Source organism: Mycobacterium sp. 1482292.6 (assembly GCF_001672995.1).
In the GTDB taxonomy this organism is placed as follows: Bacteria; Actinomycetota; Actinomycetes; order Mycobacteriales; family Mycobacteriaceae; genus Mycobacterium; species Mycobacterium europaeum_A.
Genome location: NZ_LZKV01000215.1, coordinates 57,271 through 154,631, shown reverse-complemented (window position 1 = coordinate 154,631; position 97,361 = coordinate 57,271). Strand labels below are relative to the sequence as shown.

Sequence of the window (97,361 nt, the reverse complement as noted above, 5' to 3'; positions counted from 1 at the left end):
CGCACCCGCCCGCGGCACCGACCGCACGATGACCGCCATCTGTGACCAGGGCACACCGTCGACCAGGTGTGCGCGCCTGCCGCGCGCCTTGGCCGCCGCCGGGGTGCCGGTGGCCGCGCCCGCCATCCCCGGCCCGTTGGCCGAGGAACCGGCCGCGCGGGCCCTGCTCACCGTGCTGCTGGCCACCGCCGACGGGCTGGACGGGCAGCAGGCGCTGGCGCTGCTGACCGGCCCCATCGGTCGGGTCGATCCGGTGTCGCTGCGCCAGCTGCGCCGAACGATGCAGCGCGCCAACCCCGATCGCCCCGCGGGCGACTTCGCCGAGCTGGTGGTCGAGGCGCTGTCCGCCGGCGCCGTGCCGCCGGGGCCGCAGTTCGGCCCGCTGCGCAAGGTCCGCGGGGTGCTCGACGCGGCCGCGCGCTCGCACCGCGCCGGTGAAGACCCGCGCCACACCTTGTGGGCCGCCTGGCACCGGTCCGGGCTGCAGCGCCGCTGGCTGTCGGTCAGCGAGCGCGGCGGGCCTGCCGCGGCCCAGGCCACCCGGGACCTCGAGTCGGTGACCGCGCTGTTCGACGTCACCGACGACTACGTGTCGCGCACCTCGGGCGCATCGCTGCGCGGTCTGGTCGAGCACATCGCCGCGCTGGCGTTGCCGGGCGCCGTTCCCGAGCCGTTCGCCGCGGCCGAACAGGTCCAGGTGCTCAGCGCGCACGCCGCGCTGGGGCACGAATGGGATTTCGTGGTGATCGCCGGTCTGCAGGAAGGGTTGTGGCCCAATACCGTTCCGCGTGGCGGTGTGCTGAATACCCAGCGGTTGCTGGACGTGCTGGACGGGGTCGGCGCGGACGCGTCGGTGCGGGCACCGCTGCTGGCCGAGGAGCGCAGGCTGCTGGTCGCGGCGATGGGCCGGGCCCGCCGGCGGTTGCTGGTGACGGCCGTCGACAGCGACACCGGCGGGGCCGGCCACGAGGCCGCGCTGCCGTCGGCCTTCTTCGCTGAAATCGCGCGGTGGGCCGACGGAGGACCGGATAGCGCTGAGCTACAACCGGTCTCGGCTCCGCGGGTGTTGTCCGCGGCGGCGCTGGTCGGCCGGCTGCGCGGCGTGGTGTGCGCCCCCGACGGGGCGGTCGACGAGGCCGTCCGGGACTGCGCGGCAACACAATTGGCCCGGCTGGCCCGAGCCGGCGTGCCCGGCGCCGACCCGGCCGGGTGGCACGGCCTGACCCCGGTCAGCACCAGCGAACCGTTGCGGGGCAGCGGCGATGTGGTGACGTTGACGCCCTCGACCATGCAGACCCTCAACGACTGCCCGCTGCGCTGGCTCGCCGAGCGGCACGGCGGATCCAACCCGCGCGATGTGCGCTCGGCGATCGGATCGGTGGTGCACGCCCTGATCGCCCAACCGCACAAGAGCGAATCGGAATTGCTGGCCGAGCTGGACCGCGCCTGGGGGCACCTACCCTTTGCGGCGCAATGGCATTCGGCCAACGAGCTGGCTCGCCACCGGGCCATGCTGGAGGCCTTCATCGAGTGGCGGTCGCAGACCCGGGGCGCACTGACCGAGGTCGGCGTCGAGGTCGAGATCGACGGAACCGTGGCCACCGAGGGCGGCGGCGAGGTCCGGCTGCGCGGGCGGGTCGACCGGCTGGAACGGGATGCCGCCGGTCGGCTGGTCATCGTCGACATCAAAACCGGCAAGACGCCGGTCAGCAAGGACGACGCGCAACAGCACGCCCAGCTGGCCATGTATCAGCTGGCGGTGGCCGACGGATTGGTCGGCAATGGCACCGAGAACGTCGAACCCGGCGGTGCCCGGCTGGTCTACCTCGGCAAGACCGGGGCATCGGGAGTGGCCGAACGCGAACAGGATCCGCTGACCGCGGCCGGCGGTGACGAATGGCGCGATGTCATCGCCCGGGCGGCTGACGCAACGTCCGGCCCGCAATTCATCGCGCGGCGCAACGACGGCTGCAGCCATTGCCCCGTCCGGGCGAACTGCCCGGCCCACGCCGACGGATCACAGCGATGACGCCACCGCGCTATTCCCCGGCCGAATTGGCCAAGGCGCTCGGGCTTTTCCCGCCGACCGACGAGCAGGCCGCCGTCATCGCCGCGCCGCCGGGGCCGCTGGTGGTCATCGCCGGGGCGGGCGCCGGCAAGACCGAAACCATGGCCGCGCGGGTGGTGTGGCTGGTCGCCAACGGCTACGCCGATCCCGGTCAGATGCTGGGATTGACCTTCACCCGCAAGGCCGCCGGTCAGCTGCTGCGCCGGGTCCGGTCCCGACTGGCCCGGCTGGCCGGCGTCGGGCTGGGTTCGCCTGGCGCCGCCGACGCACCCGTCGACACCGAGGGCGCGCCGACGGTCAGCACCTACCACGCCTTCGCGGGCTCGCTGCTGCGCGACTACGGGCTGCTGCTGCCCGTCGAGCCCGACACCCGGCTGCTCAGCGAAACCGAGTTGTGGCAACTGGCTTTCGACGTGGTGAACGCCTATCCCGGGCAGCTGCGCACCGACAAGACCCCGGCGGCGGTCACCTCGATGGTGCTGCGGCTGTGGGGGCAGCTGGCCGAGCACCTGGTGGACACCGGCCAGCTGCGCGACACCCACCTGGAGCTGGAGCGGCTGATCCACTCCCTGCCCGCCGGCCCCTACCAACGCGACCGCGGCCCCAGCCAATGGCTGCTGCGGCTGCTGGCCACCCAGACCGAGCGCGCCGAACTGGTGCCCCTGCTCGACGCCCTCGACGAACGCATGCGCGCCGCGAAGGTGATGGATTTCGGGATGCAGATGGCGTCGGCGGCCAGGCTGGCGGCGACCTTCCCGCAAGTGGGCGAGGACCTGCGCAGCCGCTACCGGGTGGTACTGCTCGACGAATACCAGGACACCGGCCACGCCCAACGCATCGCGCTCTCAACGCTGTTCGGGGGTGGGGTCGACGACGGCCTGGCGCTCACGGCCGTCGGTGACCCCATCCAGTCGATCTACGGCTGGCGCGGCGCGTCGGCGACCAACCTGCCCCGGTTCACCACCGACTTCCCCCGATCCGACGGCACCCCCGCGCCCATGTGCGAGTTGCGGACCAGCTGGCGCAATCCGCCGCGCGCCTTGCGGGTGGCCAACGCGGTGTCGGCGGAGGCGCGGCGGCGCTCGGTGGCCGTGCACGCGCTGCGCCCGCGCCCGGATGCCCCACCCGGCACGGTCCGCTGTGCGTTGCTGCCCGACGTGACGGCCGAGCGGGACTGGATCGCCGAGCACCTCGACGCGCACTACCGGCGGGCCCGCGACGAGGGCGTCAGCCCGCCGACGGCCGCGGTGCTGGTGCGCCGCAACGCCGATGCCGCGCCCATCGCGGACGCGCTGCGCGCCCGCGGGATCCCGGTCGAGGTCGTCGGACTGGCGGGTCTGCTGGCCATCCCGGAGGTCGCCGAGGTCGTCGCCATGCTGCGGCTGGTCGCCGATCCGACGGCCGGCGCGGCGGCGATGCGAGTGCTCACGGGTTCGCGCTGGCGCCTGGGTGCGCGTGACCTCGCGGCGTTGTGGCAGCGCGCGCGTGTACTGGGCGGGGGTGTGCCGACCGGCGATCCCTGTTCGCCCGAGTCGATCGCGAGCGCGGCCGGCCCCGACGCGGACACCGTGTGCCTGGCCGACGCGGTCGCCGATCCCGGTGCGGCCGAGGCATATTCGGCCGCGGGGTATCAACGCATCACGGCGCTGGCCGCCGAACTGAGCGCCCTGCGCGCCCACCTCGGCCATCCGCTCGGGGACCTCGTCGCCGAGGTGCGCCGGGTGCTGGGCATCGACTGCGAGGTCCGGGCCGCGGCCGGGGTCGGGCCCGGCTGGGCCGGCAGCGAGCATCTGGACGCGTTCGCCGACGTCGTCGCCGCGTACGCCGAACGCACCGACGCCGTAACCGGGCCCGCGGACGGATCGGCGGCCACGTCGGTGACCGGCCTGCTGGCCTACTTGGACGTGGCCGAGTCGGTCGAAAACGGCTTGGCGCCGGCACCATTGGCGGTCGCCCGCGACCGCGTCCAAATCCTCACCGTGCACTCGGCGAAGGGGCTGGAATGGCAAGTCGTGGCGGTGGCCCACCTGTCCGGTGGCACCTTCCCGTCCACGGCGTCGAAGAGCACCTGGCTCACCGATGCCGGCGAGTTACCCCCGCTGTTGCGCGGCGACCGCGCCGCCGCGGGCGCCCTGGGCATCCCGGTGATGGACACCTCGGACGTCACCAACCGAAAGCAGCTGTCGGACAAGATCTCCGAGCACCGCCGCCAGCTCGAGCAGCGGCGCATCGACGAGGAGCGGCGGCTGCTCTACGTCGCCATCACCCGCGCAGAGGACACCCTGCTGGTGTCCGGGCACCACTGGGCGGCCACCGGCATCAAGCCGCGCGGCCCGTCGGACTTTTTGTGCGAGATCAAGGCCGTCATCGACGACTCGGCCGCGGCCGGCGACCCGTGCGGAACGGTGGAGCACTGGGCGCCGCCACCCGCCGACGGTGAGCAAAACCCACTGCGCGACAACGTCATCGAGGCTGTGTGGCCACCCGACCCGCTAGCCGAGCGACGCAACGACGTCGAGCGCGGGGCGGCGCTGGTGGCTCAGGCGCTGCGCGCCGGTGCGACCGAAACCGGGCTCGACGTGGACGGCTGGGCCGCCGATGTCGATGCCCTGCTGGCCGAGCGTGCCCGGTTGGTGCAGCCGCCGCCGCTCGCCCTGCCCGGACAATTGTCGGTCAGTTCCCTGGTCGGCCTGGCGCGCGACCCGGCGGGCACGGCGCAGCGCCTGAGGCATCGGCTGCCGTCGCGTCCAGAACCGCATGCGTTGCTGGGCAATGCCTTTCACGCATGGGTGCAGAAGTTCTACGGCGCCGAATGCCTGTTCGATCTGGGTGACCTGCCCGGCGCGGCGGATTCCGGCGTCGGCGACAGCGCGGAACTGGCCGCCTTACAGCGGGCGTTCACCGAATCGCCTTGGGCCGCAAGGACTCCCGTCGCCGTGGAGGTGCCGTTCGAAATGCCGATCGGTGACACGCTGGTGCGGGGGCGCATCGACGCGGTCTTCGCCGACCCCGATGGCGGGGCCACCGTGGTCGACTGGAAAACCGGTGAACCGCCGCACGGGCCGGAGGCGATGCGGCAGGCCGCCGTCCAGCTCGCGGTGTATCGCTCGGCCTGGGCGGCGCTGGCCGGCGTCCCCGAATCGTCCGTGCGCACCGCCTTCTATTACGTGCGCGCCGGCGCCACGGTGGTTCCCGACGAGCTGCCGAGCGACGCCGAGGTCGCCGACCTACTGTCGGATCCCGGCGGCGCCCGCCGCGTCGGCGTGTGACCTGCGCCGCCCGAGTATTGGGGACGCTGTGGCCGTGGTTACATAAGACCCGTGCGTGTCTCGTGCGCAGAAGTGCAGCCGGTGACGGGCCGCCGTGGGCAACGGTAGGTCCCGAAAGCTGAGCGGTCTGGACGAAACCCTGACCACTCAGCGCGGTCACCAGCTGATCGGCGTGGTGCGCATCCCCGAGGACCATGCGAGCCCGATCCGCGTCATCACCCGTCGCCTGGCCATCGCGCTGGTGGTGCTGCTGGCCGCGGCGGTCATCGTCTACCTGGACCGCACCGGTTACCGCGACGTGCGCAACCAACCGCTGACGTTTCTGGACTGCGTGTACTTCTCCGCGGTCTCCCTGTCGACGACCGGTTACGGCGACATCACGCCGTACACCGAAACCGCGCGCCTGGTGCACACCCTGATCTTCACCGCGTTGCGGATCGCGTTCCTGGCCGTGCTGGTCGGCACCACGCTCGAAGTGCTCTCCGAGCGGTCTCGCCAAGGGTGGAAGATTCAGCGTTGGAGGAGCAGAGTGCGCAACCACACCATCGTGATCGGCTACGGCACCAAGGGAAAGACGGCGGTCGCCGCCATCCTCGGTGACGAGACCGCCCAGGCCGAGGTCGTCGTCGTCGACACCGATCGGGGCACGCTCGAGCACGCCGAGAGCGCGGGCCTGGTCACCCTGCACGGCGACGCCACCAAAGCCGATGTGCTGCGGCTGGCCGGCGCCCAGCATGCGGCATCCATCGTGGTCGCCACCAGCCGCGACGACACCGCGGTGCTGGTGACGCTGACGGCGCGCGAGCTGGCACCCAACGCCAAGATCGTCGCCTCGATCCGGGAGACCGAGAATCAGCACCTGCTGCAGCAGTCCGGCGCCGACTCGGTGGTGGTCTCCTCGGCCACCGCCGGCCGGCTCCTGGGGCTGGCCACCACCACGCCCAGCGTCGTGGACATGATCGAGGACCTGCTGACCCCCGACGCCGGGCTGGCCATCGCCGAGCGAGAAGTGGAGCAGACCGAAGTCGGCGGATCGCCGCGGCACCTGCGCGACATCGTGCTCGGAGTGGTGCGCGACGGCCACCTGCTGCGCATCGGCGCGCCCGAGGTGGATGCGATCGAGGCCAACGACCGACTGCTCTACATCCGAAACGCCGACCACTGATGGCGATCGCGGACTTTCAGCTGCGCAGCGTCCCGTTGCTGTCGCGCGTCGGCGCCGACCGCGCCGATCAGCTGCGCACCGATGTCGAGGCCGCCACCGCCGGCTGGGCGGAGGCGGCGCTGCTGCGGGTGGATTCGCGCAACCAGGTGCTGGCCGCCAACGGCCGGGTGGTGCTCGGCGCGGCCGCCGAAATCGGCGACAAGCCGCCGTCGGAGGCGGTGTTCCTGGGGCGCCTGGAGGACGGCCGGCACGTGTGGGGCATCCGCGGCGCGCTGCAGGCCCCCGACGACCCCGGCGCGCACGCCGAGGTGGTGAACCTGCGCAGCCTGGGCCCGATCTTCGACGACACCAGCAGCCAGCTGGTGTCCGCGGCCGTCGCGCTGCTGAACTGGCATGAGAAGGCCCGTTTCAGCCCCGAGGACGGGTCGCCGACGCGGCCGGCCCGGGCGGGTTGGGCACGAATCAACCCGGTGACCGGTCGCGAGGAGTTCCCGCGCATCGACCCGGCGGTGATCTGCCTGGTCCACGACGGCGGTGACCGCGCGGTGCTGGCCCGCCAGGCGGTGTGGCCGGAGCGGATGTTCTCGCTGCTGGCCGGATTCGTCGAGGCCGGTGAGTCTTTCGAGGTGTGCGTCGCCCGCGAGATCCGCGAGGAGATCGGGCTGACCGTCCGCGACGTGCGCTACCTGGGCAGTCAGCCGTGGCCGTTCCCGCGCTCGCTGATGGTCGGTTTCCACGCCGTCGCCGACCCGGCCGAAGAGTTCTCCTTCAACGACGGCGAGATCGCCGAGGCGGCCTGGTTCACCCGCGACGAGGTGCGCGCCGCGCTCGCGGCGGGGGACTGGTCCAGCTCGTCTGAGTCGAAACTGCTGCTGCCCGGGTCGATCTCGATCGCCCGCGTGATCATCGAATCCTGGGCCGCGATCGACTGAGCGGGCCTAGCTCCCGGTCTGGGCCAGCTTCGCCTTCACCTCGGCGGCGCTCGGGTTGGTCAGCGTCGACCCGTCGGCGAACTTGACCGTCGGGACCGTCCTGTTGCCGCCGTTGACCGAGCTGACGAAATCAGCGGCCGCCGCGTCGTGCTCGATGTCGACCGCCTCGTAGGGAATTCCGTTGGACTTGAGCACCGTCATGAGCCGGTGGCAGTAACCACACCAGGAGGTCGTGTAGACGGTGAGCGGGGCAGAGGTCATAGATGGTTAACGTAGCCCGGCGACGATGCATTCCGCGACGCGGGATGCGGAGGAGTGGGCGATCGGGTGTAGCCCGGCGACGATGCATTCCGCGCCGGGGGACCGCGGAATCCGGCGACTCGCCGGGGCGACACGCTAGGCCGCCGATCAAGGTGTGGCGATGCGCCGGGTTTGTCGGCGACCGCTGCCAAGATGGACGCCATGCCGACGGTCGCCGATCCCTTGACAGCCGGGCTGGACGACGAGCAGCGCGAAGCCGTGCTGGCTCCCCGCGGCCCGGTCTGCGTGCTCGCCGGCGCCGGCACGGGAAAGACGCGCACCATCACGCACCGCATCGCCCAGTTGATCGCCAGTGGTCATGTCGCGGCGGGCCAGGTGCTGGCCGTCACGTTCACCCAGCGGGCGGCGGGGGAGATGCGCTCGAGGCTGCGGATGATCGACGCCGCGGCGGGCGAGGACACCACCGTCGGCGCGGTCTCGGCCCTGACGTTCCACGCGGCCGCCCACCGACAGCTGCGGTATTTCTGGCCGCGGGTGGTCGGCGACACCGGCTGGCAGCTGCTGGACAGCAAATTCGCCGTCGTCGCCCGGGCGGCCGCCCGCGCCCGGATCAACGCCAGCACCGACGACGTGCGCGACCTGGCCGGCGAGATCGAGTGGGCCAAGGCGTCGCTGATCGGGCCGGAGGAATACCCGGCCGCGGTGGCCGCCGCCGCGCGCGACATCCCGCTGGACGCCGCGCGGGTCGCCACCGTCTACGCCGCCTACGAAGCGCTCAAATCCCGCGGCGACAACGTCACCCTGCTCGATTTCGACGACCTGCTGCTGCACACCGCCGCCGCGATCGAAAATGATCCCGCCGTGGCCGAGGAGTTCCGGGATCGCTACCGCTGCTTCGTGGTCGACGAGTACCAGGACGTCACGCCATTGCAGCAGCGGGTGCTGTCGGCGTGGCTGGGCGATCGCGACGACCTGACCGTGGTGGGCGACGCCAACCAGACCATCTATTCGTTCACCGGGGCCTCGCCGCGGTTCCTGCTCGACTTCTCCCGCCGGTTCCCCGACGCCACCGTGGTGCGCCTGGAGCGCGACTACCGCTCCACCCCGCAGGTGGTGTCGTTGGCCAACCAGGTGATCGCCGCGGCGCGCGGCCGCGTCGCGGGCAGCAAGCTGCACCTGGTGGGCCAGCGCGCGCCGGGCCCGGCGCCGTCGTTCTCCGAGCATCCCGACGAACCGGCCGAGGCCGCCGCGGTCGCCAAATCGATCAAGCGGCTCATCGAATCCGGCACCCCGCCGTCGGAGATCGCGGTGCTGTACCGGGTCAACGCGCAATCGGAGATCTACGAGGAGGCGCTGACCGAGGCCGGCATCGCCTATCAGGTTCGCGGTGGCGAGGGGTTCTTCAACCGCCAGGAGATCAAGCAGGCCATGCTGGCGCTGCACCGGGCGGCCGAGCGCGGCTCTGAGCATGGCCCAGCGGGCCCGTTGCCCGACATGGTGCGCGCGGTGCTGGAACCGCTGGGGCTGACGGCGGAGGAACCGGTGGGCACCCGGGCCCGCGAGCGCTGGGAAGCGCTGACCGCCTTGGCAGAGCTGGTGGACGACGAAGTCGCCCAGCGTCCGCAGCTCGACTTGCCCGGGCTGATGGCCGAACTCCGGATGCGCGCCGACGCCCGGCACGCACCGGTGGTGCAAGGCGTCGCGCTGGCGTCGCTGCACGCGGCCAAGGGGCTCGAGTGGGACGCGGTGTTCCTGGTCGGGTTGGCCGACGGCACGCTGCCCATCTCGCACGCGTTGGCGCACGGCGCAGAAAGCGAAGCGGTCGAGGAGGAACGCCGGCTGCTCTACGTCGGAATCACCAGGGCCAGAACGCATTTGGCGCTCAGCTGGGCGCTGGCCCGCAGCCCGGGCGGGCGCCAGGGGCGTAAGCCGTCGCGGTTCCTCAACGGCATCGCACCCCAGGCGCGGGCCGACGCGGCGCCCAACAAGTCTCGGCGCACCCGCGGCACCGCGACCCGCTGCCGGATCTGCAACAACAACCTGACCACCCCGGCGGCCGTCATGCTGCGGCGCTGCGAGACCTGCGCCGCCGACATCGACGAGGACCTGTTGCTGCGGCTCAAGGCTTGGCGGCTCGACATCGCCAAGGAGCAGAAGGTGCCCGCCTACGTCGTCTTCACCGACAACACGCTGATCGCCATCGCCGAGCTGCTGCCCGACGACGAAGAGGCGCTGATCGCGATCCCGGGCATCGGCGCACGCAAACTGGAACAGTACGGGCCCGATGTGCTGGAGCTGGTCCGCGGCCGCTGACCGGTAAACCCGCAGGTCAGAAAATCGGTTGTGGTCATCGGTGCTGACCGTTTACCCTCGAAGCGCACAACTCGGCACCACGGAAGTCGGCATTACGGGAAGGGGGTGGCCACGATGATCAACGACGCTTTCGGTGTAGGCGTGGCCCGCGCGGCGTTCGACGCTGCCACCACCCATGCCGCACACGCCGCCTCGGCGGCCGCGCGTAAGCATCGCGCCGCCGCCGCGACCGACGCGTCCGTACAAGTCGGGGGCCCACCGAAGGCAAGCTAAGCACCAGCCCGGTTTTCTCCCCAGATGGCCACGGACCCGAAGTCACCAGGATCCGTGGCCATAGTTGTTCCGCAGACAACTTCCTGACCTGGTCCGGATCACTCCCCACGGACGCCCAACCCAGATCAGGAAGTAGGTGGTAGGACATGTCGGCACCGACAGTCCCCAGACAATCCCTGCCGTGTCACGTCGGAGATCCCGACCTGTGGTTCGCCGACACCCCGGCCGATCTCGAGCGGGCCAAGACGCTGTGCACCGGCTGCCCGGTCCGCCGCCAGTGCCTGGCGGCCGCACTGGAACGGGCCGAGCCCTGGGGCGTGTGGGGCGGCGAGATCATCGACCGCGGCTCGGTCCTGAGCTTCAAACGGCCCCGCGGACGCCCGCGTAAAGACGACGGAGCCGCCGCCTAGGGCGCAGCGGCTAGATGACCGCGCTGTCGGGTTCGGCGAAACCGGGCACCAGTTCTTCGGACAGCGCCTTGATCGGCACGTGGGCGTCGAGCTGACACAGGATCGCAGCCACCGACATGATCACCCGCATCGGGATGACGAGCTTGGGCGGCAGATCCATCTGCCGGGCCGTGCGGATCTGCGACACCGACCGATCGATCTCGATGGCGGACATCTTCTGCAGCCACTTGCGGGTGTAGTGGAAGACCTCGACCTCGACGGGTTCGACGTACTGGCGCAGCATGTCGTCGATGTCGCGCACCGACACCTGCTGGCCCTTCTGGATGAAGCCGGCTTTCTCCATCGTCGGCAACAACTCGTCGTAGTTCTTGTCGCGGGCCAACCGGATGCTCATACCGAGCTCGATCGGCAGGCCGTCGGGCAGCGCGGCCACGGCGCCGAAGTCGATCACGCCCATGCGGCCGTCGGGCAGCAGCATGAAGTTGCCGGGGTGGGCGTCGCCGTGCAGCATCCCCAGCCGGCGCGGCGCGTCGAAGGTGAGCTCGAGCAGGCGGGTGCCCATCAAGTCGCGCTGCTCGACGGTGCCGTGCCGGATGATCTCGGCCATCGGGGTGCCCTGCATCCACTCCTGGATCACCACTTTCGGCGCGCTGGCCACGATGCGTGGCACCGCGAAGTGTGGGTGGTCCTGGTAAGCCTTCGCGAAGGCGCGCTGATTCTCGGCCTCCAGCCGATAGTCCAGTTCCATCTCGGTGCGCTCGATCAGCTCGTCCACCACGCCCTGCACGTCGGCGCCCGGCGCGAGCTGCTTGAACACCCCGACCAGGCGCTGCATGGTCTTGAGGTCGGCCCGCAGTGCCTCGTCGGCGCCGGGGTACTGGATCTTGACCGCCACCTCGCGGCCGTCGGACCACACGCCCTTGTGGACCTGGCCGATGCTGGCCGACGCCACCGGGGTGTCGTCGAACGAGCTGAACCGTTCGCGCCATTTGGTGCCCAGCTGGGCATCGAGCACCCGGTGCACCTTGGCGGCGGGCAGCGGCGGGGCGTCCTTCTGCAGCTTGGTCAGCGCTTCGCGGTACGGCTCGCCGAATTCCTCGGGGACCGCGGCCTCGAGCACCGACAGCGCCTGGCCCACCTTCATTGCGCCGCCCTTGAGTTCACCCAGCACGGTGAACAGCTGGTGGGCGGCCTTTTCCAGGATCTCGGCCTGGACCTCGTCCCTGGACTTTCCGGTCAGCCGCTTACCGAATCCGATCGCTGCCCGGCCGGCGAACCCGACGGGAATGCTGGCCAGCTTCGCGTTGCGCGCAGCGCGGCCCCTTTTGATGTCTGCCACGTATCCATCATCCATGATGGCCACCGCGATGTGGAGATAAGCCGACAACGGCCGTTGTCACATTGTGTAAACGCAGGTCAGGGTGCCAATCGGCCGTCGTTCGCGGCCCGCAAGGCCAAGCGCCACAACGGAAGTAGCTGCGATTCAGCATGAGCACAGCGGGTGTTTGACCCAGTGCCGCGTGACGATCGCGCCGGAGTGCACATCGAATTCCAGGGTCGCGTTCAGCGTCTGGGGTGGGTCGGGATCGGCCGCCGCCTCCCGTCCGTGCACCGCCGCGATCACCCGGTTCACCTGAGCCAGCGCCAGCGCCGCCGTCGCCAGCACGGTGGCCCGATCGGCGACCCCGACGGTTTCGCGCAGCTGCGCGCAGATCGCCGGCCAGGCGGCGTCGCGGTCCCGGCGGTGCAGGTCCGCGCAGCCCAGGCAGCTGGTCACCCCGGGGATCACCAGCGGACCCACCAGCCCGATGCCGTCGCGCACCCGCACCAACAGGTGGGCGACGCCCTGGCTGTGCAGATCGCGCACCATGCGCGGGTCGGCGACGAGGAAGTCCGACAGCACCACCAGATCGACGTCGTGGGCCGACACCGCGGCGTGCGGTTGGCTGCTGTGCGCGATCCGCGCGCCCGAACAGCGCAAGGTCTCCACCAGTAGCTCCGAGAGCGGCCCGCGGCCGTGGATCCGCACCGAGGCCGCCCGCTCGCGCGGCCGCCCGCATTCGGTGGCCACGCCGGCACCGACCAACTGCGCGACCAGGTTTCGCAGACCGTCGGCGTCGGTCAGCCCGCGGTCGAGCGCGCGGCGCTGCAACTCCGAGAGCGGGGTCGGCGACCACATCGACCGCAACAGGGTGGCCAGCTCGGCGGCGGCCAGGCCGCCCGGCGGGCGGACCAGCACCGCGCGCCGCGGATCCCAGCCCACCTGGACCGCGCCGTCGGGCCGCAGCAGCACCGGCAGCGCTGGGTCCAGCGCGTAGGTGGAAAGCGTGGCCGGGCGCCGCTGCATCACGGCGTCACTGTGTCACGCGCGCGGCGATGGTCCCGCTCAGTTATCCACAGAGCCACCGTCGGGCGGGCCGTCGGGGCCTTGGCCCTCGCGCTCGAGTTTGGCGATGGCCTCGTCGATGCCGCTGGTGTCGCCGCCGATGACCCGGTCGATGAAGCCCGCCGGCTCGTCGAGGTCCCCGGCGTCGGGCAGCAGATCCGGGTGTTGCCAGATGCCGTCGCGGGTGTCGACCCCGGCGGCCTCGGTCAGGCGCTCCCAGAACGCCGCGGCCTCACGCATCTTGCGGGGCCGCAGCTCCAGCCCGACCAGCGTGGCAAAGGTCTGCTCGGCCGGGCCGCTGCTGGCCCGGCGGCGCCGCATCGTCTCGCCCAGCGCGGCCGCGCCAGGGATCCGGTCGCCCAGCGCCCCGGCCACCACCACCTGCACCCAGCCCTCGATGAGGGCGAGCAGTGTCTCCAGCCGTTCGAGCGCCTGCGTCTGGGCCGGCGTGGCCTTGGGCTCGAAAACGCCCTGCCCGAGCAGGTTTTCGATGGCCGCCGGATCCGACAGCGACGCCGGATTGAAGTCGCGCGCCAGTTCCTCGATTCCGGACATGTCGATCTGCATGCCCATGGCGTAGGCCTCGACGGCGCCGAGCAGTTGGCTCGACAGCCACGGCACGTGACTGAACAGCCGGTGGTGGGCGGCCTCCCGCGCGGCCAGGAAGGTCAGGACCTCGCTGCGCGGCCGCTCCAGTCCGGTGGCGAACGATTCGACGGCGTCGGGCATTACCGCGGCAATTCCCTTGGGCCCCAAGGGTAGACCGATGTCGGTGGAGGTCAGCACCTCGCGGGACAGTCGGCCCAGCGCCTGTCCGAGCTGCGAGCCGAACGCCATGCCACCCATCTGCGACATCATCTGCAGCAGCGGGCCGGCCATGCTCTTGGCCTCCTCGGGCAGCGACGCCGCCCACACCGTCGAAATCTGTTGTGCCATCGGGTCGCACAGCCGCTTCCAGGTCTCCAAGGTGTTCTCGACCCAGTCGCCGGGCGTCCAGCCCACCGCCTTGGTGGTGCCCGCCGGCAGCGCCGTGGCCCCGTCCAGCCAGGTTTCGGCCAGATGCACCGCGTCGGCGATCGCCGAGTTGGTGGTGTCCGGGATCGGCGCCACAAAGCCGATCGAATTCGTCGCGACGCGGCGCGCCAAGTCGTAGTTCACCGGCCCGGAGCCGGTTCCGGCGGGCCCGACAGTGCCCGCGCTGGAAAACATCTGGCCGAGTTGGGTGAAGATCTGCCCCAAGTCGCCCATGCCGAATTCACCGCTCATGCCGAAGGCGGCGAATGGGTCAGACGGGTTCGAGCCCGATTCGGGATCTTTCTTCCCGCGTTTGTCGGGGTCGTCTCCAGAGTCTCCCGAGGAGAACCCGAAAGGCAGGTCAGCCATACCCTCAACGGTACTCACCGCTAGGTCAGGCGGCGCGACCTCGGGTCAGCTTGTAGCTGAACCAGGCTGACCCGACGTCGTGGCTGAACACCGCGCGGCACCCGCCGTCTAGTCTGATCGGCGTGAACAGGCGCATCCTGACCTTGGTGGTCGCGCTGGTGCCGATCGTGGTGTTCGGCGTGTTGCTGGCCGTGGTGACGGTGCCGTTCGTGTCGCTGGGGCCCGGCCCCACCTTCGACACGCTCGGCGAGGTCGACGGCAAGCAGGTGGTGGCGATCGAGGGCACCCAGACGCATCCGACTACCGGGCACCTCAATATGACGACGGTGTCCCAGCGCGACGACCTGACGCTGGGCGAGGCGCTGACGCTGTGGCTTTCGGACACCGAGCAGCTGGTACCGCGCGACCTGATCTATCCGCCCGGTAAGTCGCGCGAGGAGGTCGACAAGGCCAACAACGCCGACTTCAAGCAATCCGAGGACAGCGCCGCCTATGCCGCCCTGGGTTACCTCAAGTACCCGGCGGCGGTCACCGTCGCCAAGGTCCCCGAGCCGGGCCCCTCGGCGGGCAAGCTGAAGACCGGTGACGCCATCGACGCGGTTAACGGCGTCCCAGTGGCCACCGTCGAGGAGTTCACCGGGTTGCTGAAGAACACCAAGCCCGGCCAGGTCGTGACGATCGATTACCGCCGCAAGAACGAGCCGGCCGGTGTGGCGCAGATCACCCTGGGTGCCAATAAGGACCGCGACTACGGCTTCCTGGGCGTCGCGGTGCTCGACGCGCCGTGGGCGCCGTTCACCGTCGACTTCAACCTGGCCAACGTGGGCGGGCCGTCGGCCGGGCTCATGTTCAGCCTCGCGGTGGTCGACAAACTGACCACCGGGGACCTGGCCAAGTCGAATTTCATCGCCGGGACCGGAACCATTTCGTCGGACGGCAAGGTCGGCCAGATCGGCGGCATCACCCACAAGATGGTCGCCGCGCACGCGGCCGGGGCCACGGTGTTTCTGGTGCCGGCCAAGAACTGTTACGAGGCCAGCTCGGACAATCCGTCCGGCCTGCGGTTGGTCAAGGTCGAGACGCTCGGCCAGGCAGTGGATGCGTTGCACGCGATCGGTTCGGGTGGGCAGGCGCCAAGCTGCTAGCGAAGCCCGGCGATCACGGGTTGTGCCATGCGTAGAGTTGTCACCGTCTAGCAATCGATCAGGGAGCGTAGCCAGTGGGGATGCGGCCCACCGCACGGATGCCGAAGCTGACTCGGCGTAGCCGGATTCTGATCCTGATCGCACTGGGTGTGATCGCTTTGCTGCTCGCGGGTCCGCGGCTGATCGACGCATACGTCGACTGGCTGTGGTTCGGCGAGCTCGGGTATCGCTCGGTGTTCTCCACCGTGCTGGTCACCCGGTTCGTGGTGTTTTTGATCGCCGGCCTGCTGGTGGGCGGCATCGTGTTCGCCGGGCTGGCGGTGGCCTACCGTACCCGCCCGGTGTTCGTGCCGAGCAACGACAACGACCCGGTGGCGCGCTACCGCGCCCTGGTGCTGTCGCGGCTACGACTGGTGAGCGCCGGTATCCCGGTGGCGGTCGGCCTGCTGGCCGGCATCGTCGCCCAGAGCTATTGGGTGCGAATCCAACTGTTCTTGCACGGCGGCGATTTCGGCATCCGGGACCCGCAGTTCGGCAAGGACCTCGGTTTCTACGCGTTCGAGCTGCCGTTCTACCGGCTGCTGCTGTCCTACCTGTTCGTCGCGGTGTTCCTGGCCTTCGTGGCGAACCTGTTGGCCCACTATATCTTCGGCGGCATTCGGCTGTCCGGCCGCACCGGGGCGCTGAGCCGGTCGGCGCGAATCCAGCTGGTCACCCTGGTCGGGGTGCTGGTGCTGCTCAAGGCCATCGCCTACTGGTTGGACCGCTATGAGTTGTTGTCGCACACCCGCGGCGGCAAGCCCTTCACCGGCGCCGGCTACACCGACATCAACGCGGTGCTGCCGGCCAAGCTGATCCTGATGGCCATCGCGCTGATCTGCGCGGGCGCGGTGTTCTCGGCGATCGTGCTCAGGGATTTGCGGATTCCCGCGATCGGTGTGGTCCTGTTGCTGTTGTCGTCGCTGATCGTGGGGGCGGGATGGCCGCTGATCGTCGAGCAGATCAGCGTCAAACCCAATGCCGCGCAAAAGGAAAGCGAATACATCAGCCGCAGCATCGCCGCGACGCGGCAAGCCTACGGTCTGACGTCTGACCAGGTCACTTACCGCAACTACACCGGCGACGCGGGGGCCACCGCCCAGCAGGTCGCCGACGACCGGGCCACCACATCGAACATCCGACTGCTCGACCCGACGATCGTCAGCCCGGCGTTCACCCAGTTCCAGCAGGGCAAGAACTTCTACTACTTCCCCGACCAGCTCTCCATCGACAGGTACCAGGACCGCACCGGGGCCCTGCGTGACTACGTCGTGGCCGCCCGCGAACTCAACCCCGACCGGCTGATCGACAATCAGCGCGACTGGATCAACCGGCACACCGTGTACACCCACGGCAACGGCTTCATCGCGTCGCCGGCCAACACGGTGCGCGGAATCGCCAACGACCCCAACCAGAATGGCGGCTACCCCGAATTCCTGGTCAACGTCGTCGGCGCTAACGGCGGGGTGGTCTCCGACGGCCCGGCGCAGCTCGACCAGCCGCGCGTCTATTTCGGGCCGGTCATCGCCAACACGTCGGCCGACTACGCGATCGTCGGTCGCAACGGCACCGACCGCGAATACGACTACGAGACCAGCAACGAGACCAAGAACTACACGTACACGGGGCTCGGCGGCGTCCCGATCGGCGACTGGCTGTCGCGCAGCGTGTTCGCCGCGAAATTTGCCGAGCGAAACTTCTTGTTCTCCAACGTGATCGGCTCCAACAGCAGGATCCTGTTCAACCGTGACCCGGCGCGGCGGGTGGAGGCGGTGGCGCCGTGGCTGACCACCGACAGCGCGGTGTATCCGGCGATCGTGAACAAGCGACTGGTGTGGATCATCGACGGCTACACCACGCTGGACAATTACCCGTATTCCGAACTCACGTCATTGGAGTCGGCGACCGCGGACTCCAACGAGGTGGCGTTCAACAGGCTGGCACCCGACAAGCGGGTCTCCTACATCCGCAACTCGGTCAAGGCGACCGTGGACGCCTACGACGGCACCGTCACGCTGTACCAGCAGGACGAGCAGGACCCGGTGCTCAAGGCGTGGATGCAGGTCTTCCCGGGCACGGTCAAGCCCAAGAGCGATATCAGCCCGGAGCTGGCCGAGCACCTGCGCTATCCCGAGGACCTGTTCAAGGTGCAGCGGATGTTGCTGGCGAAATATCACGTCAACGATCCGGTGACGTTCTTCTCCACGTCGGATTTCTGGGACGTGCCGCTAGATCCGAACCCGACGGCCAGCAGCTACCAGCCGCCGTACTACATCGTCGCGAAAAACATTGCGAAGAACGACAATACGGCGTCGTATCAGCTGACCAGCGCGATGAACAGATTCAAGCGCGACTATCTGGCCGCCTACATCAGCGCCAGCTCCGACCCGGCGACGTACGGCCGGATCACCGTGCTGACCATCCCGGGTCAGGTCAACGGGCCCAAGCTGGCCAACAACGCGATCACCACCGATCCGGCGGTGTCCCAGGACCTCGGTGTGATCGGGCGTGACAACCAGAACCGGATCCGGTGGGGCAACTTGCTCACCCTGCCGGTGGGCCAGGGCGGGCTGCTCTACGTCGAACCCGTGTACGCGTCCCCGGGGGCCAGCGATGCGGCGTCGTCGTATCCGCGGCTCATCCGGGTGGCGATGATGTACAACGACAAGATCGGGTACGGCCCCACGGTGCGGGACGCCCTGACGGGGCTGTTCGGTCCGGGTGCGGGCGCGGCGGCGACGGGCATCCAGCCCACCGAGTCCGGCACGCCCGCCGCCAGTCCGCCGGCCAACACGCCGCCGCCGGCCGTGACACCGGGTTCGGCGCCGCCGGTGGCCGCACCGCCGGTCGCCGACGGTTCGGTGACCCTGTCCCCGGCGAAATCGGCTGCCCTGCAAGAGATTCAGGCGGCCCTCGGCGCGGCCAAGGACGCGCAGAAGAAGGGCGATTTCGCCGGCTACGGTGCGGCGTTGCAGCGCCTGGACGACGCGATCACCAAGTACAACAACACCAAGTAGGTCGGACGCGGGCCGGCGAAGCGCATCTCGCAAAGGCTGCTGCCCGCGCTAATGCAGCATTTTGGCCCCATGCCGCTTCGGGGATAACCTCGTCGACGACATTCTGAGCAGGCTGTTGTTGCTTTTCGGCACCGGGCATAGATCGCACGTGCTCGCCGTTGCAGTCGGCAACAGCAACCTCAAAGGGGTCGATGGTGGGCCAACGGTGGATCGCATGACCGCCAGTGATAGGCGGGTGGGCGCGGCGGGCGGTTCGCTTCGCAACGACGGCCGCGGGGTCCTCGAGAGCGCATTTGAACTGCTGGAGCTGGTGGCTGCGTTGGAGCCGGTGCGGCTGCTGGATTTGGCGAATGTGAGCGGGATCCCGCGGGAGACGGTCCGTCGACTGTTGCAGCAGTTGATCGCGGTCGGGGCGGTCAGTCGCGAAGGCAGCCGGTATCGGTTGGGCGCGAGCCTGTTGGGGTTGGGTTCGCGGGTGAGTCCGGAGCGTCGATTGCGGGTGGCCGCCCGTCGGCCGATCGCCGAGCTGGCAAGCGCCACTGGGGCTGCGGTTCAGTTGTCTGCGCTGATCGGTGGCGAGGTGGTGTACCTGGACACGGTGGACGCTCGCGTTCCGTTCGGAGTGGTCGCCCAACCGGGGGCCCGGGTACCACCTAGATGCGCAGCCGCACGAGCCCACACCGAATTGGGTTTTACCGCACCAATAGTGGACACCGGCGAGGTTATCAAGGGTATGAGCTGTGTCGCGGTAACCATTCCTTTGGGCAACGGCGCTGTGGCAGCTGTGTCGACGCTTGTCCCGCGACCGCGGCCGCCGCTCGGGCTGCTCGCTGCCACCAGGGCCACCGGTGTCCGTATCGCCGGGCTCCTTCGTACACCGTGAATTGCTATCAGCGAGAAAACCCACTGAGTGGGCACAGATTGGCCGCTTGTCCCGCGGCTTCTTAACGTCATAGCCGTGGCGGCCACACACCGGTCCGGTACTACCTTCGGATCCTTGACAGCGAAAGGCATACCTTGAACGAGGGGTTGACGTATGTGCTGATTTCGGGCCGCCGGCATGGAGTCTGGTCAAGGCGACCGGTTGCCAAGCGGCCTGGTCTGGGCGATGGCGATGCTCCGTCGGGTTGTGGACGGCTCGTTTCCTAACGACGGCCGCGGGGTTCTCCAGAGCGCATTTGAACTGCTGGAGCTGGTGGCTGCGTTGGAGCCGGTGCGGCTGCTGGATTTGGCGAATGTGAGCGGGATCCCGCGGGAGACGGTCCGTCGACTGTTGCAGCAGTTGATCGCGGTCGGGGCGGTCAGTCGCGAAGGCAGCCGGTATCGGTTGGGCGCGAGCCTGTTGGGGTTGGGTTCGCGGGTGAGTCCGGAGCGTCGATTGCGGGTGGCCGCCCGTCGGCCGATCGCCGAGCTGGCAAGCGCCACTGGGGCTGCGGTTCAGTTGTCTGCGCTGATCGGTGGCGAGGTGGTCTACCTGGACGTGGTGGACGCTCGGATTCCGGTGGGATTCACAGCCGAACCCGGGGCTCGGGTGCCGCCAGGTACGGCGACTGCGCGGGCTTACACCGAGTTGGGCCGCGCCCCCATAGTGGATGCCGGCGGGGTGCTGGCGGATCTCAGCTGCGTTGCCATAGCAATTCCTCTCGGCGACAACGCGGCGGCTGCCGTTTCGGCGCTCATCGCGCAACGCCGGCCTCCGCTGGGACTGCTGGCTGCCACCAGGGCTACCGGCAGCCGCATCGTCAGCCTCCTTCGCAACCCGTGAAACGGTGCCAGGCGCGAAAACCCACTCAGTGGGCCCAGGTTTGCCGCTCGTCGCGTGGCTTCCTAACGTCGCGGGCATGACAGGCGCAAACTGCTCATGAGCAATATGACTCCGGCGGAGCAACTGGTGCTCCTACCGCTGCTGCGCCTTCATGGCATGGTCTATCGGAGGACCGACGGTCGGATCGGCCACCGGATGCCAGGCATGCCACCCTGTTTGCTGTTACACACCACGGGCGCGAAGACCGGTCAGCAGCGCAGTAATGCACTGACCTACGCCAAGGACGGCGACTCGTATCTGGTCGTCGCGTCCTTCGGTGGTAGCGATAAGCATCCGGGCTGGTACCACAACCTACGGAACCAGCCGGACTGCGAAATAAACGTGGGGCCAATACGATTCGCGGTGACAGCACGCAGAGTCGCACCCGGTGACGCCGGCTACGCTCGGCTGTGGGAGATCGTCAATACAAACAACGCGAACCGATACACCGGCTACCAGAGCCGAACATCGCGGCCCATCCCGGTTATCGCGTTAACCCCCGCCTGAAGGGCTTACCGCAGCTCTTTGGCCGGCAGCTGCCATCCGGTGCGTGACAGGTAGATGCGGCGATGAACCCGGCACCGCCTTCGGCGTGTGGATGGTCGGCGAACTGATCGCACAGCACACTAGCCCTCAAATCAGAAGCGCCTAACCGTGAATCACTGATCAGCTAGCAAAACCCACCCAGTGGGCGCGGGCTCGCAGTTGGCCTCGTCGCTTCCTAGCGTCACTCGTGTGACACGCGCTCATGGCGCCAAGAATGGCGCAGAAGTACTGCTGGATCATTTGGAATCCCGGGGCGTGGACTGCATTTTCGCCTCTCCCATCGCCGTGATGGCGCCGATCTGGGAAGTGCTTGCCCGGCGCGGCAACGAGATGAGGCTGCGGTACTTCCGCTGTCGCCATGAGCTGTTGGCGGTGAGCCTGGCATCGGGCTACTACAAGGCCACCGGCCGAAGCCAGATCGTCTTCTTGCCGACATCGTTGGGAGTTCAAAACGCGTCGATGGCGCTGAGCACGGCGCTGCAGGAGCGCACACCGATGACGGCACTGTCGCCTGACACGCTCAGCTATGGTGATGACCCCGACGGCGATCCCGGTGCCGAATGGCCCGCACTGCTGACCGACCATGCCGGCCCGGCGCGCAACGCCGAAGTCGTCGTCAAGTGGGCGAAGCGAGCGCGCACGCCGTTCGATCTGGTTCACGAACTCCGGCGCGCCCGCTTCATCGCCGAGTCCGTCCCGCTCGGCCCGACGCTGTTGGAGATACCGTTTCAGCTGTTGCTGGGCGAGGGTCACCCCGAGGTCCCCCCGTGGGTTCCCGCTGCACCGAATGTCGCGACACCAGAACATATCGACCGGGTGGCCGGAATTCTCGTGCGCGCGACAAACCCGATCATCGTCACCGAACACGGCGGGCGCACCGACGCCGACCGCAACGCCCTGATAGGCATCGCCGAGGCGCTGTCGGCGCCCGTCTTCGAATTCTGGAATCCCGCCTATCACAATTTTCCGCGGTCGCACCCCCTGTACGGGGCGGGGCCGGTGGAAGCGGTGCTGGGTGAAGCCGATGCCGTGCTGTTGGCCGGCTGCAATGGACTGTGGCATCCGCCGCAGGCGGCGTTACGCCCAGGGTGCGCGGTCATTCACCTCGAACAAGACCCGCTGCGCCCGCGCGGTGCCTATTGGGGCTACCCGATCACTCACGCGATCCCGGGGAATGTGTCGATCAATCTGGTTGCGCTCGCTGCCAATCTACAAACGCGATCGGCCGTTCGGCACGACGCCGACGAGCGGTGGACGCGCTACACGGACGGCGTGCGCGCCAAGGGAATCGAAGAAGCTCGCCAACTAGCGTTGCAGGCAACCGATTTCGTGTGTGCCGCCGACTTGTTCGGTGCGTTGCACGACGCACTTCCCGACGACGCGATCTGTGTCGATGAGATCACGTCTCAAGTGCCGCAAATGATTCAATTCCTGTACACCCGTAAACTTTTCGAGCAGTATCGCGGTTGGGCAGGAGCACTGGGCACCGGCCTGGGCACCGCACTCGGCGTCAAGCTCGCGCGCCCGCAGCAAGTGGTCGTCTGCATCCTCGGTGACGGAGCGTGGCACTACAATCCCGTGCCGGCTGCGCTGGGATTCGCACAGGAATACGGAGTTTCGCTGCTCATCGTGCTGTGCAATAACCGGCAGTACGCATCCCAGATCCGAAACCTCGTCAGGTACTACCCGGATAGCGCGGCCGTCCGCGAACAGAACTTCGTCGGCAACACCATTGAACCGATGCCCGACTACGTGAAGCAGGCCGAAGCGTATGGCGGCATGGGCGAACGCGTGCAGAAATTCGATGAGCTGGCCGTGGCCGTGCAGCGGGCGCTCGAAGCCGTCGCATCAGGGCGGACGTTCTTGCTGGACGTCGTCGTCAACCCGTAGGAGATAAATGACCACCCCCGCTGTGATATCCGCGGCCGCCGCCGACCTGACGAGAGCGATCAATGCCACGCAAGTGCGGGTCCCCGGTGCTGCGCCGTTGATCTGGAATGCGGCGGCGCAGCATCGTCCGGCATTGATCGTGCGACCCGAGTCATCGTTCGACGTGCAGATAGCCATCCGGGTGGCGCGTGACCGCGGGATGCGGCTCTCGGTGCTCGGGGGTGGCCACGACTGGCTTGGTCGCGCTGTGTGCGACGGCGGTCTGGTGATCGACATGTCCGGGATGCGAAGTGTCACAGTCGATACCACGGTACCGGTCGCAACGGTGGGCGCGGGTGTCACAGCGACTGATTTGACCGACGCGGTCACGCCGTACGGGCTGGTTGCCGCCACCGGCAACTGCGGCGGCGTCGGTATGGCCGGCCTGACACTCGGCGGAGGTTACGGACCGCTCAACGGCCGGTTCGGCCTTGCCTCGGACAACCTGGTCGGTGCAGAGGTTGTCCTGGCGGACGGTCGAACCGTCGCAGCCGACGCGACTCACGAGCCGGAGCTGTTCTGGGCACTGCGCGGTGGCGGCGGCAACTTCGGGGTGGTCACCTCGATGCGCGTGCGGTTACATCCGCTGGACCGGTTGATCGGCGGGATGATCACCTTCCCGTGGTCGCAGGCCGCGACGGTGTGGCGTGGGCTCGGTGAGCTGTTGTCGACTGCTCCGGACGAGCTGACCGTGTTAAGTGGACTGCTTTGCGACCCAGGCGGAAATCCGGCGGTGTTCCTGGCCCCGGCCTTCAGCGGCGATCATCGTTGCGGCGAAGCCGCCGTCGATAAGCTCGTCAAGCTTGGAACTCCGCTGACCACACAGGTCGCGCCGATGACGTACCGCGAATGGCTGAGCCTGTTCGATGCCTGGAGCGTGCGTGGGCAGTGCTGGGCGATTCGCACCCGCACGGTCGCGGGGTACACACCTGGGGTGATCGATACGCTCCGCGAGGCCGGTCGGGCGCTGACCTCACCACCCAGCGGCATCGCCATCCACCACTGTCACGGCGCGTCGACGCGCGTCGCCTCGGACCAAACCGCGTTCGCAAACCGCCGCCCACACTTCGTCGTCGAGATTGTCGCCAGTTGGGAGACCGGGGATGGTGCTACTCACCATGCGTGGGCCGACGCGGTGTCGGCGGCGCTTGCGCCTCACGCCCAACCGGGCGGCTATGCCAACCTGTTGGGACCCGATGACCACGAGCAGGTCGCGAATGCCTACGGCGAGAACGCCGTCCGACTCGCCGCCGCGAAAGCGCGGTACGACCCCGACGGCGTCTTCACCGCCATTCCGCTTCCCAGCGTCGGTTAGAGGAGGGCTCGAGTGTCGATCGGCCCGCAAGAATCATGGCCCGATTAGCGCACCCAGGTACCTCTGGCTTAGCGCTGCGTAGGTTCCGTCGTTCTGTGCGATGTTGAGCCACAGATTGATCCATTGCTGCACGTCCGTGGCGGTTCGAGGAATGAGATAGGCCTTTTGTTCGAACGTGAACGGATGGTCCAGACTCTGACCGCAGAGCTGCGGATCCTGGCCTGTCTGCCAACGGATCTCACTGGCATCGGTGATCATGACATCGGCGGCGTCGTTAGTGATTTGGCCGAAGATGGTGTTGTTGTCCGGATAGTTCACCACGTGCGCATTGTGGAGGTGGCCGTTGTCGAATTCGGCATTGGTACCACCGGGGTTGACGACCACGCGGACACCCGGGCGGTCAATGTCGCTCAGGGTCTGGAACTTTGATGCCTCAGCGCAACGGACGATGGCCGCTTTTCCATCGCGTAGGTAGGGAGCGCTGTAGATCGCATGCTCGGCGCGGTTGAGCGTGATGGTGATTCCTCCCATCGCCACATCGCACTTGTTGCCCAGATCGTTGACAACACTTGCCCACGTGGTCGGCACCGTGTCCAGCCGGACTCCCAGTCGAGTGGCCATGTCGTGGGCCATGTCGATGTCGAGCCCACTCCAGATGCCCTGTGCGTCACGATACGTGAATGGGCGGTAGTCGCCGGTACTGCACACACGGACCGTGCCGCGCTGCAGAATTTGTGGCAATCCGACGGACGCCGGCGTGGCTGTCGATGACGTCGTAGTTGGTGAGTCACACCCCGCGGCGAGCGCGGCCATGGCGACCAATACAGGAATCGCGACCAACCCGATCATGATCGCCCGCCCCGTCATTGGGGAAGTGCCGACGCCCCTAGCCATTCGCCTTACCAGAATCACTCATCATGAATGCTCCTCAATGACCTGACGGCCCCTTCTGGGATCCGTCCTGGTACTCCTTGAGCGCCAATCTATTACCCCAGCCTAGAGCTCGGGCGCTGCCCCTATCGCCACACCGTCAAACGGTGACCGGCCGGTAAAGCCCACTCAGTGGGCGCAGGTTAGCCGCTGGGCGCGTTGCTTTTTAACGTCGCAGGTGTGACAAAGAACAGATCTGGCCACACTGCTCATTGCGGTTGGCCCGAGGCGGTATCAGCTGCGCTTCCGCAGCATGTGCTTCCCGGCGGCTACGCCAACATGTCTATGCCCGATGGCCCGATCAGACCGCAAACGCTCACGGCGAGAACGATGTCCGAAGCGGCTTTCCGCTTCCTGGGGGCCCGATGACCACCCGCCGGCGGGAGAGCTCGAATGTCGTACATCATCGATAGTCACCACATCACCATGTCGGTGAACGGGGCCCAGGAGGACGTTGACTTTCACGTCAAGGTGCTGGGTCTGCGGCTTATCAAACGGACGGTGTTGTTCGACGGCACGATCCCGATCTATCACCTGTATTACAGCAACGCCAACGGCGACCCGAGCGCGGTGCTCACCACGTTCCCGGTTGGCCAGGCCGGGATCTGCGGGCGACGTGGTACCAACCAAGCACGTGAGGTATTGCTCGCCGCTCCCGCGGGTTCGCTGAACTACTGGTCCTCCAGGTTGCAGGAACGGACCGCGGACGTCCGGGACGCGACCGTGTTCGATCGCCGCCGCGTCCTGTTCCGGCATCCGTGCGGGATCGAGTACCAGCTGGTCGAGGTCGTCGACGACCCTCGTCGGGGTTACACCGGCAACGGTGTGCCCGAGGAGTACGCCATCCACGGGATTTACGGTGTAGGCGTACACGTGACGGGGCCGGACACCGCAGTCGAGTTCGCCGCCAACCACCTTGGTGCTCGCGAGGGTTTGACCGAAGGTGACCGTTTTGCGTTGGAGGCCGGTAAGTCCGGGTTCGGCGGTGCGGTCGAGCTTGTCGTCAATCGCACAGATGGGCCGGGCACGTGGACCTATGGTGCCGGAACTATTCACCACTTCGCTTGGAACGCAGACACTCTCGAAAACCAGAGCGACCTGAAACTCGAGATCGAGGGTGCCGGCTACACAGATATGTCCGAAGTTCGAGACCGCAAGTACTTCAAGTCGGTCTACGTCAGATCACCCGGCGGCGCCCTTTTCGAACTGGCCGTGACACACAATGACGGTGGCTGGGACTGCGACGAGTCGCCGCAGGAGCTGGGCACGCGGTTCCAGCTGCCGGAGCAATTCGAGGCGCGGCGCGAGGAGATCCTAGGCCGCCTCGAGCCGATCAGGTTCTGAGGATGCGTCGAAGCGAGGACGGCCGCGCCTCGACGGCGGCGCATTGGGTCTTCATCTATCGAAGTTCTGACAACCCCGGAGTGAGGAATCCACATGAACGCACCCACAATGCATGACGCCACCAAAGTTCTGGCTGACCCATCGGCATACGCCGACGACGAGCGGCTGCACACGGGGCTACGGCAGCTGCGGGCAACCAATCCGGTTGCATGGGTGGACCATCCGCCGTATCGGCCGTTCTGGGCGATCACCAAGCACGCTGACATCATGGCGATCGAGCGCGATAATGACCTCTTCATCAGCGCGCCCCGCACAATGCTCACAGCCGCCGCCGTCGACGATCTGCGCAATGCAGAGCTAGACGCCGGGACCGGCATGCGCACCCTGGTCCAGATGGACGGCGCATACCACCGCAAGGTGCGCGCGATCTCCGCGAACTGGTTCCGCCCCGCGGCCATGCGCAACCTGAAGGCGCAGGTGGACCAGCTGGCCAAGCGCTGTGTCGACAAGATGTGCGAGATCGGACCTGAGTGCGACTTCGTCACCGACGTCGCAGCCGACTTTCCGCTCTACGTCATCCTGTCCCTATTGGGTCTTTCCGAATCCGAGTTTCCTCGGATGCGCACGCTTACCCAGGAAATGTTCGGCCGCGATGACGCCGAATACCAGCGAAGTCAAGGCCCCCAGGCCGTGCTCGCGGTGATGCAGGACTTCCTCAACTACTTCGCCGAGCTGACCGCGTCGCGCCGCCAGAACCCCACCGGCGACCTGGCCTCGGCCATCGCGAACGGGCGCGTCGACGGCGAGCCGCTCTCGGACGTGGACACCGCGTCCTACTACGTGATCATCGCCAGCGCCGGCCATGACACCACCAAAGACGCCATCTCCGGCGGGCTGCGCGCGCTCATCGAAAACCCCGGTGAACTAACGCGATTGAAGCAGGACCTCACGCTGATGCCGACGGCGATCGAGGAGATGATCCGGTGGACCACCCCGGTGAAGGAATTCATGCGCACCGCAACCGCCGACACCACGGTTCGGGGGGTCGACATCGCCGAAGGAGAGTCGGTGTATCTGGCTTACGCGTCCGGCAACCGCGACGAGGAGGTCTTCGACGATCCGTTCCGCTTCGACATCCGCCGCGATCCCAACAAACACCTGGCCTTCGGGTACGGCGTGCACTTCTGCCTCGGTGCCGCATTAGCGCGGATGGAGATCAACAGTCTCTACCGCGAACTGCTCCCCAGGCTGAAATCGATCGAGCTCGCAGGCGAGCCGGAATTGTGCGCGACGACACTCGTCGGTGGTCTCAAACACCTGCCGATCCGCTACTCACTGAAGTGATTCCGGCTCTGCCGATCCGTGACACAGAAGGGCCCACCATGACGAGATTTCCGGAGGATTACCCACTGCAGCCGCCCCTGGCGATGATAGTGCGGCAAGCATGCGTTCACAGCTTCATCGCGATAGTGCTGGTCTTTATGGGCACCATGCTATGGGCCGCGGCTTTCGGTGACCTTCCAGGGTCTGCCAAGACCTTCCCACGTTGCGAGCAATACGACCTCGGGCCAACGGCTTCGGCCGGCCGACTCGATCGATGATCAACAATGACCATATCGCTGAGCGCGAGAATGGGTTTCGGCTCAATGCGTAATCACTATGTGTTGCCTGATTTTTCACAGTCGGCCGAATTGGACCGTCTTGTCCAGAACACCTTTCTGCGCCAACTCGTCCTCCACGGTCTCGTCACGGTCTTGCTGCTGGCAGCCGTTATCGCGATGAGTTGGTAGCCCTCACCCGGTCCGGGCGGCGGGCGCGGCCGTGATTTTTGTCAACCAGAATGAGGAGGTTGGGAGACAATGCCATTGGATCCGCCGGCGTCATCGCCGGCGAAAGCGATGCAGGGGCTCATACTGGGCGCGTGGGTAGCGCAGACCATTACTACAGTTGCCGACTTGGGAGTGGCCGATGCGCTTGGCGACGGGCCACTGCACATCGATGAACTCGCCGACAAAGTCGGAGCCGATTCCGATGCGTTGCGCAGGGTGTTGCGAGCATTGATCAGCAAGGGCATCTTCGCTCAGGGCGACGATGGCCGCTATGAACTGACCGAGCGAGCAGACCTGCTGCGCTCGGACGCCCCGGTATCTATGGCGGCCCTGGCGCGGCTCGTGGGCGCACCGCAGGAGCGCGAACATTGGAGCCTGCTCACCCAGACTGTTAGAGCCGGCACTTCGCCGGTCCAGGCGTTGCGCGGTAAGCGCTTCTTCGACTACCTGCGCGACGAACCCGAATTCAGTGCGATCTTCAACGACGCGATGACGGGCTTGTCGGCGTACGTAGATGGACCGCTCGTGGCGGCGTATGACTTCACGCCATTCGCTACCATCGTCGACGTCGCAGGCGGTCATGGCCGCTTGCTCGCGGCCATCCTGGCCTCGGCCCCGAACACGCGTGGTGTGCTGTTCGACCTTCCCGATGTGGTGGCCGAAGCAGCGCCGCTGCTACGAAAGTTAGGCGTGGCGCAACGGGTTCGCCTGGTTGCGGGCTCCTTCTTCTGCGATGTTCCGCCGGGAGCTGATGCCTATGTGCTCAAGCACATTGTGCACGACTGGTCCGATGACGCGGCGCTGCAAATCCTGCGGAATGTGAGGAGGGCTGCGCCAACTGGCGCGGCCTTACTGCTCGTCGAGACGGTAATCCCCGAAGACACCCGCGAATTCATCGGCAAGATCGCTGACATCGAGATGTTGCTGTTCAACGATGGGCGTGAACGCACCGCCAAGGAGTATCAGCGACTCCTCGATGAAGCCGGCTTCGAGATGACTCAAGTCTTCGATACCGAAACGGATTTCAGCGTGATCGAGGCTCGCGCCAGATGACTCTCGACGGGACCCTACCGCCGGACACGCAAGGGCTGACGTATGTGCTGATTCCAGGCGGCTGGCACGGCGCCTGGTCCTGGCGGCCGGTTGCCAACCGGCTTCGCGCGGCGAGTCATCGGGCGATCACCCTGACGCTGCCGGGTCTGGGCGACGGCGATGACCCGTCGGGTTACCAGCTCGGGGACGCGGTCGACTACATCGTCAACGAGGTGCGCCGGCTCGAGCTGGACAATGTGGTCCTCGTCGCGCACAGCTGGGGCGGCTACCCCGCGACCGGCGCCGCTCACCTTCTGCGCGGCCGGGTCAGCAAGATCGTCTACTACAACGCTTTCGTGCCGGTTCGGGTCAGGTCGCTCGTCGACGAAACCCCGCCAGACACACGCGAGTTGATGCTGCAATTGATCGACGGATCACCGTTCGGCGCCATTGCACCGAGCCTGGAGTACGTCGAACAGCTGTTGCTGCAAGGCGTCGCCCCAGCGTTGCAGCGATTGGTGGCGGATCTGATGACCCCGCAACCCGGCGGCTACTTCCTTGGCGCTCTCGACATCGATGCGGCGAGTCTCGGTGTTTCCACCGCCTACGTCACCGGCGACAGCGATCAGGCGATGCCGCACCCGGGGCCCGAATTTGCCGCCCGGCTCGGTGTAAAACCGGTCGTCGTTCCGGGGACACACGACGGAATGCTGACCCACCCCGACGAAGTGGCCAATGCGATCCTCGCGACCTGACCGGGCAGTAGTGGTTATTGGTGCCGGCCCGGCCGGCATTTCTGCCGCGCTGAGCTTGAAGGACAACAGAATCCGGCCATTGCTCATCGACCGGGCCGATGCAGTGGCCGCGTCGTGGCGCGGCCGGTATGACCGGCTCAGGCTCAACACCGGTCGGCAGTTCTCCCACCTGCCGGGCCGGCCATACCCGAAGGGGACTCCGCTCTATCCGACTCGTGACCAGGTCGTCGCGCACCTTGACCGACACGCGGGCGAGGACGGCATCGACCTCCGGCTCAACACCACGGTCGAGCGGATCGACCGCTGTACGGTGGGATGGCGGTTGACAACGTCTGACGGCGACCTCGACGCTCGACACGTCGTGGTCGCCACGGGTTACCTGCACACTCCCTTGATCCCGGATTGGGCCGGCACTTTCAGCGGTGAGCTATTGCATTCATCGAGTTATCGAGGCCCGGCGCGGTACGCGGGCAAGCGCGTGCTGGTGGTCGGGTCGGGATCCTCGGGAATGGAGATCGCCCACGACCTGACCGTAGGCGCGGCGGCCAAAGTCTGGCTCTCGGTAGGAACTCCACCAAACCTCTTGCCGCGTAAGGGGCCTGTCGGGCTGCCCAACGACGTGCTCTCGATTCCGTTGTTCCATCTGCCCCCGCGGGTAGCCGACCGGATCTCTAACGCAGCGCGCCACCGCGCATTCGGCGACCTCCAAGAATTCGGTCTGCCTGTTCCGGAGGAAGGCCCGTTTGCCAGAGCCCACCGGCTGCACGCCGCACCGACAGTTGTCGACCGCGAGGTCATCGACGCGGTGCGCGACGGATCCATCGAAGTGGTCGGGGCGGTCAGCGCGCTCGAGGGTGCCAAGGCGGCGCTGGCCGACGGTGCACGAATTCAACCCGACGTGATGATCTGCGCGACCGGATACGGGCCCGGCCTGGGCCCGTTGGTCGGGCACTTGAGGGTACTCGCACCCGACGGCGCACCGGTCCAGCTGGCGCCGACGCCTGCGGCCGATGGCCTGTACTTCCATGGTCTGCTGAGCCGCCCAGCGTTGATCGGCTACGTAGCGAACCAATCGCGAACCCTGGCCAGGCGCATCTCGCAAGACTGCCACTCGATCGCTCAGGCGTAGGCCGTTCGGAACCTGTCCCGATAGGCCTTCGGGCTGATGCCCAGGTGGTTGACGAACACGCGTCGCAGGGTTTCGCTGCTGCCGAAGCCGGCCATGCCCGCGGACTCGCTGACGGACCGGCCGGATTCCAATGCCCCACGGGCGAAATCGATGCGAACCAATTCGACATAGCGGGCCGGGGTCATCCCGAGCTCGGATTGGAAGAGCCGGGTCAGCTGACGGGTGCTCAGCGACGCCCGCGCGGCAAGGGACTGCACGCTGTGGTTCGCGGCCGGGTCGGCCGCGACCGCGTCGATGACCGCACGCAGCGGCGACTGCGGCGGGGGATCGGCCTCGACCAACACCGAGAATTGTGATTGGCCCCCTGCGCGTTTGAGGTAGACGACCAGCCACCGGGCAACGTTGCGGACCAGTTCGGTGCCGTAATCCATTTCGACCAGCGCCAGCGCCAGGTCGATGCCCGACGAGATCCCGGCCGAGGTGAAGACGTTGCCGTCGCGGACGAAGATCGCGTCGGGATCGACGGTGACATCGGGGAAGGCACGCGCGAACAGCCGGGCATCGTGCCAGTGCGTGGTGGCGCGCCTTCCGCTGAGCAGGCCCGCCTGCGCGAGGACGAACGACCCGGTGCAGATGGAGGCCAGCCGCCGGGTCCGGGCCGACACCGATCGGATGGCCTCGACCAAGGCGGGGTCGATGGCGTGCGCGGGCAGGTTGTCGCTGCCGGCGACCAGGACGGTGTCGGCGGATTCGATCGCCGCAATGCTGTCGGTCACGCCAAGTCGGGACCCGAGCGAACTGGTCACGTCGCACCCGTCCAGCGACGCGATCTTGACCTGGTAGTCGGCGCCGAACCGGTTGGCCTCGACGAAGACCTCACCCGCGCCCGCGACGTCCAACAGCGTCACCCCGTCGAACACGACGATCACCACCACCCGCGTACGCGCTTTGGCTTCGGTCACGCCAGCCATTGTGTCGCAATTTGTGGGAAATATGGCGGCTGGGCGGCTAGCGGGCCGACCGACGGTGCCGAACGCGTCGCATTCTGTGGTGAAGACGGCTCAAACGATTCGGGTGGCTTGCACGGCGCGGTCGAATACTGAGGACAGTCCACCCGACACAGGAGGTTGATCATGGTCACTCAACACGTCGAGAGTATCGCCGACATCGTCATACCGGACACCCCGCTGGTTCGCGAGATCACCGAGTTCATCCGCGAGGCCGAGGGTGACCTACTCTTCGACCATTCGCGGCGCGTGTTCTTCTTCGGTGCGCTGCAGGGGCGGCGCCGGGGCCTGGAGCCCGACCTGGAACTGCTGTACGCCGGGGCGATGTTCCACGACCTGGGCCTCACCGAGCGGTATCGCACGTCCACCCTGCGCTTCGAGGTGGACAGCGCCAACGCGGCGCGGGCTTTCCTGTTGGAGCACGGCGTCGGCGAGGCCGACGCCGCCAAAGTGTGGCTCGGCATCGCGTTGCACACCACGCCCGGCATACCCGAATTCATGGAACCCGAAATCGCTTTGGTCACAGCCGGTGTCGAGACCGACGTGCTGGGCATCGGACGCGACGACCTTTCCGCGGAAGCCCTCGCCGCGGTCACCGCGGCGCATCCCCGGCCTGACTTCAAGCGGCGAATCTTGGCTGCCTTCAACGAAGGCATGAAACACCGCCCGCACAGCACCTTTGGCACCGTCAACGCCGATGTGCTGCAACACTTCGATCCCACCTTCCGCCGTGACGACTTCGTCGAGATCATCCTGGACAACACCTGGCCCGAGTAGGCGCTCCGTCCGCGCGGCCGGTGATGTCGCGAACTGTGGGATAGCGGTCTGAAATCGCACCGGTGCCCCGACGGTCACCGCAGCAGACTGAGCGGTGACCGCCGGGGGATGCGGCGGTTCTCATCAGGTGCGATCACAGGAGTCAGCTTGAAGACGAATGCGTCCGAAATCGGGGACACCGCAATAGTTCTCGGGGGAAGCATCACCGGCTTACTGGCGGCACGGGTACTGGCCGACTTCTATCGCGACGTTGTCGTGATCGAACGAGACGTTCTCCCGGACGGACCGCGGACCCGCCGCGGGGTCCCGCAAGGCGGCCTGCCGCACATCCCACCGGCACGGCTGACACGAAGTTTGGAACAGCTTTTTCCCGGTTTCCTCGACGAATTGGTGGTCGGCGGTGCCCGAGTCTGGGACGACGGCGACCTGTCGCGCCTCTGCATCAATTTCGGTGGACACGAGTTGCTGCGCTCGGGCAACGTCCCCGACCCGGAGTCGATCGTTATCCACTACGCGCACCGCGCTTTTCTCGAGTGGAACCTACGTCGACGCGTGCATGCCCTTCCCAATGTCGAGTTGCTGCAGGGCTGTGACGCGGTGCGGTTGACGTCCACCCAGCAGCGCGCCCGCGTGACGGGTGTCGTGGTGGCGCGACGTGACTCGGGCGCCGAAAGCGTCCTGACCGCAGACCTTGTCGTTGACGCGACGGGCCGCGGCTCGCGGACACCGATCTTTCTCGAAGAACTCGGGTATCGCCGTCCACGCGAGGACGAATTGAAGGTGCACGTCACCTACGCCGGTCTGCCGGTTTATCTGGAGCCGGGCACCTTGCGGGAGAACGTCACGCTCACCGCCGCCCAGCCCAGCCGCCCGGTCGCATTCGCGATGTTCGCCGGGGAGAACAACGCGTACATGCTCGCGGTGCAAACGCTGTCCGGGCAACCGGCGCCCACCGATCGCGCCGCCCTGTTCGATTGTCTGACCGGTGTAGCGCCCCCACATGTGCTGGCCGCCGCGCGGACCGCGGAACCGCTCGCGGACGTCACGCATTACAAGTTTCCCTCGAATCGATGGCGACGCTACGACAAGCTGACGCGCACGCCCGACGGCCTGATCGTGATGGGCGACGCGCTGTGCAATTTCAATCCTCTTTACGGCCAAGGCATGTCGATCGCCGCCATCGAGGCGTTGATTCTGCGTGATTGTCTTCGGGACGGCGGCGACAAACTGCCACGGCGGTTCTTCGGCCGCGCTGCCAAGGAGATCGCCGTGGCCTGGCACACCGCCGTGAGTTCGGACTTGGCACTGCCGCAAATAGCGGGGAAGCGAACCATGTCGGTCCGGCTCAGGAACGCTCTGGTGGAGCGCATGGTCCGCGCCGCGCAAACCGATCCGGAAATGGTCCAGCGATTCCTGCATCTGATGAACATGGTCGGCCGGCGCGCGGAGCTGTTTCATCCATCCACGATGCTGCGCATGGTCCCGAATGCGCGGAACGTGCCGATAGCGGCTCGGACCTCAGCGTAAGCGCTGCCTCGATCGACAGAAAGCAGGACATGACGCGAAGCGACTGCCACACTTCGGATTTGGCCACCGGTGACCTGGCCGCCGCCCGGCCCAGCCGCCCCGGCTGATTAGCGGACATGTCGACATACGTCCTGATCCCCGGCGCCTGGCATGGGGCGTGGTCTTGGCGTCCGGTCGCCCAGCGGCTGCGCGCGGCGGGCCACCGGGCTATCACCTTGACGCTGCCCGGCATGGGCGACGGCGAGGATCCCTCGGGATACCAACTTCACGATGCGGTCGATTACATCGCCCGGCAGGTGCGGCGGCGAGAATCCGGCGCGGTGGTGTTGGTTGCCCACAGCTGGGGCGGTTTCCCCGCGACCGGCGCCGCGCAAGTGCTCGCCGGTCGAGTCGAGAAACTGGTGTACTACAACGCGCACGTGCCGCTGCCCGGCAGGTCGCTGATCGACGAGAACCCGCCCGACAAGCGCCTGTCCGCACTGCGGTGGATCGAGGAATCGCCGGTCGGAGGCGTTCCGGCAACCGCGGAATATCTCGGACGGGAACTGATGCAGGGCGTCTGTGCTGACCTACAGCGGCTGGTGGCGGACCTGCTCACCGTTCAGCCCGGCGGTTACTTCCTCGGTGCCCTCGACATCCATCCGATCGACCTTGGCATCCCGTTGGTCTACATCGCCGGCGAAGACGACCTGGCGATGCCGCGGCCGGCGGCCGAATCGGCCGCGCGGATCGGGGTCCGGCCTGTCGTCGTTGCGGGCACGCACAATGGGCTGCTCACCCACCCCGACGAGGTGGCCCAGGCGATCCTCACCGCCTGACGGCCAATGTCGGATTCTGTGGGAAGAACGGCCGCAAACCAACTCCTCCCTGACCGCGCGCCGGCGCACACTTCAGGCAAGCAGTGAAGGAGACGCGGTCATGGCCATTCCATCGACAACAGCCGTTGCGGACATCGTGGTCCCCGACACCGCGCTGGTGCGCGAGGCAACCGAGTTCATCCGCGCCGCCGAGGACGACGTCCTCTTCCACCATTCCCGGCGGGCGTACTTCTTCGGCGCGCTTCACGGGCGCCGCCTCGGGCTGCACCCAGACCTGGAACTGCTCTACGTGGCGGCGATGTTCCACGACCTGGGTCTCACCTCGCGCTACGGCGCCTCGACCGAGCGCTTCGAAATCGACGGTGCCGACGCGGCGCGCGAATTCTTGGTGGAACGTGGCGTCGAGGAAGCGCAGGCGCAGAAGGTGTGGTTGGGCATCGCCCTGCACACGACGCCCGGCGTGCCGGCCCGCCTGGACCCGGAAATCAGTTTGCTCATCGCCGGTGTCGCGACCGACGTCGTCGGTGCCGGCCGCGAGGCCCTGCCTTCTGACGCTGTCGAGGCGGTCACCGCGGCCCACCCGCGTCCCGACTTCAAGAACCGCATCCTGGTCGCCTTCAACGAAGGCATGAAGCACCGCCCGGAGACCACCTACGGCACCATGAACGCCGACGTCCTGGCGCATTTCGATCCGAACTTCACGCCCGCCAACATGGTCGACGCGATCCACAACAGTCCTTGGCCCGAATAGTGGAAGGAGCAGAACAATGGACATCTACGAAGGCCTGTACACCACCCGGATGATGCGCCGGCTGCGCCCGGATCCGATTCCGTTGGAGACCCAGGCGCGCATCCTCGATGCGGCCGTGCGCGCCCCGAACGGGGGCAACACCCAGCGTTGGCACTTCGTGGCCGTGGACGATCGGGAACTCATCGGCAAGTTCGCCGAACTGTTCCGCAAGGCCCGCGCCATCGAATACGAGAAGTTCAGCACGGGAACGGGACCGATGGTCGCCACGGCGCCGGGAGCGGATCCCGCCGCGCACGCCGAAACGATGCGCCGAATGAAGGGCTCGGGCAATTACCTGGCCGACCATTTCGAAGAGGTCCCCCTGTTGCTGTTCGTCTACTGCATCGATGACCTGGGCGGCGCCAACATCTACCCGGCCATCTGGAGTGCGTTGCTCGCCGCCCGCGCCGAGGGAGTCGGCGGTGTCATGACGATGGTGCTCCGCAATTTCGAGGACGAGGTGAACGAGCTACTGGGAGTTCCGGCCGAGCAGGGCTGGAAGATGTCGGCGATGCTCACCCTGGGCTACCCGTTGGGCAGGTGGGGCGTCGCGGCCAATCGCCATCCGGTGCACCAGGTTTCGTCCCGCAACGGCTGGGACAAGCCGTTCGGCATCGAAGTGCCCCAGCCACTGTGGCCGCCGCACGACGAGATGACGGCCGGCCTGGCCGCGGCGGGCTGAACACGTCTTGCGGCGCAACGGGTTTGCGAGGAAGGTATCTCACATGAGCGGACCAGATCCAATCGGCGTCACCGTGGTGCAACCGGGAGAGGGCGAGGTCGTCACTCTCCCGGGCTTCGGGGCGGTGTTCAAACTGTCCGGCAAGACCAACGGCGGCGAGGTGTCCATCGTCGAGCATCCGTTCGCCGTCGGCCTGCTCACCGCGGCGCACCGGCACACCCGCGAGGACGAGCATTCGATCGTGCTGGCCGGTGAGATCGGGTTCCGTTCCGACGACAGCGAAGTGGTGCTGGGTCCCGGTGGATACATCACCAAGCCGCGCGGGCAGATGCATGCGATGTGGAACGCCGGCAGCGAGCCGGGCCGCATCATCGAGGTCATCACCCCCGGCGGGTTCGAGAACTACTTCCGCGAGTTGGGCGAGCTGCTCGTCGAGCACGACCAGGACCCGGCGGGCACACCGCTGCACGAGCTGCCCGAGTTCGGCAAGCTCGCCGACAAATATGGGCTGACGTACGGCTCGCCGGAGTGGATGGACGACATCGCCCAGCGATACGGGCTGAACCCGCCGTCGCACTGAGCCGTTCGCGGCTTCGATGCCCGCTGAGCGGGCGATTTGGTCGCCGAGAGACCGGTTCGGTAACCTGGCATTCACCAACGCGGGGTGGAGCAGCTCGGTAGCTCGCTGGGCTCATAACCCAGAGGTCGCAGGTTCGAATCCTGTCCCCGCTACCAGGTAAAACGGCCCCCGGAGATAGCTCCGGGGGCCGTTTTCATGCCTAGCGCGCCAGCACGTCCTCGATGGCGCTGATGACCTCCGGGGCGTCGGGCTCGGTGCGGGGCCGGAAGCGGCGCACCACCTCGCCGTCGGGTGCGAGCAGGAACTTCTCGAAGTTCCACTGGATGTCGCCGGCCTGGCCGTCGGCGTCGGCGGCCTTGGTCAGCTCGGCGTACAGCGGGTGGCGGCCGTCGCCGTTGACGTCGGTCTTCTCCAACAGCGGGAACGTCACGCCGTAGGTCGTCGAGCAGAACTCCTGGATTTCATCGGCCGTGCCCGGCTCCTGGCCCATGAACTGGTTGCAGGGGACGCCGACGACCGTCAGGCCGCGGTCGCGATAGTCCTTGGCCAGCTTTTCCAGGGCCGTGTACTGCGGCGTCAGCCCGCATTTGGAGGCGACGTTGACGACCAGCGTTGCGCCGTCGGACAATTCGGCCAGCGTGGTCGGCCGACCGTCGAGGGTGGTCAGGGCGATGTTTTTCAGGGTCACGCCGACGACGCTAACGCACGTCAGAGCCAGCCGGTGCGGGCGGCGGCGACCGGCTCGGCGGGCTCCGGGGCGAGCGAGCCGTTGCGCACCCCGTCGAGCAACCGTTTCACGGCGGCGACGATCTCCGGAGCGGCCGCCGCGAGCCCGGCCGTGTCGGCCTCGCTGACCTGGTCGGCGTCGACGCCGGCGCGGGCCAGCACGGCGGCCGGGTCGGCCAGCTGCTCGGTCAACCAGGCCAGCGGGTCGGCGGACAGCTCGGGGACGAAGTGCCGGCGGCTGGGTTCCCAACCGTTGAACTGCGGGTGGTGATGGGCGCGGTCCAGGGTCCCGGGTGGGCTCTCGGTGGACCCGAACAGGTCGACCCGCCACACCGGGCGAGTGAACGCGATCGGGACGCCGGCGTAGATCGAGCCCTGCGGCTCGGCCCGGTCGACGAGGCGCAGTTCCAGCCTGACGCCGCGCTCCGGCGTCTCCTGACCTTCGAGCGGGGACGGGTCGATGAAGTACATGTCGCCGACGACCACACCCAGGGATTCGAATCCGAACGCTGCCAGCATCGCGCACCTTTCGTTGTCCTCATCGAGGTTCTCATCGAGCGTAGACCCGGCATCTTGCCAACCGCGGCGCCCGACGAATTTGTGAACAGCGGTTCGCACAAGTTCGGCCGTCGCGGTACATTTCACTGACTTCGTTAGTGCACAGTTACGAAGCCCCTGGCAAAGGCAGGGGAGTGGATTTGTCGCCGCGCCGGCAGGCGGCGGCGCGGACGTGAGGGGTGGCGGCGGTCTTGTCGACGAAAACAGGTCCCAGCTCACCCGTGCAGATCAACTCGCAACGAACCCCGCCCTACAAGTGGATCGCCCTCGCCATGATGCTTGTCTGCGGGCTAATTCTGGCCTTGGTGTACGGCCAGTTTCGCGGTGCATTCACCGAGAAGACGCAGCTGACGATGATTGCGTCGCGGGCCGGTTTGGTGATGGATCCGGGTTCGAAGGTGACGTATAACGGGGTGGAGATCGGCCGGGTGGGGTCGATTGCGGAGACGGTGCGTGATGGGAAGCCGGCGGCGAAGTTCACGTTGGAGGTGTTTCCGCGGTATTTGGCGTTGATTCCGTCGAATGTGAATGCGGATATCAAGGCGACGACGGTGTTTGGTGGCAAGTATGTGTCGTTGACGACGCCGGCGAATCCGTCGCCGCAGAAGATTTCGTCGCGCACGGTGATCGATGCGCGGTCGGTGACCACCGAGATCAACACGTTGTTTCAGACGATCACGTCGATCGCGGAGAAGGTGGATCCGATCAAGCTGAATCTGACGTTGAGTGCGGCGGCGCAGTCGTTGTCGGGGTTGGGGGAGAAGTTCGGTCAGTCGGTGGTCAACGCCAACATGTTGCTTGATGATGTGAATCCGCGGATGCCGCAGGCGCGCAAGGATATTCAGCAGTTGGCGGCGTTGGGTGATACGTATGCGAATGCGGCGCCGGATCTGTTCGACTTTTTGAACGACGCGGTGATCACCGCGCGCACCCTCAATGCTCAGCAGAAGGATTTGGATCAGGCGTTGTTGTCGGCGGCCGGGTTCGGTAACACCGGTGCCGAGCTGTTCAACAAGGGCGGTCCGTACCTGGCGCGCGGCGCCGCCGACCTGGTGCCCTCGGCGCAGCTGCTGGACACCTACAGCCCCGAAATCTATTGCACGCTGCACAACTACCACGACATCGTGCCCATCACCGGTGCCTCCGAGGGCGGCTTCAACGGCTACTCGCTGAACATGGACACCGAGGTCACGTCCGGACTGGGTCTGTTGCTCAATCCGGTTGCGACCGTGCCGGTCCTGGCGTCGTTGGTCGGCGGCATCGCCGGAGTCGTCGGCGGCGCACCCAACCCATACATCTGGCCGGAGAACCTGCCGCGGGTGAACGCGCGCGGCGGCCCCGGTGGTGCGCCGGGCTGCTGGCAGCCGATCACCCACGATCTGTGGCCCGCGCCGGAGTTGGTGATGGACACCGGCAACAGCCTTGCGCCCTACAACCACCTGGATACCGGGTCGCCGTATGCGAACGAATACGTCTGGGGCCGCCAGGTCGGCGACAACACCATCAATCCGTAAACCGCGAAAGTCCTGCTACACAACGTCATTAGCGTGCCGACAGCAGCGGTCAGCCGGCACACGCCACCGCGCGTACCTGAAAGGTGACGTGGTCCGCCCGCCGGTCCCGCCGTTGCTTTGTTTGTGCCACTGCGGCGCGGTACATTTCACTGGTCTTATTACATGCGTGTACAGGCCAGCGCCGGGTGGCGACGGCACCGAGGCGAGGGGCAGGGTTGGCGACGGTGGGTGACCTGGATAACCACCCGTGTCGCCGGCTGTCCACGATGACTTTCGGGCTCACGGTGTAGCGCCGTGGAAGGTTCACCCGTTCAGATCAACGACTCCCGCGAGCCGCCGTACAAGTTCATCACCCTGCTCGTGGTGGTGGTGCTCGGCGTGATCTTCACCCTGGTCTACATCCAGTTCCGGGGCGGTTTCACCCCCAAGACCGAGTTGACGATGATTGCGTCGCGGGCCGGTTTGGTGATGGATCCGGGTTCGAAGGTGACGTATAACGGGGTGGAGATCGGCCGGGTGGGGTCGATTGCGGAGACGGTGCGTGATGGGAAGCCGGCGGCGAAGTTCACGTTGGAGGTGTTTCCGCGGTATTTGGCGTTGATTCCGTCGAATGTGAATGCGGATATCAAGGCGACGACGGTGTTTGGTGGCAAGTATGTGTCGTTGACGACGCCGGCGAATCCGTCGCCGCAGAAGATTTCGTCGCGCACGGTGATCGATGCGCGGTCGGTGACCACCGAGATCAACACGTTGTTTCAGACGATCACGTCGATCGCGGAGAAGGTGGATCCGATCAAGCTGAATCTGACGTTGAGTGCGGCGGCGCAGTCGTTGTCGGGGTTGGGGGAGAAGTTCGGTCAGTCGGTGGTCAACGCCAACATGTTGCTTGATGATGTGAATCCGCGGATGCCGCAGGCGCGCAAGGATATTCAGCAGTTGGCGGCGTTGGGTGATACGTATGCGAATGCGGCGCCGGATCTGTTCGACTTTTTGAACGACGCGGTGATCACCGCGCGCACCCTCAATGCTCAGCAGAAGGATTTGGATCAGGCGTTGTTGTCGGCGGCCGGGTTTGGTAACACCGGTGCCGAGCTGTTCAACAAGGGTGGGCCGTATCTGGCGCGCGGCGCCGCCGACTTGGTGCCGACGGCGCAGCTGCTGGACACCTACAGCCCCGAAATCTACTGCCTGATGCGCAGCGAACACGATGCGTTGCCCGCCACCGGGGCGGCCGAGGGCGGCTTCAACGGCTACTCGCTGAACATGGACACCGAGGTGCTCTCCGGGCTGGGACTGATCGCGAACCCGGTGTCCGCGGTGCCCGTCCTGGCGTCGTTGGTCGGCGGCATCGCCGGAGTCGTCGGCGGCGCACCCAACCCGTACATCTGGCCGGAGAACCTGCCGCGGGTGAACGCGCACGGCGGGCCGGGCGGCGCTCCTGGCTGCTGGCAGAAGGTCACCCGCGATCTGTGGCCGGCGCCCGAGCTGATCATGGACACCGGCAACAGCATCGCGCCCTACAACCACCTGGACACCGGATCGCCCTATGCCATCGAATACGTCTGGGGCCGCCAGGTCGGCGACAACACCATCAACCCGTAAAGCGGACGCCGGCGTCGTGAGAACGCCGTTAGGGCAACGCTTTCGGCCTGTGTCAGGCCTGGGTGGTCGCCGGCGGCCGGGCGCTGGATTTCACGTCCCGGCCCGCGCCGGCCGACATCGAGGCGGCCTCGCCGCGAGCCAACCCGACCGTCGCGACGATCACCACAACCAGCGTGGCCGCCAGCACAAACCATTCCCAGCCGCCGGCTGCCAACGTCTCGCGGAGCACGATGATGCCCAGGATCCCGCCCACCACCGGCTTCGCCACGATGATCGTCGGCAGCGACGCGGTGAGCGCGCCGGCTCGGTACGCCGATTGGTGATAGACCATTCCCGCCGCCCCGCAGAACACCAGCGCGTACAGCTCGAATGACACCCACACCTGACCCGGGTGGTGCTCCAGGATGTCCACCACGCCCTTCATCAGCACGGCGAACACCGCCAGCAACGTGCCGGCGACGGCTGCCAACAGCAGCGCCGCGACCGGGCGATCCGCCCAGATCCGCGCGCCCAGGAGCCCGAGCAACAGCAGCGGGCCGATCACCACCGCGACCACGATCCAGATGTGTAGCGGCGCCCGCTGCTGGCCGCCGGTCGGGTCCCCGACCGCGATCAGCACCGCCAACGCCACCGCCAGCACCAGCGCCCAGGTCCACTCCCGGCGGGTGATCCGGTTACCGGTCATCCGCGAATAGATCGGGAGGGCGAACAGCAGGGCCGTGACCTGCAACGACATCACCAGCAACACCGAGCCCTTGTCGAGCGCGGCGGCCAGCAGCACGTAACTGCCGATGTCCCCCAAACCGCCCAGCCACCAACGCTTGTCGCGCAGCAACATGCCGAACAACGTCAGGTGGCCCACCCGTTTGTCGGTGACCTCCTGCGCGGAACGCTGCCGCACCACGTTGCCGATCGCGGACGCCAGCGCGGCACACAGGGCGATAATGGCCGCCAGATGCGCGTCCGACATGGCATTACCTCCTGGCTGGGTGCGATGGCGCTACCCATCCAATCTAGCCACCACCCGGACGACCGGCGCGTCGAAGGTCACCGGGCCAGCGAACACGGCGTCAGAGCGGGAACTTCGTCCCGGTGAGCCGCTCGGACAGTTCCCACAGCGCGCTCGCGGTGTCCGCGCGCTTTGCCGGCCAGTTCCGCCACGTGGGCTGGGTGCGGCCGTACAGCCCGAACCGCGGCCCGACGAAGGTGTCGCCCGGCAAATCCTGCGAGACCGCGTACAGCGTCTGGCGGGCGCCGAAGTCGGCGTCGGTGGACACGATCCGGTCGACGGCCAGCACCGCCGCGTCGCCCAGTTTCCGGCCGGAGTTGCCCTGCAGATTCGTGTGCGACCAGCCGGGGTGGGCGGCCAGGGCCCGCAGCGCTGTGGGGACGCCGTCCAGCCGCCGCTGCAGCTCCTTGGTGAACAACAGGTTGGCCAGCTTCGATTGGCTGTAGGCCAGCCAGGCCGAATACGGCCGGGACTGAAAGTTCAGGTCCTTGAGGCTGATGTAGCCGAAGTGGTGCATCAGCGAGGACACCGTCACCACGCGGTCGGTCAACTTGGGCAACAGCAGGTTGGTCAAGGCGAAGTGGCCGAGGTGGTTGGTGCCGATCTGACCCTCGAACCCGTCGACGGTCACCGCGTGCTTGGTGGCCATGATGCCGGCGTTGTTGATCAGGACGTCGACCTTGTCGACGCCCTCGGCAAAGCGCCGCACCGAGGACAGGTCCTGCAGGTCGAGCTGACGCACCTCGGCTGTCCCGGTCGCGGGACCGGTTGCCGAACCGGTCATGCGAGCGGCGGCCGCGTGGCCCTTGTCGGTGTTGCGGACTGCCAGGATGACGTGGCCACCCACCCGGAGCAATTCGCGGGCGGTGATCTCGCCCAGCCCGGCGTTGGCCCCGGTGATGACGATGGTCCGTCCGGCGAACGAGGGCAGCTGTGCTGCGGTCCAATCGGCCATGGCAGCCACCCTAACTTCGCACTTGCGACCCCGGCCGGTGGGCCGACGGGCCGTGCGGCGGCGGGCGGGAGCGATGTCGGTCACCCGCCGCGCCCAGGTATCGTGCCTGGGATGACCAGCGAAACCCCACCTGCCGCGGGGATCGCCGGATGCATCTAGGCGTCATCGTCAATCCGAAAGCGCGGAAAAATCGCTCCGCTTCCCGCGATCGCATCGCCGAACTGCGTCGCATCGTCGGCCCCTGGGGCGAGGTGCACGAGACCAACTCGATCGAGGAGCTGTGCGACACCATCGCGCAGCTGGCGCCGCGGGTCACCCACCTGGTGGGCGACGGCGGCGACGGCGCACTGCACTGGTTGATCAACGAGATCGAGCACTGCATCGGCGATCCGCAACGCTGGCCCGCGTTCGTCCCGACCAACGGCGGCAGCGTCAACGCCGTCGCCCGCAAGGCCCGGGTGCGCGGGCGGCCCGAGGCGATCATCCGTGCGCTGACCGCGGCCGCCGAAAACGATCGACCCCCGCCCGAGGTGGAGCTGGACACGTTGGTGCTCGACGGCGCCACCGCCGACGGCGCGGCGTTTCATCGGCTCTGCTTCGGGCTGGCCGCCGGCGGCGTCGGAAACCGTTTCTACGACCGGTATTACGACTCTCCCGATCACGGCCGGCTGGCCGTCGCGCGGGTGATCGCTCGCAGCTTCGGCGACTACATCACCTCCAAGGTCGCCCCCAGCCGAGTGAAGACGCCGAACTATGCGTCCATCCTGTTCACCCCGACGCAAGCGCGCGTGGTGATCGACGGCGACGAGGTCCCGTCGCGCACGCACAGCCTGCTGCACGCCGGCGCGATCGACCTGCGCATCGGCGGCCCACTTCGGTTGTTCCCCAAGGCTTCCGAGCCCGGTGCGCTGCATTTTCAGGCCGGATACCTGCGGCCGTCCAGGATCGTCGCGCAGCTTCCGACGGCCCTGACCAACGGCATGCTCCGCGGCGCCGGGCTACGCGATGTCAACGGCCGTGAGATGGTCATCGAGGCCGAGGACGAACCGCTGTCGCCCATCATCGACGGGGAGCGCTTTTTGGGCATCGTCAAACTGGTGGTCCGGCCAGGCCCGCGTATCCGCATCGCCCGGCCCGCCTAGCCCGGCACGCAGGCCGTTCGGCGGGCGGTCGCCGTGGTGGGCTCTGCAGCGCGAATCGAATTGCGTTTTTCGATTTGCAATTTCGCCATTGGGCGTGACGAAGATAATATTGTTGTGACCGTGCGTCCGATCGGCGGCGCAATCGAATTGCGTGAATTCGTAGATACGTAGTTCAGTATCTCAGGTGGTCGAACCGGCGTAACGCCAGCTCGCATGCCACTGAGATACTGAAGTCCGTATGCGCGGAGATCAGCATTAGTGCATTTAATTCTGCCATTTAAGTTTCACCTGTGAATGTGGTGTGCGACGGCCCTTAATGCCTATCTACGCTTTGCTCAGGACGGCCTCATGGCGCTACATTAGTCTTTATATTCACGACGGAAGTCGTTCTCGGGCTAAGCCAACCTGGAAGGGGGATCACTCCTACGATGGAGACGCTGATCGATTACCTGCAGATGTGGGAAGCGCAGAGGCCGGACCAAACCCTCTTCCGGTTCGTCGATGCCGACGGCCGCGAACTCGAGCACTACACCTACCAGGCCTTCGCCGAACGCACCCGCGAGCTGGCCGCCTACCTGTCCACAGAGGCCGGCCTCAAGTCCGGCGATCGTGCGCTGCTGGTCTACCCACCCGGTCTGGAAATGATCGCCGCGCTGTATGCGTGCGCGCGCATCGGGGTCATCGCCGTTCCGGTCAGCCCGCCCTTGCCGATGTCCTTCGATTCCGGACTGGCCAAGCTCAGCTTCATCGCGCGCGATTGCCAGGCGACTGCGGTGCTGTCGACGAAGCAGTTCGAGTACGACTTCCGCCTGCTGCTCGGCCAGCGCCGCGGGCAGGGCGTCTGGACGGACGAGTCCGACGCCGGCCTGCCGGACCTGCCCTGGTTCGCCACCGACGGTGCCCAGGACTTCGGCGGCGCCCCGGTCGCGGACACGCCCGGCGAGGTGCTCTTCCTGCAGTACACGTCCGGGTCGACCAGCAATCCCAAGGGTGTGATCGTCACCCACGCCAACGTCATCGCCAATGGCTCCGCCTTCACCGGCGACGTGGTGCTGGCCTCGTGGCTGCCGCAGCATCACGACATGGGCCTGATCTCGGCCTACATGTTCATCGTGCTGCTGGGCGGGTCGACCCACGCGATGTCGCCCCTGGACTTCCTCGCCCGGCCCTCGTCGTGGCTTCGGCTCATCAGCGACGTGCGCGCCACCCACACCCCGGGACCCAACTTCGCGCTCGAGTACTGCCTGCGCGAGGACAAGCTGCCCGCCGCGGAGCTGGCCGGCGTGGACCTGAGCAGCCTCGAATGCATCGTGGTGGGCGCAGAACCGCTGCGCGCCAACACCTTCGCTCGCTTCCGGCAGCGGTTCGCCGAGTACGGCCTGCGGCCCGAGGCGCTGACGGGCGCCTACGGCATGGCCGAATCAACCCTGATCGTGTCGATCCGCGGGCGCCAGACCATCGCGGTCAACAAGCGCGGGCTGGAGCGCAACGTCGCGCGCGTCGAAAAGGCGTTGCCGGAGAACAGCAACCAGGTCGCGTTGGTCAGCTGCGGCAAGCCCATCGAGGAGACGCTGGTTCGCATTGTCGATCCCGAATCGCGCCAGGCGCTGCCCGACGGGCGGGTCGGCGAGGTCTGGTTGGCCGGACCCTCCAAGGGCGCCGGCTACTGGAACCGTCCGGAGCTCACCGCCGAGATGTTCGGCGCCCGCATCGCCGGCGATGACGAACACACCTTCCTGCGCACCGGCGATCTCGGTTTCCTCTACGAGGGTGAGCTTTTCGTCTGCGGCCGCAGCAAGGACCTGATCATCGTCCGCGGCGTCAACTGCTACCCCTCCGACATCGAAGCCGTCGTCGAGCGCACGGCCGCGCACGTCCGGAGCGGCTGCGTCGCCGCCTTCGCGGTCGAGCACGACGAGTCCGAAGCGCTGATCGTCGTCGCCGAGGTGCGCGACGAGCACAACCTTCCGGACGCCAAGTCCGTGGCCCGCGCGATCCGCCGGCACTGCCACATCGATCCGCACGCGATCGTCTTCGCGCCGCCGCGCAGCATCCCCAAGACCACGTCGGGCAAGATCCGGCGTGCTTCGACGCGCCAGCTGTGGCTGGACGGCGAGCTGCCCGCCTTCGCCACCTGGGTCAACCAGTCCGCCAACCGGACGCACGGCGAACTGGGTGCCGGCGCCGGTCCGCTGGAACGCTTCCGCAACCTCATCGAGAGTTACGACCTCACCGGAGACGAGGACTGCTCGTTCGCCGATCTCGGCATCGACTCGCTGGCGCTGGCCGAGCTCCGCACGGACCTGCAGGCCCTGCTGGAGGAGAACGGCGCGGGGGAGCTCGCCGAAGAGGTCAACACCCGGCTGCTCCAGCGGTTGACGGTGTCCGAATTCTTCGGTCTGATAAGGCAATTCGGCGAGGGATCCGGCCAGCCGCTCGAGGCCCTGCGCCGGGCGCTGGACAAGATTGCCGCCGAGTACGAGGCCCACGAGGCCGCCCAGATGCGGGCCGACGCGGCGCTGCCGCTGCCGGAGTTGGCGCCGGCGCGGCCGGGCGAGCCCACCGACCTGTTGCTGACGGGCGCGACCGGATTCCTGGGGCCGTTCCTGGTGAGCAGCCTGCTGTCGCGGACCTCCTACACCGTGCACGCATTGGTGCGCGCCACCGACCCCGCGCACGGCTTGGACCGCATCGTCGCGTCGCTGCGGCGCGCCCAGCTGTGGACCCCGGCGCTGGAAGCCGATGTCCGCGCCCGGGTGCGCGTCGTCTGCGGCGACCTCGCCCAGCCCGCGCTGGGCATCGGCGAGGCGGCCTTCCAGCAACTGGCCCATGACGTCGATGTCGTCGTGCACAACGGCGCGCTGGTCAACTACGTGCGCACCTACGACGCGCTGCGGCCCGCGAACGTGGAAGGCACCCGTGAACTGTTGCGGCTGGCGATGACCAACCACCGCAAGGCTTTCCACCTCGTCTCCAGCACGTTCATCTACGGCTGGAGCACCGAGCCGGTGGTCGGGGAGTGGGACGCCAACGAGAAGATGGCCGGCCTGGACTTCGGCTACTCGCAGACCAAGTGGGTCGGCGAGCAGCTGGCGCTGGCCGCGCAGCGCAAGGGACTCGACGTCCGCATCTACCGGCCCTCGCTGATCTCGCCCACCCGGGCGGGCTTCGGCAGCCAGGACGACATCCTGGTGCGCCTGACGGCGTTCATGATCGAGCACGGGATCGCCGTCAACGCGCTCAACCAGATCAGCCTGCTGCCGGCGGACTTGATCGCGGATCACATCGTCACGCTGATGGGCCTGCCGGACGAGTCGGGCAGCGTCTTCAACATGACCGCCGACGACTACTACAACCTCACCGACGTCACCCGCATTCTGTCCGAACGCTACGGGTATCGCTTTGAATACCACGACATCCCGTCGTTCACCGAGCAGCTGAACCGCCGCTGCACGCCGAACGACCAGATGTATCCGCTGGTCGATTTCCTCACCCGGTCGGCGGACAAGATCGCGGCCATGCGCGACAAGCGCTACGACAATACCCAGTACCGTCATCGGCGGGGCCTGACCAAGGTCCGGCTGCGCGAGCCGGCCCTGACCGAGACGGTCGATCATCTGGTCCGGTTCTTGCGCAGCGAGCGTCTGATCACTGAGGTAGAGGACGACGCGCAACGCAGCGCCTAGCCGCACGACTTGGCGCAGGACGGAAAGGGGTGGCGACGATGTTCACCGTCGATGACAAGGCAACGGGCCCGCATGACGCCTCGCTCGACCACGAGCGGATCGTCCTGCAGGCGCGTGACGTCGACTTCGACTGGTCGACGCTGCCGTTCTACTACGTGCCCAACGAACCCTTCACCACGCATTTCTGCAATGTGCTGCATTTGTTGCTGCCCGCGGGTGAGGAATTCATCGTCGACGCCTTCAAGGACACCTTGCCGCTGATCAAAGACGATCAATTGCGTCGCGATGTGCAGGGTTTCATCAGCCAGGAGGCCATGCACTCCCAGGCGCACGCGGGGGTGCTGGGGCACTTCGCGGCCAAGGGCATCGATGTGACGCCGTTCACCGACCAAATGCGTTGGCTGTTCACCCAACTCATCGGTGATCGGCCGCGGTGGAGCAACCGCCGCCGGCAGAGCTGGTTGCTCGAGCGGGTGTCGATGGTCGCCGCCCTCGAGCACTACACCGCGATCCTCGGCGAATGGATTCTCGACACCCCACAACACGACGCTATGGGCACCGACCCGGTGATGCTCGACCTGTTGCGCTGGCACGGCGCCGAGGAAGTCGAGCACAAGGCGGTCGCGTTCGACACCATGAAGCACCTGCGCGGCGGGTACTGGCGGCAGGTGCGCACGCAGCTGCTGATCACGCCGGCGCTGCTGTGGTTGTTCGTCCGCGGTGTGCGGTTCATGTACTCGGTCGATCCCTACCTGCCGCCCGGTACCAAGCCGCGCTGGCGCGACTACTTTCGCGCGGCGCGCCGCGGGTTGGTGCCCGGGCCGTTCCAGTTCCTCCGGGTCATCGGCGCCTACTACACACCGAGTTTTCATCCGTCACAGCTCGGCGGGGTCGGGCGCGCCGTCGACTACCTGGCCCGGTCGCCCGCGGCCCGGGCCTCGCACTGAAACCGGCGCTGACGATGACGACCGAAGTGGCCCTAACCACGGTCGCCGCGTCCGACGGCGTGCGACTGGCCGTGCACGCCTACACCGACATCGACCCGGGCCGTCCGACCGTCCTGGCCATCCACGGCTACCCGGATAACCACCACGTGTGGGACGGGGTCGCCGAGATCTTGGGCCGCCGCTTCAATGTCGTGGCCTACGATGTGCGCGGCGCCGGGGATTCGTCGAAGCCGGCCAGGCGGGCGGGATACCGCTTCGGCCAGCTGGTTTCGGACATCGACGCGGTGATCGACAGCCTCGGGGTCGACCAGGTTCATTTGTTGGCCCACGACTGGGGCTCGATTCAGGCTTGGGCGGCGGTCACCGACGACGCGGTGATGAACAAGGTTGCCTCGTTCACGTCGATCTCGGGCCCGCACCTGAACTACGCGGGCAGGTTCCTGCGGTCCCCGCGGTCGCCGCGCGGCGTCTTCGACGTCCTCAAGCAGGCCTTGGCCTCGAGCTACATCTGGTTCTTTCTGTGCCCCGGCGTGCCCGAGCTGGCGATCTGGTCGCGGGCGACCGTGGCGGTCTTTGCCGTGGTGGAACTCATCGGGCGGCCGCGGGGCGCCGGGCATCGGCGCGCCGCGACCAGCCGCTCCATCCGCGACTATCTCAACGGGCTCAACCTGTACCGCGCCAACATGCCCAAGCCGATGCTCGCGCCCGGAAAGCGGTTGCCGCAGACCACCGTTGCGGTGCAGGTGCTCGTCGCGCGCCAGGATTACTTCGTATCGCCCGCCCTGCAACGGTTTACCGGTTCCATCCCGGAGGGCGGCAGGGTCGTCCCGATCGAGGGCGGCCACTGGGTGGTCAGCGCATACCCCGAGGTCATCGCCCGGCTCACCGGCGAGTGGGTTGACCTGATCGCCCAGTCCGCGGACCGTCGCGGCATCGGCCAGGCGTGAGGTTGATTGTGGCACAGAGCATCTGGGACAGCATTCCGGCCGACCTCTACGGCCGCCGCAAGCGTGATCGCATGTACACGGCGTTGTACGGGGTCGGCGCGCTGTTCGGCGGCCTGGCATCGGCGTCGCGGTGGACGTCCTCGCGCGTGCAGCCCGTGCAGCGCACCACCACCGCGGTGGTGATCAACCGCGAGCTTCTGGCCCCCGACGTCGTCGCCCTGACGGTGGCCGACCCGGCCGGTGGGTTGTTGCCGTCCTGGACGCCCGGCGCGCACATCGACGTTCGGCTGCCATCGGGACGCCGCCGGCAGTACTCACTGTGTGGTTCGCCCGGCCGACGCACCGACTATCGCATCGCGGTGCGCCGCATCGCCGACGGCGGCGGCGGCTCGATCGAGATGCACGACACCTTCAAGGTGGGGGACAGGTTCGAGTTCGAGGGTCCCCGCAACGCGTTTTATCTCGTCACCGACGAGCGCGAGGTGCTGTTCGTGATCGGCGGCATCGGGGTGACACCGATTTTGCCCATGATCCAGACGGCCCAGCAGCGCGGAATCAATTGGCGCGCCGTGTATGCCGGGCGCACCCGCGATTACATGCCGCTGCTGGACGAGGTGCTGGCCGTGGCGCCGGACCGGGTGACGGTGTGGGCCGACGACGAGCGGGGCCGGATCCCCACCGCGTCGGACTTGCTCGCCGGCGCCGGGCCGGCGACGGCCGTCTACGTGTGTGGCCCCACCGCCATGCTGGAGTCGGTGCGCACCGCCCGCAACGAACACGCGAACGCGCCGCTGCACTACGAACGTTTCGGCCCGCCGCCGGTGGTCGACGGGGTGCCCTTCGAGCTGGAACTGGCCCGCTCGCAGCGGGTGCTTCAGGTGCCGGCGAACCGGTCGGCGCTGGACGTGATGCTCGACCGCGATTCGACCACCGCGTACTCCTGCCAGCAGGGATTCTGCGGCACCTGCAAGGTCAAAGTGCTTGACGGGCAAGTCGATCGGCGCGGCCGCACCGCGGAAGGTGACGACGAGATGCTGGTCTGCGTCTCCCGCGCGAAATCCGGGCGCGTGAAAATAGACGCGTGATCGATGCCTGAAGTCAGCGCCGGGTGCCCGTCAGCACGCGTGCGGGCAGCCACGGGGCGCCATACCAATAGTTGATGCCAAGACCGCGGCAGTTGAGGTTGGTCATCGCGTCAGCGAGGACCCTGGCGTAGTCGGTGACGTGCATGATGTCGACCAGGACAAGCCTGCCGCCGGGTTTGAGGACCCTGGCCATCTCAGCCACCGCGCGGCGGCGGTCAGCGGAGTTGGAGATGTTGTGCACCGCGAGCGCCGAGGTGACGACGTCGAAGGAGCCGTCGGGAAAGGGCAATTCGGTCATGTCGGCGGTGTGCAGCCGGATCCGATCCGCCACACCGCAGGCGCGGGCGTTTTCCCGCGTACGCGCGGGATCGTTGCCGGACTGGTCCCTGCTGCGCCATAGGTCGACACCCTCGGCTCGCCCGCGGGGGAGCCGCTTGGCGACGGCGATCAGCACCGCACCGCTGCCACAGCCGACATCGAGTAGGCGCTCATCGCCATTCAATGCCAGCCGGTCCAGTTCCCGGCGCCACACGACGTGTTTTCCGCGCAACGTGGTGTGCAGATACAGCGCCGCCTGAGCGAACAACGCCGCGGCGGGAGCACGCCACCAGCGACCGCGAGAGCGCGCCACGGCCAGCAGCGCTACGCCGCCCAGCGCGAATCCCGCCGGCCAATAGGGCGCCTCGATCCCGTATCTGGTGGTGAACGGTACGTCCATCCCGCCATCTGCCTTCCCGCGTTGACCCGTTCGGTTCTTCGCTTACCGTGTTCCGTGTCGTGCCGAGGTTTCCTGTTGCAGTCGGGTGAGCAGGGCGTCAGCGAACGCGTCACAATCGGTCACGAAACCCACGTGTCCGCCCGGCATTTCGACCACATCGCGGTCGAGCAGGCGGCCCAATCGACAGCTCACCTCGTGATTGGGATAGCCTCGGCATTCCCGCCCCACGGCGGGGACGATGCGCTCGGCCCATGGGCGCAGGGCTTCGGTGTTCACCTGCGCCGAGGTGTACTCGCGAAGCTCACGCTCGAACCAGTAGACCGCGTTCGCCACCGCGTGCGGGGAGTTTGGATTTCTGGACCGCTGCATGACCGCGTGGTCTACCGCCGGAAACGTACGTTCGCGGAACAGTTTCAACGCCGGGTCCGTTCCCGCGCGCCGGTATACGTCATAGACGTAGGCGAAGAACTCGATCCATTGCCGGCCTTGCGGATGCAAGCACATGGCGGCCGGCTCGAACAACACGGCGGTATCGATCACGTCGGCGTGCTCGAGCAGGAGACGCAGCGCCACAACGGCTCCAGAACTGGTACCGAAGACGGTGGCCTCTCCGCCGCCCGCCACGTGCTCGATGAGGCGCCGCGCGTCCGTGGCGTCGGTGGACAATCGCCGTGAGTAATCTTGTGGGCCGGCAAGGCGACTGCGGCTAAAGCCCCGCCGGTCGTATGTCGCTACCCGATAGTGTGCGGACAATCTGTCGGCGAGCGGCTCAAAGACGCCCGCATCGCCGTTGGCGCCGGGAATCAGCAACATCGGCGGGCCGTCGCCGCGGGTCTCGTAATACAGCTGGGCCCCTTCGACTTCCAGCACGCTCATCGCGGCGCCTTGCCACGGTAGCCGCCCGATCTGTCGTCGGCAGAAAACGGCTGAGCTCGCAGTAGCGCCGCATGTCTGAACGTGATCTCGGTTCCTTCGGCGAGAAACCGCGCAATGGCGTTGAGCTGGTGCTCATCGAACTCCGACAACAGGGTCGCGAGATCGCCACGAAACGGCCCGAACACGTCGTGTACCTGTTGAAACCGCGCCTCGACCGGACGCAGGATTTGTTTGCGTCCGTCTTGCGGGTGCGGATCGCGGTGGAGGTAACCGGCCTTCTCCAGGCGCGCCACCACACCGGTGATCGCACCGGTGGTCAACCCGGTGGCCGCGGCGAGTTCGCTGCCCGTCATCGCGGATCGCTCACGCAGCAGATCAAGACACTTCGTGTCCGTGGGGCCAAGCCCTAACTTCTCGGCGACCGCGTGGTGGAAAAGCACTGCGGCCGTGCTGTATCGACGCGCGAGCGAGCCGAGCAGCAAGTCGACGAGACGGGCTCGCTTTGTCTTGACCGCCGTGGGCACTTGAGACCCCTTCCGACGCACCGGCAAAATTCGCTTAGATACTAAGCGATTTATTGAGCCATATGCAAGGCGTCGTGTTGCTGGTTCGTGGGCGTGACCGAGGCGCGTTCGTTGATCAATTCAGCGCCGCTACGTCATGCTTAGGCGATGCCGAAGAAATCGCTGCCCGCGCCGGCGCGGCCGGAGACGGGCTCGGGGGAGCCGGTGCTGGGAACATGGCGGGCCGCCGCGCTGAGCATGGCCGTGATCGCGTCCGCGGCGTGGTACGGGCTGGGCGCCCTGGTGGGCGCGGTGGTGATGATTCCGGTGATCTACGCGCTGGCGCGGCTGCGCGGCCACGCGCCGCACGCGCGCAGCACCGCCGAGCTGATCGGCGCCGCCCTGGGCCCGAAAGCGGGGACGGCCGCGGGCATCGTTCAGTTGCTTGCCTACCTGGTGTTGGCCGCGGAGTTCGCGGCCACGCTCGGATTGCAACTGCTGCAGCTGCTTTGGCCCGATCAAGACCCCGTCAAGATCGTGTCGTGGCTGCCGGTCGGCGCCGCAGTCGTGGCGGTGGTGGTCGGTGCCGCCGCCTGTTGGGCGTCGACGCGTGTCGTGGCGACGCTGGCGATGCCGCTCGTGCTCGCCGGCCTGCTCCTCTACGGCTGCCTCGCGGTGTCGGTGGCCGCCCTCGTTGCGTTGAGCACCGACCCCGTCGTCATCGGGACGGCCGCAACACCGCGCCCGCTGTCCGGCCAGCTCGTCGGCTTCGGCCTGGGAATGGTGGGCGTCGAACTGCTCACCGTCCGCATCCCGCGCGTCGCCAGGCCGGGACGATCCATGTCGCTGGCCGTCGTGCTGGTGGCCGCGGTGGCGGTGGTGTTGTGGGTGGGCGATCACCAGGGCGTGATAGGCCCGTGGCGATGGAGCGCCAAGATGCTGGCCGAGGCGGTGCCCGAGTTCTATGCCGACGAGGGCCGGCGGTGGCTCGCGGTGGCCGGCCTCGCGTTGGCGGTGGCCGCCGCGTTGGTCTCCGCCTGGGCCGCGGTGCGCGCCGCCGCGGGCCTGGCGGTCATGCGCGGGGCGCCGGCCGGCGCGGGCCTGCGGCTGGCGGTCGTCGCCCTCGTCGCGTTGGTTGGCGCCGTCGTCTCGGCGGACGGCGCGCGCTGGATCGGCCTGGCGATCCTGGGCGCAGCACCCCTGCTGTTGATGGCACTGTATGTGTTTGTCACAGAGGCTAATTCGCGACTACCCGGGGACAGCGTGGTGGCCTGGTGGGTTCGGCTGGTGATGCCCGCCCTGGGCGTGGTGGCCGTGGTCAAACCGCTCGCCGACTCCGGGTTCGCCTCGGTGGAGGTGGCGACGGTGATCGCCGCCGCGATCGGGGTGGCTGCCGCGGGCGCCGCTGCGGTGCTGCTGGCGCGGCCGGGCGATCGCGCGGGCGAATCTGAGTAGTCTTACGGATCCTCGCGGGTGGTGTGCTGCCGCAGTCTGATTGGCATGACCATCCCCAACAGCACGTCGAAAACCACCGCCGCCTTCTTCGTCCAGGCCGCCGTCGCGTTCGCGATCAGCTTCCTCGCCGCGCTCGGCGGGATCTACTTCCTGCCGCTTGACCCGTGGCCGCGATTGTTCCTCGGTGTTACCTTCCTGTTCCTGGTGTCGAGCGCGTTCACCCTGGCCAAGGTGATCCGCGACCAACAGGAGGCCGCGACCGTCCGGGTGCGACTCGATGAGGCCCGCATCGAAAAGCTGCTGGCCGACTACGACCCGCTCAACTCCGCGGGCTGAGTAGAACTACTCAGCGCCTACGCGTAGAAGTGCGCACGCCCGCGCCCGCGCCACCGGCGATGCTTTTCTCATCGCACGATTCCTGCTCCACCACAACGCTTCGGCGTTCACACCACAGAAGGGCAGTTCCGCTCCCATGACCACTCTTGTCAGGTTTCCCGACGTCGCCGAGGTGGCCGCGAGTACGCCGGCCGATCGTGATCGCGTCCTGGACGTCATCCGCATCACGTCGCTGGTCGGCGTGGTGCTCGGCCATACCGTGATGGCGGCCAGCATCATCCGCAACAACGTCCTGATCTGGGACAACCTGCTCACCACCTCGGCGCTGTTTCAGGCGATGACGTGGCTGCTGCAGATCATGCCGCTGTTCTTCTTCGCCGGCGCCGCGGCGTGCGTGTCCTCCTGGGCGCCGGGCACCAATTGGGGCGACTGGCTGATGAGGCGCTGCACCAGGCTGTTCCGGCCGGTGTTCTACTATCTGGCGTTCTGGGCAGTGACGCTGACCGTGCTGTATCGGGCGCTGCCGCAACACGTCTACGAGCCGATCGCCGGTGTCAGCACGCAGCTGCTGTGGTTTTTGGGGGCCTACGTTCTGGTGCTGGCCGCCATGCCGGTGCTGTACCGCATCACCACGGCCGGGCGCCTGGCCGCCGGGGTGGCGGCGGTCTTCGGGACGATCGCGCTGATCGACGTGATCCGCCTGCAGTGGCCGGCGCTGATGCCACTGGGTTATCTGAACCTGGCCGTCTGGCTGATTCCCGCGATGTTCGGTGTGGCTTACCGGCGCCGGTTGCTCGGTGGCCGCGCCGCGCTGACCGTCGCCGCCGTCTTCCTCGCCGTCGATGTCGCACTGGTGCACTGGGGGCCGTATCAGATCAGCATGGTCGGCACCGGCGATCACCACCTGTCCAACACCAGCCCGCCGTCACTGCTGCTGGCCGGCCACGCAATCATCCTGAGCGCGTTGGCCATCGCGGCCGCACCGGCGATCGCGCGTTGGGCGCAGCGGCCGCGAGTGTGGTGGTGGACCGCCATCGGCAACTCGGGCGCGATGACCCTGTACCTGTGGCACATGCCGGTGCTGCTGGGTGTGCACCTGATCTTCGATTACCTTGGCTGCCCACGCTTTCCGGGCGCGCAGGATTTCCTCGCCATCAGCCTCGCGCAGGTGCTCATCGTGGTCGTCACGGTGGCGGTGCTGTTCGTTGCGCTGCGGCCGCTGGAGAACAACCCGCTGTCCGGCTGGGACGGCGCGCCCGCGGTGACGTCACGGGACCGGGGCGTGGCCGTCGGTGCCCTGCTGTGCGCGGCCGGCGTGGCGCTGCTCGCGGCGATCAGGTGGGGCCTCAAAGACGACGGGCTGGTGTGCATGGCCGTGGTGGTGACCGCACTGGTGAGCGCGCGAATCATGGCCCAGCACAAGGGCGCGGTACCGGTCGGCGGAGGCCACGCCGCGACGCGGTAGCCCAGAGGCGTCGGCCCGCGGGGCAAGTGCGGTTATCCGCCCGCCCCGCGGGTCACGGCTCTTCGTCCAGGCCGTGCTCAATGGCGTAGCGCGCCAGTTCCACCCGATTGGCGACCTGGAGCTTGCGGAAGGTCGCCTGCACATGGTTTTCCACCGTGCGGTGGCTCAACGACAGCCTCTCGGCGATCTGCTTGGCGGACAGTCCTTTTGCCACGTAGCGCAGCACCTCCGTTTCTCGTTCGGTGAGGCTGGGGCGGGCGGGCCCGTCGTCCTTGCTCTGCGCGATGCGCCGGTATTCGCCCAGCACCAGCCCGGCCAGGCTGGGGGTGAACACTGCGCGGCCGGCAGCGGTGGCCGTCACCGCCTGTGCCAGTTCGGCTTTCGAGGCGCTCTTGACCAGGTATCCCGTCGCACCGGCTTTGACCGCCTCCAGCACGTCATCGCGCTCGTCGGATGCCGACAGCACCAGCACCCGCGTCGACGGTGACACCGCGAGCACCGCGGCGGTCGCCTGCGCACCGTCGCCATCGGTCAGCTGCATGTCCATCACCACCACGTCGGGCTTGACCACGGCGGCCCGCCGCCCCGCGGCGGCCACGCCGTCGGCCGTGGCGACCACCGCGAAGCCCTCCTCGGCCAGGTCGCGGGCGACCGCGTCACGCCAGATCGGGTGGTCGTCGACGACCATCACGCTCGTCGGCGTCTCGTCATCCGCCATGGCGTTCCTTCCGGCGTGGCACGCACAACTCCCACTCGGTGCCCTCCCCTGGGGCGCTGTGCAATTCGGCGCTGCCGCCCAGCGCCGTCAGGCGTCCCACGATCGATTGGGCGATGCCCAGCCGTCCCTGACGAGACGCCTCCTCGAGTCGGCCGGCGGCAATCCCCACCCCGTCGTCGCGGACACTGACCACGACCGAATCGCCGAGGTCCTCCACCAGCACGTACGCGTGCGCCTCCGGACCGGCATGGGCGATGACGTTGTCCAGCGCGTTGCCCACCGCGGCGTCGAGTTCCGTTGCCGCCCAACGCCCCAGCGGCACCGGGGTGCCGGGCAGGCTGAACGACACGCGATCGGATTCCCGGCACCGCAGCAGTGAGCGCAGGTCGAGCGTCACCCCGTCGGCATCCGCCTCGATGTCCGTGCCCGCCAGCCAGCGCCGCAACGCGCGCTCCTGCTCGCTGGCCAGGTCGGCGAGTTCTGCTGTGGCGCCGCCGATCTCATGGCCCTTCTTGGCGACCAGCGCCAGCACCTGGATCGCTCCGTCGTGGACCTGCCGGGACAATCGGTCGCGTTCGGCCACCGCGGCGCTCAGTTGGGCCGCTCGTTGCAGCTCGGCGTGGGCGCGCCGCGCGGTCTGCGCGGCCATCCCGATCGCCATGCCGATCGCCAGTTCGATGATGACGGTGGCGTTGTGCCCGAGGTTGAGCGCGAGGTAATCCTTGACGGCGAAATTGGTGGCCATCACCGCCAGGCCCGTCAGCATTCCGCCGGCGGGGCCGAACTGGATGGCGGCGGAGATCGTGGGGTTACTCGCCCACAACGTCGTCGGCCAGGTCTGGTTCTCGGCCGCCCAGTGCGGGCTCGCGACGAGACTGTTCGACCACATCAGCAGGACGACGACCACGAGCTCGGCCAGCACCCACGCCGGCCGGCGCCCGAAGCCGCGCAGGTAGGCGACCGCGCAGGCCGCGCTCCAGCCGATCAGCGCGCCGAAGAGCACCCAGCCCAGCACCGGCCGCATTAGATCCGGATTGATCGCGATTTGAAAGCCGGTGGCGTAGATGCAGCTCAGCAGCCGGAACACCTGGGCCGCGCGCCACAGCGGCGTGGTGGGATCGGGGCCGTGGTTCGCCATCGTCGTCAGCATAAGGGCGACGGGCCCCGCGGCGGGGCGGCCACGGAGATTGGCCGAAAGTCCCTCGAGTTAGAGCCGTCCTGCCCTCGTGCTGTCGACAACAACGCGTGATGGTGGATACCGGCAAGGCGCTAGGAGAGAAGGGGGACCATGGCATGAACGACCGCTTTCCGGACGCCGGGACGATCCGAACCGCCCTGACGCTGGCCTCACGCGCCCCGTCGGTGCACAACACCCAACCGTGGCGGTGGCGCGTCGACGCGACCAGCCTGCAGCTGCACGCCGACGCCGGCCGCCAGCTGCCCAACACCGACCCCGATGGCCGCGACTTGGTTCTGAGTTGCGGCACGGCGCTGCACCACTGCGTTGCGGCGTTCGCCGCGGTGGGGTGGCGGTCCAAGGTGATGCGGCTGCCGAACGTTGCCGACCCGAATCACCTTGCCACGCTGCAGCTTTCGCCGTACCCCGCCGATTCCGTCGACATCGCACTGGCCGCGGCGATACCGCGGCGGCGCACCGATCGGCGTTATTACAGCTCCTGGCCGGTGCCCATGGGCGACATCGCGCTGATGGCGGCGCGGGCCGCGCGCACCGGCGTCACGCTGTGTCAGGTGGAAGACATCGAGGCGCTGCACGGCATCGTCGCGCAGTCGGTCCGCGATCACCTGACCCAGGACTATCTCGTCGAGCTGACGGCATGGAGTGGGCGCTACTTCTCGGTCGCCGGGGTGCCCGCGCGCAATGCGCCGATATCGGACCCGCAGGCCAAGATCCCGAGCCGGCTGTTCGCGGGCGCGGCGCTGCCGATGGCACCGGACTCGTCCCCGGCCGACGACAACGCGGTGGTGCTTGCGCTGGGCACCCGCCACGACGACCGGTTGGCCCAGCTGCGCGCCGGTGAGGCCACCAGCGCGGTGCTGCTCACCGCGACGTCAACCGGCCTGGCCAGTTGCCCGGTCACCGAACCGCTGGAGACGGCCGGCACCCGCGAGGCCGTACGCCGCGACATCTTCGGCGACAGCAACTACCCGCAGATGCTGCTCCGGGTGGGTTGGGCGCCGATCAACGCCGATCCGCTGCCGGCGACGCCGCGACGTGACCTCGACGACTTCGTCGAGTGGGCGAGTGACCGCGGGCGCTAAACGTCACTCGGTGGTGATCCGAACTGGAACCTGCGGCCGGTGACACTTTCCGGCACGATGCGCACATAGTGCGTCTTCTCCGGCCTGGTCCACGGCAGCACCTGCGCGCGCTCGGCCTCCTCGAGTTCCTCGGGAGTGTGCAGCGAGCGCGCCTTGCCCCTGACGATCACGCTCCACGCCTCGGCGACGTTGTGGTCGTCGACTGCGAAGAGCACCCGATTGTTGATCGCGGAGCTGACCAGCTTGGTGCCCCCCGCGGTGCGGAACAGCACGGTTCGGCGCTGGACGACGTAGTTGACCGGGAAGATATCGGGCTGGCCGTCGGCGTAGGTGACCAGCCGCCCCAGCGCCGCGCTGCCCAGCAGTTCCCAGCACTCGTGCACCGACAGGATGACGACTCCCTCATCGGTCATCGAAAGCTCCTTTCCGCGGGTGCGGTTGACGCCGCAATTGACCACGGCCGCAACACTATTGGCGCATCACCGGCCGGGGCGTCGGCCGAAGGTCCCGACCTGTGGGGACCAAAGTCGTTGAACCCGTTGCGTCCCGGCGGCTGCCTTCGAAATATGGGATATTGGGTGGGTCGGTCGCAATCTTTCCAGTTGCCAGACCGGCAGGAAAGGGCTCGCCATGGTCAAGGTGTTCCTGGTCGACGACCATGAGGTCGTCCGTCGCGGTCTTTCCGATCTACTCGCCTCCGATCCGGATCTTCAGATCGTCGGCGAGGCGGGCACGGTGGCCGAGGCGAAGGCGCGCATCCCGGCGTTGCAGCCCGACGTTGCCGTGCTCGACGTTCGGCTACCCGATGGCAACGGCATCGAACTGTGCCGCGACCTGGTGGCGGATCACCCCGACCTGCGCTGCCTGATGCTGACGTCGTTCACCTCCGATGAGGCGATGCTCGAGGCGATCCTGGCCGGCGCCAGCGGATTCGTGGTCAAGGACATCAAGGGCATGGAGCTGGCCCACGCCATCAAAGAGGTGGGCGCCGGCAAATCGCTGCTCGACAACCGCGCCGCGGCCGCGCTGATGTCCAAGCTGCGCGGCACGACCGCGCGCAAGGACCCGCTGTCCGGATTGACCGAGCAAGAACGCACGCTGCTCGGACTGCTCAGCGAGGGACTGACCAACAGACAGATCGCCGCGCGCATGTTCCTCGCGGAGAAGACGGTGAAGAACTACGTATCCCGGTTATTGGCCAAGCTCGGCATGGAGCGCCGCACCCAGGCGGCGGTGTTCGCGTCGAAACTGAATCAGCGGTCCGGCCCACCGTCGAGTGCGCCGGACTGGTCGGGGTGAGCGGCGGCGAGAGGGGCTCGGCCTTAGCCGGGCTCGGGCAGCGCGAGCTGGTCAGCCAGATGCACGCCCAGCTCGACGAGCTGCTGGCCTCGCGTGATCAGATGGAGCAGCTGCTGCGGGTCATCGTCGAGATCGGCGCGGGTCTCGATCTGGACGCCACGTTGCACCGGATCATCAGCGCGGCAAGGGAATTGACCTCCGCCCCCTATGGCGCGCTGGCGATCCGCGATCGCGAGGGCAACCTGATCTCGTTCGTCCACGAGGGCATGGACGTCGAGACGGTCCGGCGCATCGGGCACCTGCCGGTCGGCAAGGGCCTGTTGAGTTTGTCGCTGCTGGATACGCCCGCGCTGCGGATGGACGATCTGACCATGCACCACGCCGCCGTCGGCTTTCCCGAACACCATCCGCGGATGCGCGCCTTCCTCGCGGTCCCGATCACTATCCGCGACACCGTATTCGGCAACCTGTATCTCACCCACGTCGATCCGGCGCGGGGTTTCTCCGACTCCGACGAGGTTGCCGCGCGGGCGTTGGCGTTCGGGGCCGCCGTCGCCATCGACAACGCACAGCTCTTCGAACGCGAGCGGACGTCGGTGAAGTGGATGGAGGCGAGCCGCGAGATCACCACCGCGCTGCTGGCGCGTCCCGAACCGCATCGGCGCCCCCTGCAACTGATCGCCGAACGCGCGCGTCTGCTGACCGAGGCCGAACAGGCGATTGTCCTGGTGCCGACCGACGCCGACGCGTCCGACGACGAGGTCGACACGCTGGTGGTGTCCGCCGCGGTGGGGTTGCACGCCTCGGAGGTGCTCGGGCAGCGGGTTCCGGTGCACGGCTCCACCAGCGGCGCGGTGTTCCGGTCCGGGGAACCGTTGATCACCGAGGAGCTGCGCTACCCGATCCAGTCCTTCACCGACGTCGGGCAGCGTCCGGCGATCCTGATGCCGCTGCGCGCCCGCGACGAGGTCGTCGGGGTGATCGCCGTCGCCCGCGGCGCCGAGCAGCCGCCGTTCAACGAGAGCTATCTGGATCTGGTCAGTGACTTCGCCACCCACGCCGCGATCGCGCTGGTGCTGGCGTCGGCGCGCGAGGACGCCCGGCGGTTGAGCATTCTGGCCGAGCGGGAACGCATCGCGCACGACCTGCACGACCACGTCATCCAACGGCTCTTCGCGGCCGGGATGAATTTGCAGGGCACCCTGGCCCGGGCGCGTTCGCCGGAGGTGGCCGACCGGCTCAACCGCACGCTCGACGATCTGCAGACCATCATCGAGGAAATCCGCACCACGATCTTCGCGCTCAAATCCCCGGTGGCCGCCAGTGGTGATTTCCGGCAGCGCATCCAGCGGGTGGTGGCCGACCTGACGGGAAACCGTGATGTCCTCACGACCCTGCGCATCGACGGGCCGATGAGCGCCGTAAGCGCCGAGCTGGCCGATCACGCCGAAGCGGTCACCACCGAAGCCGTCAGCAACGCCCTTCGTCATTCGGGAGCGTCGCGGCTGACCGTCGAGATCAGCGTCGCGGACATGTTCATCCTCAACGTCATCGACGACGGATGCGGCATACCGGCCGGCAACACCCGATACAGCGGCCTGGCCAACATGAAGCGGCGTGCCGAGCAACTCGGCGGCAGCTGTGCGATCACCGGTGGGCCCGGGGGCGGTACCCGGGTGCACTGGGTCGCCCCGGTGCTCGACCACTGAGCACCGAAAAGCCTTGGCCTGCAACCGCTATTCGCGGTTACTTTGGACGCGTTCGTGCGCGGTCAACAGCAGATGGTCGAATTCCGACTGGGTGTTCAGCGGCAGGCCGGCGTTGCGGAAGTCGTGGGCGATCTGCTCGGCAAGCGGTCGCAGCTTGACGTTGGCTTCCTGCGACAACCACTTGAGCAACTCGAAAGCCGCGCTGTCGCTGATGCCGTAGATCAGCATCAGCATGCCTTTGGCTTGCTCGATGCCGGCCCGATTCTCGCTGATCTCAGCGACTTTCGCGCTCATGGCGTCCTCGCGCGCCTGTTCGTAGGGCGCGGAGACCTCGATGTAGAACCCGTGCGTTCCGATCACGTCACCGTCGTCGTCGAAGAGCCGGTCTCCGACGACGACGACGTGGTGCACCTTTCCCCGGGTATCGACGATCCGGTGGCGCGTGCTGAACGCCTGGCGGGTGTGGACGATTTGATCGATGGTGGCCGCGACGTTGCCGCGGTCCTCGGGATGCTTGTGGGACAGCACCAGTTCGGTGGTCGGGGTGATGCTGCCGGGCTCGTAGCCGTGCATGCGTTGCACTTGCTCGGACCATTCCCAGCGCTGGTCGGTGAAGTAGAACCGAAACCACCCCGCCGGTTGCGCGGCGCCGCCGCCCAACGCCTCTTCAACGTTGGCGGTTTGGCCGTCGAGTTCCCATTTCATCGTGTATCCGGTCGCCAGGAGCCGGGGGTGCGGCGGCCGCATGCCGGTGTGGGTACGGCCGCCGCCCGGCCCGCCGTCGGTCAGGCGTTGATGACCTCGCGTTCCGAGGCCTTGTCGTTGATCGCCTTGTGGCCGTCGCCGCGGCCGACCGTGATCTTGCGCGGCTTGGCCTTCTCGGCCACCGGGATGTGCAGGCGCAGAACGCCTTCGGAGTAGGACGCCTCGATCTTGTCGGTATCGAGGTTTTCGCCGAGTACCAGCTGGCGGCTGAACACGCCGCGCGGCCGCTCGGTGGCCAGCATCTCGCGGTTGGGGTCGACGGCCGGTCGTTCGGCGCGCACCGTCACCACATTGCGCTCGATGTCGATGTCCAGCGAGTCGGCGTCGATGCCGGGCAGGTCGAACTCGACGACGAAGTTCTCGCCTTCGCGCCATGCATCCATCGGCATCACCGCCGGACGGGCGGCGGTACCGAGGACCTGGTGGGCGAAGCGGTCGAGCTCACGGAACGGGTCTGAACGCATCAGCATGGTGGTCACCTCTCACTCCAATCTAGGCTGTGGGTCGGCAATTTCCTATGTCCAATGACATAGATTTTATATAGCACCGTCGACAGAAAGACGCAAGTATGCTAAACAGATTTTCTAAGCGGGAAGGTAAAGGGGAGGCGCGATGGTCGACTACCGCGGTAACGCGGATGCTCCGGCGTCTGACCATGGGGTGTATGGCATCTCGGTGGCCGCCGAATTGTCCGGGACTGCGGTGCAGACGCTGCGGCTTTACGAACGCTACGGCCTGATCGCGCCGTCGCGCAGCCAAGGCGGCACCCGCCGGTACAGCGCCGATGATCTGGCCAGGATCAAGCGCATCACAGCGCTGGTCGATTCCGGGGTCAACCTGGCCGGCGTCGCGCGCATCCTCGATCTCGAGGACCACAATGCCACGTTGTCGGCGGCCAATACCGATCTGCGGTCCACCAACCGCACATTGCGAGAGGCCGCGAAAACGGCGAAGCGCTCCGAGCCGGACACCGTCTGAGCCGTCGCCGATTGCAGCGGCCCAGGCCGGGTACCCGTCCCGCTATGCGTTCTAGGAGAAGCGATGGCTGAGTTGACGGAAACCGGTGCCCAGGTCGTCGATGGCGCACGCCAAGAAGCGGACGCCTACCGGGGCGACAACGACCGGCCGCTGGGGGGCTACCTGGCCGTCATGGCCGTCTACAGCACGGTGGTGGTCGCCGCGGTGCTGGCGGCGCTGGCCACCGGTCGCACGTTACCCACCCGGTGGCGGCTCCAGGACCTGCTCATTCTCACCCTGGGCACCCACAAGCTGTCGCGAACCCTGACCAAGGACGCCGTGACGAGCCCGCTGCGCGCGCCGTTCACCCGCTACGCGGGCACCGGCGGCCCGGCCGAAGTCCAGGAAGAGGTCCGCGAGCAAAGCCCGCTCCGGCACAGCCTGGGAGAGTTGTTGACCTGCCCGTTCTGCCTGGACATGTGGGTGGCCACCGGGTTTGCCATCGGCCTGGTGTTCGCGCCGCGGTTCACCCGGCTGGTCGCCGGCGTGTTCAGCGCGCTGGCGGGCGCGGACTTTCTTCAGCTCGCCTACGCGATGGCCCAACAGTCGGCCGAGGGCTGAACCCCGAGACGCGGTCGGCTCAGCTCGTCTTCGGCATCGGGATGCCTTCGCTGGCCGTGAACTGCGCGTCGTCCTCGGAGGTCAACCCGATCGACACAACCGAACGGGTGAACAGCGCGTCGGTCAGGTAGGCCAGCGACACCGCCCACCGGTTGACGCCGCGGGGAATCGCATACAGGTGGTAGGACCTGGTGACGGCTTTCGCGGGCAGCCCGGACAGGTGGATGTTGAGCGGATTGGCCACCGCATAGCGCGGCCCGAGGTCGACCACCAGGCCGAGGTTGCGGTGTTTGTATTCCTTAATGCTGCCATAGCCGAGGCTGGCGGCGACGTTTCGGGCCAGCGCTTTGCCCTGCCGGGTCGCGTGCTGGGCGGTCGGCGGGGTGATCTTCCCCGGCTGGGTCAGATCGGGTACCGCGGCCGCGTCACCGGCCGCGAACACCTCGGGGTGATCCGGCACCTGCAGGTCGGCCTGCACCTTGAGCCGGCCCCTTTCGGTCGGCAGCCCCAGGTCCTGGATCAGCGGTGCGCCGGTCACCCCCGTCACCCAGGCGATGGTGCGCGTGTCGATACGCGAATCATCGCTGAGCACAACGTGATCGGCGTGCGCCTCCTTGAGGGTGATGCCGAGCCGGACGTCGATTCCGCGCTTGCGCAACACCTTGAGCGCGGCGTCACCCAGCCGCTTTCCCACCTCCGGCATCACCTGGTCGGCCAGGTCCAGCAGCAGGAACCGCACCTCGGCGCGGTTGAAGCCCATCTGTTTGGCCGCCGCGTCGGCCAGCGCCCGCAGCTGTGCGACCAGTTCGGTCCCCGAATACGACGCGCCCACCACCACGACCGTGCGCCGGGCGGCGGCCGCACGCGGATCGTCCTCGATGTTGGCCAGCTCCAGTTGTTCGACGAAGTGGTCGCGCAGGTACAGGGCCTCGGCGGTGGTCTTCAACCCGCGCGCGTGCCTTGCCAGCCCCGGCACATCGAACAGCCGGGTCACCGACCCCGGCGTCAGCACCAGCCGGTCCCAGGACATCGAATGGCTGCGCTCTTCGGGATCGCAATAGGTCAGCGTGCGCTGGGTGAAATCCACCGCGTCCACGCGGCCACGCACCGCGCGCACCCCCTTGAGCGAATTGGCCAGGGGGACAGCGACAAAGCGGGCATCGACGACCCCGCCGGCGACGTCGGGCAACAGCGGCGTGTACAGCATGTAGTCGACCGGGGAGACCATCGTGATGTCGACGGGGACGCGTCGTCGGCGCATAATGCGGGCCAGGCGACGGGCGCAGGTGAATCCGGTGAAGCCGCTTCCCACGATCACAATGGAGGTCACCGTCCCGAGTGTAGGCGCGCATCCGAGACGGGTCGTGAGCCCCGTCCCGTCTGGGTATCCGGTGGCCGCGAAAGACGTTGGCTGGGAAGGGTTTCTGACGTCAGGGTTGGCTACGGAAGGGTTCGGGCTCTGCGGGTAGCCCGGGTGACGGGCCGGTATCCCTCGGACCGGTTCGTTAAGCGGCCTTGCGCTTCGTTGGATGGCCCATAGACTTCTCGTTGGGCGTTTGCATTCGCACGCGTATGGATGGCGCCATGAAGGCGAGAAGGGGCTCTGCGGGCCAGGCGGCTCCGGGGGTGAACTTATGCGGGAAGGCAATGCCACGATCGTCGCTCAGCTCGTAGAGCTGGTGGCGAATCTGCAGCGCGAACAAAGCGATACCGCTTCCGGGTTGCACGAGCTCATCGACAGCGGGGTCGACCACGTCACCGGCTCCCAGTACGCCGGTATCACCCTGGCCGAGGAGAACAAGTCGGTCAGCAGCGTGGTCGCCACGCATCGTTACCCGATGGTGCTCGACGCGATCCAGAACAGCGCCGGCGAAGGGCCGTGTCTGGCGGCCGCCTGGGAGCACCACATCATGCACATCGCCGACCTGAACGCCGAACAGCGCTGGTTGCGCTATCGCCGGTTGGCGCTCGAGCGGACGCCGATCCGCTCGATCCTGTCGTACGAGTTGTTCATTGACGGCACCAGCATGGCAGCGCTCAACTTCTATGCCGAGCGCCCGCAGGCCTTCAGCGAGGACGCCGTGGAGGTCGGGGCGGTGTTCGCAACGCACATCGCGCTGGCGTGGTCGATGATGCGCCGGCAGGACCAATTTCGCAGCGCCTTGGCATCCCGCGACATCATCGGCCAGGCCAAGGGCGTGGTCATGGAGCGCTTCAACCTCGACGCCGTCGAAGCGTTCGAACTGCTCACCCGGGTCTCGCAGAAATCCAACATCAGGCTCATCGACATCGCGGCGGCGCTGATAGACAGCGAGCACCCGCTCAAGGGCCACCGGCACTGATCACGAGTCTCGGGGCAGTTCGGCACGACGATCAAAACTGCTGGCGCCCAAGATCTTTGGTTTGATCATTCGCGGGCACTGCGCCGTGGCCGCCTGGCTGAAACGCGGCCGGCCGCGATCATTGCCCGCCGGCTCGCCGTCGAGCGCTGCCCGCGCCGGATGAGCCCCCGGCCGCGGCGCGGTTTCGACGAGTGCAAGACGGGTATGTGCCAGCCGTATGAAGGCTGTTACCTGGCAGGGCAAGCGCGACGTGCGGGTGGATTCGGTGCCCGACCCGAAGATCGAGCAACCGACGGATGCCATTGTGGAAGTCACCTCGACCAACATCTGCGGCTCCGACCTGCACCTCTACGAGATCCTCGGAGCGTTCATGAACCCCGGCGACATCCTCGGGCACGAAGCGATGGGCATCGTGCGGGAGGTCGGCGCGCAAACAGGCGACCTGCGGGTGGGGGACCGGGTCGTCATCCCGTTCCAAATCTCCTGCGGCAGTTGCCACATGTGCGGCCAGCAGCTCTACACCCAGTGCGAGACGACGCAGGTGCGCGACCAGGGCATGGGGGCGGCACTGTTCGGCTATTCGGAGCTCTACGGCGAAATCCCGGGCGGCCAAGCCGAGCTGCTACGCGTCCCCCAGGCCCAATTCACCCACATCAAAGTGCCTGTGGGCCCGCCGGATTCGCGGTTCGTCTACCTGTCGGACGTGTTGCCCACCGCATGGCAGGCGGTCGCCTATGCCGACATCCCCGACGGTGGCTCGGTGACCGTGCTGGGACTGGGCCCCATCGGCGACATGGCCGCGCGCATCGCCGACCACCTGGGCTACCGCGTCATCGCCGTCGACTTGGTGCCCGAACGGCTGGGGCGCGCCGCGAAACGCGGCATCCACACCATCGATCTGGGGCGGCTCGACTCCTCAATCGGTGACGCGATCCGCGACCTGACCGACGGCCGGGGAACCGACTCGGTGATCGACGCGGTGGGCATGGAGGCCCACGGCTCGCCGGCCGCCAAACTGGCGCAGCAGGTGACCGGCGTGTTGCCGGATGCGTTGGGCAAGCGGCTGATGCAGACCGCCGGGGTGGATCGGCTCAACGCCCTGTACTCGGCCATCGACATCGTGCGGCGCGGCGGAACGATCTCGCTCAGCGGCGTGTACGGCGGGACCGCCGACCCGCTACCGATGCTCACCCTGTTCGACAAGCAGGTGACGCTGCGGATGGGGCAGGCCAATGTCAAGCGGTGGGTCGACGACATCATGCCGCTGCTGACCGATGATGACCCGCTCGGCGTCGACAACTTCGCCACCCACGTGCTGCCGTTGGACCAGGCCCCGCACGCCTACGACATCTTCCAGAAGAAGCAGGACGGTGCGGTCAAGGTCATACTCAAGCCGTGATCACCTATGCCACAAGGCTTTCCGCTCAGTTCCGGCAACGCCAGGCGTGGCCCACGGTTTGACGGCCATGACGGCAGGGTATTGAAAGCGCCATGACCACCGCAGACGCCCTCGCTCCCACGCCCACCGGAGAGGTGTGGCCGGGCCGGGCCTACCCGCTGGGCGCGACCTACGACGGCGCGGGCACCAATTTCGCCGTATTCAGTGAGGTGGCCGAGCGGGTAGAGCTGTGCCTGTTCGACGCCGAGGGCGTCGAGAGCCGCGTCACCCTGCCCGAGATCGACGGCTTCATCTGGCACGCCTACATCCCCAACATCGAACCGGGCCAGCGCTACGGCTACCGCGTCTACGGTCCGTACGACCCGCAGGCGGGGCTGCGCTGCAACCCGAACAAGCTGCTGGTCGACCCGTATTCGAAGGCCATCGACGGCTCCTTCGAGTGGAACCAGTCGCTGTTCAGCTACAACTTCGGTGACCCCGACAGCCGCAACGACGACGACTCGGCGGAAAGCATGCCCAAGTCGGTGGTGATCAACCCCTACTTCGACTGGGGCAACGACCGTCCACCGGATCACCAATACGCCGACACGGTGATCTATGAGGCGCACGTCAAGGGACTGACCCAGACCCACCCCGACATCCCGGAACCGCTGCGCGGCACCTACGCCGCGGTGGCGCACCCGGTGATCATCGAGCACCTCAAGGAACTCGGGGTCACGGCGATCGAATTGATGCCGGTGCACCACTTCGCCAACGACTCCACCCTGGTCGACAAGGGACTGTCCAACTACTGGGGCTACAACACGATCGGGTTCTTCGCGCCCGACTTCAAGTACTCCAGCTCCACCACGCCGGGCGGGCAGGTCCAGGAGTTCAAGGCCATGGTGCGCTCGCTGCACGATGCCGGCATCGAGGTCATCCTCGACGTGGTCTACAACCACACGGCCGAGGGCAACCATCTGGGCCCAACGTTGTCGATGCGGGGCATCGACAACGCCGCGTACTACCGGCTGGTCGACGACGACAAGCAGTACTACATGGACTACACCGGCACCGGCAACAGCCTCAATGTCGGGCATCCGCATGCGCTGCAGCTGATCATGGACTCGCTGCGCTACTGGGTCACCGAGATGCATGTCGACGGGTTCCGCTTCGACCTGGCCTCGACGCTGGCCCGCGAGTTCTACGACGTCGACCGCCTGGCGACGTTTTTCGAACTCGTGCAACAGGATCCGACCGTCAGCCAGGTCAAGCTGATCGCCGAGCCGTGGGACGTCGGCCCGGGCGGCTATCAGGTGGGTAACTTCCCGCCGCAGTGGACCGAGTGGAACGGCAAGTACCGGGACACCGTCCGCGACTTCTGGCGCGGCGAACCCGCCACCCTCGACGAGTTCGCCTACCGTCTGTCCGGGTCGGCGGACCTCTACGAGCACACCGCGCGCCGGCCGGTGGCCTCGATCAACTTCGTCATCGCCCACGACGGCTTCACGCTGCGTGACCTGGTGTCCTACAACGAAAAGCACAACGAGGCCAACGGCGAGGACAACAACGACGGCGAAAGCCACAACCGGTCCTGGAACTGTGGTGTGGAGGGCCCCACCGACGACGAGCAGGTCAACGCGCTGCGCGCCCGCCAGCAGCGCAACTTCCTGACCACGCTGCTGTTGTCCCAGGGCGTGCCGATGATCTGTCACGGCGACGAACTCGGGCGCACCCAGAACGGCAACAACAACGGCTACTGCCAGGACAACGAGCTCACCTGGATCGACTGGGACAACGCCGACGCCGGATTGCTGGAATTCACCAAGACGGTCTCGGCGCTGCGCGCCGAGCATCCGGTGTTCCGCAGGCGCCGATTCTTCTCCGGAAAGCCGGTGGGCCGGCGCGGGCAGGACGGCCTGCCGGACATCGCCTGGTTCACCCCCGAGGGCACCGAGATGACCGACGAGGACTGGGGCGCCAGCTTCGCCAAATCCGTTGCGGTGTTCCTCAACGGCCACGGCATCCCCGACCGCGATGCGCGAGGCCAGCGGGTGTTGGACGACTCGTTCCTGTTGTGCTTCAACGCCCACTACGAGCCGATCGAATTCACCCTGCCACCAAAGGAATTCGGCGCCGCCTGGGAGGTCGTGGTGTTCACCGGACCCGAAGAGACCACGCCGGCCGAGGAGGTGCCCGGCGGTGGCCGGCTCAACGTGGAAGCGCACACCGCCGTGGTGCTGCGGGCCCTGCCCTCGGACTAGCCTTTCGCGGCACCCGTAGCCGCGTGCCCCTGGCTGCATCCCCCCGTTTCTGCGGATCGAGCGGATAGCTCGCGCCGAATAGGCGACATCGGTTAACTTTTTGCGCACAACTATTTTGCCGCGCAGATGCCGCCGACCGCGGCCTCGCCAGACCCACTGCCGGGGATGAAAGGGACAGCCGATGGACAGGGCCGCCCTCGGCGCGCGTGCGGAATCGGCTGCGGAATCGGCTGCGGAATCGGCATTGCAGCGGTCGGCCCGGACGGCCCCGCTGGCGGTGCTCGTCATAGCCGCGGTGACCTGGCTCGGCTGGTCGACCGGGGTTGACGGGCTGACGCGGATCTATCCGAGTTGGCCGCCGATGACGCCGTGGACCGCGTTATGGCTGGCGGCGTTGGGCGCCGCGATTTTGGCGCAGTCCGGCCACCCGTCGCCCAACCGCATCTGGGTCGGACGTGCTCTGGCCCTGATGGTGGGTGTGTTGGCCGTCGTGATCCTGCTCGAGTACACCCCCATCGGGTCGCTCGGTGTCGACCAGGTGCTGTTCGGGGACGCGGTGCGCGGTCGGCAAACCTCGTGGCCGGGACGTCCCAGCCCGCAGACCGCGGCGCCGGTGCTGCTGCTGGCCGTCGCCGTCGCGCTGATCCGAGTGGATCGCGGCACTCGCACGCTCTGGCCGGTGTACCTGGCGGGCAGTGGGGCCATTCCGCTCGTCACCGTCGGCGCCTACCTGTTCGATGCGCTGGCGCTTGTTGGTGTTTCGCCCTCGACCGGCCAGGCGCTCTCGACGGCATCGGCGCTGCTGGTGCTCATCGCGGCGACGTCGCTGGCGCGACCCGACCGTTTTCCGGTCGCGTGGCTGCTCGCCCGTCCCGATCGGCGGTCATTGGTGCGGCTGGCGGGAATCCTTGCCGGTTTTCCTCTTGTGGTGGCGCTGTCGAGACCGGCGTTTTTGGCGTTCGGTCTGGGCGAGCACGCCGAGTGGACATTCTCAATCCTGTTCAGCACCTTCATCGTCGGCGTGGTCACGTTCTACTTCAGCCAGCGAGAGCAGCAGCTGCTGATCGCCAAGGAGCTCGCCAGTGCGCAACGCGCCGAGGCCGAGGCGCGCTACCGCATTCTCGCCGACAACGCGGTGGACATCATCGTGCACTTTCGCGGGGGTGAGATCGCGTGGGTCTCGCCGTCCGTGCAGGCCGCGCTGGGCGGCCCGCTGCAGCGCTGGACGGGTTCGGCGTTCGCCGATCGCATCCACCCCGAGGACCGCGACAAGCTCGTTGCCGCCGTGCGCCGGATCGCCGGCGGCGAACAGGTTCTGCAACGGTTCCGGGTGTCTTCGGTCGACGGCGACTACCACTGGGTCGACGGCCACGGAAAGCCCTACACCGACGCCACGGGCAGAACCGACGGGCTGATCGCGGCGCTACGCGTCGCAGACGATCAGGTCGAGGCCGAGCAGCGGCTGGAACGATTGGCGCGGTTCGACACCCTCACCGGGCTGGTGAACCGGGCCGAGGCGCTCAGCCGGCTCGAATCCGCGCTGGCGCAGCCGCAACCCGCCGGAACGCACGTCGGCGTCCTGTTCTGCGACGTCGACCATTTCAAGGCGATCAACGACACCTGGGGACACGGCATGGGGGATTTCGTGCTGGCAACCCTGGCGGCGCGGATCCGGGCGAGCGTTCGCCGTGGCGACACGGTCGGACGGACGGGCGGTGACGAAATACTGGTGTTGTTGCCCGGCGTTCGCAGCACCGCCGAGCTCACCCAGATCGCGGAAAAGATTCGCAGCCGGGTTGCCGAACCGATCCACTTGTCCGGCAACATGATTCGCGCGACGTTGAGCATCGGTGCCACGCTCGCCCGCTCCGCCGAGTCCGTCGACACCGTCACCGCGCGAGCCGACGAGGCCATGTACCGGGCCAAATCGGGCGACCGGAACACCGTCGTTCCGAACTAAGCGGCCCAGTGATCACCACGCGGCGCCCGCCATCCGGTAGGTTTCTCGCGACAGCGTCTTGCGTTACAAGAGAGGGCGGATATGTCAAGGACAGTGGTGGTCGGCGCCTCCAGCGGGCTGGGGCGTTGCATAGGTGTCGGTCTCGCGCAGCGCGGTGATCAGGTCGCGCTGCTTGCCCGCCGTCGGGAGCGCATCGAGGCCGCGGCCAAGGACGCCGGCCCGAACGCCGTCGCCATCGAATGCGATGTCACCGACCAGGCGTCGTGCCGCTCGGCCATCGACCGGGCCGCCGACGCCCTCGGCGGCATCGACAACATGGTCTATACGCCGGCCGTCGGGCCGCTGGTCCGGATGGTCGACACCGACGCCGACACCTGGCGACGGATCTTCGACACCAACGTCATCGGGGCGTCGCTGGTGACCGCCGCGGCGGTGCCGCACCTGACCGCGTCGGCCGGCAAGGCGGTCTACCTGTCCTCCGACGCCGGCACCTTCGGGCCGCCGTGGCCGGGCCTGGGCGCGTACGGCGTCAGCAAGGCAGCCCTGGAACGGTTGGTGGAGGCGTGGCGGGCCGAGCACTCCGACATCGGCTTCACCAACCTGATCGTCGGGGAGTGCGCGGGCGGCGAGGGCGACGGTCAGACCGGCATGAACGAAGGCTGGGACATGGACCTCGCGATGAAGGCGGTCCCGCTGTGGTCCTCGCGCGGTTGCATGCCCGGCAAGTTGATGCCCGTCGAAGACCTGATCGACGTGGTGCACACGATCCTGCGGACCAACTCCTCGACGTCGATGCCGCTAGTGGTGGCGCGCGGCGCGCCAGCCAGCCCCGCGGCGTTCGCCGAGGCCAATCAGTCGTAAGCCGGCAGCTCAGCGGCCGAGCTTCTCCTTGGCCAGGTCGGTCACGAAGCGCGCCGCCGAGGTGGGCCGGAAGGCCAGGGCCGCCTCGGTGAGCGCGTCACGGGATGCGGTGGGCAGCTCGATGTCGGCCGCCGCGACGTTGAACTCCAGCTGCTCGACGGACGAGGCGCCGGGAATGGCGACCACGCCCGGATAGCTGATCAGCCAGGCCAGGGCCACCTGCGCCGGCTTGGCGTCGACGTCCTTTGCGACGTCGCGCAACAGCTGCAGCAGCGGCTCGATGCGGCGCAGGTTTTCGGTGCCGAACCGGGAGTTCACCGCGCGCACGCCGCCCGGACGGTTGTCCACGCCGTACTTGCCGCCCAGCAGTCCCTGTTCTAGCGGGCTGTAGGCGATCACGATGCGGTTCTCCCGCTCGGCGAACGGCACCAGATTCTTCAGCGCCTTCGGGTAGGCGAGCGAGAAGTGCACCTGGTTGCTGATCACCGGGCGGCCCAGCGCGGCGTCGGCCTTCTGCCAGCGCTGCAGCGAATAGTTCGAGACGCCGGCGGCGCCGATCTTGCCGTCATCGAGCAGGTCGCGCATGCCCGGCATGATCACCGAGTCGGGGAACACCGGGTTGGGCTGGTGGATCTGATAGAGCGGGATGCGGTCCAGCCCCAGCCGCTGCGCGCTGGCGCGGGCGCGTTGCTTGACCACCGCGGGGAAGGGCGCGACCGGCATGATCTTGCTGGCCACCGCCACCTCGGCGCGCTCGTCGCCTAGCGCCTCGCCCAGGATCCGCTCGCTTTTGCCCAGGCCGTACACCTCGGCCGTGTCGAACAGCGTCACCCCCAGGGCGCGGGCGCGGCGCACGATGTCACCCGCGGCGCCGGCGGCGTAGCTGTCGCCGTAACCCCACTCGCGTGAACCGAACTGCCAGGTGCCCAGGCCGATCCGGCTGACCCGGCCGACCCCGTCGACGTCGACAAACTTCATGCGGACAGCCTACTTAGCCGGGGATCTTGCCGAGGATGTAGTTGGCGATGCTGACCGCGGCCGCGCGGGGTGGCGCGCTGTCCGTGGTGCCGCTGGCGGACACGTTCAGGTCGATCACGACGTTGGCCTTGGCCGCGATCGCCCGTGCCGAGCGCACCTGGATGCCCTTGGGCGTCAGGTCCAGGGTGGTGATGCCGTTGCCGGCGTCGGCGGGGGCGCTCACCGACATCGGGATCGGCTGCCCGCCGGGAGCGGAGACGGTGATGGTCGAGCCGCCGCACTTGTGCCATCCCGACAGCAGGGTGGCCAGCTGTGCCTGGGCCGCGCCCGGATCGCGGAACGCCGCGACGCCCTGGATGACCTGCATGGACTTCAGCATGCTGCGGGTGTCGGTGAACTCACCGGCGTGATATCCGGCCAACACCCCGGGGGTGTAGGCGTCCGGGCTGCCGGCGGCGATGCTTTCCCAGCACTCCGGGCGGTCGATGCTGCCGTCGTCCGGGGAGCGACCGGGGCTGTTCCAGGTCGGACCGACGTCTAGATTCGCGTCGCCGGTGATGTTGCGCTGCGCATCGAGCCCGGGCAGCAGGGTGGCGATGGTCTCCGGCGGCACGGTGGGCGGCGGCGGCCCGGCGGCCGTGCTGGAGCCGGGGGATGTCCGGTGCGACGAGGTCGAGCCGCCCAGCGTGGCCCATCCCGCCAGGGCGACGACCGCCAACAGGATGAAGATGTACGACAGCGTCACGCCCACCAGCGCACGGTCGCGGCCGAGTTCGCCGGAGCGACGGATCTGCGCCAGCCCGAGGTGCCCCAGGATCGCCCCCGCGGGCGCAAACAGGAACGCGAAGACCAGCGACAGGGTGGCCAGGGTGTTGACGGGCGGCCGGTAGGGGGGTGCGGGCTGCGGTGTGTACGGCGGCGGCTGCGCCGGAAGCGGCTCAATGTCAGGGGGCGGGACGCGGCCCAGCGGGTCGTAACTCAGCGGGTTCTGCCAATACGGGTCCTGCGGGTGGGTCACGCAGCGCCTCCTTCGGGAGAACCTGCCCGAAATGTAGCCGACAAGGGCGTGGGGCTAAACCACGGCCGTCACAGGCGCGGTTTGGCGATGCCGACCACGTAGGGCGCCTCGACGAACGTCAGGTAGACCCGATGCGGCCCGACGGCCATGCCCGACAGGCGCGCCGGCTGCGCGTCGGGAGGCAGCCCCGACCGGTAATCGATGGTGCGCAGCACGGGAATTCGCCCGTCGGGAAAGCCGGTGAAGCTGGCGGTCTCGAGTGTCACCAGTTCGTGGTCGGTGGCGGCGTAGATCCTGGTGTCGTCGGTGCCGAGTGCGCGGATCGGCGCCGGCAATCGCGCGCTGGCCAGTACCTCCATGCCCCGTCCGCCGCGGCGCGAGTCGACGGCGCGCACGGTGTCGTCGTCGTGTCCGGCGACGTAGCTGCGGGTGACCGCGGTGCCGTCACCCGCCGAGACCGCGACGTCGATGGTCAGGGAGCCGTGCTGCGCCGGCGGTGATGTCGTGCCCTTGAAATGCCGGATGCCCGACGCTCCATACAGGTGGTAGTCGAGTTCGCGTCCGCGGTTGGCGCCGTCGATGGTGTCGGCGCTGGTTTCGGTGGTCGCCGTGGGCAGCTTGCGGTAGCCGTACTGGTCCACCGGTGTCACCGCCATCCCATCGGCCGACAGCGCCAGCAGCATGCGCAAGCCCGCGTCTTCGGCCAGGTAGGCCGGCGCCGGTCCCGCGTCGAAATCGTCGACCTGGCGCAGACTTTCCAGGTCGACGGCGGCGACCTTGCCGCGGTCGGGCTGCGGCACGAACACCATCCGCTGGTCCTTCTGGCTGATCTGCATGTTGCGCCCGGATGCCATGGGTGCCGAGAAGCGCGTCTTGGCATCGCTGCCGTGATCGCCGGCGGTGACCTCGGCCAACCGGTGATCGCCGGTGAGCGCGATCAGGGCGCCCGTGCCGTAGGACCACACCGGTTCGTGCAATGGGACAGCTATCCGCCAGACGTCGACCGCGGGCGCGCTCTCCAGCGACGCGCCCGGCCGCGAACAGGCTGTGGTCAGCGAGGCCGCCGCCAGCCCGCCGACGACCGCGCAGCGCAGCAACGCCCGGATGCGCTGGCCCGTGCGAACTTCGGCGCCCATCGACCACCCAATCCTTTCGACGGTTTGTCCAGGACATACCCCGCGCGGGCGCCGCCACACCCCGTTTGGCGGTCGGATTGGTCGGGTAGCCGACTCGGGAGCGCGCACAGCCCGCGCGCCGCACCAAAGATGGGAGGGACACTGTGGCACCGAACGCCATCCAGTCGCCCACCGACGTGGTCGACTTTCTCGTCAGTCAGCATCAGCAGATCAAGGCGATGTTCGCCGAAACCCTGGCGGCGTCCGGAAAGGCCCGCGAGAAGGCCTTTGTCGAGCTGCGGCGCCTGCTCGCCGTGCACGAAACCGCCGAGGAAGAAATCGTTCACCCGCGCGCCAAGCGCAAGATTTCCCGCGGCGCCACCGTCGTCGACAAGAGGCTGCGCGAAGAGCACGAGGCCAAGACCGTCCTGCAGAAGCTAGAAAAGCTCGACGTCGACAGCGAGGAGTTCACCCGCGAATTGACGAAGCTGCGCGACGCGGTGATCGAACACGCCGAGCATGAGGAGCATGACGAATTCGCCAAGCTCGGTGAGGAATTGAGCGGCGACGAGCTGGAACGGATGGGCCGCGCCGCCAAGCTCGCCGAAGCGATCGCCCCCACCCGCCCGCACGCCGGTGTGGAATCCCAGGCGGCCAACCTGGCCGCGGGACCGTTTGCCGCGATGCTCGACCGGGCCCGCGACGCCATCATGGGCAAGGGCTGAGGCAGCCACCCCCGCTCGGTGGGGAGCGGGGGTATCCACGCCGCTGGGAAGGAGATCATGGCCGCAACGTCGAAAGCTCCCGGTGCCGACCGCTATCTCCCGCAGGACCGCGGCCTGGACTCCTTGCGGACGGCGGCCGAATCATGCCACGGCTGTTCGCTTTTCGAAGACGCCACCCAGACGGTGTTCGGCAACGGGCACCCTGGCGCGCCGATCATGCTGGTGGGCGAGCAGCCCGGCGATCAGGAGGATCAAGCCGGTGAGCCGTTCGTCGGCCCGGCCGGGCGTCTGCTCGACCGCGCCCTCGAGGACGCCGGCATCGAGCCGGCGCTGGTCTATGAGACCAACGCGGTCAAGCACTTCAAGTTCACCCGCAAGGGCGGGAAGCGGCGCATTCACCAAAAGCCCGGCCGCACCGAGGTCGTCGCCTGCCGGCCCTGGCTCATCGCGGAGATCGAAGCGGTGCGGCCGCAGGTCATCGTGTGCCTGGGTGCCACCGCCGCACAGTCGTTGTTGGGCAACACTTTTCGGGTGTCCACCCAGCGCGGCCAGCAGTTGCGGTTGCCCTCATCGGTCGACGTGCACGTGGAGCCCGCACCGACGGTGGTCGCGACAGTACATCCCTCGGCGGTGTTGCGCGACCGCAGCGACCGACACGACGAGGTCTACAAGTCGTTCGTCGACGACCTGCGCAGTGCGGGTTCGGGCGTCACCAAGCGCGGCTGAGGCCCGAACCCGCCCGCGGGTCAACTCTTCTTGTGCGGCAAGAACTCCTGCGCCTTGGTCTTGAGGCCGACCTTGACGAAGCCCACCCGGTCCTCGTCACCGGAGAGCACCGCCGCGGTCGCCGACTTGAACTGCTCCCACGTCGCGTGCGGCGGGATCGGCGGCATGTCGGGGTCGGTGTGCACGTCCAGCACCGTGGGACGGTCCGCCGACAGCGCGTTGCGCCAGGCGTCCGACAGTTCCTCCGGATCCTTGATCGCCATCGCGTTCAGGCCCAGGCTGGCGGCGAAGGCGGCAAAGTCGATATCCGGAAGATTCTGGGATTCAGCGAATTTCGGGGCGCCGGCCATGGCGCGCATTTCCCAGGTGACCTGGTTGAGGTCGTTGTTGTGCAGGATCGCGATGATCAGGCGCGGGTCTTTCCATTCGTTCCAGTACCGCTTGATCGTGATCAGCTCGGCCATGCCGTTCATCTGCATGGCGCCGTCACCGCTGAACACGATGACGGGCCGGTCCGGGTGGCCGAATTTCGCGCCGATCCCGTACGGAACCCCGGGGCCCATCGTGGCCAGCGTGCCCGACAGCGAGCCCCGCATGTTGCCGCGGAACCGCAGGTTGCGCGCGTACCAGTTGGCGGATGAGCCGGAATCGGCTGCGACGATGGCATTTTCGGGCAGCTGGGGCGACAGCTCGGAGAACAATCGCAGCGGGTTGACCGGGTTCGCGCTGACCATCGCCTCCTTGTCCATGGTCTCCCACCAGCGGGCCACGGTCTTCTCGATGCCCTCGCGCCAGGACCGGTCCTCCTTGCGGCGCAGGTGCGGGATCAGCGCCCGCAGCGCGGTCTTCGCGTCGGCGACGAGGTTGACCTCGTAGGGGTAGCGCATGCCGATCATCCGGCCGTCGACGTCGATCTGCACCGCGCGGGCCTGACCGAATTCGGGCAGGAACTGGGTGTACGGGAAGCTGGACCCGACCGTCAGCAGCGTGTCGCAGTCGCGCATCATCTCGTAGCTCGGCCGCGTCCCGAGCAGCCCGATCGAGCCGGTGACCCAGGGCAATTCGTCCGACAGGACGTCCTTGCCCAGCAGGGCCTTGGCCGCTCCCGCGCCAAGCAGGTCGGCGACCTCGGCCAGCTCTTCGTGGGCTCCGCGCGCGCCGGTACCCACCAGGATGGCGACCTTCTTGCCGGCGTTGAGGACGTCGGCCGCCCGTGCGATGGCGGTGTCGTCGGGCGCGATCTCCGGGTACTCGATGCCGAGGCTGGAGGGCACCATCTTGAACGCGTGCTCGGGCGGCGAGTACGGCAGCTCCTGGACGTCGCTGGGGATGATCAACGCGGTCGGGGCCCGTTGGGTCATCGCTATCCGGATGGCGCGGTCGAGCACGTTGGGCAATTGTTCGGGGACGGTGACCATTTGGACGTAGTCGCTGGCCACGTCCTTGAAGAGGTTCAGCAGGTCGACCTCCTGCTGATAGTTTCCGCCCATCGCGCTGCGGTTGGTCTGGCCGACGATGGCCACCACCGGGACGTGGTCGAGCTTGGCGTCGTAGAGGCCGTTGAGCAGATGGATTGCTCCGGGGCCGGATGTGGCCGCGCAGACCCCGACCCGGCCAGTGAATTTCGCGTAGCCGACCGCCTCGAAGGCGCTCATCTCCTCGTGGCGCGACTGGATGAACTTGGGTTTGTTGTCCGCGCGGCCCCACGCGGCCAGCAGCCCGTTGATGCCGTCGCCGGGATACCCGAATACATGTTCAACGCCCCACGCCCGCAAGCGCTCCAGCAAATAATCGGAAACCTCTTTTTTGGACATGTTTTCCCTCCTCGGCAGACGGTTCTACTGTGCTGGCGGGTGGGCGTGTGTGGCTATTGTTTGAACCACCTGCATGGCACCGCCGACGGTGCGCGCGCCCACCGAGCGCGGCTCCCGCTGACGGGCGTGACATATGCAGGCTGCCACCGCATGGGCGGCTTCGGCACTTCCCACCCGAGCCGTATTACCCGGATCGGGCCGTGTTATTCGCCGAAACGACGCCGGCGGGGCCGACTCTCAGCCAGTTTTCAGCTGACGAGTGTGCAACGGCGCCCGGCGGCGCGACCGGAACGGTCGGCGCCGGGATCAAAAGCCTTGTGGCACACCGTTTCCGAGGTAACCCAGGCCCGCTTCACGCACCGCGGCCGGATCCAGCGAGTTTCTGGCATCGATGACGACGGCCAGCGGCGCGTCCTGCGCGATGACCTGCCAGTCGAGCCCGCGGAATTGCGGCCATTCGGTCAGCACGACGATCGCGTCGGCGGCCTTGGCGGCGCGATAGGGGTCGTCGACCGCCGTCACCCCGCTTTGCTGCAAGACGGTGGGATCGATGTTGGGCAATTGCGGGTCAAAACCCACCACCTGGGCGCCGGCCGCAGTGAATTCTTCGCATGCGGCCAGCGCAGGCGAGTCGCGAGTGTCGCTCGTGGCGGCCTTGAACGTGAGGCCCAAAGCGGTGATCCGACAGCCCGACAACGGTCGGCCAAACGTTTGCCGCAGGGCGGTGACGATCCGTTGCGCCTGCCCGGTATTGGTGCGCCGGGCCGCTTCGACCTCCGCGAAGGAAACCTCGTGCCGGTGTGCGATGTGCACCAGCGCCGCGGTGTCCTTCGGCAGACACGAACCGCCCCAACCGGGGCCCGGGCGCAGGAACTCCGGCCCGATGCGCCGATCGGCGCCCATGCAGCAGGTCACGTCGTTGATGTCGGCGCCCACCCGCGCGGACAGTGCCGCCAGCGAATTCGCGTAGGACAGCTTGACCGCGAGGAAGGCGTTGCTGGCGTACTTGGCGAGCTCGGCACTCTCGGGGCTCATGCGCAGCACGCGGTGCGCGGTGAAACCGTACGACTGCTGTACCAGTTGGGCCGCCAGTTCATCGTCGGTGCCGATCACCAGTCGGTCCGGATGACTGAAATCGTCGACGGCGCGCCCCTCGCGGAGGAACTCCGGAGTGGAAACGACACGAATGCCCTTGTGGCAGAGCCGCCGCCCCATGAGGGAGGTGGTACCGACCGGCACGGTGGACTTCAACGCGACGATGGCCCCGCGCCGCAGCACACCGCTGAGGCCGTCGACCACCGATTCGACGGCGCCCAGGTCCGCGGCACCGTCGGCGGCGCTGGGGGTGGGGACGCAGACGAACACGACGTCCCGGTCGGCCAACGCGGCGAAGTCGGTGCTGAAACTCAGCGTGCCGCGCGCGAGTCCGTCGCTCAGCAATTCGGTCAGTCCGGGTTCATCGATGACCGAGACCCCGGTGGCGAGTTTGCGCACCCGGTGCGGGTCGGCGTCCACCGCAACGGTATTCAGTCCTTGCCCGGCCACACAGACCGCGGTGGTCAAACCGACGTAACCGACGCCCACCACACCGACGAGAGGCCTGCTGCTCATGCCGGCTCGCCCAGGACATCGTGGCTTGCGGACAGCACCCGGTCGACGGTGATCGACAGCAGGCCCTCGTCGGGCACCGCGCCGTGGGGGTCGCCGCTGCGGCCCGCCCACAGCGCGGCGTGCGGCGCGGGCCCGCGCGGGCCCCAACGACGGGGCGAGGTGGGGCCGAACAGCACCACCGACGCGGTTCCGGTCGCGGCGGCCAGGTGCGCCACACCGGTGTCACCGCAGATGACCAGCCGGCTGTCGCTGATCAACGCGGTCAGCGCGGGCAGGTCGAGCAGTCCGGACACGACGGCGGTGCGCGGCAACCGGGCGGCGCTGGCGACGGCGTGGGCCAGGTCGAATTCGCTCGGCGATCCGGTGACGACGATCTCGTAGCCCTCGTCGCGCAATGCGGCGGCCACCGCGGCGAACCGTTGCGGTGGCCACTGCCGCGCCGGCGCCGACGCGCCGGGATGGATCACGACCGCCCCGGTCTGGTCGCGGGGAAGCGGTGGGCGCGGTAGCAGCGTGTCGGTTAAATCGCAAGGGATTCCGGCCCATTCGAGCAACGCGCACCACCGGTGCGTCTCGTGCAGCTCGGCGCGCCAGCGCGGGCCCGCCACGCCGGGATGGCAATGGTGACAATGACTGATCACCGACTGCGGTTCCCAGGCCAGCAGGTGCTCGATGCTCTGCGGTCCGCGGCCATGCAGGTTGATCGCCAGCTCCGGCGGGCCGCCCAGCGGCTGGACGTCGCCCAGCTCGTTGGTGGGCAACAACTCGTCGATCGCGCCGGTGAGCATGGCCAGGTCGCGGTAGCGGTCGGGGGCGGCGAGCATCACCCGCGCCCCCGGATAGTGTCGCCGCAACCCACGCAGCGCCGGCACCGCCGTGAGCAGGTCGCCGAGCCCCAGGGCGCGCAGCACCACGATCCTGCCCGGCGCACCGGCGTCGAGAGTCGCTGCGCCCCTTAGGGCCACGACGACTCCGTCGAGGCGCAGACCACCATCTCACGCACCTCACAGCCGGCCGGTTGGGAAAGCGCGAAGAGCACGGACTGGGCGACGTCTTCGGGCTGATTGAGCTTGGCGTCCGCCGGCGGCTTGTACTGCTCGGGGCGCCCGTCGAAGAACGGGGTGTGCATGCCGCCGGGGATCAGTAACGTCACGCCCACCTGTCCGGCCAGCTCGGCCGCCAGCGCGCGAGTGAAACCGACGACCCCGAACTTCGACGCGCAGTATGCGGTGGCGTCGCTGACCGCCTTGATGCCCAGCGTGGAGGCGCAGGTGACGATGCGCCCCCGGGTGGCCTTCAGGTACGGCAGCGCGGCGCGGATGACCGCGGCCGTGCCGACCAGGTTGACGGCGATGACCTGCTCCCATTCCTTGGCGGGGACCTGCTCGAGCGTGCCGCAGGAGTCGATGCCGGCCGGGGTGAATACACCGGTGATGCGGCCGTTCACCTTGTCGGCCAGGGACTCGACGGCGGTCGCGACCGCACCGGTGTCGGCCAAATCGCAAGCGACATAGGGGACGTCGGCCGCCGGCGGTTTCTTGTCGATCACCAGCGGCAGGCCACCGCGGGCGGATACCGCGGCCACGGTGGCCGCACCCAATCCGGAGGAGCCACCGGAGATCAGCACACCTTGAAGCGATTGTTGGTTCATATCAACACCTTTCAGCTATGTTCGCGGCGCGACGTTGCCGCGGCGATCAATCGGGAAGACGAATAGCCCGCCACCGTGGGCAGGATCATCACCTCGCCGCCGTGGCGGTACACCACATCGGCTTCGGGCAGGTCGGCGGCCACATAGTCGCCGCCCTTGACCCAGATGTCGGGTCGCAGATCTTCCAGCATGCGCTCCGGGGTGGGGCCGTCGAAGATGGCCACCGCGTCGACACAGGCCAGCGCGGCCAGGACGCGGGCCCGATCCGCGTCACGCATCACCGGCCGCCCACTGCCTTTCAGCGCCCGCACCGACGCGTCCGAATTCACCAACACGATCAGCGCGTCGCCGAGTTCGCGGGCCTGCCGAAGCAGTCGGATGTGCCCGGTGTGCAACAAGTCGAAACAGCCGCCGGTGGCTACCAGCGTGCCCCCGCGACGGCGCAGCCGCGCCGCCAGCGCAACCGGGTCGACCGTGCTGGCGTCCTCGAGGCCCGCGGCGCCGGCCAGCACGTCAGATCCCTTGCTGGACACCGGTGTAGACACCGACGCAGCGCCACCGGCGCTGACGAACCGTGCCGCGTCGCCGACCGCGGCTCGCACTGCGGTGACCGCGTCGGCACCGTCACCGAGCGCCACCGCCGCGGCGACCGCGAACCGGTCGCCGGCCCCGCAGACGTCGGCCGCACCCGCCGCGGCGCCCTGCGGGACTCCGATGTGATGGACGCCCGCCTGTGGCAGGTAGACCCGAGCGCCCTGGGCTCCGCGAGTGATGCACACCGCGGCCGCACCCCACCTCTGCAGCAGCAGTTCTGGGCCGTCACCCGGCGATTCCCCACAGAACGCTTGCGCCTCTTCATGATTCGGCGTCACCAGCGCGCATCCGGGTATCGGCGGCGCGCCGCGCGGGTGCGGATCCCAGACGGTGGGTATCCGGCGCGCCGCTTCGGTCAACGCCGTCCGGATTGCCGGCAGCGCGCTCACGCCCGCGCCGTAGTCGGCGACGCAGATCGCCCGGGCGCCGGCCAGGGCGTCGGCGACCTCGGCGGCCACCGGCCGGTCGATCGGGGCGCCGTCACCGCGATCGACCCGAAGCATCGACTGACCGCGGGCCCGGATCCTGATCTTGCTCACCGTCGTCCCGCTCATCGGCAGTGCCAGCACCCGCACCCCCGAGGCGGCCAGCAGGTCGTGCAGCCTTCGTCCCGCGTCGTCGTCGGCGATGCCGGTGATCAACACCACGGCGGTCTCGGTGCGGGCCGCGAGCAGGGCCGCCAGCCCGGCCCCACCCGGCCGCTGTACGAGCCGTTCGGCATCGACCACCGGCACCGGGGCCTCGGGGCTGAGCCTGCTCGCCGAGCCCAAGATATCGATGTCCAGGATCGAATCACCGACGATGACAAGCGGTTTGGTGCTCACGATGCTTCCCGCCGCAATAGGACATCGTCGAGGGCCATGCATAACCCGTGAATCAGCATCAGGTGGACCTCCTGCACGGTCGCCGTGCTGCCGGCGTCCACGCAGATCGCCTCGTCGCATATGCCGGCCAGCTCGTTGGGTCCCCGGCCGGTCAACGCCCAGGTCACCATGCCTACGTCCTGCGCGGCTTTGGCCGCCGCTATCACGTTGCGGCTGGCGCCGCTGGTCGACAACGCGACCAGCACGTCGCCCGCCCGGCCGTGTGCGCGCACCCCGCGCGCGAACATCTCCTCGTCGCCGTAGTCGTTGGCGATCGCGGTCAACGCGGAGGTGTCCGCGTGTAAAGCGATGGCCGACATCGGGATCCGCTCCTCGTGAAAGCGCCCGACCAGTTCCGCGGTGAGGTGCTGGGCCTCGGCGGCGCTGCCGCCGTTCCCGCACGCCAGCAGGCGGCCCCCGCCGGGCAGCACCATCGCCAGCTGACGGCCCCAGCCGCGCAGCCGGGCCGCCTCGGCGCTGGTCCGCCGCACCGCGTCTTGCAGCGCATCGAAGTGCACCTCGATCATGGCTGTCCTCCTTTTACCGCGGCGATCAATTCCGCATCGGTGATGTGGTCCAGGCAGGGGTGCCCGGGTACCGGGCAGACCCGCGCGCGGCTGGCCCGGCACGGCGCGGACTGATCGCCGAGGACGCTGACGTGCGGCCCGTAGGGCCGCCATTGCGCGGCCGGCACCACGGGGGCGAACAGCGACACCACCGGGGTGTTCACCGCGGCGGCCAGGTGGGCCGGGCCGGTGTTGGGGGCGACGACCACCTGCGCCGCCGCGAACACCGCGGCGAGTTCCGCGAGGCTGGTACGACCGCCGAGATCGGCGGCCACATCCCGCGCTACCGATGCGGTCAGCGCGGCCTCGTCGGGGCCGCCCGTGACGACGACGCGGTGGCCGGCGTCGACGAGCGCGGCCACCATGGCCGCGCTGCGCCCCGCACTGGGCCGCCGGGCCGGCACGGCCGCGCCGGGGTGAAACACCACGAACGGCCCGGTCCCGATCTCGGTCGCCAGCCGCGGCGGCACCGGGTCCGTCGCCCGCACGCGCAGCCCGCCGTCGTCGCCCGCGGGCAGGGCGCAACCGGCCGCCCGCACCAGCGACAGCGCCCGCTCCGGCTCGGGGATTCCGTCGAGCACCTGATGCCGCAGGTTCAACAGCGCGCCGGGGTAGTCCACGCAGATGGCGCCCACCCAGGGCACCGCCGCCATGCGGCACAACAGGGCCAGCGGCAGCGGCGACTGATGAAACGACGTGAAGATGTACACCCGGTCGGGGGCCAGATCGCGCAGCTGCTTGATCAGCGCCTCGGCATGCGCGGCGGTCAACTCGGGCGCCTCGAAATCGACCCAGGGCGCCTGCCATTCGACGATCTCGTCGACACCGAGCAGCAGCTCGGCCGCGTCCCGGCCGCGCGGCCCGACCAGCATCGTCAGCCGGTCGTGGTGTGCGGCCACCGCGCGCACTGCGGGACCGGTGATCAGCACGTCACCGGCGCTGTCCAGGCGGGCCACCACGGCGGTGCTCATTGGCACTCCGAAAGCACCAGGGACACTGCGTCATTCAGCGTCGCGGCCACGCGCGCGTGCTGGCGCGCGTGCTCGACCTCGCCGGGCAGGGTGCGGTCGGTAGGAACCAGCACCGCCCGGGCGCCGGCGGCCAGGGCGGCCCGGACGTCGCCGCCGGTGTCGCCGATCATCACGCAGCGCTGGGGCGGCACGGCCAGGGCCTCGGCCGCCGCCAACACCATGCCCGGCCGCGGCTTGCGGCATCCGCAGCCGTCGGTTGCGTCGTGGACGCACACCTGCCAGGAGTCGAACGGGCCGAGCACGTCGTCCACCCGGTCGTTGACGCTGCTGAGCTGTTCGGCGCTGATCAGTCCGCGCGCCACCCCGGACTGATTGGTCACCACGGCCAGCAGCAGGCCGCGCCGGCGCAGCCGAGCCAGCGCCCGGGCGGCGTCGCGGGTGGGGCGCACCCCCGCCGGATCGTTGAGGTAGGGCTTGTCGACGATCAGGGTGTCGTCGCGGTCGAGGAGCACCGCGAGCGGCGGATCGCGCCGCGCCCGGCGAAACGTCCATTCCCCGGCCAACCGGTGGGCCACCGCGACCGGGGGGATGATCGCGCTGCTCAGCGAAAGCCGCAGCGCCTCAACACCACTGCGTGGTCCGCTCAGCCAGCGCCGGGCGGTGAACTCCACCGTCAACAGCAGCCACAGGGTGGCGGCGCGGCGGGCCGCGCGGCGGCGGCGCACCAGCGCGGCGCCCAGGGCCAGCGCGCCGGTCAGGGTGGTGGCCGAGTGCGCCGGCAGCCGGCCCGCCCCTTCGCCGATCTGGTCGCGCCAGGACCGTCCGTACTTGCGGCGCAGCAAGGCGTTGTCTCGGTTACCGATCTGCGCCCGCACGCTCGAGCGCCAGGTCGCCGGCGCGACGGGGTGAGTCGAGCGACGTTCGCCGCGTAGAATCGTCCCGCCCGCCAGCACAATCCGCAGCGCCAGGTCGGAATCCTCGCGGTAGGCGCGCGGAAACCGCTCGTCGAATCCGCCGACCGCCACCAGCGCGTCGCGGCGATACGCCATGTCGGCGGTGATCCATCGCGCCGTCGACAACCGCGCGGTCCGGCGCTCGTCGTCGGTGGGGCGGCGGTGCGTCGGGACCTCGAGCACCGCCTGCGACCCGACCGCACCGGCGGCGTCCGCGGCCTTCAGGTCGATGCACAACGCCGACTCCCAATCCGGATCCGGCACCACGTCATCGTCCAGGAAACACACCCAGCGGGTGGTGGCCGCACGCCATCCCACGTTGCGGGCGGCCGCCGGCCCGCGTCCGCCGCTGCGCAGCACCCGCACTCCCAAGTCGTCTCCCAACGCCAAATCGCGGGGCGGTCCCGGCCGGTCGTCGACCACCACGACCTTCGGCGGCACCGGCCCCGCACCGCGCTTCAGCGCAGTCAGCAAGCGCCGCAGCGAATCCCGACCGATGGTGGGGATCACGAGCGTGTACTCGGGCATCACAGGTACCGCCTGACCAGGTAGGGGCCGAGGGCCAGCACGTCGATCGGTGAACTGCCGAACACCTCGAGCGCGTCGCGCGGTGTGTCCACCATGGGTCGCCCGGCGGTGTTGAAGCTGGTGTTGACCACCACCGGAACTCCGGTGTGTTCGGCGAAGTGGCTGATCGTCGCGTGCAGTAGCGGGTGTTCGGCCTTATCGACGGTCTGGATTCGCGCGGTGCCGTCGACGTGGGTGACCGCGGGGATGCGGCCCCGCCAGTTTTCGGCGACGTCGTGGACGAACAGCATGTACGGGCTGGGAAGCGGCCCGCGAGTGAAGATCTCGGCCGCCCGCTCGGCCAGCACCATGGGCGCGACGGGCCGGAACTGTTCGCGTCCCTTGACGGCGTTGAGGCGCTCCAGGTTGGCGGGGTGGCGCGGATCGGCGAGCAACGAGCGCCCGCCGAGGGCCCGCGGCCCGAATTCCGCGCGGCCCTGGAACCATCCGATCAACTGGTTCTTGGCCAGTGCGTCACCGACCGCGGTCGCCACGTCGTCCGGGCGTTCATAGCGAACGGCGGCGTCGTCGAGCGCGGCCCTCATCCGTTCCTCGGACCAGCCGCGACCCAGCTGTGCGGTGGGCATCGGAGTGATCGGCTCGTGAAACGATGCGGCCAGGCTCAATGCGGCCCCCAGCGCGGTACCCGCGTCGCCGGCCGCCGGTTGCACCCACACCCGCCCGAAACCGCCCTCGGCGTAAATGCGGCTGTTGGCAACGCAATTCAGCGCCACACCGCCGGCCAGGCACAGCGCGTCACCGTCGGTACGCGCGCGCAGCCAGCGCACGAGATCAAGCAGCACCTCCTCGATGACCAGCTGCACGCTGCACGCCAGATCGGCGTGCACCGGGTCCAGGTCCGTCGTATCCGCCCGGCGCCGCGGCGCCAGGCGCTCCCAGTCGATCGGTTCGGTGCGGAAACCGCCGTCATCGCAGGCGTATACCCGGTCGCGAAGCTGGTCGGCGAAGCATGGCCGGCCGTAGGACGCCATGGCCATCACCTTGTACTCATCGCTGGATCGCACGAAACCCAGGTGCTCGGTGAGGCTTTCGTACAGCAACCCCAGCGAGTGCGGCAGCTGTTGGGCGGCCAGCACGTCGAGCTTCTGGTCGCGATAGGCACCGGCCAGCATCGAGGTGCGTTCCCCGCGCCCGTCGACCACCAACACGGCGGTATCGGGATGCGGGGAGGCCAGCGCCGTCGACGCGGCGTGGGCGACATGATGGCGGACGTGTTGCACAACAGCGGGATTGAGGCCGGGCAGCGCGGTCTTGAGAAACCCGGGTGCGCGCTCGGCGTACAGGGTGCGCAGGTATTCCCAATCCTTGTCGAGTCCGGCGGGGTCGACCGGCTCGTCGTACATCAGCGCCGGGTCGTAGGAGTAGCCGATGGCATCGATCTCTTCGGCGGCGACGCCGGCGTGCTCGAGACACCACCGGATGGCCGCGACGGGAAGCTCCCAGGTGGCGAACGGGACGGCCTGCTTACCGTGCTTGCGCCGGGAAAAGCGTTCCTCTTCGGCGGCCGCCACCACCTGGCCGTCGATCACCAGGGCGGCGGCGGGGTCGTGAAATACCGCGTTGACACCGAGAATTCGCACTGCTTCCTCCTACCGGGTGCGTCGATCAGCGGCCGGGACGAGCTCCTCACCGGATTCCTCGGAAGCGTCGGCCGTGGCGCGGAACCAGTCCACGGTGGTCTTCAACCCGGTGCGATAGTCGACGGTCGGTTGCCAGTCCAGGCGCTCGCGGGCGAGCGTGATGTCGGGGCATCGCCGTTGGGGATCATCGGTGGCCGGCGGGGTGAACAGGATCGTCGACGTGCTGCCGGCGAGGTCGCGGATCAGTTCGGCGGCCGCCAGGACGGTGAGCTCGTCGGGGTTGCCGATGTTGACCGGTCCGCCGAAGTCGCTGTGCGCCAGCGCAAGTAACCCAGCGATGGTGTCGTCGACGTAGCACAGCGATCGTGTTTGCAGGCCGGTGCCCGAAACGGTCAACGGGTCACCGCGCAGCGCCTGGAAGCAGAACGTCGGAACCATCCGTCCGTCGCCGGCGCGCATGCCCGGCCCGTAGGTGTTGAAGATGCGTGCCACCCCGACATCAACGCGGCCCAGGCGGCGGTGGGCGAACGCGAGCGCTTCGGCGTACCGCTTGGCTTCGTCGTAGACGCTGCGCGGTCCTACCGGATTGACGTTGCCCCAATATGATTCGTGTTGGGGGTGCACCTCGGGGTCGCCGTACACCTCGCTGGTGGAGGTCAACACGAACCTGGCGCCGCCACGCTCGGCGATGTCCAGCGCCGTCGCGGTGCCCGCCGATCCGGCGCGCAGCGTCTCGATGGGCCGGCGCTGGTAGTCGACCGGGGAAGCCGCCGAGGCCAAATGGAAAACCACGTCGAAAGAACTGCCGATCTCCTCGACCAGGCCGGGGTCGCAGACGTCGTGCTGCACGAACCGGTACCCGGGATGGCGCGCCAGCCGGTGATCGGTTGTGCTGGTGGACAGGTCGTCCACGCTGACCACCTCGACACCGGCGGCAAGGAGCCGATCGCACAGGTGCGCGCCGAGGAATCCGGCACCGCCGGTGACCAGAGCGCGGGAGAGCGGACGTACCCGGCTCTGGTACCGGTGGTCCCGGCGGTGAATGCGGGAAGGTGATTGAGCCACAGGATCACCCGGAACGTGTGCTCGGTGTGCTCATGTCGCGCCGGGCGGGTGACACCTTCTCGTAGATGCGTTCGGTGTCGGCGGCCACCCGGTCCCAGGTGTAGCGCGCCCGGGCGCGTTCGCGCCCGGCCTTGCCCAGCGCCCGTCCGCGGCGGCCATCGCAAATCAGGGTGGCCAGGGCGTCGCCGAGCGCATCGGGATCCCTGGGTGGCACCAGCCGGCCGGTGCCGCCGTCGACGACGGTGTCGCGGATCCCGCCCACCGCGGTGGCCACCACCGGGATGCCACACGCCATGGCTTCCAAGGGCACAATGCCGAACGGCTCGTACCAGGGTGTGCATGCCACCACATCGGCGGAGCGCAGCAGCGCCGGCATCTCGGCGCGGGCGACCCCGCCGAACAGGCGCACCCGGTCGGCCACCCCGAGGTCGATCGCCAGCTGCAGCAGGTGTTGTGCGTGCGAGTCCTCGGGCAGCTCGGTGACGTGCGGGCCACCCACGATCACCAATTCGGCATCCGGGATGAGCGGCATGGCCCGGATCAATGTCTCAAAGCCCTTGCGCGGCACCAGCCGTCCCACCGACACGACGCGGGGCCGGTGCCCTCGGGCGGCCACCGGACCGGGTGGGGTGAAAGCGTCGATGTCAACCCCGCACGGCACCACGGAGGTCCGGGATCGCGCCCGGCCCATCCGAACCAGCTCGAAAACCTCGTCGGTGCTGGTGGCGGCGACCCAGGTGGCTTCGCGTGCGATCCGGCCCTCCACGGCGATTCGGCAACCCGGGCTGGTGTCGTCGGTGCCCTGGTGCAGTTTCTTGGTCAGGCCCAGCGCGTGGAACGTCTGCACGGTGGGTATCGAGTGCGCCCGCGCGGCGCGCTGGGCGGCCACTCCCGACATCCAGAAGTGCGCGTGTGCCACGTCGGGCGCATCCGTCAGCCACCGGCTCTCCAGGAAGTGGGCGAAGCCGTACATGTATTGCAGCAACTGGTCTTTGGGCACTACCCGGGCCGGGCCGGCCGGGACGTGCACCACGCAATAGCCGTCCGGAGTCTCGACGGACTCGGCAAGCTCGGGATCGTCGCGGCGGGTGTACACCACGACGTCGTGGCCACGCCGTGCCAGCGCGGAGGACAGCTCGGCGACGTGGACGTTCTGTCCGCCGGCATCCACGCCGCCCAGATGCGCCAGCGGGCTGGCATGCTCGGAGATCATCGCGATCCTCATGCGGGCTCCTTCCTCCTCAGTTGCACTGTTCCTCGATCAGTTGGTCCCACTCGGCGAGGAAACGGTCGAGTCCGAAACGGGCAGTGGCGAATTCGCGTGCGGCCTTACCGGAGGCCGCGGCGGTTGCCTGGTCGTCGAGGTAATCTCGCAGCCCTTCGCCCAGCGTCACCGGGTCCGGGCTGACAACGCCTGCCTCGGAGGGGACGACGAAAGGCGCCATCGTCGAGCCGACGGCGACGATAGGCATCCCCAGCAGCATCGCCTCGATCAGGGACAGCCCGAGCGAGGTCCAGCGGGCGGTATGCAGGTACACCCGGCGGCGGGCGATCTGGCGCCACAGCTGCGGCGCGGCGACGTCGCCGCGGCCGGTGACCGCACCACGATTGACGCAGATCCCCTCGGTGCCCATGCCCCACACGTCGATCTGGGCATACTTCGACAGCGGCTCCAACAGGTCGGCGCCGACCACACGACCGCGCCGCGCCGGCTCGTTGATCATGGTGGCGGCCCGCGGCACGTCGCCGGTGTACAACTGGCCGGGATCAGCAACGCCGTGATCGATGACCCGAGTCGGCGCGCGACCGCTGTCCCACATCAACCGGTTGAACGCGGTGACGTGCACGAGGGGGATGTCGTGGCGCTCGGCGAGGGGATGGCGGGTTTGGGCTGCGTGTTCGCGGGGCGCGTTGTGCTCGACATAGACCGCCGGCAGGTCGAGGCCGGGGCGCCGACCCGCCCAGCGGGCGACGAGTTCTTCCTCGTGCGGGCGTTGCAGCACCACCAGGTCGATGTCTTCGGCCGCCAGGTCCTCGAGCGGGATTTCCTGCGCGTTGGGCCACGATCGTCCGGCCAGCCCGATGCCGTCCTGACCGCGATCGGCGGCCACCGGAACCAAATAGCGGTGCCCGCCCGCGACGAAGGCCTGCGCCCACGATCCGTGCACGTGCCACACCAGAACGCGCTTTGCTCGGCCGGGATCCAACATGGCGAGCCAGATACCCTAGGACTTCTCCGATAAACAGCGTTTCGGCCGCTGATTTCGAACGCGGCCGGGCCGTCATGGGCCTCCGCGAGCACGTCTATCGGTGCGGCACAATGTGTTTGGTGGAGAAGTGGTCGCCATGCCCGGTGGCGCCTAGATCGCGCCTACTGTCCATGATGCGAACTCCCATGGACACCGGACGAACACCGTCGGACGGAGAACCGGTTTGCCCGCGCGCACCGTCTGGGTCGGCGGCGGCCGCGTTCTTTGCTCAGGCGCTCTTGGGCAGCGACGATCCCGACGCGCTGTTGCCCTTGGCGACTCGCCGGATCAGCATGCGGGTCGCCTTGTCCAGGATTTCCTGCGCCACATCGGGCTTTCGGGCGCGTTCGGCACGGCGCGCCGCCGCGGCGATGGTCAGTCCTTGCTCGTAACCGGTGACGACCCGGGGGTCGACGTAGGAACCGCGCGCCACGGCCGGGGTGTTGCCCAACTCCTGGGCCACCTCTTTCATCACCGCGGATTCGACGCGCTTGGCGACCCGCTGTGAGACCGCCGGGTCGGCATCGGCGAACGCCGTGGCCGCGAGCACCGTTCCATGCCACGTCCGCAAATCTTTGACGGTGTACTCGTCGCCCACCAATTCCTTGAAGCGGGCGTTCAGGTCGTCGGCACGCACATCAAGCCACCCGGATGCGTTGCGGCACGCCAGCAATCGCTCGGTGCGCTCGGGCCGGCGCATCAGGGCGCGCACCGCTCGAACCACTTCGGGGTCCTCGATTTCCACGGTGCGCCGGACCCCGCTCTTGGCCGGGAAATCGAACTCGACGGCGTTGCGCCGAACCACCACATGCTCACACAACAGGGTGGACAGGCCGTAGGACTCGTGCTCCTCGGCGTACTGTTCGCCACCGGCGCGGAAGTAGCCGCGATCCAGCAGCCGCAGCGCGAGCGCCAGGACCCGCTTGCGGGTCAAGCCCTGTCGCGTCAGATCCTTGGCTATCTCGGCGCGCCATACCGGCAACCGGGTGGACAGTTCCAGCACGCGGTCGAACTTTTCCTCGGCACGCTCCTGCTGCCAGGCGGTGTGGTACAGGTACTGCCGGCGACCGGCCGCGTCGACGCCGACGGCCTGGATGTGGCCATTGGCGTATGGCGAAATCCACACCTTCTTCCATGCCGGCGGAATGACCAGATCCTTGATGCGCTGCAAGGTTTCCGGGTCGGAGACCGGCTTGCCATCCGGTTGGTAATACGCAAAGCCTTTGCCGCGACGCTTGCGCGCGATTCCCGGCTTGCTCAGCACGCTACGGCGCAACCGCATTGTCGTCCTCCAGTTCTGGTCGCTGACTGCACAATTACCCGCCGGAGAAGTCGTTCACACGGCCAAGAAGCGCGGCCGGAATGGAAACGACCCGCCACAGCGTCGTGGCGGGTCGTCTCGGGACTGCGGTCAGCCGGCCATGAATTCTTGGTAAGCCGACTCGAGGTACGGCGGCAGGGCGGTGACATTGCACTGCCGTTCGGTGTCGCCGATCGGTGCCAGGATGCCGCGCAGGTCGTTGTATTCCTGCGGGTGGCCGGTGAAGTAGCTGCGCAAGCTCGACTCGGCCTGGGGCCGCGGCTGCCCGTAGGCCGCCGTCACCACCTGGTTGGCGCCCGGATGCGCCGCCAGATACTGCTCGGCCGAGCCCTGCACCGCTGACACGGTGTTGTTCACCCCGCCGGGGCTGCAGTCGGGTGCTGCGGCCGCCGACGGTGCGCCGACGATGCCCATGGCCATTCCCCCGAGCAGGCAACCGGCACTGATTCCGGCCACTTTCCGGCGCGCGACAATGCTGCTGATTTTCATGATTGTGATGTCCTTCGAAAGCGAAGTAATTTTCTCTGAAGAGAGGCTCCCGATCCTCGAAATCCAAAGTAGCGGAATCGAACAGTGCGGGCTTTCGCCGACAACGAACGCAGGCGGCCGTCGTGGCCCCTTTAGGGGTCGTTTGCTAAGCGAACGATCAAATGATCCGAGGATTTTTGAGAAACGGGCCCGGTTCTTAAGGAATTGTCAGCGGGATCGTGATGCAATCGTTACCTGAAGCTCGGGCCGATGCCAGGGCGGGAGCCGTCGCCGTCCGCCGGGTGATGTCCGTCGGTGCTGGGCGGCGCGAGGGTGTGCAACCAGGTGTCGACGTCGGGGCCGACGACCACCGCGCGATCGCCAGCCAGTAGCGCTCCGGCGCCCAGCGCGGCAACGGCGGGCTCTACCACGCGGACCTGTCGGGGATCACCTTGCTGCGTAAGCAGTTTCGATGTCAGCTCCGGTAACCGGATGGGGTCGGGCCCGGTGATGGTGCGCGGCGTGTGCGTCTGCCCCAGGGCCGCCTCGACCAGCACGTCGGCGACGGTATCGGCCGCGATGGGCTGAATCAGCCAGTCCTCGACGACCACCTCGGTGTCGTCACAGCTCACCGCGTCGTGATTGGTGGCGAACTCATACCAATGGGTCGACTTGACGATGGTGGTCGGCACCGGGCCGTCGAGCAGGAAGTCCTTCGCCTGCCGTTTGGCCTCGTAGTAGGCGAAGCCGTCGAACACCGGGTCTTCGATTCCGGCGATCGTCGACACCACCAGACGCTGCACGTCCTGCGTCGCGCACGCGCCAACGAGGTTATGGGAAGCGGCCGCGAGGGTCTGGCCGATGTCGGATCGCCCGTCGGGTGGAAGCGGGTTGGACACATCAATGGCGACGTCGACTCCGTTGAGCGCCTGCGACAGCTCCGCTGCGTTGAACAGATCGACGCCGTGGCCGCGCGAAATCTCGACCACTGCGACGTCGCGCGCCCTCAACCGCGCGACAACGCGCGTGCCCGCCGTGCCGGTCGCCCCGATCACTGCGATCGTCGTCGTCACTACGGCTCACCCCCCGGGCGTTCGTCGTCCGACAGTACCCAGTAGTACCCGGCTCAAACCGGTCAGTTCGGCGAAGCCGGACGTGAGCTTCGTGCACAGATACCGGTGGAGTGATCGGCCGCACACGCGGCCGCGCGTGTCCGGGCGCAACGTGTTACCGGGCGTTTGATGCCCCGCGCGGCGGGAACGCCCTAGATGCCGTCGAGCGCAAGTCCACCAACCACCGAGAAGGAGGTCGACGCATGGGAGACCAGAACAGCGGACCGGAGGAAGCAGTCAAGGGCACCGTCGAAGGCGTCAAGGGCAAGGCCAAGGAGGTCGGCGGCGCGATACTTGGCCGCGACGACCTGTCCGAAGAGGGCCAGGCCCAGCAGGACAAGGCGGACGCCCAACGCGATGCGGGCAAGAAGGAAGCCGAAGCCGAGTCGGCGCGGGCCGGCGCGGACGCTGCCGAAGAGCGCCAGAAGAAGAACCAGTAGGCCACCCCGCAAGGGGCCCGGTCCGATCGTCGGGCCGGGCCCCTTGCGCGCGCCCAGGCTATGCCGGCGATCGCCATTCGACTGGTTTCAAGCCGTCCCGCCGGGCTATTCCCCGGCTTGAGCCGCTTTTGGCGGGTGGCGTGCGGACGAGCGGGGTGGCGGATGAGCCTGGGACAGCGGGTATCGAGCATGATCGCGTTTCTGCGTGCGGGCCGCCCCAGGGGCGCGCCCGACGTCGGCTACGCGCCGCTGTTGGCGTTGCTGCCACGGCGCGTGACCGACGACGAAGTCACCGCGATCGCCCGCAAGCTGCTCACGCCCAGGCGCCTCGGGATCGACCACGCAGATGTCGGGGTGGCCATCATCGGGGTCACCGACGCGATGCCCAGCACGGCCGACGTCGAGCGTGTGCTGGTGGCGATGAGATCGGCTGGCGCTCAAGAAGACTGAACGGGTTCAGTCCCGGTGCAGGTCCACCACCAGCGGACGGTGGTCGGAAATGGTCATCAGGTCCGCCTCGACGGCGCCGCCGCGCAGCCGGGGATCGTCGGTCAGGATGTGGTCGAGCTGGCGGTGGGGACTGTCCGCGGGAAACGTCTGCGCCGCGGCCAGCGCCCGCATGCCGGACCAGCGGCGCACCGTTTTGGGGGTCATGTTCAAGTCGCCGGTCAACAGCCGCGGGCCCGGGAAGCCGCGCAGGTCGTCGATCACCCTGCGCAACTGGCGCCGATTCCACCCTGGAACGAACGACAGGTGCGTGTTGGCCACCGTCAGCCGGCCCATCGGGGTGCGCAACTGCGCGATGACCGCCGCCCGTGGC

The 97,361-nt window shown here is 68.0% G+C and carries 87 protein-coding genes, 1 tRNA gene and 1 pseudogene (1 of these 89 running past the window's edge); 50 read left to right on the top strand and 39 right to left on the bottom strand.

The features are described from left to right. The 4 genes from A5624_RS22335 to nudC form a co-directional block, all read left to right on the top strand. A partial coding sequence (locus A5624_RS22335) for a UrvD/REP family ATP-dependent DNA helicase (protein ID WP_197519011.1) occupies positions 1 to 2,029 on the top strand: 2,029 nt, incomplete at its 5' end. After that, positions 2,026 to 5,337 (top strand): ATP-dependent DNA helicase, encoded by a 3,312-nt coding sequence (locus A5624_RS22330; protein ID WP_066871174.1) that lies wholly within the window; start codon positions 2,026 to 2,028, stop codon positions 5,335 to 5,337. The genes A5624_RS22335 and A5624_RS22330, both read left to right, overlap by 4 nt. Positions 5,338 to 5,431: 94 nt before the next feature. Beyond that, on the top strand, positions 5,432 to 6,502 hold the full coding sequence (locus A5624_RS22325) for a TrkA family potassium uptake protein (protein ID WP_066871171.1): 1,071 nt from the start codon (positions 5,432 to 5,434) through the stop codon (positions 6,500 to 6,502). After that, complete coding sequence (nudC, locus tag A5624_RS22320) at positions 6,502 to 7,434, top strand: NAD(+) diphosphatase (RefSeq protein ID WP_066871169.1); 933 nt, start codon at positions 6,502 to 6,504, stop codon at positions 7,432 to 7,434. The genes A5624_RS22325 and nudC overlap by 1 nt, the downstream gene beginning before the upstream one ends. A gap of 6 nt (positions 7,435 to 7,440) precedes the next feature. Here the strand turns inward: nudC and mrx1 are convergent, their stop codons facing one another. Continuing rightward, positions 7,441 to 7,695 carry a mycoredoxin Mrx1 gene (gene mrx1 / locus A5624_RS22315; protein WP_066871166.1) on the bottom strand — a complete coding sequence of 85 codons (255 nt, stop codon included), beginning with the start codon at positions 7,693 to 7,695 and terminating at the stop codon, positions 7,441 to 7,443. 201 nt (positions 7,696 to 7,896) lie between these two features. Here mrx1 and A5624_RS22310 point away from each other — a divergent pair, with 201 nt between their 5' ends. The 3 genes from A5624_RS22310 (at position 7,897) to A5624_RS22305 (ending at position 10,691) form a co-directional block, all read left to right on the top strand. Beyond that, positions 7,897 to 10,008, top strand: a complete 2,112-nt coding sequence (locus A5624_RS22310; protein WP_197519010.1) for an ATP-dependent DNA helicase UvrD2 — start codon at positions 7,897 to 7,899, stop codon at positions 10,006 to 10,008. A 114-nt stretch (positions 10,009 to 10,122) separates the two neighbouring features. Continuing rightward, positions 10,123 to 10,281: a hypothetical protein gene (locus A5624_RS28740; RefSeq protein ID WP_197497901.1), complete on the top strand. Its 159-nt coding sequence runs from the start codon at positions 10,123 to 10,125 to the stop codon at positions 10,279 to 10,281. 146 nt (positions 10,282 to 10,427) lie between these two features. Continuing rightward, entirely contained in the window at positions 10,428 to 10,691 is a 264-nt protein-coding gene (locus A5624_RS22305) for a WhiB family transcriptional regulator (protein WP_066871160.1), read from the top strand. A gap of 10 nt (positions 10,692 to 10,701) precedes the next feature. Here the strand turns inward: A5624_RS22305 and A5624_RS22300 are convergent, their stop codons facing one another. The 3 genes from A5624_RS22300 to A5624_RS22290 all read right to left on the bottom strand — a co-directional run bounded on the left by A5624_RS22300 (position 10,702) and on the right by A5624_RS22290 (position 14,478). Then, complete coding sequence (locus A5624_RS22300) at positions 10,702 to 12,045, bottom strand: AarF/ABC1/UbiB kinase family protein (RefSeq protein ID WP_066871213.1); 1,344 nt, start codon at positions 12,043 to 12,045, stop codon at positions 10,702 to 10,704. A gap of 129 nt (positions 12,046 to 12,174) precedes the next feature. Continuing rightward, a complete protein-coding gene (locus A5624_RS22295) occupies positions 12,175 to 13,038 on the bottom strand; it encodes a cyclodehydratase (RefSeq protein WP_066871158.1) in 864 nt (287 codons plus the stop codon). Between the two features lie 39 nt (positions 13,039 to 13,077). Continuing rightward, complete coding sequence (locus A5624_RS22290) at positions 13,078 to 14,478, bottom strand: zinc-dependent metalloprotease (protein ID WP_197497899.1); 1,401 nt, start codon at positions 14,476 to 14,478, stop codon at positions 13,078 to 13,080. Between the two features lie 104 nt (positions 14,479 to 14,582). On the opposite strand from A5624_RS22290, the gene A5624_RS22285 reads away from it, so the two are divergent. The 7 genes from A5624_RS22285 to A5624_RS22260 all read left to right on the top strand — a co-directional run bounded on the left by A5624_RS22285 (position 14,583) and on the right by A5624_RS22260 (position 24,255). After that, entirely contained in the window at positions 14,583 to 15,605 is a 1,023-nt protein-coding gene (locus A5624_RS22285; RefSeq protein WP_066871152.1) for a PDZ domain-containing protein, read from the top strand. A gap of 74 nt (positions 15,606 to 15,679) precedes the next feature. Next, on the top strand, positions 15,680 to 18,661 hold the full coding sequence (locus tag A5624_RS22280) for a UPF0182 family protein (RefSeq protein ID WP_066871149.1): 2,982 nt from the start codon (positions 15,680 to 15,682) through the stop codon (positions 18,659 to 18,661). Positions 18,662 to 18,722: 61 nt separating this feature from the next. Beyond that, complete coding sequence (locus A5624_RS22275) at positions 18,723 to 19,544, top strand: IclR family transcriptional regulator (protein ID WP_156748782.1); 822 nt, start codon at positions 18,723 to 18,725, stop codon at positions 19,542 to 19,544. A 231-nt stretch (positions 19,545 to 19,775) separates the two neighbouring features. Beyond that, a complete protein-coding gene (locus A5624_RS22270) occupies positions 19,776 to 20,426 on the top strand; it encodes a helix-turn-helix domain-containing protein (RefSeq protein WP_197508085.1) in 651 nt (216 codons plus the stop codon). A 96-nt stretch (positions 20,427 to 20,522) separates the two neighbouring features. Beyond that, the gene (locus A5624_RS27710; RefSeq protein ID WP_067179263.1) at positions 20,523 to 20,972 is read left to right on the top strand and encodes a nitroreductase family deazaflavin-dependent oxidoreductase; all 450 of its coding nucleotides are present in this window, start codon (positions 20,523 to 20,525) and stop codon (positions 20,970 to 20,972) included. Between the two features lie 228 nt (positions 20,973 to 21,200). Further along, complete coding sequence (locus A5624_RS22265) at positions 21,201 to 22,901, top strand: thiamine pyrophosphate-dependent enzyme (protein WP_197519009.1); 1,701 nt, start codon at positions 21,201 to 21,203, stop codon at positions 22,899 to 22,901. A 7-nt stretch (positions 22,902 to 22,908) separates the two neighbouring features. Continuing rightward, entirely contained in the window at positions 22,909 to 24,255 is a 1,347-nt protein-coding gene (locus tag A5624_RS22260) for an FAD-binding oxidoreductase (RefSeq protein WP_066871137.1), read from the top strand. 33 nt (positions 24,256 to 24,288) lie between these two features. On the opposite strand, the gene A5624_RS22255 is transcribed toward A5624_RS22260, so the two are convergent. Then, the gene (locus tag A5624_RS22255) at positions 24,289 to 25,104 is read right to left on the bottom strand and encodes a transporter substrate-binding domain-containing protein (protein WP_231998352.1); all 816 of its coding nucleotides are present in this window, start codon (positions 25,102 to 25,104) and stop codon (positions 24,289 to 24,291) included. A gap of 474 nt (positions 25,105 to 25,578) precedes the next feature. Between A5624_RS22255 and A5624_RS22250 the strand changes: the two genes are divergently transcribed. The 6 genes from A5624_RS22250 to A5624_RS22225 all read left to right on the top strand — a co-directional run bounded on the left by A5624_RS22250 (position 25,579) and on the right by A5624_RS22225 (position 31,274). Further along, positions 25,579 to 26,529 (top strand): VOC family protein, encoded by a 951-nt coding sequence (locus A5624_RS22250; protein WP_066871132.1) that lies wholly within the window; start codon positions 25,579 to 25,581, stop codon positions 26,527 to 26,529. 93 nt (positions 26,530 to 26,622) lie between these two features. After that, positions 26,623 to 27,873: a cytochrome P450 gene (locus A5624_RS22245; RefSeq protein ID WP_066871130.1), complete on the top strand. Its 1,251-nt coding sequence runs from the start codon at positions 26,623 to 26,625 to the stop codon at positions 27,871 to 27,873. A 263-nt stretch (positions 27,874 to 28,136) separates the two neighbouring features. Further along, positions 28,137 to 28,319 (top strand): hypothetical protein, encoded by a 183-nt coding sequence (locus A5624_RS22240; protein ID WP_066871127.1) that lies wholly within the window; start codon positions 28,137 to 28,139, stop codon positions 28,317 to 28,319. A gap of 69 nt (positions 28,320 to 28,388) precedes the next feature. Continuing rightward, positions 28,389 to 29,411: a methyltransferase gene (locus A5624_RS22235; protein WP_082975879.1), complete on the top strand. Its 1,023-nt coding sequence runs from the start codon at positions 28,389 to 28,391 to the stop codon at positions 29,409 to 29,411. After that, positions 29,408 to 30,145 (top strand): alpha/beta fold hydrolase, encoded by a 738-nt coding sequence (locus tag A5624_RS22230; protein ID WP_232002305.1) that lies wholly within the window; start codon positions 29,408 to 29,410, stop codon positions 30,143 to 30,145. The genes A5624_RS22235 and A5624_RS22230 overlap by 4 nt, the downstream gene beginning before the upstream one ends. Next, entirely contained in the window at positions 30,126 to 31,274 is a 1,149-nt protein-coding gene (locus tag A5624_RS22225) for an NAD(P)/FAD-dependent oxidoreductase (protein ID WP_066871121.1), read from the top strand. The genes A5624_RS22230 and A5624_RS22225 overlap by 20 nt, the downstream gene beginning before the upstream one ends. On the opposite strand, the gene A5624_RS22220 is transcribed toward A5624_RS22225, so the two are convergent. Beyond that, on the bottom strand, positions 31,265 to 32,245 hold the full coding sequence (locus A5624_RS22220) for a GlxA family transcriptional regulator (RefSeq protein WP_197519008.1): 981 nt from the start codon (positions 32,243 to 32,245) through the stop codon (positions 31,265 to 31,267). The genes A5624_RS22225 and A5624_RS22220 overlap by 10 nt on opposite strands. 162 nt (positions 32,246 to 32,407) lie before the next feature. On the opposite strand from A5624_RS22220, the gene A5624_RS22215 reads away from it, so the two are divergent. From A5624_RS22215 to A5624_RS22185, 7 genes are all read left to right on the top strand, one after another. Beyond that, positions 32,408 to 33,058: an HD domain-containing protein gene (locus tag A5624_RS22215; RefSeq protein ID WP_066871118.1), complete on the top strand. Its 651-nt coding sequence runs from the start codon at positions 32,408 to 32,410 to the stop codon at positions 33,056 to 33,058. A 147-nt stretch (positions 33,059 to 33,205) separates the two neighbouring features. Beyond that, positions 33,206 to 34,585, top strand: a complete 1,380-nt coding sequence (locus tag A5624_RS22210; protein WP_082990631.1) for an NAD(P)/FAD-dependent oxidoreductase — start codon at positions 33,206 to 33,208, stop codon at positions 34,583 to 34,585. 116 nt (positions 34,586 to 34,701) lie between these two features. Then, positions 34,702 to 35,403, top strand: coding sequence for an alpha/beta fold hydrolase (locus A5624_RS22205; RefSeq protein ID WP_066871112.1), 702 nt, complete (start codon positions 34,702 to 34,704; stop codon positions 35,401 to 35,403). 100 nt (positions 35,404 to 35,503) lie between these two features. Next, positions 35,504 to 36,154 (top strand): HD domain-containing protein, encoded by a 651-nt coding sequence (locus tag A5624_RS22200; protein ID WP_066871110.1) that lies wholly within the window; start codon positions 35,504 to 35,506, stop codon positions 36,152 to 36,154. 16 nt (positions 36,155 to 36,170) lie between these two features. Further along, entirely contained in the window at positions 36,171 to 36,875 is a 705-nt protein-coding gene (locus A5624_RS22195; RefSeq protein ID WP_066871107.1) for a nitroreductase family protein, read from the top strand. Positions 36,876 to 36,918: 43 nt separating this feature from the next. After that, positions 36,919 to 37,455: a cupin domain-containing protein gene (locus tag A5624_RS22190; protein ID WP_066871104.1), complete on the top strand. Its 537-nt coding sequence runs from the start codon at positions 36,919 to 36,921 to the stop codon at positions 37,453 to 37,455. A 78-nt stretch (positions 37,456 to 37,533) separates the two neighbouring features. Further along, positions 37,534 to 37,610, top strand: a tRNA-Met gene (locus tag A5624_RS22185). 44 nt (positions 37,611 to 37,654) lie between these two features. Here the strand turns inward: A5624_RS22185 and A5624_RS22180 are convergent. Then, positions 37,655 to 38,143, bottom strand: coding sequence for a glutathione peroxidase (locus tag A5624_RS22180; RefSeq protein WP_066871102.1), 489 nt, complete (start codon positions 38,141 to 38,143; stop codon positions 37,655 to 37,657). Positions 38,144 to 38,163: 20 nt separating this feature from the next. After that, on the bottom strand, positions 38,164 to 38,700 hold the full coding sequence (locus tag A5624_RS22175; RefSeq protein ID WP_066871204.1) for a hypothetical protein: 537 nt from the start codon (positions 38,698 to 38,700) through the stop codon (positions 38,164 to 38,166). A 260-nt stretch (positions 38,701 to 38,960) separates the two neighbouring features. Between A5624_RS22175 and A5624_RS22170 the strand changes: the two genes are divergently transcribed. Together A5624_RS22170 and A5624_RS22165 are read left to right on the top strand one after the other, a co-directional pair. Next, entirely contained in the window at positions 38,961 to 40,253 is a 1,293-nt protein-coding gene (locus A5624_RS22170; RefSeq protein WP_066871099.1) for an MCE family protein, read from the top strand. 294 nt (positions 40,254 to 40,547) lie between these two features. Next, positions 40,548 to 41,855 carry an MCE family protein gene (locus A5624_RS22165; RefSeq protein ID WP_066871097.1) on the top strand — a complete coding sequence of 436 codons (1,308 nt, stop codon included), beginning with the start codon at positions 40,548 to 40,550 and terminating at the stop codon, positions 41,853 to 41,855. Positions 41,856 to 41,907: 52 nt separating this feature from the next. On the opposite strand, the gene A5624_RS22160 is transcribed toward A5624_RS22165, so the two are convergent. Beyond that, entirely contained in the window at positions 41,908 to 42,825 is a 918-nt protein-coding gene (locus A5624_RS22160; RefSeq protein WP_066871095.1) for a DMT family transporter, read from the bottom strand. Positions 42,826 to 42,925: 100 nt separating this feature from the next. Further along, positions 42,926 to 43,819, bottom strand: coding sequence for an oxidoreductase (locus A5624_RS22155; protein ID WP_066871092.1), 894 nt, complete (start codon positions 43,817 to 43,819; stop codon positions 42,926 to 42,928). A gap of 149 nt (positions 43,820 to 43,968) precedes the next feature. On the opposite strand from A5624_RS22155, the gene A5624_RS22150 reads away from it, so the two are divergent. From A5624_RS22150 to A5624_RS22130, 5 genes are all read left to right on the top strand, one after another. Further along, positions 43,969 to 44,961: a diacylglycerol kinase family protein gene (locus tag A5624_RS22150; protein WP_066871089.1), complete on the top strand. Its 993-nt coding sequence runs from the start codon at positions 43,969 to 43,971 to the stop codon at positions 44,959 to 44,961. A gap of 428 nt (positions 44,962 to 45,389) precedes the next feature. Continuing rightward, positions 45,390 to 48,647: a thioester reductase domain-containing protein gene (locus tag A5624_RS22145; protein WP_066871086.1), complete on the top strand. Its 3,258-nt coding sequence runs from the start codon at positions 45,390 to 45,392 to the stop codon at positions 48,645 to 48,647. 38 nt (positions 48,648 to 48,685) lie between these two features. Next, positions 48,686 to 49,594 (top strand): metal-dependent hydrolase, encoded by a 909-nt coding sequence (locus tag A5624_RS22140; RefSeq protein ID WP_066871083.1) that lies wholly within the window; start codon positions 48,686 to 48,688, stop codon positions 49,592 to 49,594. 14 nt (positions 49,595 to 49,608) lie between these two features. Continuing rightward, on the top strand, positions 49,609 to 50,541 hold the full coding sequence (locus A5624_RS22135) for an alpha/beta fold hydrolase (RefSeq protein ID WP_066871080.1): 933 nt from the start codon (positions 49,609 to 49,611) through the stop codon (positions 50,539 to 50,541). A gap of 2 nt (positions 50,542 to 50,543) precedes the next feature. After that, complete coding sequence (locus A5624_RS22130; protein WP_066871077.1) at positions 50,544 to 51,626, top strand: PDR/VanB family oxidoreductase; 1,083 nt, start codon at positions 50,544 to 50,546, stop codon at positions 51,624 to 51,626. A gap of 13 nt (positions 51,627 to 51,639) precedes the next feature. Here the strand turns inward: A5624_RS22130 and A5624_RS22125 are convergent, their stop codons facing one another. The 4 genes and pseudogenes from A5624_RS22125 to A5624_RS29600 form a co-directional block, all read right to left on the bottom strand. Next, a complete protein-coding gene (locus A5624_RS22125; RefSeq protein ID WP_066871074.1) occupies positions 51,640 to 52,344 on the bottom strand; it encodes a class I SAM-dependent methyltransferase in 705 nt (234 codons plus the stop codon). Between the two features lie 42 nt (positions 52,345 to 52,386). Then, positions 52,387 to 53,220 (bottom strand): alpha/beta fold hydrolase, encoded by an 834-nt coding sequence (locus A5624_RS22120; RefSeq protein ID WP_066871071.1) that lies wholly within the window; start codon positions 53,218 to 53,220, stop codon positions 52,387 to 52,389. Further along, a complete protein-coding gene (locus tag A5624_RS22115) occupies positions 53,217 to 53,744 on the bottom strand; it encodes a MarR family winged helix-turn-helix transcriptional regulator (RefSeq protein ID WP_066871068.1) in 528 nt (175 codons plus the stop codon). Before A5624_RS22115 ends, A5624_RS22120 begins: the two co-directional genes overlap by 4 nt. Before the next feature lie 957 nt (positions 53,745 to 54,701). Continuing rightward, positions 54,702 to 54,785 (bottom strand): annotated as a pseudogene (locus A5624_RS29600) (hypothetical protein); the annotation flags it as partial. Positions 54,786 to 55,223: 438 nt separating this feature from the next. Here A5624_RS29600 and A5624_RS22105 point away from each other — a divergent pair. Continuing rightward, on the top strand, positions 55,224 to 55,514 hold the full coding sequence (locus A5624_RS22105) for a YiaA/YiaB family inner membrane protein (RefSeq protein ID WP_066871062.1): 291 nt from the start codon (positions 55,224 to 55,226) through the stop codon (positions 55,512 to 55,514). A gap of 136 nt (positions 55,515 to 55,650) precedes the next feature. Beyond that, positions 55,651 to 56,979: an acyltransferase gene (locus tag A5624_RS22100; protein ID WP_066871059.1), complete on the top strand. Its 1,329-nt coding sequence runs from the start codon at positions 55,651 to 55,653 to the stop codon at positions 56,977 to 56,979. A gap of 52 nt (positions 56,980 to 57,031) precedes the next feature. On the opposite strand, the gene A5624_RS22095 is transcribed toward A5624_RS22100, so the two are convergent. Together A5624_RS22095 and macS are read right to left on the bottom strand one after the other, a co-directional pair. Next, positions 57,032 to 57,697, bottom strand: coding sequence for a response regulator transcription factor (locus A5624_RS22095; RefSeq protein ID WP_066871056.1), 666 nt, complete (start codon positions 57,695 to 57,697; stop codon positions 57,032 to 57,034). Then, positions 57,687 to 58,847, bottom strand: coding sequence for a MacS family sensor histidine kinase (gene macS, locus A5624_RS22090; protein WP_066871053.1), 1,161 nt, complete (start codon positions 58,845 to 58,847; stop codon positions 57,687 to 57,689). The genes A5624_RS22095 and macS overlap by 11 nt, the downstream gene beginning before the upstream one ends. 143 nt (positions 58,848 to 58,990) lie before the next feature. Here macS and A5624_RS22085 point away from each other — a divergent pair, with 143 nt between their 5' ends. Beyond that, the gene (locus A5624_RS22085) at positions 58,991 to 59,977 is read left to right on the top strand and encodes an NAD(P)H nitroreductase (protein WP_066871198.1); all 987 of its coding nucleotides are present in this window, start codon (positions 58,991 to 58,993) and stop codon (positions 59,975 to 59,977) included. On the opposite strand, the gene A5624_RS22080 is transcribed toward A5624_RS22085, so the two are convergent. After that, a complete protein-coding gene (locus A5624_RS22080; RefSeq protein ID WP_066871201.1) occupies positions 59,974 to 60,390 on the bottom strand; it encodes a pyridoxamine 5'-phosphate oxidase family protein in 417 nt (138 codons plus the stop codon). The genes A5624_RS22085 and A5624_RS22080 overlap by 4 nt on opposite strands. A 217-nt stretch (positions 60,391 to 60,607) precedes the next feature. On the opposite strand from A5624_RS22080, the gene A5624_RS22075 reads away from it, so the two are divergent. Both A5624_RS22075 and A5624_RS22070 read left to right on the top strand, forming a co-directional pair. Beyond that, entirely contained in the window at positions 60,608 to 61,276 is a 669-nt protein-coding gene (locus A5624_RS22075; RefSeq protein ID WP_066871050.1) for a response regulator transcription factor, read from the top strand. A gap of 59 nt (positions 61,277 to 61,335) precedes the next feature. Beyond that, entirely contained in the window at positions 61,336 to 62,985 is a 1,650-nt protein-coding gene (locus A5624_RS22070) for a GAF domain-containing sensor histidine kinase (RefSeq protein ID WP_066871195.1), read from the top strand. Positions 62,986 to 63,012: 27 nt separating this feature from the next. Here A5624_RS22070 and A5624_RS22065 read toward each other — a convergent pair whose 3' ends face one another. Beyond that, complete coding sequence (locus A5624_RS22065; protein WP_066871192.1) at positions 63,013 to 63,690, bottom strand: PAS and ANTAR domain-containing protein; 678 nt, start codon at positions 63,688 to 63,690, stop codon at positions 63,013 to 63,015. Between the two features lie 80 nt (positions 63,691 to 63,770). Beyond that, entirely contained in the window at positions 63,771 to 64,220 is a 450-nt protein-coding gene (locus tag A5624_RS22060; RefSeq protein WP_066871189.1) for an Hsp20/alpha crystallin family protein, read from the bottom strand. Positions 64,221 to 64,362: 142 nt separating this feature from the next. On the opposite strand from A5624_RS22060, the gene A5624_RS22055 reads away from it, so the two are divergent. Together A5624_RS22055 and A5624_RS22050 are read left to right on the top strand one after the other, a co-directional pair. Continuing rightward, positions 64,363 to 64,728, top strand: a complete 366-nt coding sequence (locus A5624_RS22055) for a helix-turn-helix transcriptional regulator (protein WP_066871047.1) — start codon at positions 64,363 to 64,365, stop codon at positions 64,726 to 64,728. A 63-nt stretch (positions 64,729 to 64,791) separates the two neighbouring features. Beyond that, positions 64,792 to 65,328: a DUF1360 domain-containing protein gene (locus A5624_RS22050; protein WP_066871044.1), complete on the top strand. Its 537-nt coding sequence runs from the start codon at positions 64,792 to 64,794 to the stop codon at positions 65,326 to 65,328. A gap of 19 nt (positions 65,329 to 65,347) precedes the next feature. Here A5624_RS22050 and A5624_RS22045 read toward each other — a convergent pair whose 3' ends face one another. Further along, positions 65,348 to 66,658 (bottom strand): NAD(P)/FAD-dependent oxidoreductase, encoded by a 1,311-nt coding sequence (locus A5624_RS22045; protein ID WP_066871041.1) that lies wholly within the window; start codon positions 66,656 to 66,658, stop codon positions 65,348 to 65,350. 304 nt (positions 66,659 to 66,962) lie between these two features. On the opposite strand from A5624_RS22045, the gene A5624_RS22040 reads away from it, so the two are divergent. The 5 genes from A5624_RS22040 (at position 66,963) to A5624_RS22020 (ending at position 74,133) form a co-directional block, all read left to right on the top strand. Next, complete coding sequence (locus tag A5624_RS22040) at positions 66,963 to 67,670, top strand: GAF and ANTAR domain-containing protein (RefSeq protein ID WP_066871038.1); 708 nt, start codon at positions 66,963 to 66,965, stop codon at positions 67,668 to 67,670. A gap of 217 nt (positions 67,671 to 67,887) precedes the next feature. Beyond that, positions 67,888 to 69,069, top strand: coding sequence for a zinc-dependent alcohol dehydrogenase (locus tag A5624_RS22035; RefSeq protein WP_066871035.1), 1,182 nt, complete (start codon positions 67,888 to 67,890; stop codon positions 69,067 to 69,069). A 92-nt stretch (positions 69,070 to 69,161) separates the two neighbouring features. Beyond that, positions 69,162 to 71,312, top strand: a complete 2,151-nt coding sequence (gene glgX, locus A5624_RS22030) for a glycogen debranching protein GlgX (protein ID WP_066871032.1) — start codon at positions 69,162 to 69,164, stop codon at positions 71,310 to 71,312. A 181-nt stretch (positions 71,313 to 71,493) separates the two neighbouring features. Beyond that, on the top strand, positions 71,494 to 73,272 hold the full coding sequence (locus A5624_RS22025; protein ID WP_066871029.1) for a sensor domain-containing diguanylate cyclase: 1,779 nt from the start codon (positions 71,494 to 71,496) through the stop codon (positions 73,270 to 73,272). A gap of 93 nt (positions 73,273 to 73,365) precedes the next feature. After that, the gene (locus A5624_RS22020; protein ID WP_082990630.1) at positions 73,366 to 74,133 is read left to right on the top strand and encodes an SDR family oxidoreductase; all 768 of its coding nucleotides are present in this window, start codon (positions 73,366 to 73,368) and stop codon (positions 74,131 to 74,133) included. A gap of 9 nt (positions 74,134 to 74,142) precedes the next feature. Here the strand turns inward: A5624_RS22020 and A5624_RS22015 are convergent, their stop codons facing one another. The 3 genes from A5624_RS22015 to A5624_RS22005 form a co-directional block, all read right to left on the bottom strand. Beyond that, positions 74,143 to 75,111, bottom strand: a complete 969-nt coding sequence (locus tag A5624_RS22015) for an aldo/keto reductase (RefSeq protein WP_066871023.1) — start codon at positions 75,109 to 75,111, stop codon at positions 74,143 to 74,145. Between the two features lie 13 nt (positions 75,112 to 75,124). After that, the gene (locus A5624_RS22010; protein WP_066871020.1) at positions 75,125 to 76,129 is read right to left on the bottom strand and encodes a sensor domain-containing protein; all 1,005 of its coding nucleotides are present in this window, start codon (positions 76,127 to 76,129) and stop codon (positions 75,125 to 75,127) included. A 68-nt stretch (positions 76,130 to 76,197) separates the two neighbouring features. Beyond that, positions 76,198 to 77,265: a hypothetical protein gene (locus tag A5624_RS22005; protein ID WP_066871017.1), complete on the bottom strand. Its 1,068-nt coding sequence runs from the start codon at positions 77,263 to 77,265 to the stop codon at positions 76,198 to 76,200. Between the two features lie 143 nt (positions 77,266 to 77,408). Here A5624_RS22005 and A5624_RS22000 point away from each other — a divergent pair, with 143 nt between their 5' ends. Both A5624_RS22000 and A5624_RS21995 read left to right on the top strand, forming a co-directional pair. Beyond that, complete coding sequence (locus A5624_RS22000) at positions 77,409 to 77,969, top strand: hemerythrin domain-containing protein (protein ID WP_066871014.1); 561 nt, start codon at positions 77,409 to 77,411, stop codon at positions 77,967 to 77,969. A gap of 57 nt (positions 77,970 to 78,026) precedes the next feature. Next, positions 78,027 to 78,695, top strand: a complete 669-nt coding sequence (locus A5624_RS21995; RefSeq protein ID WP_066871010.1) for a UdgX family uracil-DNA binding protein — start codon at positions 78,027 to 78,029, stop codon at positions 78,693 to 78,695. 20 nt (positions 78,696 to 78,715) lie between these two features. Here the strand turns inward: A5624_RS21995 and A5624_RS21990 are convergent, their stop codons facing one another. The 15 genes from A5624_RS21990 to A5624_RS21920 form a co-directional block, all read right to left on the bottom strand. Further along, positions 78,716 to 80,509 carry a thiamine pyrophosphate-requiring protein gene (locus tag A5624_RS21990; protein WP_066871008.1) on the bottom strand — a complete coding sequence of 598 codons (1,794 nt, stop codon included), beginning with the start codon at positions 80,507 to 80,509 and terminating at the stop codon, positions 78,716 to 78,718. Positions 80,510 to 80,815: 306 nt separating this feature from the next. Further along, on the bottom strand, positions 80,816 to 82,120 hold the full coding sequence (locus tag A5624_RS21985) for a UDP-glucose/GDP-mannose dehydrogenase family protein (protein WP_066871005.1): 1,305 nt from the start codon (positions 82,118 to 82,120) through the stop codon (positions 80,816 to 80,818). After that, positions 82,117 to 83,085 carry a glycosyltransferase family 9 protein gene (locus tag A5624_RS21980; RefSeq protein WP_066871002.1) on the bottom strand — a complete coding sequence of 323 codons (969 nt, stop codon included), beginning with the start codon at positions 83,083 to 83,085 and terminating at the stop codon, positions 82,117 to 82,119. The genes A5624_RS21985 and A5624_RS21980 overlap by 4 nt, the downstream gene beginning before the upstream one ends. After that, entirely contained in the window at positions 83,076 to 83,771 is a 696-nt protein-coding gene (locus A5624_RS21975) for an SDR family oxidoreductase (RefSeq protein WP_066870999.1), read from the bottom strand. The genes A5624_RS21980 and A5624_RS21975 overlap by 10 nt, the downstream gene beginning before the upstream one ends. 11 nt (positions 83,772 to 83,782) lie before the next feature. Then, the gene (locus A5624_RS28735) at positions 83,783 to 85,189 is read right to left on the bottom strand and encodes a PfkB family carbohydrate kinase (RefSeq protein ID WP_232002303.1); all 1,407 of its coding nucleotides are present in this window, start codon (positions 85,187 to 85,189) and stop codon (positions 83,783 to 83,785) included. After that, the gene (locus A5624_RS28730) at positions 85,186 to 85,755 is read right to left on the bottom strand and encodes an SIS domain-containing protein (protein ID WP_066870992.1); all 570 of its coding nucleotides are present in this window, start codon (positions 85,753 to 85,755) and stop codon (positions 85,186 to 85,188) included. The genes A5624_RS28735 and A5624_RS28730 overlap by 4 nt, the downstream gene beginning before the upstream one ends. Further along, complete coding sequence (locus A5624_RS28725; RefSeq protein ID WP_082990629.1) at positions 85,752 to 86,765, bottom strand: glycosyltransferase family 9 protein; 1,014 nt, start codon at positions 86,763 to 86,765, stop codon at positions 85,752 to 85,754. The genes A5624_RS28730 and A5624_RS28725 overlap by 4 nt, the downstream gene beginning before the upstream one ends. Beyond that, on the bottom strand, positions 86,762 to 88,246 hold the full coding sequence (locus A5624_RS21955; protein WP_066870989.1) for an HAD-IIIA family hydrolase: 1,485 nt from the start codon (positions 88,244 to 88,246) through the stop codon (positions 86,762 to 86,764). Before A5624_RS21955 ends, A5624_RS28725 begins: the two co-directional genes overlap by 4 nt. Beyond that, on the bottom strand, positions 88,246 to 89,886 hold the full coding sequence (locus A5624_RS21950; protein ID WP_066870986.1) for a carbamoyltransferase C-terminal domain-containing protein: 1,641 nt from the start codon (positions 89,884 to 89,886) through the stop codon (positions 88,246 to 88,248). Before A5624_RS21950 ends, A5624_RS21955 begins: the two co-directional genes overlap by 1 nt. A gap of 9 nt (positions 89,887 to 89,895) precedes the next feature. Further along, the gene (locus tag A5624_RS21945; protein WP_066870983.1) at positions 89,896 to 90,951 is read right to left on the bottom strand and encodes a UDP-glucuronic acid decarboxylase family protein; all 1,056 of its coding nucleotides are present in this window, start codon (positions 90,949 to 90,951) and stop codon (positions 89,896 to 89,898) included. A gap of 4 nt (positions 90,952 to 90,955) precedes the next feature. Beyond that, positions 90,956 to 92,176, bottom strand: a complete 1,221-nt coding sequence (locus A5624_RS21940) for a glycosyltransferase (RefSeq protein WP_066870980.1) — start codon at positions 92,174 to 92,176, stop codon at positions 90,956 to 90,958. A 16-nt stretch (positions 92,177 to 92,192) separates the two neighbouring features. Further along, a complete protein-coding gene (locus tag A5624_RS21935; RefSeq protein WP_066870978.1) occupies positions 92,193 to 93,161 on the bottom strand; it encodes a glycosyltransferase in 969 nt (322 codons plus the stop codon). 268 nt (positions 93,162 to 93,429) lie between these two features. Further along, the gene (locus A5624_RS21930) at positions 93,430 to 94,482 is read right to left on the bottom strand and encodes a DNA topoisomerase IB (RefSeq protein ID WP_066870974.1); all 1,053 of its coding nucleotides are present in this window, start codon (positions 94,480 to 94,482) and stop codon (positions 93,430 to 93,432) included. 129 nt (positions 94,483 to 94,611) lie between these two features. Then, positions 94,612 to 95,010 carry a heme-binding protein gene (locus A5624_RS21925; protein ID WP_066870971.1) on the bottom strand — a complete coding sequence of 133 codons (399 nt, stop codon included), beginning with the start codon at positions 95,008 to 95,010 and terminating at the stop codon, positions 94,612 to 94,614. Between the two features lie 230 nt (positions 95,011 to 95,240). After that, positions 95,241 to 96,062, bottom strand: coding sequence for an SDR family oxidoreductase (locus tag A5624_RS21920; protein WP_066870968.1), 822 nt, complete (start codon positions 96,060 to 96,062; stop codon positions 95,241 to 95,243). 242 nt (positions 96,063 to 96,304) lie between these two features. On the opposite strand from A5624_RS21920, the gene A5624_RS21915 reads away from it, so the two are divergent. After that, complete coding sequence (locus A5624_RS21915) at positions 96,305 to 96,541, top strand: general stress protein CsbD (protein ID WP_066870966.1); 237 nt, start codon at positions 96,305 to 96,307, stop codon at positions 96,539 to 96,541. A gap of 162 nt (positions 96,542 to 96,703) precedes the next feature. Then, complete coding sequence (locus A5624_RS21910; RefSeq protein ID WP_066870962.1) at positions 96,704 to 96,991, top strand: DUF3349 domain-containing protein; 288 nt, start codon at positions 96,704 to 96,706, stop codon at positions 96,989 to 96,991. Positions 96,992 to 96,997: 6 nt separating this feature from the next. Here the strand turns inward: A5624_RS21910 and A5624_RS21905 are convergent, their stop codons facing one another. Next, on the bottom strand, positions 96,998 to 97,361 hold the final stretch of the coding sequence (locus A5624_RS21905; protein ID WP_066870959.1) for an endonuclease/exonuclease/phosphatase family protein. It continues 401 nt past the right edge of the window; only the last 364 of its 765 coding nucleotides appear in the window; its start codon lies off the right edge, out of view — the gene reads right to left on this strand; its stop codon occupies positions 96,998 to 97,000.

Coding starts and splice junctions, on each gene's coding strand:
- A5624_RS22215 (WP_066871118.1), top strand. CDS start 32,408: ATGGTCACTCAACACGTCGAGAGTATCGCCGACATCGTCATACCGGAC.
- A5624_RS22190 (WP_066871104.1), top strand. CDS start 36,919: ATGAGCGGACCAGATCCAATCGGCGTCACCGTGGTGCAACCGGGAGAG.
- A5624_RS22085 (WP_066871198.1), top strand. CDS start 58,991: ATGAACGACCGCTTTCCGGACGCCGGGACGATCCGAACCGCCCTGACG.
- A5624_RS22310 (WP_197519010.1), top strand. CDS start 7,897: ATGCCGACGGTCGCCGATCCCTTGACAGCCGGGCTGGACGACGAGCAG.
- A5624_RS22270 (WP_197508085.1), top strand. CDS start 19,776: ATGCTCCGTCGGGTTGTGGACGGCTCGTTTCCTAACGACGGCCGCGGG.
- A5624_RS27710 (WP_067179263.1), top strand. CDS start 20,523: ATGAGCAATATGACTCCGGCGGAGCAACTGGTGCTCCTACCGCTGCTG.
- A5624_RS22025 (WP_066871029.1), top strand. CDS start 71,494: ATGGACAGGGCCGCCCTCGGCGCGCGTGCGGAATCGGCTGCGGAATCG.
- A5624_RS22260 (WP_066871137.1), top strand. CDS start 22,909: ATGACCACCCCCGCTGTGATATCCGCGGCCGCCGCCGACCTGACGAGA.
- A5624_RS22155 (WP_066871092.1), bottom strand. CDS start 43,819: ATGGCCGATTGGACCGCAGCACAGCTGCCCTCGTTCGCCGGACGGACC.
- A5624_RS22060 (WP_066871189.1), bottom strand. CDS start 64,220: ATGCTGATGCGTTCAGACCCGTTCCGTGAGCTCGACCGCTTCGCCCAC.
- A5624_RS28740 (WP_197497901.1), top strand. CDS start 10,123: ATGATCAACGACGCTTTCGGTGTAGGCGTGGCCCGCGCGGCGTTCGAC.
- A5624_RS22125 (WP_066871074.1), bottom strand. CDS start 52,344: ATGGACGTACCGTTCACCACCAGATACGGGATCGAGGCGCCCTATTGG.
- mrx1 (WP_066871166.1), bottom strand. CDS start 7,695: ATGACCTCTGCCCCGCTCACCGTCTACACGACCTCCTGGTGTGGTTAC.
- A5624_RS21990 (WP_066871008.1), bottom strand. CDS start 80,509: ATGTCCAAAAAAGAGGTTTCCGATTATTTGCTGGAGCGCTTGCGGGCG.
- A5624_RS22330 (WP_066871174.1), top strand. CDS start 2,026: ATGACGCCACCGCGCTATTCCCCGGCCGAATTGGCCAAGGCGCTCGGG.
- A5624_RS21930 (WP_066870974.1), bottom strand. CDS start 94,482: ATGCGGTTGCGCCGTAGCGTGCTGAGCAAGCCGGGAATCGCGCGCAAG.
- A5624_RS22080 (WP_066871201.1), bottom strand. CDS start 60,390: ATGACCGATGAGGGAGTCGTCATCCTGTCGGTGCACGAGTGCTGGGAA.
- A5624_RS22070 (WP_066871195.1), top strand. CDS start 61,336: ATGCACGCCCAGCTCGACGAGCTGCTGGCCTCGCGTGATCAGATGGAG.
- macS (WP_066871053.1), bottom strand. CDS start 58,847: ATGCTGACGACGATGGCGAACCACGGCCCCGATCCCACCACGCCGCTG.
- A5624_RS22295 (WP_066871158.1), bottom strand. CDS start 13,038: ATGCAGCGGCGCCCGGCCACGCTTTCCACCTACGCGCTGGACCCAGCG.
- A5624_RS22140 (WP_066871083.1), top strand. CDS start 48,686: ATGTTCACCGTCGATGACAAGGCAACGGGCCCGCATGACGCCTCGCTC.
- A5624_RS22230 (WP_232002305.1), top strand. CDS start 29,408: ATGACTCTCGACGGGACCCTACCGCCGGACACGCAAGGGCTGACGTAT.
- A5624_RS22120 (WP_066871071.1), bottom strand. CDS start 53,220: ATGAGCGTGCTGGAAGTCGAAGGGGCCCAGCTGTATTACGAGACCCGC.
- A5624_RS22255 (WP_231998352.1), bottom strand. CDS start 25,104: ATGATCGGGTTGGTCGCGATTCCTGTATTGGTCGCCATGGCCGCGCTC.
- nudC (WP_066871169.1), top strand. CDS start 6,502: ATGGCGATCGCGGACTTTCAGCTGCGCAGCGTCCCGTTGCTGTCGCGC.
- A5624_RS22300 (WP_066871213.1), bottom strand. CDS start 12,045: ATGGATGATGGATACGTGGCAGACATCAAAAGGGGCCGCGCTGCGCGC.
- A5624_RS22245 (WP_066871130.1), top strand. CDS start 26,623: ATGAACGCACCCACAATGCATGACGCCACCAAAGTTCTGGCTGACCCA.
- A5624_RS28725 (WP_082990629.1), bottom strand. CDS start 86,765: ATGAGCACCGCCGTGGTGGCCCGCCTGGACAGCGCCGGTGACGTGCTG.
- A5624_RS21925 (WP_066870971.1), bottom strand. CDS start 95,010: ATGAAAATCAGCAGCATTGTCGCGCGCCGGAAAGTGGCCGGAATCAGT.
- A5624_RS22105 (WP_066871062.1), top strand. CDS start 55,224: ATGACCATCCCCAACAGCACGTCGAAAACCACCGCCGCCTTCTTCGTC.
- A5624_RS21940 (WP_066870980.1), bottom strand. CDS start 92,176: ATGAGGATCGCGATGATCTCCGAGCATGCCAGCCCGCTGGCGCATCTG.
- A5624_RS21995 (WP_066871010.1), top strand. CDS start 78,027: ATGGCCGCAACGTCGAAAGCTCCCGGTGCCGACCGCTATCTCCCGCAG.
- A5624_RS22075 (WP_066871050.1), top strand. CDS start 60,608: ATGGTCAAGGTGTTCCTGGTCGACGACCATGAGGTCGTCCGTCGCGGT.
- A5624_RS28730 (WP_066870992.1), bottom strand. CDS start 85,755: ATGATCGAGGTGCACTTCGATGCGCTGCAAGACGCGGTGCGGCGGACC.
- A5624_RS22195 (WP_066871107.1), top strand. CDS start 36,171: ATGGACATCTACGAAGGCCTGTACACCACCCGGATGATGCGCCGGCTG.
- A5624_RS22160 (WP_066871095.1), bottom strand. CDS start 42,825: ATGTCGGACGCGCATCTGGCGGCCATTATCGCCCTGTGTGCCGCGCTG.
- A5624_RS22175 (WP_066871204.1), bottom strand. CDS start 38,700: ATGCTGGCAGCGTTCGGATTCGAATCCCTGGGTGTGGTCGTCGGCGAC.
- A5624_RS21955 (WP_066870989.1), bottom strand. CDS start 88,246: ATGCCCGAGTACACGCTCGTGATCCCCACCATCGGTCGGGATTCGCTG.
- A5624_RS22065 (WP_066871192.1), bottom strand. CDS start 63,690: ATGAAATGGGAACTCGACGGCCAAACCGCCAACGTTGAAGAGGCGTTG.
- A5624_RS22205 (WP_066871112.1), top strand. CDS start 34,702: ATGTCGACATACGTCCTGATCCCCGGCGCCTGGCATGGGGCGTGGTCT.
- A5624_RS22150 (WP_066871089.1), top strand. CDS start 43,969: ATGCATCTAGGCGTCATCGTCAATCCGAAAGCGCGGAAAAATCGCTCC.
- A5624_RS21985 (WP_066871005.1), bottom strand. CDS start 82,120: ATGAGCAGCAGGCCTCTCGTCGGTGTGGTGGGCGTCGGTTACGTCGGT.
- A5624_RS21910 (WP_066870962.1), top strand. CDS start 96,704: ATGAGCCTGGGACAGCGGGTATCGAGCATGATCGCGTTTCTGCGTGCG.
- A5624_RS22055 (WP_066871047.1), top strand. CDS start 64,363: ATGGTCGACTACCGCGGTAACGCGGATGCTCCGGCGTCTGACCATGGG.
- A5624_RS22200 (WP_066871110.1), top strand. CDS start 35,504: ATGGCCATTCCATCGACAACAGCCGTTGCGGACATCGTGGTCCCCGAC.
- A5624_RS22040 (WP_066871038.1), top strand. CDS start 66,963: ATGCGGGAAGGCAATGCCACGATCGTCGCTCAGCTCGTAGAGCTGGTG.
- A5624_RS22135 (WP_066871080.1), top strand. CDS start 49,609: ATGACGACCGAAGTGGCCCTAACCACGGTCGCCGCGTCCGACGGCGTG.
- A5624_RS22220 (WP_197519008.1), bottom strand. CDS start 32,245: ATGGCTGGCGTGACCGAAGCCAAAGCGCGTACGCGGGTGGTGGTGATC.
- A5624_RS21975 (WP_066870999.1), bottom strand. CDS start 83,771: ATGAACCAACAATCGCTTCAAGGTGTGCTGATCTCCGGTGGCTCCTCC.
- A5624_RS22250 (WP_066871132.1), top strand. CDS start 25,579: ATGTCGTACATCATCGATAGTCACCACATCACCATGTCGGTGAACGGG.
- A5624_RS22035 (WP_066871035.1), top strand. CDS start 67,888: ATGAAGGCTGTTACCTGGCAGGGCAAGCGCGACGTGCGGGTGGATTCG.
- A5624_RS22100 (WP_066871059.1), top strand. CDS start 55,651: ATGACCACTCTTGTCAGGTTTCCCGACGTCGCCGAGGTGGCCGCGAGT.
- A5624_RS21915 (WP_066870966.1), top strand. CDS start 96,305: ATGGGAGACCAGAACAGCGGACCGGAGGAAGCAGTCAAGGGCACCGTC.
- A5624_RS22235 (WP_082975879.1), top strand. CDS start 28,389: ATGCCATTGGATCCGCCGGCGTCATCGCCGGCGAAAGCGATGCAGGGG.
- A5624_RS22225 (WP_066871121.1), top strand. CDS start 30,126: ATGCGATCCTCGCGACCTGACCGGGCAGTAGTGGTTATTGGTGCCGGC.
- A5624_RS22145 (WP_066871086.1), top strand. CDS start 45,390: ATGGAGACGCTGATCGATTACCTGCAGATGTGGGAAGCGCAGAGGCCG.
- glgX (WP_066871032.1), top strand. CDS start 69,162: ATGACCACCGCAGACGCCCTCGCTCCCACGCCCACCGGAGAGGTGTGG.
- A5624_RS21935 (WP_066870978.1), bottom strand. CDS start 93,161: ATGTTGGATCCCGGCCGAGCAAAGCGCGTTCTGGTGTGGCACGTGCAC.
- A5624_RS22305 (WP_066871160.1), top strand. CDS start 10,428: ATGTCGGCACCGACAGTCCCCAGACAATCCCTGCCGTGTCACGTCGGA.
- A5624_RS22050 (WP_066871044.1), top strand. CDS start 64,792: ATGGCTGAGTTGACGGAAACCGGTGCCCAGGTCGTCGATGGCGCACGC.
- A5624_RS22240 (WP_066871127.1), top strand. CDS start 28,137: ATGACCATATCGCTGAGCGCGAGAATGGGTTTCGGCTCAATGCGTAAT.
- A5624_RS22095 (WP_066871056.1), bottom strand. CDS start 57,697: ATGGCGGATGACGAGACGCCGACGAGCGTGATGGTCGTCGACGACCAC.
- A5624_RS22005 (WP_066871017.1), bottom strand. CDS start 77,265: ATGGGCGCCGAAGTTCGCACGGGCCAGCGCATCCGGGCGTTGCTGCGC.
- A5624_RS22015 (WP_066871023.1), bottom strand. CDS start 75,111: ATGAAGTTTGTCGACGTCGACGGGGTCGGCCGGGTCAGCCGGATCGGC.